At 65.6% G+C, this 115343-nt stretch carries 79 protein-coding genes, 1 other RNA gene and 1 pseudogene (2 of these 81 running past the window's edge); 30 read left to right on the plus strand and 51 right to left on the minus strand.

Annotated features, from left to right (window positions below; all coding sequences use genetic code 11):
- The 5 genes from ACCQ16_RS20030 to ACCQ16_RS20050 form a co-directional block, all read right to left on the minus strand.
- A protein-coding gene (locus tag ACCQ16_RS20030; protein ID WP_005914565.1) for a hypothetical protein crosses the window boundary here: on the minus strand, positions 1-129 show its 5' portion. 99 nt of this gene lie to the left of the window's left edge; 129 of the gene's 228 nt are visible here — the first part of the coding sequence; it begins with the start codon at positions 127-129; the stop codon falls past the left edge of the window.
- Positions 110-559 (minus strand): type II 3-dehydroquinate dehydratase, encoded by a 450-nt coding sequence (locus tag ACCQ16_RS20035; RefSeq protein WP_031424894.1) that lies wholly within the window; start codon positions 557-559, stop codon positions 110-112. Before ACCQ16_RS20035 ends, ACCQ16_RS20030 begins: the two co-directional genes overlap by 20 nt.
- 10 nt (positions 560-569) lie before the next feature.
- Entirely contained in the window at positions 570-998 is a 429-nt protein-coding gene (locus ACCQ16_RS20040) for a hypothetical protein (protein WP_277573368.1), read from the minus strand.
- A 270-nt stretch (positions 999-1268) separates the two neighbouring features.
- Positions 1269-5123, minus strand: coding sequence for a translocation/assembly module TamB domain-containing protein (locus tag ACCQ16_RS20045; RefSeq protein ID WP_277573367.1), 3855 nt, complete (start codon positions 5121-5123; stop codon positions 1269-1271).
- Entirely contained in the window at positions 5120-6901 is a 1782-nt protein-coding gene (locus tag ACCQ16_RS20050) for an autotransporter assembly complex protein TamA (RefSeq protein ID WP_008571752.1), read from the minus strand. The genes ACCQ16_RS20045 and ACCQ16_RS20050 overlap by 4 nt, the downstream gene beginning before the upstream one ends.
- A gap of 237 nt (positions 6902-7138) precedes the next feature.
- On the opposite strand from ACCQ16_RS20050, the gene ACCQ16_RS20055 reads away from it, so the two are divergent.
- Positions 7139-9829, plus strand: a complete 2691-nt coding sequence (locus ACCQ16_RS20055) for a TonB-dependent receptor plug domain-containing protein (protein ID WP_173363345.1) — start codon at positions 7139-7141, stop codon at positions 9827-9829.
- A gap of 253 nt (positions 9830-10082) precedes the next feature.
- On the opposite strand, the gene ACCQ16_RS20060 is transcribed toward ACCQ16_RS20055, so the two are convergent.
- The 3 genes from ACCQ16_RS20060 to glyQ form a co-directional block, all read right to left on the minus strand.
- Positions 10083-11672: a tetratricopeptide repeat-containing sulfotransferase family protein gene (locus ACCQ16_RS20060; protein ID WP_277573366.1), complete on the minus strand. Its 1590-nt coding sequence runs from the start codon at positions 11670-11672 to the stop codon at positions 10083-10085.
- Positions 11672-13912, minus strand: coding sequence for a glycine--tRNA ligase subunit beta (glyS, locus tag ACCQ16_RS20065; protein WP_277573365.1), 2241 nt, complete (start codon positions 13910-13912; stop codon positions 11672-11674). The genes ACCQ16_RS20060 and glyS overlap by 1 nt, the downstream gene beginning before the upstream one ends.
- 318 nt (positions 13913-14230) lie before the next feature.
- The gene (gene glyQ, locus ACCQ16_RS20070; protein ID WP_277573364.1) at positions 14231-15139 is read right to left on the minus strand and encodes a glycine--tRNA ligase subunit alpha; all 909 of its coding nucleotides are present in this window, start codon (positions 15137-15139) and stop codon (positions 14231-14233) included.
- An 89-nt stretch (positions 15140-15228) separates the two neighbouring features.
- On the opposite strand from glyQ, the gene ACCQ16_RS20075 reads away from it, so the two are divergent.
- Positions 15229-17043: a GspE/PulE family protein gene (locus tag ACCQ16_RS20075; protein WP_372380099.1), complete on the plus strand. Its 1815-nt coding sequence runs from the start codon at positions 15229-15231 to the stop codon at positions 17041-17043.
- 361 nt (positions 17044-17404) lie between these two features.
- On the opposite strand, the gene xopAD is transcribed toward ACCQ16_RS20075, so the two are convergent.
- Positions 17405-26059 (minus strand): XopAD/skwp family type III secretion system effector, encoded by an 8655-nt coding sequence (gene xopAD, locus ACCQ16_RS20080; protein ID WP_277573363.1) that lies wholly within the window; start codon positions 26057-26059, stop codon positions 17405-17407.
- 469 nt (positions 26060-26528) lie between these two features.
- On the opposite strand from xopAD, the gene ACCQ16_RS20085 reads away from it, so the two are divergent.
- Entirely contained in the window at positions 26529-27281 is a 753-nt protein-coding gene (locus ACCQ16_RS20085) for a glutamine amidotransferase (RefSeq protein WP_277573362.1), read from the plus strand.
- 59 nt (positions 27282-27340) lie between these two features.
- On the plus strand, positions 27341-28240 hold the full coding sequence (locus ACCQ16_RS20090; RefSeq protein ID WP_122272125.1) for a BPSS1780 family membrane protein: 900 nt from the start codon (positions 27341-27343) through the stop codon (positions 28238-28240).
- A 184-nt stretch (positions 28241-28424) separates the two neighbouring features.
- Here ACCQ16_RS20090 and tatC read toward each other — a convergent pair whose 3' ends face one another.
- The 4 genes from tatC to ACCQ16_RS20110 all read right to left on the minus strand — a co-directional run bounded on the left by tatC (position 28425) and on the right by ACCQ16_RS20110 (position 31009).
- Complete coding sequence (gene tatC / locus ACCQ16_RS20095; protein ID WP_057680805.1) at positions 28425-29162, minus strand: twin-arginine translocase subunit TatC; 738 nt, start codon at positions 29160-29162, stop codon at positions 28425-28427.
- Positions 29159-29785: a Sec-independent protein translocase protein TatB gene (tatB, locus tag ACCQ16_RS20100; RefSeq protein WP_122272124.1), complete on the minus strand. Its 627-nt coding sequence runs from the start codon at positions 29783-29785 to the stop codon at positions 29159-29161. Before tatB ends, tatC begins: the two co-directional genes overlap by 4 nt.
- 15 nt (positions 29786-29800) lie before the next feature.
- On the minus strand, positions 29801-30028 hold the full coding sequence (gene tatA / locus ACCQ16_RS20105) for a Sec-independent protein translocase subunit TatA (protein WP_003484969.1): 228 nt from the start codon (positions 30026-30028) through the stop codon (positions 29801-29803).
- Positions 30029-30100: 72 nt separating this feature from the next.
- On the minus strand, positions 30101-31009 hold the full coding sequence (locus ACCQ16_RS20110; protein WP_011349078.1) for a lipid-binding SYLF domain-containing protein: 909 nt from the start codon (positions 31007-31009) through the stop codon (positions 30101-30103).
- Positions 31010-31162: 153 nt separating this feature from the next.
- Between ACCQ16_RS20110 and hemH the strand changes: the two genes are divergently transcribed.
- Complete coding sequence (hemH, locus tag ACCQ16_RS20115) at positions 31163-32128, plus strand: ferrochelatase (protein ID WP_277573361.1); 966 nt, start codon at positions 31163-31165, stop codon at positions 32126-32128.
- Between the two features lie 2 nt (positions 32129-32130).
- Positions 32131-32991: an alpha/beta fold hydrolase gene (locus tag ACCQ16_RS20120; protein WP_277573390.1), complete on the plus strand. Its 861-nt coding sequence runs from the start codon at positions 32131-32133 to the stop codon at positions 32989-32991.
- A 463-nt stretch (positions 32992-33454) separates the two neighbouring features.
- Here ACCQ16_RS20120 and ACCQ16_RS20125 read toward each other — a convergent pair whose 3' ends face one another.
- From ACCQ16_RS20125 to ttcA, 3 genes are all read right to left on the minus strand, one after another.
- Positions 33455-34240, minus strand: a complete 786-nt coding sequence (locus ACCQ16_RS20125; RefSeq protein ID WP_011349082.1) for a YgjP family zinc-dependent metalloprotease — start codon at positions 34238-34240, stop codon at positions 33455-33457.
- Between the two features lie 405 nt (positions 34241-34645).
- Positions 34646-35551, minus strand: a complete 906-nt coding sequence (locus tag ACCQ16_RS20130) for a recombination-associated protein RdgC (protein ID WP_008577753.1) — start codon at positions 35549-35551, stop codon at positions 34646-34648.
- A gap of 63 nt (positions 35552-35614) precedes the next feature.
- Entirely contained in the window at positions 35615-36532 is a 918-nt protein-coding gene (gene ttcA, locus ACCQ16_RS20135) for a tRNA 2-thiocytidine(32) synthetase TtcA (protein ID WP_071117341.1), read from the minus strand.
- A gap of 605 nt (positions 36533-37137) precedes the next feature.
- On the opposite strand from ttcA, the gene xylA reads away from it, so the two are divergent.
- Positions 37138-38475, plus strand: coding sequence for a xylose isomerase (xylA, locus tag ACCQ16_RS20140; protein WP_372380113.1), 1338 nt, complete (start codon positions 37138-37140; stop codon positions 38473-38475).
- A gap of 212 nt (positions 38476-38687) precedes the next feature.
- On the opposite strand, the gene ACCQ16_RS20145 is transcribed toward xylA, so the two are convergent.
- Positions 38688-39761 carry a LacI family DNA-binding transcriptional regulator gene (locus tag ACCQ16_RS20145; RefSeq protein WP_014091472.1) on the minus strand — a complete coding sequence of 358 codons (1074 nt, stop codon included), beginning with the start codon at positions 39759-39761 and terminating at the stop codon, positions 38688-38690.
- 176 nt (positions 39762-39937) lie between these two features.
- Between ACCQ16_RS20145 and ACCQ16_RS20150 the strand changes: the two genes are divergently transcribed.
- The 6 genes from ACCQ16_RS20150 to ACCQ16_RS20175 all read left to right on the plus strand — a co-directional run bounded on the left by ACCQ16_RS20150 (position 39938) and on the right by ACCQ16_RS20175 (position 51388).
- Positions 39938-42133 (plus strand): alpha-glucuronidase family glycosyl hydrolase, encoded by a 2196-nt coding sequence (locus ACCQ16_RS20150; protein WP_277573389.1) that lies wholly within the window; start codon positions 39938-39940, stop codon positions 42131-42133.
- Positions 42130-44094 carry a sialate O-acetylesterase gene (locus ACCQ16_RS20155; RefSeq protein ID WP_277573359.1) on the plus strand — a complete coding sequence of 655 codons (1965 nt, stop codon included), beginning with the start codon at positions 42130-42132 and terminating at the stop codon, positions 44092-44094. Before ACCQ16_RS20150 ends, ACCQ16_RS20155 begins: the two co-directional genes overlap by 4 nt.
- Positions 44095-44105: 11 nt before the next feature.
- Positions 44106-45365, plus strand: coding sequence for a D-mannonate dehydratase ManD (gene manD / locus ACCQ16_RS20160; protein ID WP_218554973.1), 1260 nt, complete (start codon positions 44106-44108; stop codon positions 45363-45365).
- Positions 45366-45388: 23 nt separating this feature from the next.
- Complete coding sequence (locus tag ACCQ16_RS20165) at positions 45389-47059, plus strand: glycoside hydrolase family 43 protein (protein ID WP_277573388.1); 1671 nt, start codon at positions 45389-45391, stop codon at positions 47057-47059.
- A gap of 2 nt (positions 47060-47061) precedes the next feature.
- A complete protein-coding gene (locus ACCQ16_RS20170; protein WP_277573358.1) occupies positions 47062-49767 on the plus strand; it encodes a glycoside hydrolase family 3 protein in 2706 nt (901 codons plus the stop codon).
- Between the two features lie 148 nt (positions 49768-49915).
- Positions 49916-51388 (plus strand): mannitol dehydrogenase family protein, encoded by a 1473-nt coding sequence (locus tag ACCQ16_RS20175; protein ID WP_277573357.1) that lies wholly within the window; start codon positions 49916-49918, stop codon positions 51386-51388.
- Between the two features lie 80 nt (positions 51389-51468).
- Here ACCQ16_RS20175 and ACCQ16_RS20180 read toward each other — a convergent pair whose 3' ends face one another.
- On the minus strand, positions 51469-51858 hold the full coding sequence (locus ACCQ16_RS20180; protein WP_136733254.1) for a bleomycin resistance protein: 390 nt from the start codon (positions 51856-51858) through the stop codon (positions 51469-51471).
- A 108-nt stretch (positions 51859-51966) separates the two neighbouring features.
- Positions 51967-52377 (minus strand): hypothetical protein, encoded by a 411-nt coding sequence (locus ACCQ16_RS20185; protein WP_065613382.1) that lies wholly within the window; start codon positions 52375-52377, stop codon positions 51967-51969.
- Between the two features lie 240 nt (positions 52378-52617).
- On the opposite strand from ACCQ16_RS20185, the gene ACCQ16_RS20190 reads away from it, so the two are divergent.
- The 3 genes from ACCQ16_RS20190 to ACCQ16_RS20200 all read left to right on the plus strand — a co-directional run bounded on the left by ACCQ16_RS20190 (position 52618) and on the right by ACCQ16_RS20200 (position 55109).
- A complete protein-coding gene (locus ACCQ16_RS20190; RefSeq protein ID WP_011349095.1) occupies positions 52618-52776 on the plus strand; it encodes a DUF2256 domain-containing protein in 159 nt (52 codons plus the stop codon).
- Between the two features lie 224 nt (positions 52777-53000).
- Positions 53001-53534 carry a hypothetical protein gene (locus ACCQ16_RS20195; RefSeq protein ID WP_277573387.1) on the plus strand — a complete coding sequence of 178 codons (534 nt, stop codon included), beginning with the start codon at positions 53001-53003 and terminating at the stop codon, positions 53532-53534.
- Positions 53535-54086: 552 nt separating this feature from the next.
- Positions 54087-55109 (plus strand): Kelch repeat-containing protein, encoded by a 1023-nt coding sequence (locus ACCQ16_RS20200; protein ID WP_277573355.1) that lies wholly within the window; start codon positions 54087-54089, stop codon positions 55107-55109.
- Positions 55110-55243: 134 nt separating this feature from the next.
- Here ACCQ16_RS20200 and ACCQ16_RS20205 read toward each other — a convergent pair whose 3' ends face one another.
- From ACCQ16_RS20205 to ACCQ16_RS20285, 17 genes are all read right to left on the minus strand, one after another.
- Positions 55244-55990, minus strand: coding sequence for a TetR/AcrR family transcriptional regulator (locus tag ACCQ16_RS20205; RefSeq protein WP_277573354.1), 747 nt, complete (start codon positions 55988-55990; stop codon positions 55244-55246).
- A gap of 211 nt (positions 55991-56201) precedes the next feature.
- The gene (locus tag ACCQ16_RS20210) at positions 56202-57638 is read right to left on the minus strand and encodes an aldehyde dehydrogenase family protein (protein WP_277573353.1); all 1437 of its coding nucleotides are present in this window, start codon (positions 57636-57638) and stop codon (positions 56202-56204) included.
- A gap of 102 nt (positions 57639-57740) precedes the next feature.
- On the minus strand, positions 57741-58880 hold the full coding sequence (locus ACCQ16_RS20215) for an MFS transporter (protein WP_277573386.1): 1140 nt from the start codon (positions 58878-58880) through the stop codon (positions 57741-57743).
- A gap of 78 nt (positions 58881-58958) precedes the next feature.
- On the minus strand, positions 58959-59600 hold the full coding sequence (locus ACCQ16_RS20220) for a hypothetical protein (RefSeq protein ID WP_277573352.1): 642 nt from the start codon (positions 59598-59600) through the stop codon (positions 58959-58961).
- A 4-nt stretch (positions 59601-59604) separates the two neighbouring features.
- Positions 59605-61053, minus strand: coding sequence for an aspartate aminotransferase family protein (locus ACCQ16_RS20225; protein WP_127165720.1), 1449 nt, complete (start codon positions 61051-61053; stop codon positions 59605-59607).
- A gap of 11 nt (positions 61054-61064) precedes the next feature.
- Complete coding sequence (locus tag ACCQ16_RS20230; RefSeq protein WP_008573853.1) at positions 61065-61745, minus strand: class II aldolase/adducin family protein; 681 nt, start codon at positions 61743-61745, stop codon at positions 61065-61067.
- Complete coding sequence (locus ACCQ16_RS20235) at positions 61732-63378, minus strand: xylulokinase (protein ID WP_014091486.1); 1647 nt, start codon at positions 63376-63378, stop codon at positions 61732-61734. The genes ACCQ16_RS20230 and ACCQ16_RS20235 overlap by 14 nt, the downstream gene beginning before the upstream one ends.
- Positions 63378-64295, minus strand: coding sequence for a TorF family putative porin (locus tag ACCQ16_RS20240; protein WP_218554969.1), 918 nt, complete (start codon positions 64293-64295; stop codon positions 63378-63380). The genes ACCQ16_RS20235 and ACCQ16_RS20240 overlap by 1 nt, the downstream gene beginning before the upstream one ends.
- An 82-nt stretch (positions 64296-64377) precedes the next feature.
- Complete coding sequence (locus tag ACCQ16_RS20245) at positions 64378-64824, minus strand: DUF2147 domain-containing protein (protein WP_029820782.1); 447 nt, start codon at positions 64822-64824, stop codon at positions 64378-64380.
- A 511-nt stretch (positions 64825-65335) separates the two neighbouring features.
- Entirely contained in the window at positions 65336-66373 is a 1038-nt protein-coding gene (locus ACCQ16_RS20250; RefSeq protein ID WP_372380125.1) for an SMP-30/gluconolactonase/LRE family protein, read from the minus strand.
- A gap of 211 nt (positions 66374-66584) precedes the next feature.
- Positions 66585-67769 (minus strand): endo-1,4-beta-xylanase, encoded by a 1185-nt coding sequence (locus ACCQ16_RS20255; protein WP_014091488.1) that lies wholly within the window; start codon positions 67767-67769, stop codon positions 66585-66587.
- Positions 67770-67816: 47 nt separating this feature from the next.
- On the minus strand, positions 67817-70588 hold the full coding sequence (gene galB / locus ACCQ16_RS20260; RefSeq protein ID WP_277573351.1) for a beta-galactosidase GalB: 2772 nt from the start codon (positions 70586-70588) through the stop codon (positions 67817-67819).
- Between the two features lie 84 nt (positions 70589-70672).
- Positions 70673-72091, minus strand: coding sequence for a glucuronate isomerase (gene uxaC, locus ACCQ16_RS20265; protein ID WP_277573350.1), 1419 nt, complete (start codon positions 72089-72091; stop codon positions 70673-70675).
- Positions 72092-72131: 40 nt separating this feature from the next.
- Positions 72132-73109, minus strand: coding sequence for an endo-1,4-beta-xylanase (locus tag ACCQ16_RS20270; protein WP_008573839.1), 978 nt, complete (start codon positions 73107-73109; stop codon positions 72132-72134).
- Positions 73110-73209: 100 nt separating this feature from the next.
- The gene (locus ACCQ16_RS20275; RefSeq protein WP_372380128.1) at positions 73210-73614 is read right to left on the minus strand and encodes a hypothetical protein; all 405 of its coding nucleotides are present in this window, start codon (positions 73612-73614) and stop codon (positions 73210-73212) included.
- Entirely contained in the window at positions 73611-74603 is a 993-nt protein-coding gene (locus ACCQ16_RS20280) for an endo-1,4-beta-xylanase (RefSeq protein WP_277573348.1), read from the minus strand. Before ACCQ16_RS20280 ends, ACCQ16_RS20275 begins: the two co-directional genes overlap by 4 nt.
- 9 nt (positions 74604-74612) lie before the next feature.
- Positions 74613-75926 carry an MFS transporter gene (locus tag ACCQ16_RS20285; RefSeq protein ID WP_277573347.1) on the minus strand — a complete coding sequence of 438 codons (1314 nt, stop codon included), beginning with the start codon at positions 75924-75926 and terminating at the stop codon, positions 74613-74615.
- Positions 75927-76386: 460 nt separating this feature from the next.
- Here ACCQ16_RS20285 and ACCQ16_RS20290 point away from each other — a divergent pair, with 460 nt between their 5' ends.
- From ACCQ16_RS20290 to ACCQ16_RS20305, 4 genes are all read left to right on the plus strand, one after another.
- On the plus strand, positions 76387-79320 hold the full coding sequence (locus ACCQ16_RS20290; RefSeq protein ID WP_029820792.1) for a TonB-dependent receptor: 2934 nt from the start codon (positions 76387-76389) through the stop codon (positions 79318-79320).
- Positions 79321-79418: 98 nt separating this feature from the next.
- Positions 79419-80906 carry an MFS transporter gene (locus ACCQ16_RS20295; RefSeq protein WP_014091494.1) on the plus strand — a complete coding sequence of 496 codons (1488 nt, stop codon included), beginning with the start codon at positions 79419-79421 and terminating at the stop codon, positions 80904-80906.
- A gap of 32 nt (positions 80907-80938) precedes the next feature.
- The gene (locus ACCQ16_RS20300) at positions 80939-81973 is read left to right on the plus strand and encodes a glycoside hydrolase family 43 protein (protein ID WP_031424924.1); all 1035 of its coding nucleotides are present in this window, start codon (positions 80939-80941) and stop codon (positions 81971-81973) included.
- A 345-nt stretch (positions 81974-82318) separates the two neighbouring features.
- Positions 82319-82852 carry a lipocalin family protein gene (locus tag ACCQ16_RS20305; RefSeq protein ID WP_007965462.1) on the plus strand — a complete coding sequence of 178 codons (534 nt, stop codon included), beginning with the start codon at positions 82319-82321 and terminating at the stop codon, positions 82850-82852.
- A 58-nt stretch (positions 82853-82910) separates the two neighbouring features.
- On the opposite strand, the gene ACCQ16_RS20310 is transcribed toward ACCQ16_RS20305, so the two are convergent.
- Together ACCQ16_RS20310 and ACCQ16_RS20315 are read right to left on the minus strand one after the other, a co-directional pair.
- Positions 82911-83264, minus strand: coding sequence for a ribonuclease E inhibitor RraB (locus tag ACCQ16_RS20310; protein ID WP_127165743.1), 354 nt, complete (start codon positions 83262-83264; stop codon positions 82911-82913).
- A 202-nt stretch (positions 83265-83466) separates the two neighbouring features.
- Positions 83467-84042 (minus strand): annotated as a pseudogene (locus tag ACCQ16_RS20315) (DUF6680 family protein).
- A 438-nt stretch (positions 84043-84480) separates the two neighbouring features.
- Here ACCQ16_RS20315 and ACCQ16_RS20320 point away from each other — a divergent pair.
- A complete protein-coding gene (locus tag ACCQ16_RS20320) occupies positions 84481-84708 on the plus strand; it encodes an XAC0095 family protein (RefSeq protein WP_014091498.1) in 228 nt (75 codons plus the stop codon).
- 116 nt (positions 84709-84824) lie between these two features.
- Here ACCQ16_RS20320 and ACCQ16_RS20325 read toward each other — a convergent pair whose 3' ends face one another.
- Entirely contained in the window at positions 84825-85346 is a 522-nt protein-coding gene (locus ACCQ16_RS20325) for a hypothetical protein (RefSeq protein ID WP_127165747.1), read from the minus strand.
- A gap of 56 nt (positions 85347-85402) precedes the next feature.
- Positions 85403-85975: a hypothetical protein gene (locus ACCQ16_RS20330; protein WP_008573822.1), complete on the minus strand. Its 573-nt coding sequence runs from the start codon at positions 85973-85975 to the stop codon at positions 85403-85405.
- A 152-nt stretch (positions 85976-86127) separates the two neighbouring features.
- On the opposite strand from ACCQ16_RS20330, the gene ACCQ16_RS20335 reads away from it, so the two are divergent.
- A complete protein-coding gene (locus ACCQ16_RS20335) occupies positions 86128-86331 on the plus strand; it encodes a YdcH family protein (RefSeq protein WP_169306459.1) in 204 nt (67 codons plus the stop codon).
- Positions 86332-86959: 628 nt separating this feature from the next.
- Here the strand turns inward: ACCQ16_RS20335 and ACCQ16_RS20340 are convergent.
- Positions 86960-87940, minus strand: coding sequence for a zinc-binding dehydrogenase (locus tag ACCQ16_RS20340; RefSeq protein WP_008573818.1), 981 nt, complete (start codon positions 87938-87940; stop codon positions 86960-86962).
- 259 nt (positions 87941-88199) lie between these two features.
- Here ACCQ16_RS20340 and ACCQ16_RS20345 point away from each other — a divergent pair.
- A non-coding RNA gene (locus ACCQ16_RS20345) (sX9 sRNA) lies at positions 88200-88275 on the plus strand.
- 4 nt (positions 88276-88279) lie between these two features.
- Here the strand turns inward: ACCQ16_RS20345 and plsB are convergent.
- Both plsB and ACCQ16_RS20355 read right to left on the minus strand, forming a co-directional pair.
- A complete protein-coding gene (gene plsB / locus ACCQ16_RS20350) occupies positions 88280-90946 on the minus strand; it encodes a glycerol-3-phosphate 1-O-acyltransferase PlsB (protein ID WP_218492956.1) in 2667 nt (888 codons plus the stop codon).
- Positions 90946-91917, minus strand: coding sequence for a hypothetical protein (locus ACCQ16_RS20355; RefSeq protein WP_031424928.1), 972 nt, complete (start codon positions 91915-91917; stop codon positions 90946-90948). The genes plsB and ACCQ16_RS20355 overlap by 1 nt, the downstream gene beginning before the upstream one ends.
- A 411-nt stretch (positions 91918-92328) precedes the next feature.
- Here ACCQ16_RS20355 and ACCQ16_RS20360 point away from each other — a divergent pair, with 411 nt between their 5' ends.
- The 4 genes from ACCQ16_RS20360 (at position 92329) to ACCQ16_RS20375 (ending at position 101565) form a co-directional block, all read left to right on the plus strand.
- Positions 92329-93381 carry a LacI family DNA-binding transcriptional regulator gene (locus ACCQ16_RS20360; protein WP_057682061.1) on the plus strand — a complete coding sequence of 351 codons (1053 nt, stop codon included), beginning with the start codon at positions 92329-92331 and terminating at the stop codon, positions 93379-93381.
- Between the two features lie 167 nt (positions 93382-93548).
- Positions 93549-96587, plus strand: coding sequence for a TonB-dependent receptor (locus tag ACCQ16_RS20365; RefSeq protein WP_008571911.1), 3039 nt, complete (start codon positions 93549-93551; stop codon positions 96585-96587).
- A gap of 316 nt (positions 96588-96903) precedes the next feature.
- The gene (locus tag ACCQ16_RS20370; protein ID WP_029820802.1) at positions 96904-99939 is read left to right on the plus strand and encodes a TonB-dependent receptor domain-containing protein; all 3036 of its coding nucleotides are present in this window, start codon (positions 96904-96906) and stop codon (positions 99937-99939) included.
- A 105-nt stretch (positions 99940-100044) separates the two neighbouring features.
- Positions 100045-101565, plus strand: a complete 1521-nt coding sequence (locus ACCQ16_RS20375; protein WP_127170857.1) for a tryptophan halogenase family protein — start codon at positions 100045-100047, stop codon at positions 101563-101565.
- Positions 101566-101973: 408 nt separating this feature from the next.
- Here ACCQ16_RS20375 and pyrF read toward each other — a convergent pair whose 3' ends face one another.
- Positions 101974-102705, minus strand: coding sequence for an orotidine-5'-phosphate decarboxylase (gene pyrF, locus ACCQ16_RS20380; RefSeq protein WP_127165763.1), 732 nt, complete (start codon positions 102703-102705; stop codon positions 101974-101976).
- Complete coding sequence (locus ACCQ16_RS20385) at positions 102702-103661, minus strand: 5'-nucleotidase, lipoprotein e(P4) family (RefSeq protein ID WP_041469920.1); 960 nt, start codon at positions 103659-103661, stop codon at positions 102702-102704. The genes pyrF and ACCQ16_RS20385 overlap by 4 nt, the downstream gene beginning before the upstream one ends.
- 331 nt (positions 103662-103992) lie before the next feature.
- Here ACCQ16_RS20385 and ACCQ16_RS20390 point away from each other — a divergent pair, with 331 nt between their 5' ends.
- On the plus strand, positions 103993-104661 hold the full coding sequence (locus ACCQ16_RS20390) for a YceH family protein (RefSeq protein ID WP_277573345.1): 669 nt from the start codon (positions 103993-103995) through the stop codon (positions 104659-104661).
- A 277-nt stretch (positions 104662-104938) separates the two neighbouring features.
- Here ACCQ16_RS20390 and ACCQ16_RS20395 read toward each other — a convergent pair whose 3' ends face one another.
- The 3 genes from ACCQ16_RS20395 to rep form a co-directional block, all read right to left on the minus strand.
- Positions 104939-105973: a DUF4272 domain-containing protein gene (locus tag ACCQ16_RS20395; protein ID WP_277573344.1), complete on the minus strand. Its 1035-nt coding sequence runs from the start codon at positions 105971-105973 to the stop codon at positions 104939-104941.
- 51 nt (positions 105974-106024) lie between these two features.
- The gene (locus ACCQ16_RS20400; protein ID WP_029820808.1) at positions 106025-106561 is read right to left on the minus strand and encodes a GNAT family N-acetyltransferase; all 537 of its coding nucleotides are present in this window, start codon (positions 106559-106561) and stop codon (positions 106025-106027) included.
- Between the two features lie 545 nt (positions 106562-107106).
- A complete protein-coding gene (gene rep, locus ACCQ16_RS20405) occupies positions 107107-109083 on the minus strand; it encodes a DNA helicase Rep (protein WP_007971162.1) in 1977 nt (658 codons plus the stop codon).
- Positions 109084-109288: 205 nt separating this feature from the next.
- Between rep and ACCQ16_RS20410 the strand changes: the two genes are divergently transcribed.
- Positions 109289-109918, plus strand: a complete 630-nt coding sequence (locus ACCQ16_RS20410; protein WP_005917020.1) for a thymidine kinase — start codon at positions 109289-109291, stop codon at positions 109916-109918.
- 427 nt (positions 109919-110345) lie between these two features.
- On the plus strand, positions 110346-111590 hold the full coding sequence (locus ACCQ16_RS20415) for a GAF domain-containing sensor histidine kinase (RefSeq protein ID WP_071117212.1): 1245 nt from the start codon (positions 110346-110348) through the stop codon (positions 111588-111590).
- Between the two features lie 175 nt (positions 111591-111765).
- Here the strand turns inward: ACCQ16_RS20415 and ACCQ16_RS20420 are convergent, their stop codons facing one another.
- The 3 genes from ACCQ16_RS20420 to mutM form a co-directional block, all read right to left on the minus strand.
- Positions 111766-113367, minus strand: coding sequence for an OpgD/OpgG family glucan biosynthesis protein (locus ACCQ16_RS20420; protein ID WP_042774141.1), 1602 nt, complete (start codon positions 113365-113367; stop codon positions 111766-111768).
- A gap of 68 nt (positions 113368-113435) precedes the next feature.
- Positions 113436-114413, minus strand: coding sequence for a DUF4380 domain-containing protein (locus tag ACCQ16_RS20425; RefSeq protein WP_031424936.1), 978 nt, complete (start codon positions 114411-114413; stop codon positions 113436-113438).
- A 695-nt stretch (positions 114414-115108) separates the two neighbouring features.
- A protein-coding gene (gene mutM / locus ACCQ16_RS20430; RefSeq protein ID WP_008571924.1) for a bifunctional DNA-formamidopyrimidine glycosylase/DNA-(apurinic or apyrimidinic site) lyase crosses the window boundary here: on the minus strand, positions 115109-115343 show its end. 581 nt of this gene lie beyond the right edge of the window; the window shows 235 of its 816 coding nt (coding positions 582-816); the start codon falls outside the window, past its right edge; it ends in the stop codon at positions 115109-115111.

Here is a 115343-nt window from a genome sequence, read left to right on the forward strand (position 1 = left end):
CAGTTCGCCATCGGCCGGCACGTCCACGCTATGCGCCAGTTGCCCCCATAGCACCGGCCGACCATCGCAGTAGCCCTCGTAATCGGCGAAGTAATGCAGCTGGCGCCGCTCAGGTCCCGACGTGGACATCGCCTTGAATCTCCGTGCAGCCCAGATGTTCCAGCGCGATCTCCAGCCCCAACAGATAGCTCTGCGCGCAGTAGCCACGCACCGTGGCGATGCACTGCCCCAAACCGTGCGGCAGGCAGCGTTCCGGACGGTCCACGCTGTCGTCGTGCGTTTCGACATAGGGGTAAGGCAATTGGCTCAACACGCGATGCAACCGCGTACTGTCCACGCAGCTGCCCGGATCGATCAGCGCAATCTCCATCCGCGCCTGGCCGGCCACACGCAGCGCATCCAGCAGTTCCTGTTCCGAGCCACAGGCACGCAAGGCCACCGTCTTGCCCGCGTCCCCGGCACACGCCACCAATTGGCGAATGACGGCGCGCGGCAACGGCTGCGGCCCACGCACCTGCGGCATGGCCGCCTCCGGCCCACGCATGATCATGATCGACATGGCGACCTCCTCAGGCAGCAACGCGCAGTGGCGCGTGTATCGGCGGCAGACACCGCGCGGCAATGCCGAGCGACATCGCATATGCACGCGGCGCATCGTGCGGCGTGATCACCACTGCCAATGGCGCATGCTGCGCATGCAGCCACGGCTCCAGTTCCTGATCGGCATCGGTATGCAGCTCGATATACGGCGTAGGCAACGCGTCCACGGCAGCACGCAAGGCTCGCGCACAACTGCGCTCGGACAAGGGCAGATCGCCCGAATCCAGCAACACCAGCTCCACCTCGGCATCGCCACCGGCCGCATGCAGCTCGGCAATCAAGCGATCCACATCGGCACACGCCAACGTGCGCAACGCACGCCCGGCACACGCAGGCAACTGCATCGTCACCGACGGTGCCGGATCGGCCTGAGGACCGCGCAAAATCAGGATACACATCGTGTTCGGCTCAACGCACCACAGTGCGGGAGTGCCAAGGTAGGCCCGGCGGGCATAAAGGAGCTATTCGCGCGCCGGGGCGCGAGCATAAAGAGTGCGTAACGGCGTGTTTTCCATCAGTAGACACAGTCCAACGCGCCATCGATGCCGATGCGCAGCGCAGGTAAAGCAGATGCAACCGATGTAATCCTCTACCCATGCAACGAGCGCTGCACGCGAACGGCGGCAGACATCATCGGTCGCCAGCAGTTTCTGCCGGCTCACCGTCGCCTACTTCTCCCGCCGCCAGTTCACCGACCCCTTGGTCTCGATGGTGCTGGATTCGGCTTCGATATCGAAGCCGCGGCTGAGCAGGTACTTGAGCGTCAGTACCGAGCCGCCGCCGACCATCGACACGCCGTAGCCGACGTAGAGTTTGGGCGAGAGATATTTGCCGAAACCCACCACCGAGCCCAGCGTGCTGGATTGACTGACGCCGGCTTCGTCCAGGCCGAGCTTGGCGCCGATCTGCGAGGCGATCAGGCTGCTGCCGGCCGATAGCGCGGCCGAGGCGGCGCTGACCTGCTGAGTTTCGTCGCTGCTGGCAGTGGACAGCCCGCGGCCGAGGACCAGGTACGAAAGCGCCTCCGATTGCGACATCGCCGGCTCGGACCACACATCGGCACGCGGCGATTCGGCGCGGCCGCTGACGTCGATGCCGGCGGTGACATCGCCGATCTTGCGTTCGGCGCGCAGGCTCACGCGCGGGTCGGAAACGATGTTGTTGTTCCAGGTCAGCTGGCCACGGGTGATGGTGAGATCCTGGCCATAGGCCTTGTAGCGCCCACGCACATCCAGCCCGCCATTGGCGGTCATTTCGCGGCCAGGGCGCGCGCGGATCTGCATCTGCCCGCTCAGTCCACCCTTGAGGCCGAAGCCGCTCATGTTGACCTTGTCGCCGAGCACGATGGCCAGGTCCATGTCCAATGGCGATGCGGGCGTTTGTTCCGGGTCCACCGGGTCCAGCACCACCACGTCTTCGGACACCGAGGTGCCACGGTCCAGGCGTTCCAGGTCGATGTCCGCTTCGGGCACGGTGACCTTGCCGCGCAACTGCATGGTGTTGTCGGTAATGCCGAACTGCATGTCCGGGTTGGCGATGATGCGCAACTCGCTGGTGTTGTAGGCCAGCACGTTGTCGCCGCGGATATTGAGCAGCAACGGGGTGCTGGTTCCGAACCACGACAACCCACCATCGACGGTGAGCGTGCCGGGGCCGGACTTGGCCGAGGCGGTGATCTTGGCCGAGCCGTCCGGCAGCGCATCGAAGCGGCCCTTGCCCTCGCTCAGCGTCAAACCCATCGACGGGTATTCGGCAGTGAAATCGCTCAAGGTGGCATCGCCGCCGAGCAGCGGTTTGTCGCGGGTGCCGCGCAGGCTCACGTGGCCCTCGACCAGCCCCTTCGGCCGCACCACGTCGGCAATCACCAGCTCCAGCCAGTACAGCCGCGACATGTTCAGATACAGCTCGCCGTTGAGCGGCGCGTACGCATCCCAGCCGGTATTGAACTTGGCATCGACAAAGCCGGCGCCCTGGAAACCGATACCGAGCTTGCCCTGGATCTGTTGCTGGGTGAAATCGGCCTGCACGCTGAATTGGTCGTAGCGCAGCAACTCGCCGCGATTGGGATTGCCGGCCACTGCCGCGTAGCGGGTTTCGCCCAAGCGAATGCCGCCTTCGGGCGAGGCGATGCGCAGGCTGCCTTCCCAGGCGTTGCCGCGCGGCTTGAAGCTGCCGTCCAGCGACAGTTCGCCGCGCAGATAGATCTGCCGACCTTCCTGCTTGGGCAGCCACGGCTGCACCAGCGACAGCGGCAATGCGTCGCCGTGCACCACCATGCCCTCGCGCGGCCAGTTGGCGCTGGCGCACAGCGCGCCGCCGGTGGCCGTGCCCAGGCAGGTGTCGGACAAGGTAAACGCGGCGCCATCGGTGCTGAACTGCGCCGGTTTGCGCAGCGCCCAGGCGTCGCCCTTGGCCGGTGCGATGCGCAGCGTGGCGACCTGCCCCTGCCAGCGCTCGCCGTTGCGCCGCACATCGCCCTGCAGGGCGACGCTGGCCATGCTGTTGGCGATGTCCGCATCCAGTCGCAAGGCCTCCACCGCGCCGCGCGCCTGCACGCGCACGCTATCCAGCACCACACCGGCTTCGATGGCGGTGCCTTGCAAGGCCAGTTGCCCATCGCTGCCACGCCACGGCAGCCGGCCACGCAGGCTGATGCTCTGCGCGCTATAGGTGTCCCAACGCAGGCCGTTGCCGGCAATGTCGGCGGTGATGTCGGGTGCGTCGCGCTTGCCGCTGACCTGCAGTTGCCCGCGCACGATGCCGGTGGCGCCAGGCAGCACGTCGTCCAGCTGCAACGGCTGCAGCTGCGCGGCGATATCGAGCTGGTCGCCCACCTTGCCCTTGGCGTTGATGCGGCTATTGCCCAGCGCCAGTTGCAATTCGCCTTCGCCCTGTTCGCCGCGCAACGCGAACTTGCCGTTGCCCGACAGCGCGCGTTGACGCAGCTGCCCGGTCAGGCTGGGTATCTCTGCAGTAGCCTCGAACCCCGGCGAGACACCGCCGGCAGGTGCCGGCAATTGGCGACCCTTGGACGCGATCTTGCCGGACAGGTTGCCGTTCCAACCCGGCGCGAAATAGCCCGGGTCGAACTTGGCCAGTTGCGCGCTGACATCCCATTGCAGCTCCGGCGCCCAGGCCACTTCACCGGTGAGATCCAGCGCGCCGCCCGGCGTTTTTGCCTGCACCTGCTTGAGCTGTGCACGTTGGTCATTGCCGCGGCTGTCGAAGACCAGCTCGGCCTGCTGACCATCGCGCTCCAGGGAGGCGCGGCCGATCGCGGCCCAGGCCTTCAAGGTGCCGGCCACGCCCAGGCGTGCGTCTTGCAACTCCACCGGCACCAGCGGCGCGTCCGGCGTGGCCGGATCCGCGGCCGGGGTGAAGCGCAGGCCGTTGGCGTTGACCGCAAACCGGAAACTCGGATTCTGGGTGTCGCGGAAATCGGCGGTGCCACGCAGTTGCGTGCGGCCTTCGAAGGTGTCGATCACCAACGGTTCGACAGTGAGGACCTGCTCGGCCAGGCGGACATGCGAGGGTTGCAGCGTGGCGCTCAGCTCTCCTTGCTTGAGGCTGCCGTGCAGATCGGCGTTGCCGCCCTTGCCGGACGCCTGCAGGTTCAGCGCGATCGGCGTGGCCGGCGGGTTGGCTTGCCCCTCCGCGGCCGGAATCAACAGCGAGGTATCCAGCGCCTGGGTCACGGCCTTGAATGCCCAGGTCGGGTCATCGCGGCCGGTGAACACCAGGCTGGCCTGCAGCGGCGCCGGCGCCCGGCCGGCAATGGCCACTTCCATCTTGTCCAGATCCCCGCGTGCCACCAGCCCCAGGCTGGCCGGGGTGCGCCCGCGTGCGGCCGGCAGCACGGCAGTGGCAGTCAGATCGGCACGGTAGTCGTCGTTGGGCAGGTAATCGCCGTGCAGGTGGAAGTCGCCCATGTCGGTGTCGATCACCAGATCGCGCGTGCGCAGCTCGCCGGTGGCGACCTCGAGCCCGCCCTGCACCTTGTGCAGCACGATCATCGGCTGCTGCAGCTGGGTGATGCGCAGGTTCTGCACATCGATCCTGTCGGCCTGGATCGCCAGCGGTACGTTGATCTGCGGCAGCGATTCGGGCCAGCTGGGCAGGGTGAACGGTTCCTCGCTCTTGCCCAGGTTCAACGTGGCATTGCTGACCTGCACCGCGTCCAGCTGCAGCTTGCGCCCCAGCAGCGGGCGCAGGTCCGGTTCCAGATACACGCGTTCTGCAGTGAAGTGGATGTCCTGATAATGGAAATCCACATCGCGCAAGGTCAGCGGGCCGGCCACCGGGCCTTCGACCTTGCCGTAGGTAAACGTGGCGCCCACCGGCAGGCGCGCCACGACCTGCGCCAGCAACACGTCGCGCCCGGCCACGGTCTGCAGCAGCCAATAGACCGCGATCAAGGCCAGCAACACCAGCCCGAGCACGGTCAGGCCCGAGCCCACCCAGAACCGGCGCCGGCGATAGAAGCGCGGACGCGGTGCCGGCGGCGTAGGGGAAGGTGCGCTCACAGGTTGGCCCCGATATCGATGTAGAGCTGAAACTGCGAGTCGGGATCGTTCAAGCCATGTGCGATATCCACCCGCACCGGGCCCACCGGCGAGCGCCAGCGCAGGCCGAAGCCGACGCCGGTATGCCAGTCGGGCCGGTCATCGAAGGCGCTGCCGCCATCGACGAACACTGCCCCGCCCCAGGGGCCGCCCTTGAGGTAATGCTCGTACTCGGCACTGGCGGTGACCACGTTCTTGGCACCCAGCGCGAATTCGTCGGGCTTGGGCGTACGCGGGCCGACTTCGCGAAACGCATAACCGCGGATGCTGTTCGCGCCACCGGCGAAAAAGCGCAGGCTCGGTGGCATCGCCACCAGGTCGCTGGTCCAGGTGGTGCCACCTTCGCCGCGCAGGATCAACCGGCTGTTGTCGCCGGCGCCCAGAAACCAGCGCAGCTGGCCATACAGCTGGCCGAAGTTGGTATCGGAGCCGGCACCTTCGGCGCCGCCGCGGATGAACATCTGCGCCGACACGCCGCTGCGCGGAAACAGCCGGTCGTCGACATTGACGTAGTTGGCCTGCAACTGCGGATAGATCAGGGTGGAGGTCTCGTACACTGCGCCTTCGAAATCGTCGCCGCTGCTGAAACGCCACCGCTCGCGCAAGGCGTTGATCGAGGCGATCGCGCTCCAACGCTCGTTGATCTGGCCGCTGCGGCTGCCGGTGAGTTTGACGTTGCGCAGGTCGATGTAATCGGTCTGCTCGTCGTACAGCCGCGCCGAGGCGGTGTACCAGCCATCCAGCCAACGGAACGCCGGCACGCGATAACTTGTCGTCAGGCTCTTGCGGTTCTGCGCGTAATCCAGCTGCGTGTCCATCTTGTGGCCGCGCGAGTTCACGTAACGCCGCTCCACGCCACCGCGCACACCGGCACCGCTTTCGCTGCCGTAGCTCAAGCCGGCGGTGTAGACCGTGCGCTTGGCGCGGGTAAGTTTGACGTCCACCGGCACGCGGCCCTGGTCGTCGGCTTCTTCGGGCTTGGGCTGGATATCGATGGTGCTGAAGTAATCCAGCTTGGTCAGCGACTCGCGTAGCCGATCCAGCTTGCCTTCGTGGTAGTAGCTGCCCTCCTCCCAGTACACCAGCGGGTCGAACAGGCCGTCGCGGAAGTAGTCGTAGTCGAAGCGCACCTTGCCCATGTCGTAGCGGCGGCCGCTGTCCCAGTTCAGATCGATGTCGGCCGCATGCTCGGCACGCGTGATCGCAACGCGGCGCTGGGTGAAGTCGGCATCGAAGTAGCCACGCTCGGCCAGGCGCCGGGTGATGCGCACCTTGCTGGCTTCGTATTGCGGATGGCTGAAGACCTGGCCCTCGCGCGGCTCGAACTGCTTGAGGTCCTGGCCCAGGTAGCGGTCCTGCTCGGCCCAGCCGGTGATCGAGATATGCGAGGTACGCACCCGCACCGGCTCGCCACGGTCCACCGTGATCACCACGGTCACCCTGTCGCCGGCGCGCGGTGCGGCCAGCGTAATGGTCGGCGAGTAATAGCCAAACGGCTCCAGCGCCTCACGCGTCTGCCGCTCGGCCTGTGCCAACAGATATTCCAGACGCGATTCGCCCTGCTCCTTGCCCACGGCCTCATACAGAGACAGGGAGACCTGGATGTTCTCGATCATCTCGGCGTCGTCGCCGCCGTCCAACCCCTTGATTTCGATCTTGTCGATGGTTGCCCGAGCAACCGCTTGCAGCGGAACGAACAGGGTGCACAGCAAGGAAAGAGCAAACGCGACTTTAAGCATCGTCAAAGGATACCCAGCCTCGGCGTGAAGGGACAAAAAATCTAGGCAAGCGCGACTATACGGGGGCCGAGTGAAGTGGTTACAGTCGGCGTGTTGTTAACGTTTCGTTGGCATCGATTGCGAGCGGCCCCCCAATTGCTGCTCGCCCGTTTACACCTTGAGAGAGAGGTCCGTTTCATGAAGCGTCGTTTGCTGGTTACCGCCGTATGCACCGCCCTGACGATGCCATCGCTTGCGATGGCACAGGAGCAAGGTGACGTGACCCAGTTGGACAAGGTCACCGTGACAGGTTCGTTGATCCCCCGCTCCCAGATCGAAACCGCGACCCCGGTGTTTTCGATCACTGCCCAGGACATCCAGCGCCGCGGCTTCAAGGACGTCTACGACGTGCTGCGCTCGCAGCCGATGGCCACTGGCTCCGTGCAGGACGGTCAGTTCAGCGGCGGCTTTACTCCGGGCGCCAAGTCGTTGAGCCTGCTCGGACTGGACCCGGGCTTCACCCTGGTGCTCATCGATGGCCGGCCCATGGCCGACTACCCGCTGCTCTATAACGGCCAAAGCAACTTCGTCGATCTGGCCAGCGTGCCGGTCGGCATGGTCGAGCGTATCGACGTTGCGCCCGGCAACCAGTCCTCGATCTACGGTTCCAGCGCCATCGCCGGGGTGGTCAACATCATCCTGAAAAAGCGCATGGACGGCGTGCAGATGAACTACCGCATGGGCACCTACGATGGTGGCGGCGGCAACAACCAGCGCTTTCAGCTCACCGGCGGCAACGAGATCGGCGGCGCCAATATCGTGTGGGGGCTGCAGCTCAATAATCAGGACCCGATCTACGGTTTTCAGCGGCGCGATTTCGATTCCACCAACGACAACCCGGACCCGACCCTGCGCTACGGCTCGCGCATCGCGCTGCACAACACACCGCGCACCTACATCGACCCCGGTGCCGACAACTGCGCCGCGCTGGGCGCGCTGTTCAACGGTTCGGTGCAATACGACAATCGTGCCAACCGTGGCAATTTCTGCAGCAGCCGCGCCGAGCCTGGCTATGCCAGCATCCTCAACAAGGAGCGCAGCGCCAGCGGCTATGCCAACCTGAGCTATGCATTCAACGACAACGCCGAGCTGTATTCGACCCTGCTGCTCAACCGCACCAAGGTCGAAGTCAACAGTGGTTCGCAGTTCTGGCAGGCCTCTTCTGACACCGGCGGTCTGTTCTACAACCAGGACAGCCAGCAGCTGGAAAGCTATCAGCGCATCTTTGCGCCGGAAGAAACCGGCAATCTGAATTTCAACAATCAGCGCCAGACCGCCGATTCCTACAACATCGCAATTGGCCTGAAGGGCGGCCTGGGCGCCAGCAACTGGACCTACGATGCCTATTACGCCCGTTCGGAATACCGCATCGACAGCCGCCAGCAATGGCCGCTGGCCGATCGCATCGAAGACTTCTTCCGCGAACAATTCCTCGGTGCACCGCAAGGCGAGTACTACGGCTACCCGATCTACTCGCCCAACGATGCCAACTTCTATCGCGCGTTGACGCCGGCGCAGTACCGCAGCTTCAACGACGAAATCCGTACCAAGTCCAGAACCTGGACCCAGAACGTCAACCTGCAGCTGACCAACACCGAGCTGTTCAACCTGCCGGCCGGCGCTGTTGGCATCGCCGGCGTGTTGCAGGCAGGCAATCAGTACTGGACCAACCCGACCGACCCGCGTGTCATCGCCGGCGACTTCTATCAGCTGACCGGCACCCAAGGCAGCGGCAAGCGCGACAACTGGGCGGCCGCCTTCGAAACGCGGATCCCGATCCTGAGCACGTTGACCGCCAACCTGTCTGGTCGCTACGACGACTACAAGAACCAGGGGGGCGGTGGGGATTCCAAATTCACCTACAAGGCGGCACTGGAATTCCGCCCGATCGACTCGCTGTTGTTCCGCGGCAACTACGCCACCGCCTTCAAGGCGCCGGACATGGCCTTCAGCTTTGCCGGCGACAGCGGCTTCTTCCAGGGCGTCAACGATTACTACCGTTGCGCGGTGGAAGAACCGGGCGTGCCGATCGCCGATTGCACCTACGCTGGCACCACGATTTCAGGACGCCGGGCCGGCAATCGCGACCTGAAGTCGATCACGGCCAAGTCCTGGGGCGCCGGCGTGGTGTGGTCGCCAAGCGCACGCTTCAGCGTCAATGCCGACTACTACAACATCAAGATCGACCAGAAGGTCAGCGATCTAAGCACCGACAATCTGCTGCAGACCGAATCGGCGTGCCGCCTGGGCAGCCTGGACATCAATTCGCCTACCTGCGTGGATGCGCTTTCGCGGATCGATCGCACCGGGCCCGATGCACCGGTGCCCAATCGCCTGAGCAGCATCCGCATCAATCCGGTGAATATTTCCAACGAGGAAATCTCCGGTGTGCTCAGCAAGGCGACGTACAACCTGGCGACCGAATCCTGGGGCCTGTTCGTGTTCGACGCGCAGTACAACCTGACCCTCAAACACGAAAGCCAGCAGTTCCCGCAGGACCCGGTACGCGACCTGCTCAATGAGCCCTTCTTCTCAACCGAGTTCCACAGCATCACCAATGCCTCGGTCACCTGGCAGAAGGATGCGTGGACGACCACCTTGTTCGGCCAGCGTTACGGCCGCACCCCGAACCTTCTGTCGCAGCAGAGTACCGACGGCTACGCAGTGGAAGGAGCACGCAAGGTCGGCGCGTGGACCACGTTCAATGCAACGCTGGACTACGCGATCAGCGACGATATCTCGCTGACGGCAACGGTCAACAATCTCGCCAATACCCGCCCGCCGCGTGACCGCACCTATACCAGCTACCCGTACTACAACATCTTCAACTACACCGGCTACGGCCGTTCCTACATGCTGGAATTGAACTGGCGCTTCGGCGCGCACTGATTCACTGCACTGTGCATGCGCACCGCCGGCGGCAGCCAATACGGCTGCCGCCGGCGTTTTTGGGCTTGTGACGCAGCTGCGGCACTGTTGCTCGCCTGCATGCCAGCGCATGCGGTGATGACGTTGCGCAAGCAGACCCGGCTGGCGCAACCGCTGTCCATCGGGGCGACTGCTTCGGCGCGCATCGAACTGGAGGCCGATGAAACGTGCTCGCAGCGCGTCTGGTGCGCCGCCCAAGACCTAATGGCTGCTGTCAATGCACGCCAGCATCGATCAGACCCGCCTGCGACAACGCCTGCCGCAAAGGCTCCAGCTGGACTGCATAGCGGCGCCATTCCTCCACGTTGCGGCTGTGCACGCCCTCGCGCACCTGCACGCTGCTCAGCGTGGCCGACGCTGCGGCATTGCGCGTGATGTCGATCTGCCCCGGCTCGATGTCCAGCCCGCAATATGCCATCAACTGCTGCAGCACCGTGGATGGATCGCGCACCATCTGCGCGTAGTCCACATCGATCACCCGACCCGGCAAGGCAGCGCGCCATTGCGCCATCAAGCCGTGATGCGCCCGATAGTGACGCGCCAGTGTGTGCAGGTCGTAACTGTAGGCATACGAATCGCCGAACAGCGCGCGGTAATTGGAAAAACATACCGCCATCGGCTCGCGCACCAGGTGCACGATCAGTGCACCCGGCAGTGCGCGCGCAATCGCGCCGATCGCCACCGCATTGGCCGGCAATTTATCGATATACCAGCGCGCCGATCCGGCACGCCACTGCGTTTGTTGCAGATACCGCGCGCCAATCTGCGCATAATCCAGCGTGGGCAGCGCCTGCAACAGCGGCGCGTCCAGCAGACTGCGCCCGGCCTGATCGGCGCCCCAACGCAACTGATGACCGAAGTCGTTCAATTCGCCGGCCGAAACGACCTGCGAATGATTGCCCAGCATGCGCTCCAGCACCGTGGTGCCCGAGCGCGGCAGGCCGAGCACGAAGATCGGCTGCGGACCTTGTAAGGCACCGGTGCCTTGCGCTGCGAACACGCCCCGCGCAGCCAGGTCACCCAGTTGCGCGTACAGCGCTGCCTCGGCATCGGCATCGTGGCGCAGACGTGCATGCATCACTGCATTGCCGTGCTGCAGCGCGTCCCAGGCGGCAGCGGTGTCGCCCAGGTCCTCCAGCTCCTTGTACAACGCGAAGGCCAGCCCGGCACGATCTTCACTGTCGGGTTTGGCGAGCTGCAATTGCTGACGTAATTGCGCGACATGGTTGCTGCCGGTGGTCTGACGGCGCAGCCGCGCACGCGCGAGCGCTGCACGGCCGTAGCCGGGCGACAGCGCCAGGGTCTGCTCCAAGGCCTGCGCCGCCTCATCCAGGCGCCCATTGAACTGCAGTTGCACCGCAAGAAAAAAACGGAAGTCCGGACCATCGAATCCGCACGCCTGTGCGCGCTGCATCATCGCCAGTGCCTCGACGTGTTCGCCCAAGGACTGGTGCACGTGTGCAAGCAAAGCCAAGGTCGCGCCGTCGCGGCACTGCATCACCGAGGGATGCCGCAGCAGCGCATGCAGCGTGTGATGCTCGCCCACGCGCAACAGGGCCTGCGCCACACGGCAACGCATCGCCACATCGTCGCCCACATCGCGAGCGGCCAGCTGGAGTTGCGTCACGGCCTCGCGCATGCGGCCGTTGGCCAACACGGTGCCGGCCAGCAGCACGCGTGCAGCCACATGCGTCGGTTCCACCCCCAGCAGCGCCTGCAATGCAGACGCTGCCACGCCCAGGTCGCGCCGCGCCAACGCGGCCTGGGCGGCCTGCCAGTGCAGCGCGCCCGCCGACCTGGACATCAGCTGGACAGATGCTCGATGGCGGCGACGCTGCCGAGGCGGTCGCCGAGCTTCTTCAGCAGTGCGAGCCGGTTGGCGCGCAGCTGCGGGTCGTCGGCATTGACCATCACGCCGTCGAAGAACGCATCCACCTGCGGGCGCAGGCGCGCCAGGCGTGCGAGCACGGCGACATAGTCGTGACGATGCAAGGCATCGCCGGTGTCGCCGATGGCCGCTTCCACCGCTTCGGCGAGCGCTTGTTCGGCCGGTTCGCGCAGCAGGCTGGTGTCGATGTCGCCGGGGATCTCGCCCTCGACCTTGCGCAGGATATTGCGGATGCGCTTGTTCGCCGCGGCCAACGCGTCGGCTTCGGGCAACGTGGCGAAGATGCCGATGGCATCGATGCGGCGGTCGAAGTCGTAGAGCGATCCGTGGGTCGCGCCCGGGTGCGCTCCTACGCTGGTCGGTGTCGGCACGGCTTCGGACGTGACGGAGAACAATGCGGCGACCGCGTTGAAATGCGTTGCAGGTACGCCCTTGTCGGCGTAATAGCCGCGTAGGCGGTCGAGGATGAAGTCGAAGATTTCGGCATCTTGGCCAGACTGTGCCAGCGCCGTGTGTGCTTCCTTCTCGACAGATTTCGGCAAAGCAGCTCCTGCGTCCTTGGCTTTACTTAGCGCAGCTTCTGTCTTGAGTGTTTGCCTGGCACTGGCCTGAACATTGATCTGATTTCTTGCCTCAACAAGCAGCTTCTTCAAATCCAGATCAAACCCACTCTCAATCACCGTCCGCGCCAACCCCAACGCATTGCGCCGCAGCGCGAACGGGTCCTTGTTGCCGGTCGGCTTCAACCCGGCCGCAAAGCCACCGGCCAAGGTATCCAGCCGTTCTGCAATCGCCAGCACCTTGCCCAGCGGCGACAGCGCGATGTCGTCGCCGGCAAAACGCGGTTGGTAGGCCTCGTCGATGGCCAGCGAAATCTCGCTCGGCTCGCCGGCGGCCTTGGCGTAATGGCGGCCGGCAATGCCCTGCAATTCCGGGAATTCGTTGACCATGCGCGATTGCAGATCGTTCTTGGCCAATTCCGCAGCACGCCGTGCCTGCACCGGGTCGGCACCGACCTGCGGTGCAATCGCCTCGGCCAGCGCCGCCACGCGCGCGACCTTGTCGGCCACGCTGCCCAGCTTGGCCTGATACGTGACGCTGGACAGGCCTTCGCCCATCGCCTGCAGGCCCTGCTTGAGATCTTCGTCGAAGAAGAACTTGGCGTCGGCAAAGCGCGGACGGATCACGCGTTCGTAGCCCTTGGCCACTTCGGCCACGTCCTTGGAGTGGATGTTGGCGATGCCGATGAACTGCTCGGTCAAGGTGCCGCCGTCGTCCAGCACCGGGAAGAATTTCTGGTTGATCTCCATGGTTTCGATCAGCGCTTCCTGCGGCACCGCCAGGAAATCGCGTTCGAAACTGCACAGCACCGCCGCCGGCCATTCGACCAGGTTGACCACCTGCTCCAGGTTGTCGTCGCTGATGCGTGCGCTGCCGCCGGCCTGCCTGGCGGCCGCCTGCACTTCGTCGACGATGCGGGCACGGCGCGCGTCCGGATCCACCAGCACGTGCGCCGCACGCAGCGCATCGACGTAGTCGCCGGGTGCCGCCAGCGACACTGCGCCCCCATGCATGAAGCGGTGCCCGCGCGTGATGCGGTCGCCGCGTACGCCCAGCAACTCGGCCGGAATCACCTCGCTGCCGAACAACAGCACCAACCATTGCACCGGCCGTGCGAAGGCGTATTCGTGCGCGCCCCAGCGCATCGGCTTGGGGATGGGCATCGCGGCGATGGCCTCGCGCAGGATCTCCGGCAACAAGTCGGCCGTGCGCGCGCCCGGCGTCACTGCGCGATGCACGAAACGCTCGCCCTTGGCGTCGCTGGTGCGTTCCAGCGCGGTCCAGTCGATACCGGCCTTGGCGGCGAAACCGGCCAATGCCTTGGTCGGTTGGCCTTCGGCGTCGAGGGCGATGTTGAGATACGGCCCCAGCACTTCCGAGCGCTGCTCCGGCTGCTCGGTGGCCACGCCCGGCAGCAGCACCGCCAGACGGCGCGGGGTGGACAGCGGCTTGGCATCGCCGCGGGTGACGGCAACGCCGCGCTTTTCCAGGCCGCTCAGCACGCCATCGAAAAAGGCCTGCGCCAGACCCGGCAGCGCCTTGACCGGCAGCTCTTCGGTGCCCAGTTCGATCAGCAGGGGAAGTTGTTCGCTCATATGACATGGACCTTTGCGTAGTCCCTTCTCCCTGCGGGAGAAGGTGCCCCGAAGGGGCGGATGAGGGGACGGGCGAAGCTCTGTGGAAGGTTGGGTGCATGAGGGCTGCGCCTCGTCCCCTCACCCCAACCCCTCTCCCGAGGGGAGAGGGGCTCGCTAGTCCCTTCTCCCTGCGGGACATTGTCCCCCTTCATGGGGGAGAAGGTGCCCCGCAGAGGCGGATGAGGGGACGGGCGAAGCCCTGTGGAGGTTGGGTGCATGAGGGCTACGCCCCGACCCTCACCCCACCCCCTCTCCCGGTGGGAGAGGGGCTCTCGGTTATTTCTTCACACCAGGAAATCCCAGCTTCTCGCGTTGGGCGTAGTACGCCTGCGCCACGCCCTGGGCCAGCGCGCGCACGCGCAGGATGTAGCGCTGGCGTTCGGTCACGCTGATCGCGCGGCGTGCATCCAGCAGGTTGAAGGCGTGGCTGGCCTTGGTGACCTGCTCGTACGCCGGCAGCGGCAGGCCGACCTCGACCAGATGCCTGGCTTCGGCTTCGCAGGCGTCGAAGCGATGGAACAGCTCGGCCACATTGGCGTGCTCGAAGTTGTAGGTGCTCTGCTCCACCTCGTTCTGGTGGTACACATCGCCGTACGTCACCGCGGCGCCGTCCGGGCCGTAGGTCCACACCAGCTCGTAGACGTTGTCGCAGCTCTGCAGATACATGCACAGCCGTTCCAGGCCGTAGGTGATCTCGCCCAGCACCGGCTTGCATTCGAGCCCGCCGGCCTGCTGGAAGTAGGTGAATTGGGTCACTTCCATGCCGTTGAGCCAGACTTCCCAGCCCAGGCCCCAGGCGCCGAGCGTGGGCGATTCCCAGTTGTCTTCGACAAAGCGCAGGTCGTGCACCATCGGGTCGATGCCCAGCGCCTGCAACGAGCCCAGGTACAGGTCCTGGATGTTGTCCGGGTTGGGCTTCATCGCCACCTGGTACTGGTAATAACGCTGCAGGCGATTGGGATTTTCGCCATAGCGGCCATCGGTGGGACGGCGCGAAGGCTGCACGTACGCCGCATTCCACGGCTCGGGCCCCAGCGCGCGCAGGAACGTGGCCGGATGGAACGTGCCCGCGCCCACTTCCAGGTCCAGCGGCTGGATCAGCACGCAGCCTTGCTCGGCCCAGTACTGGTTGAGGGTCTGGATCAGGCCCTGGAAAGTGATTGGAACGCGCCGGGAATCGGACATGCAGCAAAGGCCGTGCGGAAGGGGTGCGCTAGTATACCGGCCGACCCGCGGCGCTTTGCCGCGCAGCACCGCTGCTGGGGAAAACACGCATGGAACAGCGGCGCACCGCCGATCCGGATCACGCCGTGGCACTGCTGCCGCGCGGCCGGCTGATGTTCGACCCGGTGGCCGCGGCCCTGCTGGCCGACGGCATGGTGGTACCGCACGAACACGAGCGCGTGCAGTTCTCCGCCAGCGGCGCGCGCACCGCCAGCGATGTGCATCCGCTGGTGCTGCTGGCCAATCTGAAATTGCACGCCGCGCAGCCGCCGGCCGGCGAGCTGGGCCTGGAACGGCTCACCGAATGGCTGGCCACCCGCACCGGCCTGCGCTATCTGCGCATCGACCCCACCCGTATCGATGTGGCCGCGGTCACCGGCGTGGTCTCGCATGCGTATGCGCGCAGGCACCGCATCCTGCCGCTGGCGCTGGATGCCGAGCGCGTGCTGATCGCCACCAGCGAGCCGCTGGCGCTGGAGTGGCTGGCCGACGTGCAACACCTGAGCCGGCGCCGCATCGAGCTGGCGCTGATCAACCCGCTGGATCTGCATCGCTACACGATGGAGTTCTTCGGTGTCACCCAGTCGGTACGCGGCGCGCGCAGCGATGCGCGCAGCACCGAACCCAACGCCGGCCTGCCCAGCTTCGAGCAACTGGTGGAACTGGGCCGCGCCGGCGACGTCAATGCCGACGACCACCACATCGTGCACATTGTCGACTGGCTGCTGCAGTACGCCTACGAGCAGCGCGCCAGCGACATCCATCTGGAACCGCGGCGTGAGGCCGGGCGCATGCGTTTCCGCATCGATGGCGTGCTGCACAAGGTGCTGGAAGTGCCGCCGTCGGTGATGACCGCCGTGGTCAGCCGCATCAAGGTGCTCGGGCGCATTGATCTGGCCGAACGCCGTCGCCCGCAGGATGGCCGCATCAAGACCCGCTCGCCGGGCGGGCGCGAGGTGGAAATGCGCCTGTCCACCATGCCCACCGCGTTCGGCGAGAAATGCGTGATGCGCATCTTCGACCCGGATTCGGCGTTCAAGAGCATCGAGCAGCTCGGCTTCAGTCCGGAAGAGGCCGCCGGCTGGAGCGCGCTGGTCGAGCGCCCGCACGGCATCGTGCTGGTCACCGGCCCCACCGGCTCGGGCAAGACCACCACGCTGTATTCCACGCTCAAGCGCCTGGCCACGCCGGATGTGAACGTGTGCAGCGTGGAAGACCCGATCGAGATGATCGCGCCGGAATTCAACCAGATGCAGGTGCAGCAGAACATCGACCTGGATTTCGCCAGCGGCGTGCGCACGCTGCTGCGCCAGGACCCGGACATCATCATGATCGGCGAAATCCGCGACCTGGAAACCGCGCAGATGGCGGTGCAGGCCTCGCTCACCGGGCATCTGGTGCTGTCCACGCTGCACACCAACGATGCCGCTTCGGCCATCACCCGTCTGCTCGACCTGGGCGTGCCGCATTACCTGGTGGCCTCCACCCTCAACGGCGTGCTGGCGCAGCGACTGGTGCGCACGTTATGCGTGCACTGCAAGCGCCCGCATACGCTCAGCGACGCCGACTGGGCGGCCATCCGCGAGCCCGGCGAAGCGCTGCCGGAACCGCTCAACGTGCACGCACCGGTCGGTTGCCTGGAATGCCGCCGCACCGGTTACCTGGGCCGGGTAGGCCTGTACGAACTGCTGCCGGTCAGCCCGCGCCTGCGTACCCTGATCCGCCCCGACACGGAACTTGCCAGCTTCAGCCAGGCTGCCCGCGGCGAAGGCCTGCGCACGCTGCGCCGTACCGGCCTGGAGAAGGTCGCCGCCGGGCTGACCACCATCGAAGAAGTGCTGTCGGTGTTGCCGCCGCGGGAGTGAGCGGATCCTCCGTCCTGGTGAGCACGCCGCTTTGGCGTGGTTGGCGGCCGGCACGCGCGTGCATGATCGGGGGGATTCTCGAGGCCGCAAGGCATCGAGGGTCGGGGGATTGAGTAGAAAATTTTTTGCACACAGTGGGACCGATCCCTGCCGATCGCTCGTTTTCGCTCAGGCACGTTGTCGGTGGGCACGCACGCAGAAACACGCCCGGTTTCCACGCCGTTTGCGTACGCCACGCGCTCGATGTTGCCGCACCAGCGCAACTCGGCGCTCGTGCCGTCATGGTGGAGACGCCATCTGGCCCGCAGCTCGAACTTTCCAACTGTCGCACTTGTCCACGTTCCGGAAGATGGATTGGCCCTCATGCGCGCGCTCCCAGACGCTCGACCCCGGCGGGTTTGCGCACCTTGGCGGTCATCTCGTGCATGGCCTTTTGGTGCCCTGCGATCTCCTGCGTCAGTCTTGCCTGCCTGACCGGATCGGGCTGAGGTTTTTGCAGCTCCCTGTCGAGGCGTGTCTGCGCCAACTGCATGCGCTTGTACGGCAGGTGCGTTTGCGCCTTGGCGTTGAAGCTCTCGGCCGTGTGGAACTGCACTTCGAACGTGTAGCCCTCGGCATCGGTGAAGCTGGCATTGATGCCCCGGTAGGTGCCGTCTCCCGAGGTGAAGTAATTTTTCAGCTTCACGCACGTGATTCCTTGCCGACGCAGTGCGTCCTGTGCCGCCAGCACCTTGATCACGAAACCCTCGGACGGCAGCTCAAGCGCATAGCGCAGCGCATCGCCCACGCTCAGCGCGGCCTGTTCGGCAGTCATGCCGGCGCGTAGATGGCGCCGGATCTTGTCCTTGATCGAGGCGACCGATTTCTGGAACGGGGCCTGTTGCACCTGCTCGATCCGACCCTGCCTGGCGTCGTAGCGCACGTTGCCCCAGAGCCGCGCGCCCAAGCCTTCGGCCAGCGTGCCGAGCACCGGGGTCAGCGCCGCCTGCTTGCTTGCGGCGGTGTCGAACACACCGGATGCCGACGATGGGTCTGCAGTGCCGGCAGTCTGCTCGGCGCCGGGCGTGGGCGTGGCGCTTGGCAACGCCGGCATGGTCTCTTCCTGCCAGTTGTCGATCTCCTCGCATCCTGGCGGCGAGGCCACGCGCTTGAAGGCCTCCAGTGCAGGCGCCTGCAGGGTGCGCTGCTCGGCCCGCGACGCACCGCCAACCGCCAGGGCATGGGCGCGCTTGTACAGGTCGTGGAAGCGCTCCTTGAGCGCGAAGGTCTCCGGCGTGTGGAACTGGATCTCCCACAGCGCGCCCTCAGGGCTGCGAAGCGTGACATTGATGGCCTTGAAGACTGGCGGGTAATCGGTGAATTGATTGGTCAGCTTGACCCGTGCATGGCCCTGGTCGTCCAGTGCAGCCAGCGTGGCGCGCAGACCGGCGGTGAAGTCCTGCGGTTCCAGCACCACGCTGTAGCGCAGCGCATCGTTGACGCCCGCCGCCGCTTCTTCCAGCGTCTGCTTTTTCAGTGCCACCCGCTGCTTGAGCTTTTCCTGCAACGAGCCGTAGGACTTCAGTTGATGCTGCGTGCCGGCCAGTTGCCCACCATGGCGCGCGGCGATGTTCTGCAGCATGTCGGTGACCTGCGGCTCCATCTGGCGAGCGCGCCTGAGCAAGGCCTGTGCCTTGAGCGCGATGTCCTGCGGCTGCACGTCGCGCAGACGCTCGGCCGGCGGCTGCGACCGGGCGATCCAGCCGGCCTGCTGCAGCGCCTCGAGCGCGTCTTCCATGACGCCGGCGGCCATCGACGGCATGCGCTGCAGCAGCAGCTTGGTCTGTTCGGGATCGAAGCGCCCGTCCTGCATGGCCCGGGCGGTTGCCCTGCTGTAGGGCACGTTGCGGACCCGTTCGGCGAAGTTCCGCTCGGACCGTTCGCAGGCCTCCACGATCTTGGCGAACAGTGCCGTGCCGGTGTCGGACTTCAGCGCATCGGTGCCGACCTTGATCGCGATGGTGAACAGGTTGCGCATGGTCAGTTCCGGCTCGCCGGGGACGAGCCCGGGTTGCCCGTCCGGGAACTGCGCATGCGACAGCCGGCACACCGGGTAGTTGTCCAGGATGGCGTGGATGCGCGCCTCCACGCCAGCGGCGGACTCGTAGGCCTTGGCCAAACCGGGAAACGCCTCAGCCAGGGCCTCGGGCAACGCCGGCGCGGCGCTGTCGGCGGCCGGGTCCGTCTCAAGCGCAAGCAGCTGCGCGTGCAGCAACGCGGCAGCTTCACGCGCCTCGGGCAGGTGGGCGCGTTCGATCGCCTCGCGCGCCTGCACGCGCAGCGTGGCCAACACCACCGGATCGCGGACCGGCTCTTCGAGCAGCTCGCGCAAACCGTTGCGCAAGCCGCGCTCGATGCCATCGTAGGTGCCGAACATCATGTCGCGCGCCATCGCTTCGCGCAGTTCGTTCGGCTGCCCCATGAAGCGCGCCGCCAGCGTGGCGGCCGCCGAGGTGATGCGCTGACCGCGCTTGAGGGCCATGATTTCCGACAGCCGCCCTGGCTGGTAGTGGCCGCTGACCGGGTCGATGGCCGGCGTGGCCGTCTTCGGCGGCTTGAAGGACTTTTGCCGACCGAGCCTGGCCTTGCGATCCATCACCCGCGAAATCAGCGCAGCCAGCTTGGGATAGCCTGCGTAGATGAAGGCGTCGTCGCCGTCGGTGTCCATGTCGCGTTTGCGCAACTCCTCGATCGGCAATGCGCCCAGGCGCCCAGGCTCCACGATGTCCTTGAGCCGCAGGCTGCCGGTGCTGAGGATGTCGCGCGGCAAGGCACCGCGGTCACGGCCGTTTGTCCAGCACGAAAGCGTCTTCAGATCTTCCTTGGAGCAGGCCAGGTCGGTGTCGCTGAACTCAGCCGGCCACTGCTGATCGGGCACCACCACCAGCATGCCCTTGCTGTGCAGCATCTGCGGATCGACGCCGGAGCGATCATCGAAACCGGTGTAGCTGTACTGGATGCCGAAGCACTGGGAGAGGAACGCGGCGGTGGCGTCGCCCTGGGCCACGGTGGCGATGCGCTGTTCCGGCACCGGCAGCAGATTCTCTTTGTCGTAGGGCGGCTTGCCGAGCAGCAACGGGCCGCCCGCGACGTCGAAGGCCTGGCTGCGCTGCTGCGGCAGATGCACCCTGTCGTCGGCCGACGGCACCGCCCGCACGCGCTGGCCCTGGTAGCCACCGCCGATGAGCGGCCTGTACACCCACAGCGGATCATCGCCTGTCGGCTCCAGTGTCCGCAGCCGGTCCTGCATCGCCGCGTGCGCCTCTTCCAGCGCCTCGGCATCGCGCGGGTAATGCTGCAGCGCCTGCGCCGGCATCATCGAAGGCCCCTTGTCCTTGGCCACCAGCTCGCGCTGCTCATCGGTGGCCTGGTTTGCCTGCACCGCGTGCCAGGCCTCGTAATGCTTGCGGAAGGCCGGAATGGCCAAGGCCACCTCCAGCTTCAGGAAGCCGCAGCCATCGTTGGGGCACAACGCCAGGGCAGTGCCATCCACGGCCAACGGCTTGAACGGATGCGCAGGGCCCTCGACGTCATCGAATACGCCCAGGCGCAGCGTGCCTTCCACGACATGGTCACTGGGCACCATCTCCAGCAGCGAGCGCTGCATGCGCGACCAGTCCTCGCGTTGCGGAGCGAGCTTGGCCGCCAGATGCATCAGGCTGCTGCCCGGGGCGGTGTCGGCATAGCGGAACGCCGGCAACAGAGACGCCGACTCCTTGCGTTGGGACAGCACCAGGCTGTGGCTGCCGGATTTGCCGCGCGCCGCGCGGCTACCGCCGAACAGGTCGAAGCGCCAGGGCTCGCCGTTGTAGTTGAACGTCCGCGCCAGCATGAAGGTCGATAGCTCGCCAGGCAGTTGCACTTCCACCAGCGGCAGCCCGGTCAGGCGTGCAAACAGCGAATACGGCTTGTCCGATTCGGCACGGTTGGTCGACAGCTCCTTGCCCACCAGATCGACCACCACATGGGTCGTGCTGCCGCGGCCGGGCGCCGGCGCCACCGGCCGGCCGGGAACCGTGGACATGCTCAGGCGCCCACTGTCCAGGTCGAAGCGGGTGGGTGGATGGGCCTGGGTAATGGCCGGCGCGTCCTTGGCCATGCGCAGGTCCAGGGCGTCGAACATCCGGTCGCCGGCCTCGATCTGCGCGATCAGGTTCCAGCTCATCTCGCCCAGGTCCGCCTCGATCGCCTCGCGCGTGCGCGCCAGCGTCAGGTCCACCCACTTCGACAGTTCATCGCGGCGCTGGCGCAGTTGCTTGCGCGGGCCGTCCAGATGGCGCGCTTTCCACTGCCGGCTCACCACCGCGTAGGCCTTGAGCACCTGGTAGAAGGTCAGCGCCGGGCAGCGCGTGGCATGCTGTTCGATGTCGGCCGACGCGCGCGCGCCGTCGCCGCCCAGGTACAGGTCGATCTTGCGCGCGACGATGGGCTGCAACGTATCGAACACGGGCAATGCCTGGCCCCGATGGCGGGGGGCCAACTCCGGACTGCGGATCAGCGGCAACAGTCCCATGCAGAGGCTGCCGATCCCCTCAAGGCTGGTCTGGCGTAATCCGTCGTCCCCGATCAGGATCGACACCCGCTCCAGCGCTGGCTGTCCCAGCGGACGCATCTGGCGCTGCAGCCGCGCCGATGCAAGGGCCTTGAAGAGCACACCGATGTCGGCGGCCGACGCGGACGCAAACCGCTCGCGATGCACATCCAGGTGCCCGGCCATCGCCTGCAGCTTGGCGACACCCAGGGTCCGGACCTGCTCATCGTCCTCATCGTCCAGGTGCAGCAGGCGGGACATCGCGTTGGCCAACACCGCGATCCCCCGCATCTGGAACTGCCGCCAGGGCAGCTCGGCCGAGCCTGCACGCTCGGCGACCAGCACGAATGCCGACCGGCACACCGGCCTGGCGAGACATTTGCTCAGTGCGTTGAGCGCGACGGCCACGCCTTGCGGGTCCAGGGCCTTGCGCAAATCGGGATCGTCGGCCAGCGTCGCCGCCAGGACGTCGATGGCGGTCTCGCAGGCGGGCGTGCCGGGCCATTTGCTCAGGGCATTGAGCGCTTGGCTCACGTTGATAGGGTCGAAGGCGCGACGCAAGCCGGCATCGTTGGTCAGCCCCTCGGCCAGTGCGCTAGCGGCGGCAGCGCAGACCGGCGCGTCGGGCCATTTGCTCAGGGCGTTGAGTGCGTTGCCAACGCCTTGCGGGCACAGATCCTTGCGCAACCCGGGCTCGTTGGCCAGCCGTGCGGCCAGCGCGTCGACGGCAACCGCACAGACCGACATCTCGGGCCATTTGCTCATGGCGTTGAGCGCATTGGCCACGCCTAGCGCGTCGAGGGCATTGCGCAACTCGGGGTCGTCGACCAATCGCTCGGCCAGCCCGTTGACCACCTCGCCACAGACCGGCGCGTCCGGCCATTTGCTCAGGGCGTTGAGCACTTGGGGCAGGTTGGAAGCGTCCAGCGCCTTGCGCAGGCCGGGATCGTCGCTCAGCTGCTCGGCCAGCGCGCTGGCAGCGGCCGCACAGACCGGCGTGTTGGGCCATTTGCTCAGCGCGTTGAGCTTAGTGGCCACGCCATGCGCGCTCAGGGCATTGCGTAACTCGGGTTCATCGGCCAGCCGCTCGGCCAGCGCACCGGCGGCGGCCGCACAGACCGGCACGGTGGGCCACTTGCTCAGGGCGTTGAGCACGGTGGCCACGCCATGCGCGGTCAGGGCGTGGCGTAGCTCGGGTTCGTCGGCCAAGCGCTCAGCCAGCGCGCCGGCGGCGGCCGCACAGGCCGCGTTGTCGGGCCATTTGCTCAGGGCGTTGAGCACGGTGGCCACCTGCTGCACGTCGAAGGCCGCGCGCAACCTGGGATCGTCGGCCACCCGTGCGGCCAGCGCGCTGGCGGCGGCCGCACAGGCCGGCGCGTCGGGCCATTTGCTCAGGGCGTTAAGCGCGTTGGTCATTTCTCGCGACTTGAGCACGTCGCGCAAAGCGGGCTCGCGTATCAGCCGTTCGGCCAGCGCGTTGGCGGCGGCCGCACAGGCCTGGTTGTCGGGCCATTTGCACAGGGCGTTGAGCGCGGTGGACACTTGCTGCGCGTCGAAGGCCTTGCGCAACCTGGGATCGGCGGCCACCCGTGCGGCCAGTGCGCTGGCAGCGGCCGCACAGACCGGCGTGCCGGGCCATTTGCTCAGGGCATTGAGCGCATTGGCCACGTCCAATGGATTGAGATCCTTGCGTAACCCGGGATCGGCGGCCAGCCGCTCGGCCAGCGCACCGGCGGCGGCGGCACAGACCGGGGTGTCAGGCCATTTGCTCAAGGCATTCAACGCGTTGGCCACGTCCAGTGCATTGAAGGCCTTGCGTAACTGGCGATCGCCGACCAGGCGCCCTGCCAACATGCGGGCAGCTTCCGCGCAGACCGCGGTGCCCGGCCATTTACTCAAGGCGTTCAAGACGTTGGTCACGTCGACCGGGCCAAGTTCCTTGCGCAGGTCGGGCTCGTCGACCAGCCGCTCGGCCAGCGCGTTGACGGCCTCAGCACAAACCGCCGTGTCCGGCCATTTGCTCAACGCGTTGAGCGCGATGACCACACCTTGCCGGTCCAGGTCCTTGGGCAACTGGGGCTCGTCGGCCAGCCGCCCGGCCAGCGCGCTGGCGGCAACCGCACAGACCTGCTTGTCAGGCCATTTGCTCAAGGCCTTGAGCGTGGTGACAACCTGGTGTGCGTCGAGCACCTTGCGCAACTGGGGCTCGTCGACCACCCGCTCGGCGAGCGCGCTGGCGGCCTCTCCGCAGATCGGCGTGTCGGGCCATTTGCTCAGCGCATGGAGCGCGATGACCACTTCCTGCGGCTTGAGGGCCTTGCGCAACCTCCTCTCGTGGGCCAGCCGCGCGGCCAGCGCACTGGCGGCCTGCCCGCAGATCGGTGTATCGGGCCATTTGCTCAGCGCGTCCAGCGCTTGGGTCACGTTGATCGGGTCCAGGGCCTTGCACAGCTCGGGATCGTGGGCCAGCCGCCCGGCCAGCGCGCTGGCGGCCTGCGCACAGCTCGGTATATCCGGCCATTTGCCCAGCGCGTTGAGCGCGTTGGCCACACCTTGCGGGTCCAGACCATCGCGCAATTGGAGATCGTCGACCACGCGTTCGGCCAGCGCACTGGCGGCGGCGGCACAGACCGGGGTGTCGGGCCATTTGCTCAGCGCGTTGAGCACGTTGGACACGCCCTGCGGGTCCAGGTTCTTGCGCAGCTCGGGGTCGTCGGCGACCCGCTCGGCCAGCGCACTGACGGCAGCCGCACAGACCTGGCTGTCGGGCCATTTACTCAGGGCGTTGAGCGCATTGGACAGGCCTCGCGCATTCAGGGCCCGGCATAGCTTGGGGTCGTCGGCCAACCGCTCGGCCAGTGCGATGGCGGCGGCCGCACACACCGGTATATCGGCCCATTTGCTCAGCGCGTTGAGCGCCTGACTCACGTTGATCGGGTCCAGGGCCTTGCGCAAGCCGGGATCGTCCACCAACCGTTCGGCCAGCGCACTGGCGGCAGCTGCACAGACCGGGGTGTCGGCCCATTTGCTCAGGGCGTTGAGCGCGTTTCCCAGTTCTTGCGGTTTCAGTTCCTTGCGCAATCTGGACTCGTCGGCCAACCGCTCGGCGAGCGCGCTGACGGCATTCTCGCAGTCCGGCGTGTCGGGCCATTTGCACAGGCCGTTGAGCGCGGTCGCCACGCTCTGGGCATCCATGGCGCAACGCAGGCGCTTGTCGCTGGCGACAAGCGCGGCAAACCGGTGCGCCGTCGCCTGGCAGTCCGGGTTATCGGACCACTTGCTGAAGGCATTGAGTGCCAGGCTGATGTTCTGCGCACTCAGCCCCTGTCGTGCGTGGTCGTCACGCCGCAGATGACGTGCCAGACGCGCCACCGCGCGTTCACACCGGCCGCTGTCGAGATTCTTCGAGAAGGCATTCAGAAGCAGAACTGACGGGTAGGCCCCCAGCCCCACGAGATCATCGGCCTGATCGAGCTGCCCGGCGATCCACGCGATTGCCTCCATGCATGCGGGCTGGTTCGTGTGCTTGCTCAGCTTATTGCCCACATGCGCCAGCTGCGCCAGCGATGCGCCTTCGAACCATCCGGTCCCAAACAGGTATTGCGCCGCGAGCTCGGTGCAACGATCCAGATCGTGGGGCGTCACGCCTGCCCTGGCGCGCCGTGCATTGGCAACCAGCTGAAGATATTTGTCCAGCCGCTGCGCGTTGACTTGCGCGTTGACACTCTCTTCCAGGAAGGGCAGCGCCATCCCGCCACGCATGCGATGCGCCAGCTCGTTGTCATATGCCATCGACACGCACAGGCCCGCATTGTGGTTGCGAGCGATTCCGTGGGGCTCGCTCAACTGTCGCTGCTGTTGCTGTCGCTGCGCATGTAGCCGTTTTTTTGCCGCCCAGTCCAGCTGATGTTCGGCCCTACGCAGGTCCTCGGTCGTCAGCCCCATGCCATGGAATGGCCGCTTTGACTGCCGAGATGGCGCCTGCTCTTCACGCGGTCGCTTTCTGGCGGACCATTCGGAGGGTTGTTCGCGCGGTCGAAGAGATGCTTTTGCCTCCACACCATGCTGCGACGATCGTTGTGGCCGATAATGCGCTGACGACGCGCCGACGTCAGCGGTCACCCTGTCCGGATACCGCTCGGTTTTGATGCGCTCGATTTTGACGACAGCCGGCTGCCACGGCCGAACGCGCCTGTCCCATGCGACTTCGCTGGCATCGATTTCCTCTTTTTTTACGGCGCTTGTCGTAAAGGGCCGCCTGTCGCGCGTCGAGGCCCCTGGGTCATCCGACTCCATCCTCTGCCGTTTTCTAGGCGGCCGTCCAAGCGGTTGATGCGCGCCGCTGCTGCTGGCTGCTGACTGATCCTCCGTTAGCCCGGACTTTTCGGCATGAGCGTAGGGCGAGTTTGTGCGGAACGCAGTTGGATTGGTGGCATGGGTTTTCATGCCCGGAAATTTAGTCAATCTGCCCGCGAGCGACTTCTTCAATACGAAGCGCCGACGACGTGTGCGACGCCCGCTGCGCGTTGGGCCAATGGCCCTACTACATTGCATGGATCGAACGCGTGGGATGCAGCACGCCGGCACGGCGACGTGCTCCGCTGGCGTCAAGCGCAGTGTTCTGAAGGTTATGCACGATCCGATGTTTTTCCACACCAATCCCGCCGAACCTTGCGTCGACCTGACCACGGCGACGGCGCAGAGGCACTGTCATTCCAGCCGTGCGCTTGTCTGCCGATATCCAGGACATGCACCCGTCGGCGACCACCGCTACCATCATCGGCATCCCGCCGCGAGGGAATCAGGACATGTCATTCGGCAATGACCCGCAGCGCGCGTCTTGGAGTGCCGCTTGAAAAAAACGCGTCGCTGCCGCCTACAATCGGGGGCATCTGTTGTGTCCGGATCTTTGCGCATGTCCGTTTTGCCGTTCCTGATCATCGAAACCGGGCAGCCCGTGCCGGAGATGAAGCGATACGGCCGTTTTCCGCACTGGATCCGCGTGGCGGCCGGGCTGGCCGAGCAGGAAACGGTGGCCATCGACGTTGCCAATGGGGACGCGCTGCTCGACCCGGCCGACTTTGCCGGCATCATCGTCAGCGGTTCGGCCGCCTTCGTGACCGACCGCGCCGACTGGAGCGAACGCAGTGCCGAATGGCTGCGCCATGCCGCCCATCAGGGCATGCCGCTACTGGGCATCTGCTACGGGCACCAGTTGCTGGCGCACGCGCTGGGCGGCGAGGTCGACTACAACCCGGCCGGGCGCGAATCCGGCACCATCGCGCTGGAGCTGCACCCGCCGGCCGAGCAGGATCCTTTATTCGCAGGGCTTCCGCCGCAGTTCCCGGCCCATGCCACCCATCTGCAGACGGTCGTGCGTGCCCCGGACGGCGCCATCGTGCTGGCGCACTCCCGGCAGGACCGCTGCCATGCCTTCCGCTGGGGCCGGGCCACCTGGGGCGTCCAGTTCCACCCCGAATTCGCCACCCACCACATGCGCGGCTATGTGCAGGCGCGTGCCGACTGCATTGCCCGCCACGGACGTTGCGCCCGCACGGTCGCCCGCGAGGTCACCGCCGCCCCCATCGCCCGCAAGCTGTTGCGCCGCTTCGTGCATCACGCACGCCGGTTGCAAACCGTGAGCGCTCGTCCCGCCGCGCACACGTAAAAGCAGCGATAATCGCGTGACGCCGGATGGTCCGGCGCGCGTATCGATCCGGAATGGGAATGAGCGAAATTCGTAAGGTGCCGGCATCTGCCGGCGCAGAGTGGCTGTTGACCGGTTTCTCGCTGTTGAAGCGGGCGCCGCTGGCGCTTGGCTCGATGGGGGTGATCTGGAGCGTGGCCGCCTCGCTGGTGGTATCGCTGTCGGTCCTGGTGCCGCTGTTGGGCCCGGCTCTGCAGTTCCTGCTGGTGCTGGCCGGCCCGTTGTTCATGGGCGGCCTGCTGTGGGCCATCCGCGAAGTGGACGAAGGCCGCATCGCCAAACCGTCGCATCTGCTGCATGGCCTGCAGGACGGCCGCGCGCCGCACCTGCTGGTGTCGCTGCTGCCGCAGCTGATCGCCGGCCTGCTGCTGGGCGTGCTGCTGCTGGCGATGATCGGCGCCAGCGGGCTGCAGCAGCTCTCCGAGGTAATGGTGAAGATCAACCAAATCAGCCAGTCCGGCGCGCAGCCGGACCCGGTGCAGATCGAGCAGCTAGCCGCCAGCCTGCCGGCCGGGCGCATCCTGCTGTGGCTGCTGCTGACCATCGCCACCTTCGCGGCGATGACGCTGGCGCTGTTCGTGATGCCGCCGCAGGTCATGTTCGACCGCAGCACCGGCGGCCACGCGCTGCGCGCGAGCCTGCGCGCCAGCCTGCACAACCTGCCGGCGATGCTGGTGTTCTTCGTCCTGGCCTTCATCGCCATTTTCGCGATCTATTTCGCGGTCATGATCGTGGCGCTGATCGTCGGCCTGATTGCCGGCCAGACCGTGGCGATGTGGCTGGCCCAACTGCTGTTGATGGCGGTGCTGATGCCGGTGTTCGCCGGTTCGGTCTACGCCGCGTGGAAGCAGATGTTCACCCACGCCGGCGCCGCCGCCCAACCAGCCCCGCCATCGCGACCGGATGTATTTGTTGCTTGAATTCGCTTAGCCGTAGGAGCGCACATGGGCGCGACCGGGGCTTCTCGACATAGGCTTCGTCGCGCCCGGGCGCGCTCCTAACGTGGACCATGGCGTCCGGGGCGATGCCGCGCAGCGACGCATGTGCCCGAAGACGACCGCACCGCGCACCTGCATGGCGGCGCGCTTGGGTGCAGCGACGGCACTAAGCGTTCTTCGGCGCTACCGCACGCGAGGCCATGATGCCCAGCTCGTAGAGCAGGCACATCGGGATGGCCAGCATCAGCTGCGATACGACGTCTGGCGGGGTGAGCACGGCGGCCAGGATGAAGATGCCCACGATGGCGTAGCCGCGGCCTTCGCTGAGCTGCTTGGGGCTGACCCAGCCCAGCAGCACCAGGATCACCAAGGCCACCGGCAGTTCGAAACTCGCGCCGAAGGCGAAGAAAATGGCCAGCACGAAATCCAGGTACGAATTGGCATCCGGGGTAATGGCGATCACGTCTGGCTTGAACGTGGTCAGGAAGTGGAACACCGCCGGCAACACCAGGAAATAGGCGAACGCGCAGCCGATATAGAACAGCGCCACCGCCGACGCCAGCAGCGGAAATGCCAGCTTCTTTTCGCGCTGGTACAACCCCGGCGCCACGAACGCCCAGGCCTGATACAGCAGCCACGGCACGCTGAAGAACACCGCCACGAAGAAGGTCAGCTTGAGCGGGGCGAAGAACGCGCCGGCCGGATTCATCGCGATCATCGTCTGCCCCAGCGGCAGTTGCGAGATCAGCGGTGCGGCCAGCCACGAATAGATCGCCCGCGAAAACGGCAGCAGCGCCAGCAACACCACGCCCAGACCGATCAGCGCGCGGACCAGGCGGGCGCGTAATTCGACCAGATGCTCGATCAGACTGCTTTCGGCCTGTGCGTCGTCGAACAGGCTCACGGCTGTTTCTCCTGGAGTTTGGCTGGCGCGCCCGGCGTCCACGCGGCCGGTGTGCCCGCATCGACTGGCGCAACGGCGACCGGCTCGGGCGTGCTGGCAAGATGCGCGGCATGCGGCGCGGGCACTATCGTGTCGTGCGGAGCCGGAACCAGGGTTTGATGCGGCGCTGGCGCAATGGGTTGAGCCTGCGCAATCACCGGCGCGGTATGTGCAGCTCCAGCCGCATCGGTTACGCCGGCTGTTGCATCCACATCGGGGCTGGCAGACAAATCCGCATGGGCCAGTTCCAGCGGCGTTGCCACCGGCGTGGCGCTGGCGCGGATGTCGATATCGCGACTGACGTCGTCATGCAGCGTGCGGGCGCCCTGCTCGACCTGCTGCTGCGTGTTGCGCAGCTGGTCTTCGGCCTCGCGCAGCGAGGCCTGCACGTCCTGCAGGCTGCGCTTGAGCTCTTCGGCCTCGAGTTCGCGTTCGAGTTCCTGCTTGACAGAATCCCACTGCATTCGGGCGCGGCGCACCCACAATCCGGCAAATCGGGCCGCCTTGGGCAAACGCTCGGGGCCGAGCACCACCAGGGCGACGACCGCGATGAGCGTCAGTTCGCCAACACCTATGTCAAACACCGACGCCGCTCCGGATCAGCGCGCGTCGCGGTCGCGTTCGGCCTGCGCCTCACGCGCCTGCTCGGCAGTGCGGGAGTCGTCGCCGAGCTTGCCGGCCGGCTTGTCGTCGTCGTGCATGCCTTTCTTGAATTCCTTGACCGCGCTGCCGAGATCCTTGGCACCGCTGGTGAGCCGCTTGGTACCGAACACCAGCAACACGATCACCAGCACGATCAGCCAGTGCCAAATGCTGAAACCGCCCATGATCTGCTCGCTTGCTTGAAAGATGGAACGCGCAGGATACCCCAGCGCACCGCGCAGGGGGATGACAGTGCGTTAGCGGTTGCCGTCCAGTGATTCGGTGCGGATTTCGCCCTCCGATACCGGCTGAAAACCCTGCTGGGCGGGCGGCGTGGTGCTGGGCTGCATCGGCACGGTACTGGCTTCGCTGCCCGGCGGCGGCACATTGGCCGGTTGCTGTGCCTGCACCGGCGGCGGGGTCTGCGGACGCGGTGCCGGCGGCGCGCCATCGGCGGCAGCATCGGTGCTGCGATTGGCGCGCGCGGTGTAGGTCGCCTCTTCCAGCCGGTCGCGGAAAGCGATCACATCGGTGGATGGGCGTTCGTTGGTGCGGCCTTCGAAAATCATGCGCGGAGTCGCGCCGCTGCCGTAGGCATTGAGGTCGGCGGCATCGTCGATCTGCAGCACCGCACCGTCCAGCGCCACGCCGGCGAACAGGCCGCGGGCACGCGACCACGACCAGATTTCGGCCTTGAGCTGGCCGTCGGTCGCCGCGGCGGCGTTGCGCCCGACCGGACCTGCGGCCACGCCGGCGTCGGCGCCAAGGGTGAACTTGCCGTTGACGATGTTGTCCAGGCTGCGGTCGTTGCGGAACACCAGCACCACGTCGGAGGACTGCACGCCGGCCTGGAAGCCGATGCTGCCGCCGGTGAGCTTGACGAACACCGGTTGCGACCAGCTGCCGTCGGGATTCTTCATCGACATCAGGCCGTGGCCGCGGCGGCCGCCGATCACCAGACCGGCCTTGAGCGTGTCGGGAATGACCACGATGGCGCGCGCCTCGTCGAGCAGTTTGTCCGGAATGGCCTGCTCGGGGATCTTCATGATCTCGGTGAGCACCCGCACCGCATTTCGTGCGCGCTGGTCTTCTTCCGGGCCGGCGACGGCATGGCCGGCGACCAACGTCAGCGACAACAACAGGGCCAGGCGCGACAAACGAGGCATGACAAGCTCCAAGGAAGAATCCGTCAAAGATAGCAATGCCGCGACGTTAGTGCCGGCGCAATGAATCGGTGGTGAGCGCAACCGGCGTGGAAGAGACGGCCGATCGCAGCGATCGTTGCGCTGCTGTCGGCAGCGGTGCCCGGCTCTGCCAGAATGGTGCGCATGAACACGACACCCGATACCGCCCTGCTGGTCGTCAACCTGGGCACTCCCGAATCGCCGACCGCCCCGGCCGTGCGCCGCTATTTGGCCGAGTTCCTCAGCGACCGCCGCGTGGTCGCGATTCCGCCACTGTTCTGGAAGCCGCTGCTGTACGGGGTGATCCTGCCGATCCGCGGGCCGAAATCGGCCGAAAAATACGCCAAGGTGTGGTTGCCGGAGGGCTCGCCGCTGGCGGTCTACACGCGCCGCCTGGCCGACGGCCTGCAAGCGGTCATGCCCGACTGGCATGTGGAATGGGCCATGCGCTACGGCGAGCCGGCCTTGCGCAAGACGCTGGACGGGCTGCGCGCACGCGGCATCAGGCGCATCGTGGTGCTGCCGCTGTATCCGCAGTATTCCACCACCACCACCGCCTCGATCCAGGATGTGGTGGAGGCATGGCGCACCAGCGCGCCGGAGATCGCGGTGGAGGTGATCCCGGACTACTGCGAGGACGCCGGCTGGGTGGCCGCGATCGCCGAGTCGATTCGCGCGCACTGGCAGGTGCATGGGCGCAGCGAAAAATTGATGTTTTCCTTCCACGGCCTGCCGCAGCGCGTGGCCAATGCCGGCGACCCGTATCCGCAGCAGTGCGAACGCAGCGCGCAGGCCATTGTGGCAGCGCTGGGGCTGGGCGAGGACGAGTGGCAGATGGGCTACCAGTCGCGCTTCGGCGCCGAACGCTGGCTGCAGCCGTACGCCGAACCCACGCTGTGGGCGTTGGCCGAAGGCGGCGTGCGCAGCTTCGACCTGGTCTGCCCGGGCTTTGCCACCGATTGCCTGGAAACGCTGGAAGAAGTGGCGCTGGGTTTTGCCGAAACGCTGGCCGAGCGTGGTGCCACGCTCAGCTACATCCCCTGCCTCAACGCCAGCGATGCGCATGCGCACGCGCTGGCCGCCGTGGCGCGCCGCGCGTGAAGTTGGAGCCGTTTGCGTGCGACCTGGCCGTCGGCCGGGTCACCGGATTGCGCAACCAAGATCGTGGCCCGCGCCGGGTGCTGGCCTTGCATGGCTGGCTGGACAACGCGGCCAGCTTCGTGCCGCTGAGTGCGCATCTGCACGCGCGGGACTTGGATCTGGTGCTGCTGGATCTGCCCGGCCATGGCCACAGCGCTTGGCTGCCGGTAGGCGCCGAATACACGCTCAGCAGCGCGATCGCCATGTTGTTGCAGGTCGCCGATGCTCTGGGCTGGGGGCGCTTCACCGTGCTCGGCCACTCGATGGGCGGCGGCATTGCCAGCCTGCTGGCCGCCGCTGCGCCCGAGCGCGTGGAGGCCTTGATCGCCATCGAGGCGCTGGGCGCCCTGGCCGAGCCCGTGGAAAGCACTGCCACACGCCTGCGCGATGCCGTTGCGTCGGCACGCACGCTGGCAGAGCGGCCGCTGCGGGTGTTTCCGTCGATGGAAATGCCGGTACGCGCGCGCATGATGGCCAACCAACTCACCGAACCGGCTGCACGGCTGCTGGTCGAACGCGGCGTACGCGTGGTGGAAGGTGGCTACAGCTGGTGCAGCGATCCGCGCCTGACCCTGCCCACCGCCATCCGCATGACCGAAGCGCAGATCGACGTGCTGCTGGCCTCCATCGCCTGCCCCGCCCAGGCGATCTTCGCCACGCCCGCACAGGCGTATTTCCCGGAAGCATTGCGCGACCACCGCGTGGCGATGATGCGCGACGCACGCCTGCAGCTGCTGCCCGGCACGCACCACGTGCATATGGAAGCGCCGGAAGCAGTCGCGGCGGTGATCAACGGCTTCTTGGATGGTTTGCGTCACGCGTGATACGCAGATGCCAATCGCGCAGGTGAACGTGGCAGATGCCGCCCGTGTCGTGGGCGCACTTGAATCCTTCGATCGGTGGCATGCGCCGTGGACCTTCATCCAGGCGGTGCGCGCCGCTGCCCACCTGGATGCGGGCGATCGCGTCCTGTCGGAGCAGGCATGGGCAGCGGCGTGTCACGCCGACCACTGGATGTCGGCGCGCACCCTGGACGCAGGCGCTGCGGCTGCAGAACACGCCGTGTCAAAACGCTTTGCCTGGCTGTCGCCGCTGGCCTGCCGGCAACTTGCCCGAGCTGCCTCCTACGCGTGGCGCTAGCGGCGTCTTCGCTGCAGCGTTGACCACTCGCCGGTGCCGGCCGCACCGATCGCCTGTTGCTGTTGCTGTTGCTGTTGCTGTTGCCGCACCCGTAGCTGCACCACTGTCGCGAAAGGCACATCATCGCAGCCGCGCGCTACGCCTGCGTCACTGCACGTGCAGCAACCGGCGCAGTTGCGCCTTGAGCTGGCGGCCGTGTTCGTGGAAGTAACTGCGTTCCTCGCGCCAAGTGGGAAAACGTTGCTCCACTTCGGCCCAGAACGCAGGCGAGTGGTTGGCCTGCACCAGGTGGCAGAGCTCGTGCACCAGCACGTATTCGAACGCGGAAGGGCGACCCAGCACCAGCGCCAGGTCCAACGCCATCGAGCCATCCGGTGCGAGCGAGCCCCACTGCGAGGACATCACCTTCAGCCGCAGCCGTGCCGGTGCGCGCGGCAGGCCGGGCAGATAACCCGGCAACCAGCGGCCGACGTCGGCGCGTGCCTGCGCTTCGTAGAATTCCTTCAAGGTGCGGCGCAGGCCGGCATCGCCCAGGCGGATGGGCACATGGAACTGCGCCCCGTCGTCGGTGATATCGATGCGTGCATAGCGCCCTTCGTGCCAGCTCAACGGCAGCAACGCACCGCGCAACGGCAGTTGCCCGGGCACGCCACGCTCAAGCGCAGGAAACGCATCGACCTGCTGATACCGCGACAGCTGCGTGGTCAGCCAGTCCAGATGCGCATGCAGAAACCGTTCGCCGGACATCAGGCTTGCGCGCAGCGGCAAGGTCAGCCGTGCGCCGCGCTCGTCGACGCTGAGTTTGATGCGTCGCGCACGCGGGTCGCGCACGCGCAGCACCGCGATGTCGCGGCCGTCCAGCTGCACGTGCACGCAGTCGCGTTCGACAACCTGCGAGGGCGGAACAATCAGGCGGCGGACGGGCTTGAACATGCGCACAGGATACCGCCGCGATGTGTCAGGCGGTGAGAAGCATCGATTGCCGCACTCGGTAACTGCCAGACCGTGATCGGTGTCGTCCCTGGAAGCGATTGGCCAACCGATGGATCAGTGGTGGGCAGCTGATCTGCGACGTTGCTGCCGGGCCCTTGTCCGCCACCGCGCAGGACACATCGCACGTATGTCCTTCACGAGAGCAGCGGAAGAACGCTTTGGTGCGGTGTTCTCAAGGCCTGCGGGACAGTTGGCGACATGGATGCCGCCGCCGAGCTTCCACGGATGGATTCACGGCGTGTCCCGCGTGTGGCGAGGGCACCGCGCCCTCGACGCACCGAAAGCGTTTGATTCACGCCACGCATCGCGCCTCGACACCGCCACCGCCACCGTGCGACGTTCCGGTTACTCGGCCTTGCTCAACTTCAACGCGGTTTCTAGCAACAGGAACAGCCGGCGGATTTCCGCGCTCATCAACGCAAAGCGTGCGTCGAGTTCGGCACGTGCGCCATCGTCTTCGCTGTGTTCGAGCTGATCCAGGGCGCCGTCGAGGAACTTGAGCTTGCGGATCACCAGATCGTCGCCGAGCACGAACGACAGATTGTCGTCCAGCACCAGCGCCAGCTTGGTGACCTGCTTGCCGGCTTCCAGGTGTTTGTCGATCTCGTCGCCGCGCAGTTCCTGGTGCTGGCACTTGACCACCGCGCCGCCTTCGATGGGGTCCTTCATCTCGCACTCTTCGCCCAGGCTGAGGCCTTCGGGCAAGGGTTCGCCGGCGATCCAGCCGGTGAGGATGGCGCGCGGGGCCACTTCGGCATTGAGCGGCAGCGCCGGGAAGCTGCCGAGCGCGCCACGGATCTCGCTCATCACGTTCTCGCCGCTCTTGCGGCTGGAGCTGTTGACCGCGATGTAGCCGTGCTGCAGGTCCAGGATGGCGTCGGTGCGCGAGCTCTTGACGAAGGCGCGCGGCAGCAACTCATGGATCAAATCGTCCTTGAGGCGCTTGCGTGCCTTGCCACCGGGGCGGCGGCCTTCCTTTTCCTCGATCTCGGCCACCTTGCGCTCGAGCAGGTCGTTGACCACCGCGCCGGGCAGGATCTTGTCCTCGCCACCGACGGTGAGCCACAGAAAATCTTCCAGACGGTGCGAGAGCACTTCCTGCTCGTCGCGGCCGAACGGGGAAATGAAACCGCGCGAGCTCATTTCCAGCGGGCCGACCGGCTTGAGCTGCACCGGCGGCAGCAAGGTGTCGATCTCGGAGAAATCCAGGGTGGTGGGAAAGCGGAACAGGGTGAGGTTGCGAAAGAACATGCGTTGGACCGAATGAAGAAAAACGTGGAGGGTGGAAGACTGCCGGCAGCCGGAGCGGCGGCGTCAGTCGCTGTCGTGGGTGGCGTGGCTGGCGGACAGCCACGCGCTGGGATCGGGATCAACATCGCTCGGCGCATCGCCGCTGCGGCCCAGCGCCAGGAAATCGAACAACGTGCGATCGGCCAATTGCTCGGGGCGAACATCGCCCAAGGCGCGGGCGATCTGTTCCACGCGGCCTGGGAACTCGCGGTCCCATTGCTGCAACAGCTTGCCGACCTGCTGGCGCTGCAGGTTTTCCTGGCTGCCGCACAGGTTGCACGGAATGATCGGGAACTGCCGCGCCTGCGCGTACGCCGCGATGTCGGCTTCGCGCACATAGGCCAGCGGGCGGATCACCACATGCGCGCCGTCGTCGCTGCGTAGCTTGGGCGCCATCGCCGCCAGCCGCGCGTGGTGAAACAGGTTCATGAAGAAGGTGGCCACGATGTCGTCGCAGTGATGGCCGAGCGCGATCTTGGTCACGCCATGCGTCTGCGCGTAGGCATACAGCGCGCCGCGCCGCAGCCGCGAGCACAGCGAACACATCGTCTTGCCGGCCGGAATCACCCGGCTGACCACCGAATAGGTGTCCTGCTCGACGATATCGAACGGCACCCCCAGCCCGCGCAGGTAGGCCGGCAGCACATGGGCGGGAAAGTCGGGCTGTTTCTGGTCCAGGTTGACCGCCACCAGGCTGAACGGCACCGGCGCCTTGCGCTGCAACTGCAGCAGCATGTCCAACAAGGTGTAGCTGTCCTTGCCGCCGGACAGACAGACCATGACCTTGTCGCCGGGTGCGATCATGCCGAAATCGGCAATCGCCTGGCCGACCTGGCGCTGCAGGCGTTTGCCCAGGCGCAGCTGTTCGCGCTGCAACCGCTGGCGCGGGTCGCGCGGTGCGGGGTCGGCCAGGGGTTGCGGCAGCGGCAGGACAGCGGTCATAAGCCGGCCATTGTAGCTGCCGGGGGCTGGCAGGCGACGGGGTTGGCTGCGCGCGGGGGTGGCACGCCGACACGCAGCCCTTGTGACGCATTGGACGTTGACGCGGCAGCGGCGCCGGTCGATGCAGACCTGTTGCCCGCACATGGTGTCCTGCGGCCGTTGCCAGGTAACCACGTGCCGGCAGCCCAGGTTTTTGTCCGCAGATGCATGCAGTCGTCAGCGTGCAATGCGCACGGTAGCTGCGCGCGTTGTTACTTGCGGGCCGCCTCCATTGACCCGCGTTGCCTGGTGCGATGCCACAGCACAGCTCGTATCTCGCAGCGCAGCAAGCCTTTCTGCGGCAGGCTCGGTACAGTCGGCAGGTCGCTTGACCCGGGACCGGCATGGCATCTTCAGCTTCGCTACAACGCGCGGCTTTTTTCAGTCGCAGTTGTGGTAGCGCTAACATTTTTTGGCTGGATGCCGATGGCAGTCGCGCGGACGCATCGCTTGCCGGTGCCATGTGCGCTGCGCAACGCGTACGTGGCCATGGCCTGTGCGCTGATGCCGATGTCCCGGTGTAACGCTTTCCCTCTCTTCCCTCCCCTGCTGCAGGAGTTCACCCCATGAGCAACACCGTGTACATCGGCGCGAAAGAATATTTCCCCGGCATCGGCAAGATCGGCTTCGAAGGCCGCGATTCGGACAACCCGCTCGCGTTCAAGGTCTACGACGCCAACAAAACCATCGGCGACAAGACCATGGCCGAGCATCTGCGCTTTGCCGTGGCCTACTGGCACAGCTTCTGCGGCAATGGCGCCGATCCGTTCGGCCCGGGCACGCGGGCGTATCCGTGGGATGCGGGCACTACCGCGTTGAACCGTGCCGAGGCCAAGGCCGATGCGGCGTTCGAGTTCTTCACCAAGCTCGGCGTGCCGTACTACTGCTTCCACGACATCGACCTGGCACCGGATGCCGACGACATCGGCGAGTACGAGCGCAACCTCAAGCACATGGTGGGCATCGCCAAGCAGCGCCAGGCCGACACCGGCATCAAGCTGTTGTGGGGCACGGCCAACCTGTTCTCGCATCCGCGCTACATGAATGGCGCATCGACCAACCCGGACTTCAATGTCGTGGCGCGTGCGGCGGTGCAGGTCAAGGCCGCGATCGATGCGACCGTTGAATTGGGCGGCGAAAACTACGTGTTCTGGGGCGGCCGCGAAGGCTATGGCTGCCTGCACAACACGCAGATGAAGCGCGAGCAGGACAACATGGCGCGCTTCCTCACCCTGGCGCGCGACTACGGCCGCGCGATTGGCTTCAAGGGCAATTTCCTGATCGAGCCCAAGCCCATGGAGCCGATGAAGCACCAGTACGATTTCGATAGCGCCACGGTGATCGGCTTCCTGCGCCAGCATGGCCTGGACAAAGACTTCAAGCTCAACATCGAGGCCAACCACGCCACGCTGTCGGGCCATAGCTTCGAGCATGACCTGCAGGTGGCATCCGATGCCGGCCTGCTCGGCAGCATCGATGCCAACCGCGGCAACCCGCAGAACGGCTGGGACACCGACCAGTTCCCGACCGATCTGTACGACACCGTCGGCGCGATGCTGGTGGTACTGCGGCAGGGTGGTCTGGCACCGGGCGGCCTGAACTTCGATGCCAAGGTGCGTCGCGAATCGTCCGACCCGCAGGACCTGTTCCTGGCCCATATCGGCGGCATGGACGCGTTCGCACGCGGGCTGGAAGTGGCAAACGCGCTGCTGACCGCCTCGCCGCTGGAACAGTGGCGCGCCGAGCGTTACGCCAGCTTCGACAGCGGCGCCGGCGCGGACTTTGCCGCAGGCAAGACCACGCTGGCCGATCTGGCCAAGCATGCAGCCGGCAATGCGCCCCAGCAGCTCAGCGGCCGCCAGGAAGCGTATGAAAACCTGATCAATCAGTATCTGACGCGTTGAGCATTGCCACTGCACGCGCTTCGCCTCACCTGGCGCGTGCAATGACCGTCTGCATTGCGACGGTGGGCCAGCTATCACTGCGGCGGCCAGCAATGGCTGCCAATGTGATGCGCGGTCACCAGAAACGTGAGCGCACACCGGCAATGCTGGTGTGTTGCATGCAAGCCTGCGAGGCGACCACATCCGGCTTGCGGCATGCAGGGGTCTGATCGCTACGTTGACTCGGCCGCATCGTCCGCTGTCGGTGCGGCCACCGAATCCCGCTTGACCAGCAGGTGCGCGACCACATGATCGACCATCCTTGCCGTACGCTCCTTGGCACGAATCGTCTTCAGCAAGATGTCCAGCGCGGCATCGGCCATGGCGGCGATGGGCTGCTGCACGGTGGTGATTTCGGGCCACACCGCAGTGGCGGCAGAGGTGTCGTCGAACCCGACCACCGACAGATCGCGCGGCACATCCAGCCCACGCCGGTGCGCGACCGAGATTGCCGCGGCGGCCATGTCGTCGTTGCTGGCGAAGATGGCGCTGGGACGGCGTTTGCGCGCCAGCAGTTTTTCCGCGGCGACCAGGCCGGATTTGTAGGTGTAATCGCCCGGCTGCACCAGGTGCCGATCCAGGCGCAGACCGGCGTCGGCCAGCGCCGCCTGAAAGCCTTCGAAGCGCCGCGTGCTGGCCGACAGGTTCGGATGCCCGGCGATGTAGCCGATGCGCGTATGCCCCTGTGCGATCAGGTGCTCGGTGATCTCTTTGGCAGCAGCGAATTCGTCGATGCGCACACACGCCACATCCGGGCTGAAATGGTTGGAGGCGATCGCCACTACCGGCACCTTGGCGCGCACCAATTCCAGCACTGCGGCCCTGGATTCGCACAAGGGCGGCGGCAGGATCACACCGGCAACGCCTTTGGCGAGCTTGCGCGCGGCCTTGCGTTCGGCATCGGCGTCCAGGTCGTCCCAGCAGTCGATCACCAGCTGAATCGACGTACGCGATGCCACCCGCAGCACGCCCAGCAGCAACTCGCGCAGGTAGGCACCGCTGGGATCGCTGTAGATCAACGCAATCCGCGTGCTCTGCGCGGCCGCCAGTGCGCTGGCGGCAAGATTGGGCGTGTAGCCCAGCTTGTCGACCGCGCGCATGACCCGTTCGCGGGTGGCATCGCGCACGCTGCCGGTGTTGTTGACCACGCGCGAGACCGTCATCGGCGAGACCTTTGCCAGCGCTGCCACCTCGTCGATGGTGGTCGCGCGGCTGGTGCGGCGGACCGATTTCCTGACCTTCTCCAAGCGTGGCCTCTTCAAATGCGTGCGAAAGCTGCGGGATGCACGGGCGCTGCTGCGGTAACGCGGACGCCGGGTGCAGGTATGACGATGCGAGCCATGGTACCGGGAAGCAGGCAGAGCGGCGATATGCGCCTGCATGCGCCGGTGACGCTCGAGCATGCCGCATGAGCCGGTCTGCAATGCAGCGGCACGACACGGGTGTCGGCGCATTTACGCTGCAGGCAGTGATGTGGGCGGCGCTGTTATGCAGTGGCCTGTTGATCGGCGCCAACGCGCATGCGGAGGATGGCTACGATCTATGGTTGCGCTACCAACCGCTGGCCAATGCCGCGCAATTGCGTGACAGTGCCAGTCAATTGGTCGTCGTTGGCGATTCGCCCACCCTGCATGCAGCACGCGATGAACTGGCGCGCGGCCTGCAGGGATTATTGGGACGCACACCGCCGCGCGTGGACGCGGTAACGCAAGATGGCGCCATCGTCCTGGGCGCCGCCAGCGCGCCACAGATTGCCGCCCTGAAGCTCGATACAGGCCAGTTGGGCCGCGACGGCTATCTGATTCGGAGCGCCGAGGTACATGGGCATCGCATCACCGCCATTGTCGGCGGCAGCGATCTCGGGGTGCTATACGGCACCTTCCACCTGTTGCGCCTGCTGCAGACCGGGCAATCGCTCGCAGCGCTGGATGTGCGCGCGTCGCCACGCTTGCAGCTGCGCATGCTCAATCATTGGGACAATCTCGATGGTCTGGTGGAACGTGGCTATGCCGGTGCGTCGCTGTGGAACTGGCAGACGCTGCCTGGCTATCTGGATCCGCGTTACACCGACTACGCACGTGCCAATGCGTCGCTGGGCATCAATGGAACCGTGCTCAACAACGTCAACGCCAAAGCCTGGAGCCTGACGCCGCAATACCTCGACAAGGCGGCCGCCCTGGCGAAGGTGTTTCGTCCGTACGGGATTCGTGTGTTCCTCAGCGCGCGTTTCAGTGCACCGATCGAAATCGGTGGCCTGAAAACCGCCGACCCGCTGGACCCGCAGGTACGGCGCTGGTGGCGCGATACCGCCGACGCCATCTATGCGCGCATTCCGGATTTCGGCGGGTTCCTGGTCAAGGCCAACTCCGAAGGCCAGCCCGGCCCGCAGGACTATGGACGCAGCCACGCCGATGGCGCGAACCTGCTCGCCGATGCCTTGGCGCCGCACGGCGGGGTGGTGATGTGGCGCGCCTTCGTCTATTCGCATGAGCAGCCGGACGACCGCGCCAAGCAGGCCTACAGCGAGTTCGTGCCGCTGGATGGCGCGTTTGCCGACAACGTGATCGTGCAGGTGAAAAACGGGGCCATCGACTTCCAGCCACGCGAGCCGTTTCACCCATTGTTCGGTGCGATGGGCAAGACGCCATTGATGCCGGAGTTTCAGATCACCAAGGAATATCTGGGCTTTTCCACCCATCTGGCCTATCTGGGCCCGCTGTTTTCCGAGACCTTGCAAGCCGACACCTATGCGCGCGGCAAGGGCTCGACCGTTGCAAAGACAGTGGATGGCAGCTTGTTCGCCGAGAGCAAACGCACACGGCTGACCGGGATCGCCGGCGTGGCCAATATCGGCGCCGATCGCAACTGGAGCGGCTCGATCTTCGATCAGGCCAACTGGTACGCGTACGGGCGGCTGGCGTGGGACCCGCAGCTGTCGCCGCAGGCCATTGCGCAGGAATGGACGCGCATGACCTTTTCCAACGATCCGGCGGTGGTCGAGCCGGTGGTCGGCATGATGCTGCGTTCGCGCGAGGCAGTGGTGGACTACATGACTCCGCTCGGCCTGCATCACCTGATGGGGCGCGGCCACCATTACGGCCCGGCGCCGTGGGATGCCGGCAGCGAACGTCCGGACTGGGATCCGGTGTATTACCACCGCGCCGACCGCAACGGGATCGGCTTCGACCGCAGCGCCAGCGGCAGCAATGCCGTTGCGCAATATGCGCCGCCGGTGGCGCGCGAGTTCGGCGATGTGCGGCGCGTGCCCGAGCCGTTGCTGCTGTGGTTCCATCATGTGCCGTGGGATCACCGCATGGCCTCCGGCAGACCGCTGTGGGACGAACTGGTGCGACGTTACGACCATGGCGTGGCCGAGGTCGCTGCGATGCGCACGACCTGGCAGCATCTGGCCGGCAAGATCGATGCACAGCGCTACCAGCAGGTCGCCGATTTTCTGGCGATCCAGCAAGGTGAGGCGCAGTGGTGGCGCGATGCCAGCATCGCCTATTTCCAGAGCGTGTCCGGGCGCCCGCTGCCTGCAGGCGTCAGCCCGCCGGCGCACCCGCTGGCGTATTACCAGGCACTGACATTTCCGTATGCACCGGGGAATCCGAAGTGAGCGCATGTCGCGTAAAGATATTGATCGGCACGCTGTCGGCGTTGCTGTTGCCGCAACTTGCGCGCGCCGCGGATGGGCCGCTGCTGCATCCGGTGTTTCAGGACCATGCGGTGCTGCAACGCGATGCGCCGATCCGCCTGTGGGGCGATACGGCGCCGGGCACGCGTGTGACCGTGCAACTGGACAGTGCGCAGGTGCAGACGCGCGCAGACCGGCAAGGTCACTGGGAGGCGCGCTTGCCCGCGCACGCCGCCGGCGGGCCGTACAGCCTGAAGGCCAGCACTGCCAACGGTGCGATGCAGCAGATCGATGACGTGCTAATCGGCGATGTCTGGCTGTGTTCGGGGCAATCGAACATGGAACTGCAGGTGCATCGCACGCTGGATTCGCGCAGCGAGATTGCTGATGCCGACCACCCCAGCATCCGCATGTTCAAGGTGCCCGCGCAATCCAGCCCGACACCGCAACGCGGTTTCGGCGGCGCTGCAACCTGGCAGCGCACCACACCGGAGACGGTGAAGGACTTTTCGGCTGCCTGTTACTACTTCGCACGCGAGTTGCAGAAGAACGTCGACGTGCCGATGGGGTTGATCAATGCGTCATGGGGCGGGTCGCAACTGCAGGCCTGGATCGGCGACAAGGCCCTGCGTGCGGCCGGCGACGATGGTCCGGCGCTGGATGTGCTAGCGCGCTATGCAACCGACCCGGTGGCGGCCGCACCGCGGTGGGCCGCGCTGTGGGAACGCTGGTGGCGTGCCCATGGCGAAGGCGAACCGTGGCAGCCGGATGCGCCCGGCCATTGGCAGGATGCGCCGCCGGCCTTGGGCGCATGGGACGACTGGGGCGTGCCGCAACTGGTCGGCTTCAACGGCATGGTCTGGTACCGCACCAGCGTCGAGCTGACCCCGGCACAGGCCGCACAGGACGCCACGTTGCGACTCGGGCCGGTGGACGAACTGGACCAGACCTGGGTCAACGGACGCGGCGTGGGCAGCAGCTATGGCGCCGATCAACCACGTCGCTATGCGCTACCGCGCGGACTGCTGCATGCCGGGCGCAACAGCATCGTGCTCAATGTGCTCAATACCTATCGCCGCGGCGGGCTGCTGGGCGACGCGCCATCGCGCGCACTGCAATTTGCCGATGGCAGCACCGTGGCGCTGGACGCGCCCTGGCAATACCGCATCGTGCCGCAGGCAGTGGGCACGCCACCGCGCGCACCGTGGTCGTCGGCCGCCGGGCTGACCACCTTGTACAACGGCATGATCGCGCCGCTGGAACACCTGGGCCTGCGCGGCGTGCTGTGGTACCAGGGCGAATCCAATACCGGCGATGCAGCGCGTTATCCGGCCTTGCTCACTGCCTGGCAGCGCGACTGGCGGCAGCGCTTCGGTGCAGGCCTGCCGTTGCTGGTGGTGCAGTTGGCCAATTACGGCGCACCGCCTACCCAGCCGACCGACAGCGGCTGGGCGCAATTGCGCGAGGCGCAGCGACGCTTTGTGGCCAGCGACGCGCACGCAGGATTGGCGGTGGCGATCGATATCGGCGACCGCTACGACATCCATCCGGCCAACAAGCAGGAGCTGGGCCGGCGCCTGGCGCGCGCGGCGCGGCATGTGGTGTATGGCGAGGCGATTGCGCCGTCCGGCCCGGTGCCGCGCAGCGTGCAGCGCGAGCGCGACAGCGTGCGCATCCGCTTCGATGACGTGGACACCACCTTGCTGAGCTATGGCAACGACGCACCGATCGGCTTCGAGCTGTGCGGCGAGGCGTCCGGCACTTGCCGCTATGCCAGCGCCACGCTGCAGGGCCACGATGTCAGCGTGCGCATTCCGTCCGGCATGACCGCAACGCGCGTGCGCTACTGCTGGGCCGACAGCCCGGTGTGCACCTTGTACGACCGCAGCGGCCTGCCGGCCGGCCCGTTCGAACTTCCCATCACTGCCACCTCTTCCCCCTGAGCGAGATCACGATGTCACAGACTTCCGACTCCCCTGCACCGCTGCAAGGCTCTGCCCGCGACCGCGAGATCGTCGAGGCGCGCGTCATCGTCACCTGCCCGGGGCGCAATTTCGTCACCTTGAAGATCCGCACGCGTTCGGGCATCACCGGCGTGGGCGATGCCACGCTCAACGGGCGCGAACTGGCGGTGGCCGCGTATCTGCAGGAACACCTGGTGCCGAACCTGATTGGTCGCGATGCCGGGCGCATCGAAGACATCTGGCAGTTCTTCTACCGCGGCGCGTACTGGCGGCGCGGACCGGTGACGATGAGCGCGATTGCCGCAGTGGATGTGGCGTTGTGGGACATCCTGGGCAAGATGGCCGGCATGCCGCTGTATCAGCTGCTTGGCGGGCGCTCGCGCGAAGGTGCGCTGGTGTACGGGCATGCCAACGGGCGCGATATCGCCGAAACCAGCGACGAAGTGGGCCGTTTCCGCGACATGGGCTTTATCGCGATTCGCGCACAGTGCGGCGTGCCCGGCATCAAGAAGACCTACGGCATTTCAGTCGGCGGCAAGCCGTACGAACCGGCCGAAAGCGAACTGCCGACCGAAACCGTATGGTCCACGCCGCGCTACCTCGGCGTGGTGCCGCGCCTGTTCGAGCAACTGCGCGCAGACCATGGCGACGAGATCGAACTGCTGCATGACGCGCACCACCGGCTCACCCCGATCGAAGCGGCGCGGCTGGGCCGCGACCTGGAGCCGTACCGGCTGTTCTGGCTGGAAGATGCCACCCCGGCGGAAAACCAGCGTGCGTTCGAGATCATTCGCCAGCACACCGTGACGCCGCTGGCAGTGGGTGAGGTATTCAACTCGATCTGGGACTGCAAGCACCTGATCGAGCAGCAGCTGATCGACTACATCCGCACCACGATCGTCCACGCTGGCGGCATCACCCATGTGCGCCGGCTGGCCGATTTCGCCGCGCTGCATCAGGTGCGCACCGGCTTCCACGGCGCCACCGACCTTTCGCCGGTGTGCATGGGCGCGGCCCTGCACTTCGACACCTGGGTGCCCAACTTCGGCATCCAGGAATACATGTTCCATTCCGACGAGGCCAATGCGGTGTTCCCGCACGACTACCAATTCCGCGATGGCCGCCTGCACTGCGGCGAAACCCCGGGCCATGGCGTGGACATCGACGAAGCGCTTGCAGCGAAGTATCCATACGTGCCCAAGCAGCTGCCGATCGCGCGACTGGAAGACGGCGCGATGTGGGATTGGTGATGCGCGCGTTTTCTGCCACGTGTGTGGCCCTGCTGATGGCCTTGGCGGTGCCTGCGAACACGCAGGCGCAGGCCTCTGCCGATGTTGCGTTCGACTGGTTCGAATACCGCGGCGACGATGCGGTGTTCGCCACGCCGCTGCCGGCCGGGCACTACCGCAATCCGGTGCTGGCCGGTTTCTACCCGGACCCCAGCATCACGCGTGTGGGAGAGCGCTATTACCTGGTCAATTCGACGTTTACGTACTTTCCGGCGATCCCGGTGCTGGAGAGCACCGATCTTGTGCATTGGACCCAGATCGGCAACGTGGTCGAACGCCGCGAGCAGCTCGACTACGACGGGCTGCGCATGTCGCGCGGCATGTATGCCGCCAGCATCCGCCATCACGACGGGCGTTTTTACGTGGTGGGCACCTCGGTCGACAGCGGTGGCAATTTCATCGCCAGTGCCAGCAATGCGGCGGGCCCATGGTCGGCATTGACGTGGCTGCCCAGCATCGACGGCATCGACCCGTCCCTGTTCTTCGATACCGATGGCAGCGCGTACTTGCTCAACAACGGCCCGCCGGAAGGCACGCCGTTGTACGACGGGCATCGCGCGATCTGGATGCAGCGCTTCGATATCGCGAAGAATGCGCCTGTCGGCCCGCGCAAGGTGCTGCTCAATGGCGGCGTGGACCTGGCCAGCAAGCCGATCTGGATCGAAGGCCCGCACCTGTATCAACGCGACGGGTGGTACTACCTCTCGTGTGCGGAGGGCGGCACCGGGCCGCAGCATTCGCAGGTGGTGTTGCGCAGCCGCAACGTGTGGGGGCCGTATGCACCGGCACCGAACAACCCCATCCTGACCCAACGCGATCTGCCGGCCGGGCGCGCGCATCCGGTCAGCAACGCCGGTCATGTGGACCTGGTCGACACACCCGATGGGCAGTGGTGGGCGGTGTTTCTCGCCAGCCGTCCGTATCGCGGCGATCACTACAACACCGGGCGCGAAACGTTTTTGCTGCCGGTGCAGTGGCGCGATGGCTGGCCCTCGATCCTGCCGGCGGGACAGCCGATTCCTTACATCGCCAAGGCGCCCGCAGGCATGAAGGCAGGTGCCACGCAGGCACCATTGTCAGGCAACTTCGTCTGGCACGACGATTTCGATCAGGCCACGCTGCAACGCGAATGGCTGACCGTGCGCGTGCCAAAGCACGACGTGGCCGACCTGCGCACGCGGGCAGGCTGGTTGACGCTGCATGCCAGCAGCCAGGGGCTGGACGGTACCGGCACGCCCGCGTTTCTCGCACGCCGCCAGCAACATCTGCGTTTCACCGCCAGCACCGCACTGGAGGTGCCGATCCAGGCGGGCATCAGTGCAGGCTTGGCCGCATTTCAGAATTCGACCGCGTGGTATGCACTCGGCGCCCGTCGCGATGGCGATGCCGTCCAGGTGTTTCTGGACAAGCGCGAGGGCGCGGCCACCACCACGCTGGCGCAGACCCGCATCCCGGCCACTGCACAGCTGCGGCTGCAGATCAGCGGCGATGGCGGTGCGTACAGCTTCGCCTTCGATGCCGATGGCCGCGGCTGGCAATGGCTACGCCGCAACGACGACGCCAGCTTTCTCAGCACCGAAAAGGCCGGCGGCTTCGTCGGCAGCGTGATCGGGCCATTCGCCCAATCGCACCCCGACCGCCCTTCACAGGACTGACCATGCCTTCGCATCCGCCCGCCCCGTTTCGTTCGCTCGCGCAGGGTGTCCTGCTCGCACTGGCATGTACCGCAGGCGCTGCCCATGCCGCGCCGCCGCCGTATCTGGATACCCAACGCAGTTTCGAACAACGCGCGGCCGATCTGGTGTCGCGCATGACGCTGGAAGAAAAGGCCGCGCAGATGCAGAACGCTGCGCCGGCGATTCCGCGCCTGGGGGTGCCGGCCTACGATTGGTGGAACGAGGCCCTGCATGGCGTGGCGCGCGCCGGCGGGGCGACGGTGTTCCCGCAGGCGATCGGCATGGCCGCCACCTTCGACCTGCCGCTGATGCACGAGGTCGCCACCGCCATCAGCGACGAGGCGCGTGCCAAGCATCATCAGTTCCTGCGCCAGAACCAGCACGCGCGCTATCAGGGGCTGACCTTCTGGTCGCCGAACATCAATATCTTCCGCGATCCACGCTGGGGCCGCGGCCAGGAAACTTACGGCGAAGATCCCTTCCTCACCGCGCGCATGGGCGTGACCTTCGTGCAGGGCCTGCAGGGCGAAGGCGCCGACGCACCGAAGAACGCGCAAGGTGAGCCGTACCGCAAGCTTGACGCCACCGCCAAGCATTTCGCCGTGCACAGCGGCCCGGAAGCCGATCGTCACCACTTCGATGCGCGCCCCTCCCAGCGCGACCTGTACGAGACCTACCTGCCGGCGTTCGAGGCACTGGTCAAGGACGGCAAGGTGGATGCGGTGATGGGTGCCTACAACCGCGTGTACGGCGAGTCGGCCAGTGCCAGCAAGTTCCTGCTGCAGGATGTGCTGCGCCAGCAATGGGGCTTCAAGGGCTACGTGGTGTCCGATTGCTGGGCAATCGTGGATATCTGGAAGCACCACAAGATCGTCGCCACCCGCGAACAAGCCGCCGCGCTGGCGGTCAAGCATGGCACCGAACTGGAATGCGGGGAGGAGTATTCCACCCTGCCGGCGGCGGTCCGCCAGGGCCTGATCGACGAGGCGCAGATCGACACCGCGTTGACGACCTTGATGACCGCGCGCATGCGCCTGGGCATGTTCGATCCGCCCGGGCAGTTGCCGTGGTCGACGATTCCCGCCTCGGTCAACCAGTCGCCGGCGCACGATGCGCTGGCGCGGCGCACCGCGCGCGAATCGCTGGTGCTGCTGAAGAACGATGGCCTGTTGCCGTTGTCGCGGGCCAAGCTCAAGCGCATCGCGGTGATCGGCCCCACCGCCGATGACACCATGGCACTGCTCGGCAACTACTACGGCACGCCGGCCGCGCCGGTCACCGTGCTGCAAGGTATCCGCGCCGCGGCCCCGAATGCCCAGGTGCTGTACGCGCGCGGCGCCGACTTGGTCGAGGGGCGCGACGACCCCGCCGCCACGCCGCTGATCGAACCGCAATACCTGCGGCCGTCGGCCAACTCGCCCGAACGCGGTTTGCGGGGCGAGTATTTTCGCAACCGCGATTTGTCCGGCACGCCGGCCCTGGTGCGCGTGGATGCGCAAATCGGCTTCAAATGGGACCGCGGCTCGCCGACCGACAATCTGCTGGCGCGTGGCGAGGCTGGCCCGAGCGAGGCGGTGCCGGCGGACAACTTCAGCATCCGCTGGAGCGGCCAGCTGGTCCCGCCGACTACCGGCACCTACCACCTGGAAGCGGCCGCCGACGACGGCGTGCGCCTGTACCTGGACGGCAAGCCGGTGATCGACCGTTGGAGCACCAGCGACCGCCTGCACGCCGATGGCGTCGACGTGCAGCTGCAGGCCGGCCGTGCCTACCAGGTGCGGCTGGAATACTTCGAAGGCGAGCGCGATGCCGGCGTGCGCCTGGCCTGGCGCCAACCCGGGGCCAAGCCGCCCTTGCAGGAGGCGCTGGACGTGGCGCGCAGCGCCGATGTGGTGGTCTTCGTCGGCGGCCTGACCGGCGATGTCGAAGGCGAAGAGATGAAGGTGAACTACCCCGGATTTGCCGGCGGCGACCGCACCGACCTGCGCCTGCCCAAGCCGCAGCGCGACCTGCTCGAAGCCTTGCAGGCCACCGGCAAGCCGGTGGTGGCGGTGCTGACCACCGGCTCGGCGCTGGCCATCGATTGGGCGCAGCAGCACCTGCCGGCGATCCTGCTGGCCTGGTATCCCGGCCAGCGCGGCGGCACCGCGGTGGCCGACACGCTGTTCGGCGATGCCAACCCGGGCGGCCGCTTGCCGGTGACGTTCTACAAGGAAAGCGAAACCCTGCCGGCGTTCGACGACTACGCCATGCGCGGCCGCACCTACCGCTACTTCGGCGGCACGCCGTTGTATCCGTTCGGCCACGGCCTGTCGTACACGCAGTTCGCCTATTCCGGCCTGCGCCTGGACCGCACCACCATCGCAGCCGATGGCTCGCTCACTGCCACCGTCACGGTCAAGAACACCGGCCAACGCGCAGGCGATGAGGTGGTTCAGCTGTATCTGCATCCGCTCACCCCGCAACGCGAACGTGCCGGCAAGGAATTGCACGGATTTCAACGTATCGCCCTGCAGCCGGGCGAGCAGCGCGCGTTGCATTTCACCCTCGACGCAAAGAACGCGCTGCGCATCTACGACGCGCAGCGCAAGGCGTATGCGGTGGACCCAGGCGCCTATGAAGTGCAGATCGGCGCCTCCAGTGCAGATATCCGCGCCAGGCAGCGCTTTACCGTGACCGACAAGTAACAGCCGCCCACACTCTGGCCATGCGGCCGTGGATCGACAACTTCTTCGGCCACGATTGCTGCAAATCCCCTTTCCTTGCGGGAAAGGGGTTGGGGTGAGGGTTCGGCGCAGCCCTTCCTCCAAACACTCCTACCTCACAGGCGACACGATGCAAGCACCACGTCTTTCGCGCGACACCCTGGCCACATTGCCGCCGGTGGTTTCAAGGCCCAGCTATGACCTGGCAAGAACCACCATCGGCATCGTGCATCTCGGCGCAGGCGCCTTCCACCGTGCTCATCAGGCCGTCTATATCGACGACCTGCTTGCCGAAGACCCCAGCTGGGCCATCAGCGCCGTCTCGCTGCATCGCCCGCACGTGCGCGATGCCTTGCGCCCACAGCATGGTCTGTACACCCTCGCCCTGCTCGACGAACACCCGCAGCTGCGCGTCATCGGTGCCATCCGCGAAGTACTGTGCGCCGCAGACGAACACGCCGCCGTGCTCGCGCGCCTGGCCGACCCGGCAGTGCGCCTGGTCACGCTGACCATCACCGAGAAAGGCTACTGCCTGGCCGGCGACACGCTCGACCTCTCGCATCCGGACATCGCCCACGACATCGCCCATCCCGCGAGTCCACGCAGTGCCATCGGCTACCTCGTCGCCGGCCTGCAGCAGCGCAGGCACAACGGCACCGCGCCGTTCACTGCGTTGAGCTGCGACAACCTCACCGACAACGGCACGCTGCTGCAGCGCGCGGTCGTGCGGCTTGCAGAACAGACCGACCCCGCGCTTGCGCAATGGATCACGCAGCACGCAGCGTTCCCGCGCTCGATGGTCGACAGCATCACGCCCGCCACCGATGACGCGCTGCGCACGCGCGTACACGATCAGCTTGGCGTGCACGATGCCTGGCCGATCCAGCGCGAGCGCTACAGCCAGTGGGTAATCGAAGACCGCTTCTGCAATGGTCGCCCCGCATTCGAGCGCGTGGGCGTCACCCTGAGCGAAGACATCGCCGGCTACGCGCGCGCCAAGCTGCGCCTGCTCAACGCGCCGCACTCGGCGCTGGCGTATCTCGGCAGCCTGATGAACCTGGAAACCGTGGCCGACGCCATGCGTCACCGCGAACTTGCCGCGTACCTGGAAACGTTGATGCGCGCGGAGATCGCCCCCACCCTGCAGGCCATGCAGGGCTTTGATGCGCAACGCTACAGCGACGCCATCCTTGCCCGTTTTCGCAATCCCGCCATTGGTCACCTGCTCGCCCAGATCGCCTGGGACGGCTCGCAGAAACTCCCGGTGCGCCTGCTCGGCACGATCGGCGACGCACTCGCTACCGGCCGACCGATTCAGCGCCTATGCCTGGCCGTTGCGGCGTGGCTGCATTTTGTCCGCAGGCAGGCGCACAACGGCGTTCCGCTGACCGACCCGTTGAACGATGTCCTCAGCGCGCTTGGCCGCAACGCGACTGGCGATGCAGGTCATGATGTCGCCGACTTTCTGACATTGGAGGCGGTGTTCGGATCGTTGTCCGCAGACGCGCGTTTTCCTGCGTCCTTGCAGGCGGCCTATGCAGCGCTCGGCATGGCCACCCCGACTGAAGTGACGCACGCCCTTGGGTCGATGGGTGACGTATAAGACGGTGCACAGCACCATCTCATTGGCGAGCGGTGGAATCAGGCGGGCGAGCAGTGCGGTCGCCTCGCCCACGCAATGCATCACCCGGACGCGATCACCTGCCCGATCCGCAGCAGATTGCCGCTCTCATCGACGATGGCGAACTCACGCATGCCCCAGGGCTTGTCGCCAACCGGGTCGAGCCGTGGAATGCCTTGCTCGGGCAAGGCGGCAAGCTTCATCGCTGCGTGGACGGCATCCACATCGCCTACCCTGATGTAACAGCCCGCATAACAGCCGGCCGGATCCAGGTCCGGATGCGCGAAGAAGTGCAGCTCCACATCGCCACGTCGCAGGATTGCGTAACCTGCATCATGCGGATGCGCATCGCCGACAAAGCCCAGCTGCCGATAGAACGCCACCGTCTGCGGAATCGAACGGCTCGGCAGGGTCGGGATGGTTTGCGTTTCTACATTGATGCCGGTGTCCATGACCAACCTCCGTGTGTCCAAGCTTCAGAAGCGCTTATGTGAGCAGCTCGATGGAAGTGACAGGCTCGCTCCCCACGCGCCTCAAAAGTCCTGGCGGCGGTTACGGTATCAAACCGTATTCGGTCGCGTGACGCCACGCGTCTCCGACAGACGCATCAGCACCACGATCACCAGGACCAGAAAGCTCAGCTCCCATACGTAGAAGGCTGCGCCTACCCGGTCGATCATCACTTCGTGTCCGGCTTCGTTTTTCAGATAGCGGGTGGCACGAAAGGTATCCATGCCGATCAGGCATGCCGACAGCAGCAGGCCCAATGCCGTCCTATCAGATTTGAAGAGGTAACAGAGCCACGCACTGAAGAACAGCAGGTTGCCTAACCAGGCGACGCATTGGCCGTCGAGCACCTGGATCCAGCCGAACAGGAGCAGGACAACGCCGCTCACGTGCTCGGCACCACCATGCAGTGCAGGAAGGCAGAGTGCGGCAACGTACAAAAGCGCCGACGCGACCAGCAACAATGTTTTCACGCACGTCCTTGTTTGAGAGTGTGAGCGTGGCGCCTTGCGATGCCCGAGACGTGCCGCCAAACCGCCTGCTGCGAACTATAACAAAGCATGTGCGCTTGCCTCCCATCGCCACGTATTGCTGTGTTCTGGGCAGCTGCCTGCATGAAGTCCGAGACGGCGTTTTGCAGTGGACCTCGCTATGACATGCTTTGCACCCCCCTGCACCGACACGTGTCCCAGTCCTTCCAGCCTATGGCAACACGCAAAAAACAGGATCTACCGGAGAAGGTCTGCGTGCAATGCGGGCGGCCGTTTCGTTGGCGCAAGAAGTGGGAGCGTGTGTGGGACCAGGTGAAGTACTGCTCGGACCGATGCCGGGGCGACAGCAAGCGCCACCGCTCCACGGCTTAGTCGGCACTGCCTCGGACCGGGGGCATGCCGACAAGAGACGGGCCTGTGCCGCTGCACCTCCGAGCGCAGCACGCACAAACGCGCGTTAACGATACCGCTATTTCTTCCCTGCACGCTGTTTCGTGCCGCCGGACTTGGCCGCACGCTTGCTCGTGCTGCGCTTGCTGGCGACGGCCATGTTGTCCACCAGATCCGGATATGGGCGGCCTGCGGCTTTTGCGCGCTTGCGGGCCTGGGCCTTCTGCGATGCAGACAGTGGCTTGGAGCGCGAAGCGCTCTTTGGGCTGGACGTGCTCCAGGGCGCGGACGTCTTGCCTGCACGCTGTTTCGCAGCTGTGGAGGTGCTCTTCTTCTTGGCCGCAGTGCGCCTTGATGGCGCTTTCTTGGTCGCGCCTTTCTTCTCAGCCGCGCTGCTCCTTGCTGCAGCTTTCTTGCTTGCCTTGCTTGCCTTGCTTGCGACCTTGGACGATGCAGTCTTTCTGGCAGAGGCGCTTGCGGCCGCCGTTTTTTTCGTGGTGCGCTTATTCGGTGCGGTCTTTTTTGCGACTGTCTTTTTTGCTGACTTCTTGGTCGCCGTTTTTTTGGCTGCGGCTTGCCTGGTTGCACTCTTCTTTGCTTTAACCTTCTTTACACCAGTCTTTTTCGAGCCATTTCCGCTGCTGGCGCCCTTGGTCGCGCTTGCCTGGTGCAGGCGCGCGTACACACGCGCTGCCCAGCGCTGGCCTGCATCGCCGCCCCAGAGCAGCCAGGCGATGTAGCCGGCCGATGGCGCCTTGGCATCCGCCCAACCCTTGCCGCTCTTGTCCACGCTGTGTCGCGCGAAGTACGCATGCATGCGTCCAATGGTCTGTGCAGACAGCGACGTTTGTGCGGAGAGATCGCGCGCACGCGCCACACCAACGGCGGTACCGCCACGGCCGTGCTGCTCGCGCAGGCGCAGTCCACGCGCCGCCGCAGCGGCGACGCTCTTGGGCGGCGTTGTCGCCGAACGGGAAGTTGTCGGGGAACGCGTCACGCAGGTCTCCTGTCATTGCGGTCGCGGTAGTGTTTGCATACGCGGTGCTGTCGGACGTGAAGAGCCGGCGTCTCCCCTGGCACTTGCAAGCAGCAAAGGCACTGGGCTTGATGAAGTGCACTGCGTATCCGGCTGCAACACCGCAATGCAGATGATCGACCACTGCCATCGTCAGCGTGGTGACAGCGCTGCACTGTCGCGGTCGCTACGCGCGTCGCGGCTCTGTCCGCTTTCTGCTATGGCGGTGCGTCGACAGGTAAGTAGACTGGCCGCTCTTTGCAACCAAGGAACACCGATGCATCGCTTGGCAACGTCTTTCTGCGCGGTGGTCCTGTTCGTGGTGGCCGCAAGCATGCCTGTCAGCGGGCAGGCCAATGACCTCGAACCAGCCGGATCGACCAGCAAGCGGCAATGGCGCGCGGTGCAGGCGCAGGGCGAGCCGCACGCACGCCACGAAAACAGCATGGCCGCCATTGGCGAGCGCCTGTATTTGCTCGGCGGTCGCGGCGAACGCCCGCTGGATATCTTCGATACCCGCACCCGGCGCTGGTCGCGCGGCAGCGCACCGCCATTGGCCGTCAACCACGCCCAGGCGGCGGTCTGGGCAGGCAAGCTCTATCTGGTGGGCGGGTTTACCGGCGACTATCCCAACGAAGTGGCGTTGACGCATCTGCTGATCTACGACCCGGCCACCGACCGCTGGCAGACGGGCGCGGAGATTCCTGCCGATCGCCGCCGCGGTTCGGCCGGTACCGTCGCGCACGACGGAGTGCTGTATCTGGTGGGTGGCAATACGCGTGGCCACAACAGCGGCTATGTGCCCTGGCTGGACGCCTTCGACACGCGGACCCAGCGCTGGACGCGCCTGCCCGATGCGCCGCATGCGCGCGATCACTTCCAGGCCGTGGTGCTCGACGGCAAGCTCTACGCGGGCGGCGGGCGCCGGTCTTCGCACGACACCGGCGACACGCTGTCGCAAACGATCCCGCAGCTGGATATCTACGATCTGCGGCAGGCCACCTGGTCGGTGGCCGATGCCACGCTGCCCACCCCGCGCGCGGGCGCGGCAACCGTCGCGCATCACGGCCGGGTCATGCTGTTGGGCGGCGAAAGCACGGCCCAGGTCGCCGGCCACGCCGAGGTGGAGTCCTACGACCCGGCCACCGCGCGGTGGGAGACCGGTCCGGCCTTGCCGCGCGGCAGGCACGGCACGCAGGCGGCACAGGTGGGCGAGGATCTGTACATCGCCGCAGGCAGCGGCAACCGCGGCGGCGGACCGGAACTGCAGGATCTGCTCGTGCTGCCCTCAGTGCCCTGAGCGTTGCATGCGGCGCGGGTGTGCTTGCGGCATTCAGCGCCTGCGAGCAGCCGCATTGCACCTGGCAGATGCCTCGGTGCAGGGAAGGCGCGTCCTTCGCGCAGGCTCTGACGACCGCGCCCGCTGCCGGCCCATCACCCAGCGCGGTTTGAACGCCGTGCCGGTGGCGAACCTCGCCGGCGCTGCACAGCGCTGGCTTTCGGCACATCGGCCGTTGCATCGCGCAACTGCTCGACGTGGCCGGCGATCATCGTGCCGACTGTCTCGGCCACCGCACGGCTGCTCAATCGCACATCGAACAGCAGCTCCACGGTCGCATAGATCAGGTCCACCACGATGCGGCTGACCAGACGCAGTTGGCGCGGGTCTGCATCGGGAAAGAATTCGGCGAGCATGCGCACCTGCGCCTTGGTGACCTGCGCGTGCGAGTCCAGGCGCACCTGCTGCAAGGCCGGCACCGCACGCAGCGCGCGCAGGATCCAGACACCGCCCTCGGTGGCCTTGGTCACCCGGTAGGTCTCCAGCACCAGGCCGGTCAGCGCCTGCTGCACCTGTTCGCGCGAACCGGACATCGCCTGCGGCGTGATCCACTTGGGCACCAGCGCGTTCTGCCGCTGCATCAGGCGCGTGCCGAGCTCGGACAACAAGGCATATTTGTTGGGAAAATAGCGGTACAGCGCCGGTGGCGTCAGTCCGGCATGCGCACAGACCAGATTGGTGGACAGCCGTTCCACGCCGACATCGCCGAGCAATTGCGCGGTCACCGCCAGGATATGTTCGTAGGTCTCGGTCGCGCGATGCTGGGCCGGGAGCTTGTTGCCGGTCAGCCTGGGCGCGGGCGCCTTGAGCGGCGCGCGCGGACGGGACTTGGTCGTGGACATGGGCGGGGGATTCCTCGAACACGGAGTGATGCGTCGGCCAGACCACCGCGACTGCACCTGCGCCGTTGCGTCGCTGCTGCATCGCGCCGGCCAGGCGGCGTCCATCGTCTGCAGTAGCGCCATGCCACCGCCAAGCCATGCGCCTGCACGGCCGGTGTTTGCCAGAGCCACATCATACGCGCTGCGTCGCAGGCGATCTGTGCCGCGCGCGTCATCGGCGGGCCAGCCAGGCGGTCAATGCGGTGGCCACGCGGCGCTGCCAGCCCCGATACGGCGGAAAAAAGGCCCGCGCGGTCAGCAGGCGGCCGCCGCGCAATACCGCACGTTCGTGCGAAAACGCCTTGAATCCATGCATGCCATGCGCGCTGCCGATCCCCGACTGGCCAATGCCGCCGAACGGCAAGCCGGTGTGCATGAATTGCTGCAGGCAGTGATTGACCACCACGCTGCCGGAGCTGCTGCGCGCCAGCACGCGGGCGACCTGTGCGGCATCGTTGCTCCACAGATACAGTGCCAACGGCTTGGCGGCGGCGTCGAGTCCGGCGAGCACGGTGTCGAGATGGTCGAAGGTCACCACCGGCAGCACCGGGCCGAAGATTTCTTCCTGCGCGATGCGCGCGTGTTCCGGAACATCGGCCAATACCGTCGGGGCGATGAAACGCTGCGCCACGTCATGCTCACCGCCGGCCACCAGCTCGGCACCGGCAGCGCGCGCTTCATCGATCAGGGCCGCCAGGCGCGCCGCATGGCCGACATGGATCATGCGCGCCAGGTCGGGGCTGGCAGCCACCGCCGCCGCGCTGCTGCCGTAGCGCTGCGCCAGCAGTTCGCGGCACCGCTGCAGCAGTGCCGTGCGGACCTCGCGATGCACGAACAGCGTATCGGGCGCGATGCAGGTCTGCCCGGCATTGACCAGCTTGCCCCACACCAGCACCTGCGCGGCGCGTTCCAGGTTGGCGCTGCGGTCGACGATGGCCGGCGATTTGCCGCCCAGCTCCAGCGTCACCGAGGCCAGCTGGGCGGCAGCGGCGGCCATGACCTGCCGCCCCACTGCCGGCGAGCCGGTGAAGAACACATGGTCGAACGGGCAGGCCAGCAAGCGCTGCGCAGTGACCACGCCACCCTGCACCATTGCCACTTCGGAAGGGTCGAACGCCTCGGCCAGCAGCTCGCGCAGCACCGTGTTGACCTGCGGGGTGAATTCGGACGGCTTGAGGATGGCGGTGTTGCCTGCCGCCAGCGCCGAGACCAGCGGCCCCAGCACGGTGGCAACCGGATAATTCCATGGGCCGATGATCAGGCAGCGGCCCTTAGGCTGATAGCCGATCTGCGCGTGCGTGCCCAGCGTCAGCAAGGTGGGCGACACCTTGCGCGGGCGCATCCAGCGCGGCAGCCCGGCGATGGCGGCGGCGATTTCGTCGACCACCGGCAACAGCTCGCTCAGCTCCACTTCCAGTGCCGGCTTGCCGAAGTCGCCGGCAAAGGCGGCATACAGGGCCTGCCGCCGCGCCAGCAGCGCGCTGCGCAACGCGCGCAGGCGCTCGCGCCGCTGCGCGGCGGTGGAACTGCGCCAGGCCGCGGCCACCGGCTGCTGGGCGGCGAACACTGCCGCGATGTCCTCGGCGCAGACGTCCAGGTCAGCGTGCATGACGCGCACGCCCCTGCTGCAAGCGCACACACTGCAACCGCATCCGCGACCGGCGCGCCGGACGCGCCGGCACGCTGCGGCCCATTCCGCACACGCTGTCGCTCATCGATCCCCCCTGTTCGGCTGCGCTCCGGCCGGCGCCCGGCGGCGCTGGTCGCGGCCGGCTGCCGCCGCCAGGACCGCCGCCAGCAGTGCGGCGGCCAGACTGAACGCCGGTACCGGAGCCGGATCATCGTGCTGCAGCAGCAGCGAAGCGAGCAAGGGGCCGGCGGCCGATCCCAGCAACTGCACCGCCGGCACCAGCACCGCCACCCGGCCATGCGCGTCGGCACCGAACGCCAGGCCCACGTGGAAGGGCATCAGGAACATCCAGACCAGGCCGAAGCCCACGCAGGCAACCGTGAACGCGGCAGTGCCGGCCGGCGCCGCACGCGCCATGACGGCCGCCACCGCTGCCAGCAGCAGGCTGCCGACCAACAGGGTGCGCGCGTGACCGAGCCGGCGCACCCACCAGATCGCCGCCAGCGCGCCGACGATCTGCATCGCCAGCACCAGCGAGGTGTGCGCCTGCACCGCCCCGGCATCCAGGCCCGCGCGCAACCCCAACGGTTCCAGGTACGCCCACAGCGCGCCGGTCGCGGCCATCTGCACGAAGGCAATCAGCAAGGGCAACAGGGTTGTCGGCGACCAGCGCACGCGGCTGACCGGCGCGGTTGCGCTCACCGCAGACAGGGTCGTCGGCAGCAACGGTGTCAGCAGGGCCGCGCACAGCGTCACCGCGCCCAGCGCCACGAAGCCGCCTTTCCAGCCGGCGGACGGCAGCACCCACAATGCCAGCAGGTTCGCCAGTGCGATCTGCGCCACCGCCTGGGTCAGCATGAACACCGCGGTGACCCGATCCGGCTTGGCCGCACGCACGATGGTCAGGGTCGCCACCCACAGCAGCAGCCCCTCCGCCAGGCCGGCAGCTGCGCGTACCAGCACGAATGCGGTGTCGCCGACCGCCTGGGTGGTGGCCAGGTCCAGCAGTGCCGCCAGCAGCGCCGCCAGCACGGCGACCTGGCGCTGCCAGCGGTGCGGCAACAGCGCATCGCCCAGCGCCACGCCCAGGCCGAGCGCGACGATCTCCCCCATTGCCACGATGCCCACGCCGGAGAGCGTGATCAGCTTCTGCTCGACCAATGTTCCCAGCAGGATCGGCTGCACGCCCAGGATGAGCAGGGCGATCGAACCGATCAACAAACCGGACGGCAACCCCTGCGAGGCGGAAACGGCCACGGCCGACAACGCGGATGGATGACTGCTGCGCATGAGATGCCCTCAGTAGGCCGTGCTTTCGGCGGGCAGGGCGCCATTGGCGAATGCGGCGCTCGCACGTACCTGGTCCTTGCGCAGGCGCCCGTTGGCGATGCGACGCACCCACCACGGCAGCTGCCGGGTGGGTCCTCCGGTGGCCGCCGCCAGCACATACGCCTTGGCGCACTTTTCGAACAACGCGATGTTCAGCGCCAGGCGACGCGCACTGGTGCCCAGGCACAGCGGCCGCCGTGCCACCAGCACGGCATTGCCGATCGCCCCGGCCAGCGTGGCCGCCGCGTCGGCCGCGCGCACCGGCGGCGGCATCGGCCCCAGATGCCGCGCCTGTTCGTCGAACACCTGCGGCAACGCGCCGCCGCAGTCGGCCAGGCAGTGGCCGAACGCACCGGCCGACCACGCCACCGCCCCCACATCGCCACGCTGCGCATAGACCTGCGCATGCAGGCGCTGCGCCGCATCCAGCGCGGCATCCTCGCGCCAGTCCAGCAGCAGCGGCGTTGACGCGGTGGCGCTGCCGATCCACATCTGCGTGGCGCCCGGGCAACGCACCGACAAGGCCGCGTCATCGTCGCCGAGCAAGTGGGAGGCCTGCAGCCGTTCGCGGGTCTGCAGCCAGGTGTCGCGCAGGGCATCGGTGGCGTTCATCGGCTCAGACCAGTGCGAAGACATCGTCGAAACGGTTCAGGGCCTCGTCGATCACCGCATCGGTGTCGGCCATGCTGGTGTAGATGCGGCTACCGGCCAGGGTGATCAGGCCGTGCGCCGAATACGCCGCGCCCATCTCTTCCATCATGTGCTTGCGCGCCTTGGCTTCGTTGCGCACGCGCCAGAGTTTGTAGAGGTTGCCGGTGTCCAGCAGCAGCACGCCGGAGGTCTGCAGGTGCACGATCGAGCCCATGTTGTAGACCACGTACGGCAATCCGCGGCGCTGGATGATCGCCTCCAGACCCGCACGCAGGCGATCGCCGGCGCGGCCGGCGCGGCCGGCGGCATCGTTCTGCTGCGCGTCCAGCAACGCGTAATAGCCGGCCACGCAGGACAGCGGGTTGGCCGAGAGCGTGCCGCCGACAAAGGCGCGCCGCGCGGTCGTGCCAATGCCGCCCACCAGGCTCATCATGACCTCACGGCGGCCACCGATCGCCCCGGCCATCGGATAGCCGCCGGCCAGGCACTTGCCCAGCACGGTGATGTCCGGCGCAACGCCGAAGTAGCCTTGCGCACCGCCGGGGCCCAACCGGAAACCGGTGACCACTTCATCGAAGATCAGCAGCGCCCCGAACTCGTCGCACAGCGCGCGCACCTGGCGGTTGTAGTCCGCATGCACCGGGCGGGTTCCGCTCTCCGGCCCCAGCGGTTCCAGCAGCACCGCCGCGGTGCCGCCACGCAGGCGATTGAATTGCAGCTTGCGGCGCAACGCGTCCAGATCGTTGGGCAGGCATTCCTGGGTATGCGCGGTCGCCCCACGCGGAATGCCGATCGCTTCCATGCGGCCGGTGCCGGGCAGGCGCAGGCCGTACACCAACTGGTCGCTCCAGCCGTGATACGCACCGCCGATCTTGATGATCCAGCGCTTGCGGGTATACGCGCGCGCCAGGCGCACCGCGCCCATCACCGCCTCGGTTCCCGAACCGAGCAGGCGCACCATCTCCACCGCCGGCATGCTGGCGCAGACCAGCTCGGCCAGTTTGACCTCGTATTCGTGCAGCAGTCCGGTCACCGGTCCGCACTGGTCCAGCACCTCGTTGACGCGTGCGCGCAACGCCGGCGGGTTGGAGCCGAGCAAGGTCGGTCCGCCAGCCTGCAGGAAATCGATGTAGCGGTTGTCGTCGACGTCGGTCAGGTAGGCGCCCTCGGCGCTGCGCATCGCCAGCGAGAACGGGTAATTGAAGGCCAGGTTGTGCTGCACGCCGCCGGGAATCACCCGCTGCGCGGCGTCGCCCAACTGCTTGGAGCCTTGGCAGCGCTGCTCGAAGTAGCGCATCACCTTGTCCATGCCTTCGCGCCGGACCGGCCGCATCGGCTGTTTGACCAACGCATCGAAGCGGCGATACAGCTGGTCCACATCGGGCCATTGCGAAATCGCGGAAGTCACGCTCATTGTCGGTGCCATCATGTCTGGGAAAGGGAGGACGCGCCGGACGTGTGCCGGCTGGAATCCAGCGCCGTCAGCACCCGCTGCAGGCCGGCCGCGAGGTCGGGCTCGCGCGCCGCACGCGCCTGGATCTGCGTCTGCAGGTGGCTGCGCGCGACCAGCTCCAACGCTTCGACCACGGTGACGGCCGCCTCCAGGTTGGTGCCGCAGCAGACCACGCCGTGATTGCGCAGCAGATAGGCGTTGACGGTGGGCTGCAGCTGCCGGGCCAGCAGGCGGGCCAGCAGGCCGGTGCCCGACGGCATGTAGCCGGCGATCGGAATCCGTGCACCAAGCAGCCGGCGCAACGCCGGTTGCGTCACCTCCAACGGCGCGCCCAGCAGGGTGCAGGCGCTGGCGACCGGCTGGTGGGTGTGGATGCTGCAACCCACGTCCGGGCGCCGCCGCATCACCTGCGCATGCAGGCCGGTTTCGACCGACGGCGTGCGCGTGCCGTCGAGCTGGTGCAGGTCCTTGGTGCGGACGATGCAGATATCCTCGGCCTGCATGCTCAGGTAGTCGATCGCCGAGGGAGTGACCGCGAAACACTCGGCATCGATACGCAAGGCGACATTGCCGCCGGTGCCGGCCAGATAGCCGCGGCGCGACAGTTCGATGCACAGCGCCACCACGCGCTGGCGTTGTTCAAGGGCAAACATGCGCGGCGACCTCCGGGGCGGGCGCAGGCGTGGAGGGATTGAGCCGTCGGTAGATCGGCGCCAAGGTGCGCTGCAGGTCCTTGAACACCGCGTAGCGGTCGTCGTACAGCGCACGCGTGCCCGCATCCGGCTCGTAGACCCGCCGGGGGCGCTGCAATGCCGCCAGGTCGCCGAAGCCGAGCCGGCCCAGGCCGACCCCGGCGATGAAGGCCGCGCCCACTGCGTTGGCCTGGATCGGATTGTGCAATTGCCGGATCGGCCGGCCGCTGACATCGGCGATGATCTGGCACCACAGATCCGACTGCGCGCCGCCACCGACCGCGGCAATCGTGCCTGGGTCGCAGCCAAGCAGGCGCGCGAACGGCTCCATCATCCAGCGCGTGTTGAACGCCACCCCTTCCATCACCGCGCGGATCATGTCCTCGCGGCTATGCATCAGCGAGAGATTGATCAGGCCGGCACGCAGGCTCGGGTCTTCCACCGGCGTGCGTTCGCCGAACAGCCAGGGCATGTAGATCAACCCGTTGGATCCTGCGGGCACGCGCGCGGCGATGCGATTGAGCACTTCATAGACGTCCGGGCGCTGCTCGTCGCTGAGCAGTTCGTCGGCATGGAACAGGATGCGGTCGCGCAGGAAGGACAGGTTGGCACCGGCGGTGGTCTGCAGGGCGATCGCCAGATAGCGCCCTTCCACTGCGCACGGCACCGCGGCGATCGTACTGCGCACATCGGTTTTCATGCGCGGCACATGCGCGCCGAGCCATGACGAGGTCCCCAGGTACAGATGCGCGGCGTGATCCTCCACCGCCGCGGCCACCGCCACTGCCGAGGTGTCGATCGCGCCGGCCACCACCACGGTCTGCGGCGACAGGCCCAGCGCCTGGGCCACCTGCGGCAGCAGCGGCCCCAGCACCGCAGTGGACGGCACCAGGTCCGGCAACTTGTCGCGCTCCACGCCGACCATGTCCAGCAGGCCCGCGTCGTAGCGAATATGGTGCGGGTCGCGATTGTCGGTGACCCAGGTGGTCAGCATCGAATCGGGAGTGGCACAGAACCGGCCGGTCAGGCGCAGGTTCATGTAATCGAGCACGTTGAGAAACTTGTGCGTGCGCTGGTAACGCACGGGCTGGTGATCGCGCAGATAGGCGATGTGGCCGGCGCAATCCTTGCCGCTGCGCGCAGGCGCGCCACCGCTCAGGCGCAACCATCGCCACAGGCGCAGGGGATCGTAGCCGCGCACATTGAGCCAACGCCCCTGCAGACGCCGGGCGATGGCCGCCTGGCCGCGCATGTCCAGCCACAGCATGGCGCGCCCGAGCGCCTGGCCGTTATGGTCCACGCAGACGGTGCCTTCGCCCTGGGTCGAGCAACACACGGCCACCACGCGTCGGCGCAGCGCCGCATCGCCCTGCACCACGGCAGCGGCGGTGGCGCTGAACGCGTCCCACCACGCGTGCGGGTCTTGTTCGGCAGCGACGCCCTGCACGTGCAGTTGCACCGGTTCGAACGCCCAGGCGAGCACCTTGCCGTCCAGCGTCACCAACGCGCATTTGCAGCCTGAGGTTCCCAGGTCCACCGCCAGCACCAGCGGCGCATTGCCGCCGGTGTCGTCTGCGAGCGTTTGGGTGCGCATCAGAACGTGTAGCCGATCGAGAACACCAGCGCATCGCCGTCGGTCTTACGGATACGCTCGCCGTCCTGCACCCAGTACAACTGGTGCGCGTTGGTGTTGGTGGTCAGCCAGTCCAGGTTCCAGTCCAGGCCCCAACGCCGATGGGTGATGCCGATCTGGTAATCGGCGAAGTTGCCTTCGCGAAAGTTGGCCAGTTTCTGGTAGCCGGCATGCAGGCGCAGCGTCGTGGACGGCAGCAGCGAGGGCAGCAACGGCACCTGGGTATTGAGGTCGGCCAACACGGTGCCACGCGAATCCTGTTCGCCGCGCGCGTAGCACTGCAATGCGGCGGTCGGATCGATCGAGAAGCGCAGGATCTGCCCGCACACGCCGCCGGTATCGGCACCGCGGTAGGTCTTGGACACTACATACAACACGCGCCCTTCGACGATGCCGTAGCCCAGCTCCATCACGGCGAAGTCGCTGTTGTAGTTGGTCGTGCGCACGTCGGTCGGGGTGCCGGTTTCCAGGTCGATGCTGTGCGGCGCCATGAAGCGTGCGCCCGGGAATCGCTCGGTGGCCAAGCCCACGCCAGCGTGCCAGCGGTCCGGATTGCCGAAGCGATAACCGCCCGCCAGGGTGACGCCCAGGCCGTCGCCATTGACGAACTGCTTCTTGCTGACCCCGGCCACTTCCAGCAAGGCGACCAGCCCGCTGGCATGCACGAACTGGGTGCTCCACTTGGCCGAGGGCCGCATCAACGAATCGGAGATGCCGCGCGTGCGCTGTTCGCTCATCAGCTTGACCTGGTTGTCGAACTGATAGGTCGCCACGCTGCCTTCGCTGGCCGGGTCGGCTTGCTGGGCCTGCGCCGGCAGGCAAGCCGCACCTTGCAGCAACGCACACGCGACAACCGCGCCGACATGGATCTTCGCCATCTGGATTCCCCCGGTGGATGTGAGTGAGAACCGCCGCGATCGCGGCGGCCGGTGCTGCGCGCGCATGTGGCGCTGGCCGCAGCTAGTGGCTGGCGCACACCGGCGTGGATGGCAGGGCCTGCACGCGGGTAAACAGCATGTTTTCGCCGAGCACTTCGGCGCCGATGAACGCGCGCAGGGTCAGGCTGTCGCCCTTGCTACGCAGCGTGGCCTTGTAGCGCTTGCCGCTGCGCGGATCGAATGCCCAACCGTCGCGCCAGGTGCCGTTGTCGTCGCGCTCCAGGCGCGCGATCTGCACACCGCAGGTGTCCTTCGGCGTGCCGGCGTCCTTGTCCCACACCACCTTTCCGCACATCGCGCTGGCGGCATCGGTACACGGCGCAAATGCGATGACGGCGTCCTTGGCCGCAGTCAGCCACAGGCCCTGCACCGGCGAGGACGCTGCCGCCAGCGCAGGCATCAGCGGCAGCGCCGCTACGACAACGCACGCCAGGGTGCGCAGCAACCGGGAAACGCAAGCTTCGTTCATTGCCGCAACCCCGCGGGCAACCCGCTCATGACAGTAGTGAAAACTACCGTATAGTGATGATTACCTTTTTGCAACAGGCTCAAGCGTGGCGATTGCCTGGACAGCTGCACGCCTTGGCGCAGCAGGCGTTGCGCGGTGCAAGAGCGATTCGGTGCACGCCTGTTTTGACGCGCCGCACCACGGTTGCGGTCGCCAACGTTGGTGCGGCGAGCCAGGTAAAAGGCCTGGCTCGCAGGCGCTGCGGCCGGCGGTCGGAGGTGCGGGCACCACGCTGCTCGGTAAGACCGGCAGCGGTGGCGCTACGGGCGAGGACGCGTCGTGCGGGCGCGCGTCATGGCCGCTGGCCTTGTCTGCAAGCAAGCGGCCTGTGGCGGCTGGACGATTGACCGAGGCAGTACACAAGGCAGCCGATACAGCGGCAGTACCAGGCGATTGGCGCTGCGGTCAGACACGCATGCGGCCAGACGTGCGTGTCCATCGCGAGGCGATGCAGCAGCATCGCCGCGATCGTCTAGCGCACGAACTGCAGGCCCAGCGACTTCACGCGCACGCGCGCCAGCATCGCGTGCGAGGTCATGTACGGCGTGTGGCCATCGTTGCCGAAGGCGCAGTTGGAGACGGCCTCGCCGGTGGCGATGCGACCCAGGCGTTGGCCGGCGGGATCGAAAACGATCACCCCGCCGGGGCCGGTGGCAAACAGCGTGCCGTCGGCGGCAACCGCCATGCCGTCGGGCAGGCCGGGAACATCCTTGGCGATCAGGTCGGACGCATCGGCAAACACGCGCTTGCCGGTGACGGCGCCCTGTGCATCCAGTGCATACGCCATCCAGATCGGCCGTTGCGGATCGGAGTTGGAGACGTACAAGGTGCGCGCATCCGGCGACAGGGCAATGCCGTTGGGAAAGCTCAGGCCATCGTCCAGCAGATGCACGCTGCCATCGGTGTCCAGGCGATAGACGCCATTGAAGCGCAGCTCCTTGACCGGCGATTTATCCAGGTCCTTCAACCCGTACGGCGGGTCGGTGAAGAACACCACGCCATCGCTGCGCCGCACGACATCGTTGGGGCTGTTGAAGCGGTGGCCCTCGAAGGCGGTGGCAAGCGGTGTCTTCCTGCGCGTGACCGGATCAAGCCTGGCCAGGATGCGCGTGCCGGAATCGGCCAGCAGCACCGTGCCGTCGGGCTCGGCGTACAGACCATTGGCGCCGGCTTCGCGCAGCGTGGGCAGTTCCGGGCCGGTGTAGCCGGAGGGCGACAGCAGGACCGACAGGCCGGCCTGTTCGGACCAGCGATACAGCTTGTTTTCCGGCACATCCGTAAACAACAGATAGCCTCCCTTGCGTACCCATGCCGGGCCTTCGGACCAGGTGAAGCCTTCGGTGAGCTTCTCGATGCGCGCATCGCTTGCCACCACATCACCGAAGCGGCGGTCGAATGTCTGCAGCTGGCCGATGGCCTCAAAACGCGGCGTCGGTGGAGTCTGCTTGGTGCAGGCAGCAAGCACCGCCAGCAACGGCACGGCCAACAGCAGATAAGACGGCAAGCGCATCGGTCAGTCCTGTCTCATGGTTGGGGGCATGATGCCATCATGCGTGTGCAGGCGACTGCGCATAGCGGCCACCAATGCATCGCGCGCATGCATCTATGAGGTGCACGGCACGCAGGAATGCGGTGTTTCGAGCCATCCATGCCGCACCGAACATCGGCCGTGCTCGCCTGTGCCCGGGCGTGGTGGTCAGCAGCTCTTGGGCCGGCAGCCGCTAGCGTGCAGCGGTTGCGGTGGGCACGGCCAACACCGCATCCAACGCCGGCTTGGGTTGATGATTGCGATCGAACAGCAGCGGATAGTTGGTGCGCCCAGGTACCGGGTAATCGTTTTTCCACGACATGTCATCGCTGACGCCCCACACGCTGACGCGCGCAATCTTGTCGCGCTTGCGCCAGAACAGCGCGAACAGCTCGGCATACCGGTCGCGCAATTGCGCCTGCACGTCGGCAGGCAAACCATCGCGATAGGGGTCGAGAAAGCGCTTGAATTCCGGCAGCTGAAACTGCTTGTGCGCCATGCCGGTGCCGATGATCTGGCCTTCCTTGGTGAGCGGCAACACATCGATGTCCAGCTCGGTGATCATGACCTTGACGCCAAGCGCAGCGTACGCATCGATCGCGTCCTCGATGTCGCGCAAGCTGGGGTAGTTCAGCCCCCAATGGCCTTGCATGCCCACGCCATCGATACGGACACCAGCCTGCTGCAGCATCTTGACCATGCGCACGATGCCATCACGCTTGGCCGGCCGCCATGCATTGAAATCGTTGTAGTAGAGCTGCGCATCCGGTGCATAGCGCTGTGCGAAGGTGAAGGCATTGCGGACCACCGTGTCGCCGTCGCCCACGCGCTGTACCCAGTTGGTCGAACGGTAACTGCCGTCTTCGTCGATGATTTCGTTGACCACATCCCAGGCTTGCACCTTGCCCGTGTAACGCCCGGCCACCGCCGCGATATGCGCACGCATGCGTTCCAGCTGCTGTGCCGGCGTATTGGGCCGACCATCGGCGGTAGTGAAGAACCACTCCGGTGTCTGGTTGTGCCAGACCAGGGTGTGACCGACCACGAACTGCCGATTGCGCTGTGCGTAGGCCACGAATGCATCGGCTGCACTGAAATCCTGCACCCCACGACGCGGCGCCACCACTTCGGCCTTCATCACGTTTTCCGCGGTCACCGCATTGAAGTGACAGGCCGCCAACGCAGCGGAGGCTGCGTCCTTGCCGGAGACGATATCGGCATTGACGGCAGTCCCCAGCAGAAACCCTTGCGCATACGCCTGCTTGAGCGAGGTGCCGGGCGTCCCGCACGCGGCCAGGGCCTGCAGCGTGCACACTGCACTGAGGCCGGCGATCAGCAATCCCAGGCGTTTGGTGAGGTTGGCGCGGTTGATGTGCATGAGCAGGTCCGTTGAGAGGTCACAGGTTTCGATTGCACTGGATCGCATCACTGCACCGCCACCTGGGTCTGTGCGGCTTGCAACGTGTCCGATTCCACATGCACGGTGATCGTGCCACGCGCCCCGGCCTTGGCACGCACGATCGCCAGGCACAGCCCATTGAAGGCATGACGTTGCGACGCAGCGAACGTTTCCAGATTGGTGGGGTCGCCGTTGTCGGTGGCCACCAACTCGCCAGGGCCTTCGATGCGGAAGCGCAGGCGGTCGCCCGCGGTCGGTGCGGGACGTCCGTCGCGATCGAGCAGGCGCACGGTGATGAAGCTCAGGTCTTGTCCGTCGCCGCGGATACTGCCCCGATCCGGCGTCAGCTGCATGCGCGCGGCGCGGCCTGCCGTCTGCACGCGCTCGCTGGCCCACGGCTTGCCGTCCTTGTACGCCTGCACCCGCAATTCGCCCGGCTGGTACACCACCGCGTCCCAGCGTAGCCGGTACTGCCGTGGCGCCTTGCGCTTGCGCCCCTGCGAAACGCCGTTGACGAAGAGTTCGGCCTCGTCGCCGGAGGTGAACACATGCACGGGCGTGACCTGTCCTTCGCGCCCTGGCCAGCTCCAATGCGGCAGCAGATGCGCCACCGGCAGTTCCGGACGCCAGCGCGACTGATAGAGCCAGTAACGGTCCTTCGGGAAGCCGGCCAGATCGAAGATGCCCGAGTAGGAACTGCGCGAGCTGTAATACGGGGTGGGCTCGCCCAGGTAATCGAACCCGGTCCAGACGAACTCACCGGCCACGTAAGGGTGTTGATCCAACGCAGCGAACACCTTGTCCGCGCTGGAGCCAAAGTCCACCGCATGCAGTTCGTACGCGCTGACCTGATGCGCCACCGAATCGCCGCCACGGCCATCGCGTACCGGTGCGCTGTTGTCCGCAGTGACCGGAAACAGGTACACGCCACGACTGCTCAGTGCCGAGGCAGTCTCGCTGCTGACAATGGCCTTGTGTGGAAACCGTGCATGGAACGCGGGGTATTGCGGCGGTTTACGGATGCGCTCGGTACCCTCGAACTCGGCTGCATCGCGGATGCCTTCGCCCTGGTAATTGAGGCTGACGACATCCAGCGCAGCGGGCAGCGGCATCTCGGGCGAGGCGTAGTTCATCGCCACCGTGGCCGGGCGCGTCGGGTCTTCTGCATGCACGATGGCGCGCAGCGTGCGCGCAATCGCCGCGCCCTGTTGGCCGGTGTATTGCTCGCCAACCTCGTTGCCCACGCTCCACAGCATCACCGAGGGGTGGTTGCGGTCGCGGCGCAGCATCGCGCGCAGATCGGCGGCATGCCACTGCGGAAACACCAGATGAAAGTCCAGCGGGGTCTTCTTCATCTCCCAACTGTCGAACACCTCATCCACCACCAGCAGACCCATGCGGTCGGTCAGATCGAGCAATTCGGGCGCAGGCGGGTTATGGCTCATGCGGATGGCGTTGGCGCCCATCTGCTGCAGCAATTGCAACTGTCGCTCGGCGGCGCGCCTGTTGAACGCTGCACCGAGCGCGCCCAGGTCGTGATGATTGTTCACCCCGCGGATCGGCACGTGCTCGCCGTTGACCAGTAGGCCCTTGTCGGCGTCGAACACGATGCTGCGAATGCCGAAGCGGGTTTCGTAGCGGTCCACCACGCGTCCCTGTTGGTCGACCTCGGTGACGGCCACATAGCGATGCGGGTGCTGCGTGGGTGGAGGCCCCCACAGGCGCGGGGCATCGATCCGGGTGCTGCCTTGCACCTGCGCCGTGCCGCCGGCAGGGACGCTGATGGGCTGCGCGGGAATGCGCGCGACCGCTTCGCCACTGGGCCGGTCGCTTGCATCGTCGAGCAGATAAATCGCTGTGCGCACCTGCGCCTGGGTTGCGCCGCGGGCGGCGTTGTCCAAGGTGACGGTCAGCTGCACCTGCGCCGCATCGGCCGAGACGTACGGCGTGGTCAGCTGCGTGCCCCAGTGCGCGATATGCAACGGCGCCGCTTTGGTCAGCCACACGTTGCGATACAGCCCGCCGCCCGGATACCAACGCGCCGACTCGGGCGGGTTATCCAGGCGAATGACCAGCTGATTGCGCTTGCCTGCGATCACATACGGCGTCAGATCCACGCGCCAGGAGCTGTAACCGTACGGCCAGCCGCCGACAAGTTTGCCGTTGAGCCAGACCGTGGCGTAAGACATCGCACCATCGAGATCCAGAAACATCGCGCGGCCGCGATCGCTGGCCGGGATGTCCAGGCGCTTGCGATACCAGCCGATGCCCCAGCTCGGCAACCGACCCATGCCACCGTAAGGCCCATCTGCCAGGAACGGCCCGGCAATGGCCCAGTCATGCGGCAGGTCCACGGTTTCCCATGCGCTGTCGTCGAAGTGCGGCTGCACATACGCCACCGTGCTGCCCGGATTGCCTGGAGGGCGTATGTGCCGTTGGGCCGGGTCTGCGATCAAACCGTTGGCGGTGGGCAGGATCCACGGCTTGAGCACGCGCACGGCGGGCGCATCGATGAGCTGCGCTTGTTCCGGCTGCGCATCGGCCACCCTGCCATCGCTGCTGCGCACCACCTGCGGGCGCACATCGTAGTCCAGGATTTCCTGGTTTGCGGGCGGGTCGCCACGATGAAAGCGCCACTGCGCATCCAGCGAAATACGTTCGCGCGAGGCGTCGCTGGCAGCGTGCGGTGCTGCGATGATGGGCCATGCACTGCAGAGCCAGAAAAGCCCCGTGCAGGCACGTACTGCATAACCTGCGCGCAGCGCTCGTGTGACGTTGTGCTTGGCGTGTGCACGCATCAGTTCACCGATCCTGCCGCTGCGAAGGATGCAGTGGCGCCGCGTGCGCACGCCTCGGCACTGCCGCCCTCCGTTTACGCCACCTCACAAGTTGTACGCTTGCTTGGGTAGGCGGTAGGCCAGGTCGATTGCCACCTCGGTTGCCTCGTCCTCTTCCAGCCGGTGCTCGGCAACGAGTTTGGCCAGGAAGGCGCTGTCCACGCGCCGCGCCACATCGTGCCGCGCGGGAATGGACAGGAATGCGCGGGTATCGTCGTTGAAGCCCACGGTGTTGTAGAAGCCGGCGCTGGCCAGGGTCTGCTCGCGAAAGCGCCACATGCCCTCCGGCGCATCATGGAACCACCACGCCGGGCCGAGCAGCAGGGAGGGGTAATGCCCGGCCAATGGCGCCAGCTCGCGGCTGTAGCTGGTTTCGTCCAGGGTGAACACGATCAGGCGCAGGCGCGGGTCGTTGCCATGCCGATCCAGCAAGGGCTTCAACGCATGCACGTAGTCGGTGCGCATCGGAATGTCGGCGCCCTTGTCGCGTCCGTACTGCTCGAACAGCTGCCGATTGTGATTGCGGAAGCAGCCCGGATGCAGCTGCATCACCAGGCCGTCGTCAAGGCTCATCGCCGCCATTTCGGTCAGCACCTGCGCACGAAACAGTTCGGCCTGCTCCGGCGTGGCCTCACCGCGCACCACCGTATCGAACAGGCGCTGCGCTTCGGCTGGTGACAGATCGGCGGTCGCGGCGCTGGGGTGCCCGTGATCGGTCGAGGTGGCGCCATGCGCGGCAAAGAACGCACGCCGTTGCCGATGCGCACGCAGGTAGCCATCCCAGCTGAGCACGTCCTCACCGGTGAGCGCGCCGAACTGCTGCAGCGCGCCGGCAAACTGCTCGTGCTCCGGGTCCACGACCGGGTCAGGGCGATACGCCGTCACCACCCGTCCCTGCCAACCGCTGGCGGCAATGGCCGCATGGTGCTGCAGCCGATCCAGCGGCGATTCGGTGGTGGCGATCACCTCGATATTGAAGCGCTCGAACAGCGCACGCGGCAGGAATGCCGGCGTTCGCAGCGCGGCGGTGATGTGGTCGTAATAGTGATCGGCGGTGCCGGCATCGAGACGGATACGCAAATCGAAGACATCATGGAACACATGATTGAGCCATAGCGCCGACGGCGTGCCGCGCAACAACGTGTAGTGCTCGGCAAACACGCGCCATGCCGCACGCGGGTCGACTGCTGCGCGGGTTCCATCTGCGCGCGGGATGCCCAGGGCATCGAGGTCGATGCCCTGGCTGTACAACATGCGGAATACATAATGGTCCGGCACCAACAACAGTTCGGTGGCGTTGGCAAACGGTGCATTGGTGGCGAACCAGGCCGGGTCGGTGTGGCCATGCGGGCTGATGATCGGCAGCGTTGCAACCTGTGCGTACAGGCGGCGGGCGATCGCGCGCGTGCCGGGATCGGCCGGCAGCAAACGATCGGGATGCAAGGACAACACGGAAGAACGCATGATCGATATCAGCCCTATGGACAATGAGAAGGAAGCCCGGTCAGGGCCTGCTGGCAACGTAGCTGCGTAGCCAGGTCAAGGCCGGGCGTTCGCTGCCGTCGTAATTGATCAGATACGCACCTTCATTTTCACGCCATAGACCGTGACGGAAACCCCACACGTTCACGCCACGCACGGCCGGATGCTCCCAGAACATCGGGAAGAAACGCTGCCAGGCTGCCAACTGCTGAGCGTCGGTACGCCCATCCAGGTCGAACTCGGTGATGTAGATCGGCAGTCCGGTGGACGCCAACAGGTCGAGGTTGGCGCGCTGCACCGAAACTGAGGGGCCGTTGCTCGACAGGTGCCCCTGGATGCCGATCGCATCGATCAGGTGTTCTTGCTGCAGCAGCTGGATGGTGTGCAGATACTGCCTGGCTTGGTCGTTGTACTCGGTGACGTTGTAGTCGTTGATCATCAACTTGGTATGGGGGAAATACTTGCGTGCCAGGCGGAATGCCTCAAGCACCCAGTCCACGCCGGTCGCCCCGGTGCCGCCCAGTGCCCGCAGATAGTTGCCCGTATCGCTGCGGCGATTGTCCGGCTGGTTGTGACCCGGCAGCGTCTCGTTGGCCACCTGCATCAAGTCGATGTCGGGGTAGCGCTGCGCAATCGCGGCAAACCAGTGCTCGATCGCCGCAAGCTGCTCGTTTGGCGGCAGGTTGCGCACCCACGTCGGCTGCTGGGCACCCCAGAGCCCGACATGGAACTGGAATTGCATGTGGTTGCGCTTGGCCAACTGGTAAGCCTCGTCGAGCGGGCCCCAGTTCATCTGGCCGCGCACGGGCTCGACGCTGCCCCATTTGCCCGCATTTTCGGGCACGTCGGCGTTCCAGTAGTTGGTGAAGCCCTGCGCTTGCTGTGGGCTGTAGGCGCTGCCCAGGACGCGCTGCTTGCCGGCAGCGATGGGCCCGGCAACAGCGGACGCATACGCGCCCAGCAACAGCACAAGCGTGAGCGGATAACGGAGTTTCAACATGTTGGCATCCTCGATAAGTGAGCAAGGCAGCTACGGAAAGGAGCAGGTGCGCTGACGTGCGTCGGATCGACGCCAAGTGCGCAGACACCTGGAACCGCGTCTAGGCCGGTTGCTCCACTCGCGCCGGCTGCGTCGTGACACCAGGCGGTGCACCACCGCCAGCGCCAGAATGTAGGCCGCACCCACCGTAAAAAAATTTCGAAATGTAGCCGCCGATGGCCTGCAAAACGAAACCAATGAACGGTGTGATCAGGATGGCGCCGAGGCTGTCCATTCTTGCGACTGCAGGACAAGCAAGCAGGTCAGCAAGCAGGTCAGCAAGCAGGTCAGCAAGCAGCGTAAAAGGACATGCCGACCCGCCTTGGTGTGCGGCAGTGGTCAGCGCGGTCAGCGAGGCTATTTGCCACACGGCGCATGCAGCCAACACGATGACGTGCGCGCATCGGCATAAGGTCAGGACACCAGACAAAGGTCTGTGAGCGCGGCGCGCATCAATAATTGTCATGGCGCAGGTGCACCGGGATGGGCTGCAACGTAGTCGCGCAGCCACGCGAGCGCCGGACGTTCGGTGCGGTCGGCGCGGATCAGGTAGGCAGCTTCCTTGTCGCGCCACAAGCCGGGCCGAAAGCCCCACAGGGTGATGCCATGCACTGCCGGGTGGTCCCAGAACACCGGAAACACACGCTTATAGTCGGCCAGCTGCTGCGCATCGGTCGGCCCGTCCAGATCGAACTCGGTGATGTAGATCGGCAGGCCTGTGGCGGCCAACGCATCCAGATTGTCGCGATGCACCGACATCGCCACCTCCGGCGTGGTCTCGAAGGCATGCTCCTGCACCCCGATCGCATCGACCAGGTTCTCACGCTGCAGCAGCCGCACGATCTGCAAATACTTCTGTGTGGCCTGCGCGCTATTGGTGATGCTGTAGTCGTTGATCATCAACTTGGTGTTGGGAAAATGCTGGCGCGCAAGCCGAAACGATTGCAGTACCCATTCCCAGCCGCTGTCGCCGTTACCCCCCAGCGCCTGCAGATAATTGCCGCCGCCGGTATCGGCCTTGCTGGGCGGGTCGTTGAGTGGCTCGTTCACCACCTCCAGCAGCGCGATCTCCGGGTAGCGCTGCGCGACGGCGGCAAACCATTGCTCGATCTCGCGGCGCTGCTCGGCCGGCCGCAAGGTCTTGATCCATTCCGGCTGCTGGTTGCCCCACACCATGACATGCATCTGGAATGGCATCTGATTGGCCTGGGCAAACCGGCATGCCGCATCCAGCGTGCTCCAGTCCATCTGGTCGCGCACCGCCTCCACACTGCCCCATTTGCCGCCGTTTTCCGGGGTGAGCTTGTTCCAGTACTGCGCAAACCCCGGCGCCTGCTGCGCGCCGTACGCACTTCCGAGGAACTTGGACGCCGCCGCTGCCAGCGGTGCCGCGTGGGTTGGCGCGGCCATGCCCGCCGCCATCAATAACCCCAGTGTTACTGCGCGCATGTGCATAGGCTCACCTCAGGACGATGTCGGCGCTGGATCGACAGGCAACTGCGCCGGCTCCAGCTGCGGCACCAGCGTGTGCACGACGGCCAAGGCCAGCAGGTAGGCAGAGCCTGCCATCAGAAACACCGGCACATAGCTGCCGGTGGCTTGCAACAGAAAGCCGATGAAGGTGGCGATCAGCATGCCGCCCACCGCACCGGCAAAACCGCCGATGCCCACCACCGTGGCAACCGCGTGGCGCGGAAACATGTCCGAAGGCAGCGTAAACAGATTCGCCGACCAGCCCTGATGGGCGGCGGTGGCCAGCCCGATCAGCGCGACCGCCAGCCACAGGTTGTCGGCGCGTGCGGCAAAGACGATGGGCACGACGGAAATCGCGCAGATCAGCATCGCGGTCTTGCGTGCGCGATTGACGCTCCAGCCACGTGCGATGAAACGCCCGGCCACCCAACCACCGGCAATGCTGCCGATGTCGGCCAGCACGAAGATCACGATCAAGGGCACGCCCAATTGCAGCAGGCTCAGGCCATATTCGGCGTGCAGGAACTTCGGCAGCCAGAACAGGAAGAACCACCAGATCGGGTCGGTGATGAACTTGCCCAGCACAAACGCCCAGGCTTGCCGATGCTGCAGCACCTGTAACCACGACAGGCGGCGCTGCACCGGCTCATGCGCATCGCTGCGGATGTGCGCCAGTTCTGCAGCAGACAACCGGGGTTGCTGCTCGGGCGGGTGATAGCTGAACCACCACACCGCCAACCAGGTTGCACTGAGCACGCCGGTGAACAGGAATGCCGCCTGCCAGCCCCAGGCGGTGGCAATCAACGGCACCAACAATGGGGCAACAATGGCCCCGATATTGGAGCCGGAATTGAAGATGCCGGTGGCCAGCGCGCGCTCACGGCGCGGGAACCATTCGGCCACCGTCTTGAGCGCTGCAGGAAAATTGCCCGATTCGCCAAGGCCCAGGAAAAACCGCGCAATCGCAAACCCCACCACGCTGGTGGCCAAGGCATGCCCCATCGCCGCCAGGCTCCACAGGCCGATCGCCAGCGCATAGCCGAGCCGAGTGCCGAAGCGGTCGATTACCGCACCGCTGCACAGCAAGCCCAGCGCATACGCCGCCTGGAATGCGGTGACGATATAGCCGTACTGGATTTCGTTCCAACCGATCTGCGTCTGCAGAAACGGCGCCAGCACGCCCAGTACCTGGCGGTCCACATAGTTGATGGTGGTGGCCGCGAGCAGCAGGGCGCAGACCCGCCAGCGCACCCGGCCGAGCCTTGCCGTTGCGGCCCCCGGGGCCGCGGCGGGCACCTCGCTCATGCGCGTGGCCTATGCGGGCGCGCCAGCGCGCCAGCTTCCTGCGCGGATTGCCCGATGTGGTGCAAGCGTGCACCCATCAGGTACCGGCCGGGACCGTCGCAGCCGTGTTCTTCGGTTCGATTCATCGACCACTGCACCTGCACGAAGGTGGCCTTGCGCCACGGATGATAGCGCTACCATTACCACGGCATCGCGATAAATCCATCGCGCAGTGCAGCACTGCGCCTCCGTACGCAAGCGCGTCCGGCGCGACGGCGTGGGTTGGCCGGCGACCTGCCGGCGCGTGCACGCATCTATGCTGCCCTGCAGCGTGATGTTCCGAATTTGTTAGCGCTAACATCAAATGCACTGATCGTCCGTCTCCCCCATCGCACCATCGTCGCGCCGCGCAACGGCAGCGGCACTCCCTGCGCAGGGGCGATGCGTGGGACATCTGCTACCTGTTAGGGAAGGGATTACGGTGAAGAACAGCTACGCACGAACCGCGTTATCCTGCGCGTTGGGATCCATCCTGCTGGGCATGTCCAGCACCGCCGCCTGGGCACAGTCCGCCGATGCCCAGAGCACGGCGCAAACCCCGCCAACCACTGCCGGCAATAACGATGCGGTGACCCAGCTGGATACCGTCACCGTGTCCGGCTACCGACGCAGCATCCAGTTCTCCACCGACGCCAAGCGCGATTCGGTCGGCTTTGCCGACACGGTGTTTGCCGAAGACATCGGCAAGTTTCCGGACATGAATATCGCCGAGTCGCTCAACCGCATTCCCGGCGTGCAGCTGGCGCGCGACGTCAATGGCGAAGGTCTCAATATCGCCATCCGCGGCCTGGGCACCAGCTTCACCAAGACCACGCTCAACGGCGCCAGCATCGCCACTGCTTCGATCGGTCTGAATGCGCAGAACCAGAACCGCGAAGTCGATCTGAATCTGTTCCCCACCGAATTCTTCACCCAGCTCACGGTGAGCAAGACACCCACCGCGAGCATGCTCGAAGGCGGCGTTTCCGGTGTGGTGGACATGCGCAGCGCGCGCCCGTTCGACCGCCCCGGCGTGCACTTCACCTATCAGGCGCAGGCCGACTGGAACAGCACCAGCGAAAAAACCACCCCACGCGGCGCTTTCATGGGCAGCTGGACCAATGAAGCAGGCACCTTCGGCGCACTGTTCGGTGTGGCGTCGGTCCGCAGCAAACTCGGCGTGCGCGGTTTCGAGAGCGTGGGCTGGACCAACCCCGGCCTCACCTACACCCAGTGCGGTCTCGCGCCGCCGGCAGGAACGCCAGCCACCAACCAACCGGCGGCTTGCAACGTCAATGGCGGCGGCAACTGGCGCATTCCAGACACTGTGCCCGCCACTGCCGGCAGCGGCCTCACCACCGGCGAGACCATCGACGCCGCCTGGCTGCTGGCGCGCAACCCGGGCCTGAGCATCGACCAGATCAGCGACGCGCTGATCCCGCGTCTGGGCCGCAGCGTCTACATGAGTGGCGATCGCGACCGCGATGCGTCGGTGATGTCGCTGGAATGGCGCCCTTCCGACAGCATGCATTTTTACCTGGACACGCTGTACTCCGAAGCCGAGCGCACCACCGAGCGGATCAGCATGAATCTGATCGGCCGCAACGGCAACATGATTCCGCTCGGCATGCAGCTGGATCAGAACAACGTGGTGACCAGCGCCACCTTCGCCAACGCGCAGTACTTTTTGGAAGCGCGCCCGTACCACGAAAACGTCAAGTTCTGGAGCGTCAATCCCGGTGCGGAACTGCTGTTTGGCGCCGAGCAGGACATCAAGCTCAATGTGCAGGCCAATGCCACCCGTAGCTGGCTCGCGCGCGAATCGCCCAGCATCCTGGTCACCTCGCCGTTCACCACCGTGGACTACCGCAACGAAGGCGGCGACCGCCCCAGCATCACCAGCCCGCTCGATCTCAACGACCCCAACCTGGGCTGGGGCTGGACGGGTGGCCGGGTCAATATCCAGAACGAAAAGCGCCAGACCGAAACGCGCGGCGCGCGCGCCGACCTGCAGTTCGGCGAGGACAAGCGCAACGTCAAGATCGGCGCGTCCTACGACATGGCCGAGCGCACCATCCGTGGCTTCGACAACAGCACCGCCTGGGAACAGGTGGTGTGCCGCGGCAATGGCGGCAACGTGTGCAACGGCGGCGCCGGCTCGGCAATCCCGAACGCGGCCCTGGCCAGCTATCTGAAACCCGGCCCAGGCGGTTTCATCACGGCCGACTTCTCCCGCTTCCTGGCCGACACCAACTACTACGCGCTGCGCGATGCCGCACCGGAGAGCAACTCGGCCAACACCGGCGCTTCGACCGGCGGCATCCGCGAAAAAAATCTGGGCTTCTACATCGAGACCAATGCGGAAGCCGATGTCTGGAACCGCACCATGCGCTTCAACGCCGGCGTGCGCTATGTGACCACCGACCAGACCATTACCGGCCCGGTCACCATCAATGGCGTGCGCAGCGTGCAGGTGCTGGATTCGGATTACAAGGAAACCCTGCCCTCGTTCAACGTGGCATGGGACGTGGCCGACAAGGTGGTCATGCGCCTGTCCAGCTCGCGCACGCTGACCCGCCCCGATCCCAGCGCGATGCTGCCCAACACCAACTTCAGCGACCCTTCCGCGCAGACCGCTACGCAGGGCAATCCGAACCTCAAGCCGTATCTGTCGACCAATGTGGATTTCGGCGGCGAGTGGTACACCGGCGGCGAAGGCTATGTGGGCCTGACCCTGTTCAACAAGCGCATCACCGGCTTCACCGTCAACGGCATCCGCCGCATTCCGTTCAACGACCTGGGCGTGAACTACGACACGCTGCTGCCGATCCAGCAGGCCGGCCTGGCCCAGCGCGGCGGCCCCAATGCGGCCACCGTGGATGTGCAGACGCAGGTCAATGCCGATGGTGTGCTCAATATCCGCGGCACCGAGGCCATCTGGGTGCAGCCGCTGGACAAGCTGTTCGACGGCCTGGGCTTCAGCCTCAACTACACCCACGTCAACCAGCAGTCCGAAGGCGAAGGCGTGCCGGCGGTGGCCGTCGGTGTCGCACCCAACCTCTGGAACGGCACCGTCTACTGGGAAAAGGACGCAGCCTCGATCCGCCTGTCCTACACCTGGAACGACGACATGGTGATCTCCGGCGCAAACCAGAACGGCATTCCGTATGCGCGCCTCAACGCCGATGCGCGCGGCCAGCTCGATATGTCGGCGAGCTACGCACTGGATTGGCTGCCGTCCAAGCCGCAGATCACGCTCAACGTCACCAATATCACCAACGAACCGTTGCGCACGACCTTCGCCTGGCCCAACGCCACCTACGACCTGTATGAGCCCGGGCGCACCGTCATGCTCGGCATCCGCGGTACCTTTTGAGTGTTGTCGTCATCGGTCGCCGTTCCTCCCAGCGGCGACAGATGGCGCAATGCGCGCCGCGGCGTTTTCCGCAGCATTCTTCGAGTCCGTCCCATCTCATGAACGATCGGTCACAGCAGCTCTCCTTGCGCGAAAAGATCGGCTACAGCCTGGGCGACCTGGCTGCCAATCTGATCTTCCAGACGCTGGTCACTTTCCTGGCGTTCTTCTACACCGATGTGTTCCGCATACCTGCCAGCGTGGCAGCGACGCTGATCTTTGTGGTCGGCATGCTGGGCGCGTTCGTGTTTACGCCGGTCATCGGTATCTTGGCCGATCGCACGCGCACCCGCTGGGGCAAGTTCCGCCCGTGGATCCTGTGGACCGCACTGCCTTTCGGGGCGTTGTCGCTGGCCGCCTTCAATACGCCCACGCTCGGCGAGCAGGGCAAGATCGCCTACGCCTTTGCCACCTACACCTTGCTGATGCTGGTGTACGTCGCCAACAACCTGCCGTACTCGGCCTTGAGCGGCGTGCTCACTGGCAGCATGGAGCAGCGCAACAGCTTGTCGGCGTATCGCTTTCTGGCGGTGACCTTTGCGCAGTTCATCATCCAGGTGCTGTTGCTGCCGTTGGTCTTGATTCTGGGCAATGGCGACAAGGCGCAGGGCTTTCGCAACACCATGGCGCTGTTCGCGGCGATCGGCACGCTGTGCTTTTTGATCACCTTCTTCACCACGCGCGAGCGGGTGCTGCCGATCAGCGAACAACGCAACAGCGTGCGCCAGGACCTGACCGATCTGGTCCGCAACAAGCCCTGGCTGGTGATGCTGGCGCTCACCATCCTGGTCTTCATCAATCTGGCGATGAAGGGCGGGATGTACATCTACTACTTCAAGTACTACCTCGACGCGAATGCGTTGACGCAGTTTCTCGACCACGCCGGGTTCAACCGCTTCATCGCCGGCATTAACAGCGTCCTGACTGGCGCCGGCATGAGCGCGTTGCAGTGGCCACAGGACGCGCCGACTTCCGCATTTAGCGTGTTCAGCGCCGGCGGCATCCTGGCGATGATCGTGGGCATCGGTTTTTCCAAACGCCTGGCCGACCGCTTTGGCAAGCGCAATGTCTTCGGCGGCGCGCTGCTGATCTCCACGCTGTTCCTGCTGGCGTTCTATCTGTATCCACCGAATGCGATCGGCTGGGTGTTCGCTTCCTACGTCCTGCACGGGTATTTCTACGGCATCACCATCCCGTTGCTGTGGGCCATGATCGCCGATGTGGCCGATTACTCGGAGTGGAAGAACCACCGCCGCGCCACCGCCATCATCTTCTCGGCGATGTTGTGCGGCTTGAAGATCGGACTGAGCGTAGGCGGCGCACTGGTCGCCGGCATCCTGGCGTTTTATGGCTATGACGCAGCACTGCCGCAGCAAGGCGCGGCCGTCACCAACGGCATCCGCCTGGCCATCAGCGTGTACGCCTCGCTTCCGTTCCTGCTCGGCACTGCATTGCTGGCGCTGTACGAAATCGACAAGGCGCTGGAAACCCGCATCGAGCACGAACTGGGCATGCGCCGCCAGGCCGCACCGCTCGCCACTGTCTGACCTCCCCTCCCACTTCATGCACAGGTACGCGCATGTCCGATGAACTGCAAGCCGCTAATCTGCAGGCGCTGGCGCGCACCGCCATTTCCGCACCGCTGGTCACCCACCTCTACACCGCCGACCCGTCCGCACATGTATTCGACGGTGCGCTGTATATCTATCCCTCGCACGACCTCGATGCCGGCGTGGCCTTCAGCGACGACGGCTCGCATTTCGACATGGCCGACTACCACGTGTTGCGCATGGCGCATCCGGGTGCGGCGGTGGAAGACCTCGGGCAAGTGCTGCATGTGCGCGATGTGCCCTGGGCGCAGCGGCAGATGTGGGCACCGGATGCGGCGCAACGCAACGGCAAGACCTATCTGTACTTCCCCGCAAAACGCGCCGACGGCATGTTCCAGATCGGCGTGGCGGTGGGCGATCGCCCCGAAGGCCCGTTCGTCGCCGAGCCGCAGCCCATCGCCGGAACCTACTCGATTGACCCGGCCGTACTCGCCGCCGACGACGGCGCGCATTACCTGTACTTCGGCGGCATCTGGGGCGGCCAGCTGCAGCACTACCGCGATAATGTCTACGCGCAGACGCATCAGGAACCGGTGGGCGAGGCACCCGCACTTGGCCCGCGCGTGGCGCGCCTGCACGCGCACATGACCGAACTGGCCGAACCCAGCCGCGAAGTCGTCATCCTCGACGAACACGGCGCCCCGCTGCGCGCAGACGACCACGCCCGCCGCTTCTTCGAAGGTCCCTGGGTCCACCAACATGCAGGTCGGTACTACCTGTCGTATTCCACCGGCGACACCCACCAGATTTGCTACGCCACCAGCGACTCACCCTACGGCCCGTTCAACTACCAGGGCGTGCTGCTCGCACCGGTGGTCGGCTGGACCACGCATCACTCCATCTGCTTGTTCCAGGAGCAGTGGTATCTGTTCTATCACGACAGCGTGCTTTCGGGCGGCCAGACGCATCTGCGCAGCATCAAGATGGCACCGCTGGAACATGCTGCAGATGGAACGATCGCGACGATTTACCCGTATGGGGAGGATGCGGTATCGCCTTGGTGAGTGCTGTTGGGTAACCGGCTGCCGCGATTCCAACCAACCCGTCATGACTCGACCGCCGTGGCTGAACGACACGTCCCGTCACCGCTGCGCTTCCAGGGCGCGTCGTGAGCCTCGTTGCGGCTGATCGTCGACCCGGCGCTCACCGCGCGGTGAGCGCGCGTTTGCTGGCATGCGCAAGGCGTCGGCGCGGCTCTTGAACGCCGCCATGACGTACCGAGCGTTATCGTCGTCCCACTGGCGAGAGGGCCAGCGTGCGCCCAGTCCGGAACTGCATCGCATGGGGTCGCATCCGGACGCACTGCAATGCCGTAGGCCTGTCTACGGATTCTTCAGGTGGAGGTTGCCATGCGAGGTGGTTCGATGCTGTTGTTGCTGACCTTAGCGGTCTATGGGAGTGCGAGTGGGAGCGAGTCGCGTGCCGCCCTGCCCCGTGCAGATAGCGTCGATGTACCGCGCTTCATGGGCGACTGGTACGTCATCGCGCATATTCCGACCCGCCCGGAACGCAACGCCTACGACGCGGTGGAGAGCTACGCGCTGCGACCGGATGGTCGCATCCAGACCACCTTCACGTATCGCAAGGGCAGCTTCCAGGCGCCGCTCAAGTCGATGCATCCGATCGGCCAGGTGGCGAAGCAGGGCAATGGCGCGCTCTGGCGCATGCAGTTCTTCTGGCCGTTCAAGGCCGAGTACGTGATCGCCTGGCGGGATGCGGAGTATGCGCAGACCATCGTGGCGCGCAGCAAGCGCGATTACGTCTGGTACATGGCGCGTACCCCACAGGTCTCCGATGCCGACTATCAGCAGGCCGTTCAACGCATTGCCGCAATGGGCTACGACGTCTCACAGCTACGACGTGTGCCGCAGTCGGCGCGCTGATGCAAAAGCGCCCATGGGGAATCTGCACGCCGTGCAGTCCTCGAGCCGGCCGAGCGCCTCAGGCGTCGTTCGCGTCCACAGAAAGTTCCCATCCATCGTTCAAGCCGCCCAAGGGCTTGGCCTCGGTTGCCAAGTCGTCCTCGAATGCCGAAATCGCCTTGTACGACGGCGCCATGGTCGGATAGACCGTCACATCCATGGGAAACGCCGTATTTTCCGGGTAATGACAGCAGCGAACTTTCTGCTCGAAGCGAAGCATCTTCACCGAGAACTCAAGCGCCGATTCCTTGCTGGGGAAGACGACTGAAAAAGCGATTTCCCGCGGCTTTGAAAGGTCGACACCTTGCTGTGCGATATGCCAGAGCGTGTCGCCGTTATCGTCTTTAGGATACAGAACCGGATTTCGTTGCATGGTGGCTTCAATTTTTTGCGACCAATTGGCCGTGGAGGAATATTAGCGCCTGGCTTGTGTGCGGTCTGGCATTAACTTTTTTCCTGAAAGCAGATGAGATCAGAAGACTTATCGTGCTCATTATATTTTTTGGACGAACATAAAATTTACCGCACCACCATCTAGCGCAGTCGAAATTGTCGGCTGGATTTTAAGGAAACCCTCACGGGCCATCCTTATCTGATGGCATACTTTCTATTTTCATAGTTAAAGGCTGTTCGCCGGATAGGACAGAGATCGCCAACTGACGAACACGTTCTTGCTCGTCTTCGACGCGCCCATGCGCTGATGGCGAGTAAACACCTTTTTTAAGTTGAACTCGATCAAATACTAAACCCACTTCCACTGCAATCGCATATAAAACATTTACAAATAGCTCATGCCCACGACTAACCCATTGTTGGGCGGGCTCATTGTCGATAAGTGTATTTAAATGATCAAGATACTCTCGCCACGCGTCTAAGACACACTACTCTTTCTTGGTTCGTTTGCGAAACCCAAAAATACGATCACCGTAAAAAGCAAGATCAATCATGTTCAGTGCTTGGACATTATCTGAACTCAACCGTGATGCACGTGTTGCCATTAAGGTGTGAAAGACCCACAACTTTCTCTGTCGTGTTTCGCGCAAAAGCTCAATCCATTTTTGCACTCGCACAGCAACAATTGGCCCAAGTAGCGTCGCAAGAATTATCAGCCCATCACTGATCGTCACGGTTGCCGGTGATGCCACACACACCTCCTGATTTTTAGTTTATTAGCTACGCTCGCACGGAGCGCTGGCTCAACAACAGATCTCCTGTTTTGAAGCTCACCTCATTCAGTTTCAGTACGCAGCTGAGCTTAAATTTCCATTGCATACTAGTACTTACTTATCTAGCGACACAGTAGTGATAACCGAAAAAAGCGCAAGGACTCTAAGCCTGCATCTTGACTCCCCCCATGCATCAGTAGCACACTCCTTCACGGAGCGTAGCAACTCCATAGACAGCGGTGCCACCCCCGTCAAGCGGTGGTTTTTTGTGCCTGATGTTCGGGTACATGCTCGGCGTCTCCACGTCGGGAGGGCGGCGAATACAACACCCGCAAGGGAAATAAGCCCGCCGTCTGTCTGCGGTTGCTAACCTCCCGGCATCCCGCCGCACCGTGCGGCGGGAGCCTGTCCGGAGAGTTGAGCATGGAGCAGTCTCTGTTCGGGTATTACCTGCTGCCGGAAGATGCGCAGCTTCGATTGCTGCAGACGCGTGATCATTTGCGCTTTTTAGCGGCACTGGTGTGCGCTAAGTACTCTGCAGACGCGTCTAACCCTCACAAAGTGACGGTGACACCGGACGCCTTGGAATTTTGCTTTGAGTTATTAGCAGAACAAATCGAACAGGTACTAAAGCAAATCCAGCCCCCTTAATCTGCCATGCATGGAGCTTGGCCCGAGTCACCAGCGCAGCAAGAGTCTGTTCCTACTTACGCTTTGGCGGCGGCGGCTCATAGCCTCGAGTAGTCCTGTTGTCGTTTGCGTAGCCCTCATCTTTGCGGGCTGGAGGGCGCTGGGGTTGTGGATTGCTTGGTGGTCGGCTGGGTGATTTTTTGTCTGTCATTTGGGTTCTCTCGTTTTGTGAGGTTCGTTTTAACAAATGCCGCCATAAAGCATATTCCAAATAAAAACAGAACAGCTCCACTCCCGTTGAGCCAGCGGGTAAGCTGAGTGTAAAACCCTCCTGGAGGTTTGCAAAAGATGGTTCCATCGTCGCACTGCAATATTGCTCTACGTAATGCAAGCCGACTGACAAAAAAAGAACCAAGCATTGCCGACGTGCTTAGCGCCCATAATATCCACGCTGCAACAAGCCAAGAGGAGTTCTGAATCGGATTTTGGCCGACAATGTCTTTGACAAATGCGAAGGAAATTCCTAACGCGCCGCCAGATAAAGTAAGCACAGTCTTATCGTAGTCTTCTTGAGCTTTTTGCTCGGCGACGACAAGCCACTGCCTGTATTCAGGATCTACCTCGTCGCGATTTGCGTTCTCTCCCGCGTTAGTCGCCATCTATCTCACCCTAGATCGAAGTTGCCTTTCGTACGGACCTTATTTGCAACTAATACTCAAGGCACCCAGATCAAATTCATCACCTGCGGATCGGCGGTCACCTTGACCAGCTTGCCGCTGGGGCCGAACTGCACCTGGTACTCGGAGAAGCTGTCGCGCCAGTAGCGCCACAGCGAGGCGTCCAGGTTGGGGTTTTCGCTGCTGATCGGGTAGCCGACCGCCATCAGCACCTGTTCGCGGGTCATGCCGCCGGTGAGCTTGCCATCGTTGATCGCCTGGCGAATCTTGGGCGGGAAGGTAGCGAGCTTGAGCTTGGGGTCGGTGGTGACGACATACCGGGCGGCAAAGGCGGTGTTGTCCAGGTCGCGGCTGTAATCGTTGCCGATGGACTGCTTTTCGCCGGCGATCTTGAGGTTGACGCGGTTGCGGCCGAAGCCGGTGACGCTGACCGGGGTGCCGACCGGGAGCATGCGCTTGCCGTCTTCGGCGTAGTTGCTGTCGCTGATCCAGCTGCCGTCGGTGCGCAGGTTGCAGCACAGAAAGCCGTCGTACTTGGCGACATCGGCGGCGCTGGCCAGGTTGGCGGCGGCGAACAGGCCCAGGGCCAGCAGGGAAGGATGCAGACGCATCGAAAGACTCCTTTCTCGACGGCCGTAGCCGCGCGGCAATGATGGACGGGGCGCGCCGCCGTTTCCCCGCGGCGCGCGGGCATTGTCGCAGCCCCGGGCCGCTTGGCAAGCGCGGCTGACGCGTGCAGCCCGGGGTTGTGTATGCTCGGGGGGTGGACACCCTGTCAACCGCCGAGATCGTCGAGCAGATCGCCGAGTTGCGACGCGCCCACCGCGCGTTGGACGAGGAGATTCAGCGCGTGCCCGCGAACCTGGACGACGAGCTGCAGATGAAGCGCTTGAAGAAGCGCAAGCTGCACATCAAGGACTGCATCACGCGGCTGGAGATGGAGTTGGTGCCCGACGAGCCGGCGTGATGGCTGGTTGGCGGTAGCTTGCGTCAGCTGCAGAAACGGTCCCTCAACCAGAGCTCGTGCTTGCGACGCGGGCACCCGAAGGCACGAGCGCCAGGGGCGCACCAGCCATGCGTTCTCGCCCCGACGTGAGGAAAGGCTTTGATCTGTGCTGGTGGGATGACGCTCTGTAAAGCGCTGGTTCGCGGCTTCCTTATTTCGCCGAAGCAGGCTCTAGCGCTTCGCGTCGAGACATTCCTTCTCGTACCTGGAGAAGCTCACTGCGTCGCAGCCGGAACTGCACGTCTCCTGCATCGAACCGGCTAAACGCATCGCGCCGATAAGCTCCCTTCTCCCACCGGGAGAAGGTGCCCCGACGGGGCGGATGAGGGTACGAGTGCTGAACGTTTTCAACGGCCAAGTCGCTCTACTCTGATTGCGCAGCGCTAACTGCGAACGACCGCTGGCTGCAACGGATCAACACACACATCGGCCACACGACACATACGACCGCGCGGCGCACGTAAGATCAGTGCTCGCTAGGAGCCGCTCTGAGAGTTCCAGCCGCGCAAGCGACACTGCCATCCAGCCAGCGCGGGCGACCTGCCACTCCGTCCCCGCACTGGCGCTGTTTCGATTGGCGCGCGCCCGCTCAACCGGCGCGCAGCAGGATCTTGCCACCTCGTCCCGGTTCGGCACTGGCCGCTGCCGCCTTGGCCGCGTCTTCCAGATCGAACACCGCTTCCACCGGCAGCGCCAGGCTGCCGTCGAGCGCGGCCTTCAACAGCTCGCCGATCATGCGGCGCTTGTCCTCGGACTTGGTGGCGGCCATGACCTTGCTGCCCCAAAAGCCGCGCACGGTGGCCTGCTTGAAGATCACATCGCCGCTGGCAATCTCCAGCGGTTCGCCGGTCATCGAGCCGAACGAGATCAACTCGCCGCCCTCGGCAAGCAGCCCCATCAACTCGCCTGCCGCCTTACCGGCCACCGAGTCGATCGCGCGCACGATCGGTGCATCGCCGGCCAACGCGCGCACGCGGTCTTGCCAACCGTCCTGCGCGGTCGACACCGCATTCCCGATCCCCAGTGCCTTGAGTTCGTCCACGCCGGCATCGCGACGCACCAGATTGATCACGTTGATGCCGCGTGCCGCAGCCAGCATGGCGACGGTCTTGCCGACCGCGCCGTTGGCGGTGTTCTGCACAATCCAGTCGCCTTTGTCGACATTCAGGAACTCGATCAGCATCAACGCGCTCAGCGGCATGGCGATGAGCTGGCAGCCGCGGTCGTCATCCAGTGCGTCGGGCAGCGGGACCACGCCGGTTGCGTCGGCCAGAAAGTAGTCGGCCCAGCTCTCGTGCACGCCGGCGGCGACGACACGCTGGCCGACCTGCAGGCCCTGGACGCCCTCGCCCAGCGCATCGATCACGCCAGACCCTTCGCTGCCGCCGATCGCCGGCAGCGTGGGCTTGTAGCCGTAGTTGCCGCGCACCGTCCACAGGTCATGGTTGTGGATGGGCGAACGCCGCATCGCGATGCGGACCTGGCCCTTGCCGGGTTGCGGTGTGGGCCGTTCGCCGAGTTCGAGCACCTTGGCCGGGTCGCCGAACTGGGTGTGGATGGCTGCGCGCATGCAAGTCTCCTGTCGGCGGCGCCCGTGGTGCAACGCAGCCGATCACAGTGAAAGATGCTGCGATGCTAACGGGAACGCTGCAAGCGCCCGATGAAGCGAACGGAACCGCTGTGTGAAAGCCGCCGGCGCTCGCCTACCGCCACCTCGCCACGCGCCCGACGCGCCCTGCAAGACGTGAAGGCATTCGCCAACGGCCTAGAGCATCCAACAAAACGACTGTGCAGCCGCCAGGCGGGCGCGGCCGGTGCCCGGTATCGGCATGTACCACGCGTACGCTCCGGTTCCTGCCCGCCGTCCACACCCACCTGACGACTGCTCGCCACGTCTTGTCAGTCGCTTTTACTGCGGCGGCACAGCCACGTCCGGCTTGGCCGCTGCCGGGCTGACGCGTTCGATGGTATGGCGCAGTTCGCGGCCGAGAATGAACTTGGCGTCCTTGGCCCAGGCATCCAGGCGCTCGTCGAACATCAGCTTGCTGTTGTCGTCCGGCCACACCAGGCGCAACTCGCGCAATTTCTGGATGAAGCCGCGGAACAGGGTCTTGTCGAAGAACTCCGGCGCGGCCGGTGCATACAGCAGGCTCAGACGCTGCGCGGCCTGCTGGCACAGGCTTTCCAGTTCGCCGGCACCGAGCACGCCCGGGCCGTTCTTCACCAGCACCGAAATGGCGATGTAATAGCGCTCGAACGCTTGTTGCAGCGAATGGCCGATCGCGCGCAGGCGGAACACTTCGTCGGTCTGCCCGGTGTTGCGGGTCAGGATGCCGCCGTCGTCGTCGGTGACGTTGAGCAGCAGGCCTTCGCGCACGAACATGTCGATGGTCTGTTCGATGCGTTCGGCAAAGCGGTCTTCGCTCCACGGCAGGAACAACTCGGCCTGCAGGAACGGATACACCGTGCGGCCCAGGCGCAACAGACCGGCGCGGCTCATGCGGCGGTTGTTCTGGAAGCAGCACGCCACCCACGAAGAAGCGGTGAACAGGTGCAGCACGTTGTTGCGGAAGTAGCTCAGCAGCACCGCGGTATCGCCGCTGACGCTGAGCACATCGCCCAGCGGGTGCGACACGCGCGTGAGCACGTTGATCTCTTCGGCGTGGGTGATGATGCGCGCCGGCGTATGCGGGGTGACGGTGACGCGGTCCGAGTACGGCATCTCGGCCAGCAGCTTCTTGCACAACTCGATCTGCGCGATCAGGTCGGCCTCGCCCATCGCGTGCTTGGGCGTGGACAGCAGGGCCAGCGCCAACAGGTTGATCGGATTGACGTCGGCGGCGCAGTTGATGCGGGTCTGGATCTGCGTAGACAGCATGTCCACCGCGGGCGCCAGCCAGGTGGGTTTTTCGTCTTCCGGCAGCGGCTGGCCGTCCCAATCGGGCGCGTGCTTGGCCAGCACGTCGTTGAGCGCGATCGGCTCGCCGAAGTTCACCACCACCTGGCCGTAGTTCTGCTTGAGCACCTTGGGGATGGACCACAGCAGGCCCCAGATGGATTCCTTTTCCTTCGGCCGGCCGGTGAGCTCGTCCAGGTAGCTGTTGCCTTCCATCAACTTTTCGTAGCCGATGTATACCGGCTGGAACAGCACCGGCTTGCGCGGCTGGCGCAGATACGCGCGCAGCGTCATCGCGATCATGCCGCCCTTGGGCTGCAGCAGACGCCCGGTGCGCGAACGCCCGCCTTCGACGAAATATTCGATGGAATAGCCGCCGGCCACCAGTTGGGCGACGTATTCGCTGAGCACGGCCGAATACAGCGCATTGCCCTTGATCGAGCGGCGGATGAAGAACGCGCCGCCCTTGCGCAGCAACGTGCCGACCACCGGCAGGTTGAGGTTGATGCCGGCCACGATGTGCGGCGGCACGATGCCGCGTTCGTACAGCAGGTAGCTCAGCAACAGGTAGTCCATGTGGCTGCGGTGGCTGGGTACGTACACCACTTCATGCCCGGGCGCGGCCTGCTTGAGCTTATCCAGGTGATGCACCAGCACGCCGGCGTAAATGCGGTTCCACACGTGGGTCAGCAGGAAGCTGGCCGAGCGGACCACCGGGCTGGAATAGTCGGCGGCGATTTCCCACGCATAGGCATGCGCCTTGCGCCAGGCATCGACCGGCTTGGAATTGTCGCGCTTGGCCTGGATGGCGATGGCTTCGCGTACCGACTCGGCGGCCAGCACCTGGTCCACCAGCAAACGGCGGGTAGACAAGTCCGGGCCGATCACCGCTTCGCGGATGCGCCGGAAGTGCGTGCGCAACACGCGCTGCAACTTGCGCAAGGTGCGCTCGGGCGGCAGCCCCTCGGCCATGGTCTGGCGCAACGAAATCGGCGGGGCGAAACGCACGATGGTGGTGCGGCCGTTGAGCAAGACCGACAGCAGGCGGCGGAAGCGGCCGACCAGCGCCCAGTTTTCCGAGAACAGCACCGCAAACCAGCCGCTCTGCTTGTCCGGCGCGCGGCCGACGAAGATCGATACCGGCACCAGATGCACGTCCAGGTCGGCGCGCACGCGGTGCGCCTGCAGCAACTTGGCCAGCGAATCGGAGTGGGTCTTGCCGCCGCGCTGCTCGGGAATCAGCGAATTGCTGCTGCTGCGCCGTGAGAGCGCCAGGTAGGCCCGCTTGCGCTCCAGCGGGTCGCCCGGCAACGGCACCAGCGGCGACGGCAGGCCGACTTCGCGACAGGCCTTGTCCAAAATCAGCGCATTGGACATGCCGTAGTCTTCCAGCACGTACACCACCGGGCGGCCGTCGTCGTAGCGACCGGGTTGGTCCGGCTCGATGGTCAGGCTCAGCCAGGGGTCGGCCAGGCGGCCGAGCAGGCGCGCCCACCACGGGCGCTTGGCGCTGCGCGCAGCGGCAACGCCGGGGGCGATCGATGGCGCAACCGCCGGCGGCACCGGCTCGGCGAGCGGCAAGGCCGCCGTCGTGGCGCCGGTGTCGGCTGCGGCAGTGCTGGGCGGGCTGGGCTGGCCGTCCGGGAACGGCAGGGGATTCTGTTCTGGCATCACGGTCATTATCGCCCAGCCGGGCGTTGCCCGGTGTCGGCAGCCTTCGCCGGCGCGACCGCTGCGGTGTCGGGCACTGCAGTGGCGCTGGGTAAGGGCGCGGCCTGGGCATCGAGCAGCGCCTGCACTTCGTTCTGGGTCTGCAGCTGGTACCAGTGGCCCTCGCGCTTGATCAGCGCGACGTTCAGATCGATATCGTGGGCGGCCAGCGGATAGCGCAGCCGTACCTGGGCGGTGTCGGCATCCTGCTTGATCAAGCCGGTCCGCAGCGCGTCCAGGCTGCCGTCGATCGACAGGTCGTAGCGCTCCAGCACCTTCTTGCAGGTTTCCCAGAACGGCCCGAGCCGGCGCAGGCTTTCTTCCATGCCCAGCCGCTGCAGGTCGGCATCGGAGGTGATGCCGGTGGCACGGGCGGCGGTCACCAGGTCGGCGATGCTGGCCTTGGCGCGGGGGCGATCGGCCAGCGGCGCAGTGGCGGCCCACGCGCTCAAGGCGTCGACCAACTGCACGTAATGGGCGCGCTGCTCGGGCTGGTAGTCGTTGCGGCTACGCAGGTATTGCACGCCGAACTGGCCCAGCGATTGCGCCGCCTGCGCGATGCCCTGGGCCTGGCCGGCCAGCTGCGCATCGAAGGCCTGCTGCAGGCGGCGTTCGGCATCGGGCGCCGACAACGACCCGAGCAGCGCGCCGACTTCATTGGGCAGCGGCAGTTCGGTCAGCGGCCAACGGCTGGCACCGCTGCGCCACGCCGCCTCCAGCTGGGTGTATTGCGCAGGCGTCACCCGGATACGCGCATACGCCACCAGATCATTGCGCCGCAGCGGCAGGGTCATCGCCTGCATCGCCGCGGCCGGCTCGGCCTTGGCGCCGGGCAGTGCGGGCGCGGTCTGGTTGCGCTGGCAGCCGCTCACGCACAGCGCGGCCAGCAGCAGCCACGCGGCGAAGTGGAACCGCCCTGCACGGACGGTAGGTAGCGACATGCGCACGATGTTCCCCCTGATCGATCGGCGCATCTTGCTGTCTGGAGGCATTGGCGGCAAGGCGGGCGCAAACCGTGCGCCACGGTATGGTAGGTAGATGTTACGTTTTCGTAGTTCCTGGCACGTTGTCGACCAGTGTCCGACATTGGCTGCTGATGTCTTATTCGGACAAACTTGTCCAGCGATCGGGCTTCAGCCCTTGCGCCACTTGCGTTTAGCCCAATGCTGCGGCGCATCATGTAAGCGCTTGCAGTTCCTGCTAGCGTGCGCTGCATCTCGCTTGGGGGGTCTCCATCAGATGGGGCTGATGTCATTCATGTGCCTGTGTGACACGGGCGCTCGGTGCCAGCAGGCCGTGCGCCTCCCCCTGGCGCGCGGTGCCACGCGCGTTGACCTGGAGAACGCCACAGCATGAGTCGGCCACGGTCCGAAGGCGGCAGCGTCACCATCAAGGACGTCGCGCGCGAAGCGCAGGTGTCGGTGGCGACGGTCTCGCGCACCATGAACGGGCATCAGCACGTGGCCGAGTCGGTACGCGAGCGGGTCTTGCAGGTGGCGCGTGCGCTCAATTACATCCCGCACCACGCCGCGCGCAGCCTGAGCAGCCGGCGCACCCACACCATCGGGGTGGTGCTGCCGGACCTGCATGGCGAATTCTTTTCCGAATTGATCCGCGGCATCGACCAGGTGGCGCGCGAGCAGGGCTATCACCTGCTGGTGTCCAGTTCGCACGGCGACCCGCAGGCGCAGCGCCGTGCACTGGAGCGCCTGCCCGGGCGCGTGGACGGCGTGGTGGTGATGTCGCCGTCGCTGGGCGATTCGGGCGTGCATGAAGACGCGCTGCCCGGTGGCCTGCCGGCGGTGCTGCTCAACTGCGCCGGCAGCGCCAGCCAGCGCCCGGTGCTCAATGTGGACAACTACGGCGGCGCGCGGGTCATGACCCGGCATCTGCGCGACAGTGGCCACCGCCGCATCGCCTTCATCGCCGGGCCGGACGACAACTTCGATGCGCATGAGCGCCTGCGCGGGTATCGCGACGAACTGGCGCTGGACCCGGCCGCGCAGCCCTGGATCTTGCCCGGCAATTTCGACGAAGAATCCGGTTATCGCGCCGGCCAGGCGCTGGCCCGGGACACGCGGCCCGACGCCGTGTTCGCCGCCAACGACATGATGGCCTTGGGCTGCCTGTTCGCGCTCGGCCACGCCGGGCTGAAGGTGCCGCAGGACATTGCGCTGGCCGGATTCGACGATGTGCCGATGGCGCGCTACGTGCTGCCTGCGCTGACCACGATGCGGGTGGATATCGCCGGCCTGGGCGCGCGCGCGTTGCAGTTGTTGCTGGGCCAGCAGTTGGTCGATGCGCCTGCACCGCCTGCCGACGCTGCGCCGCCGGCGTTTTCGCAGATGGTTCCGGAACTGATCGTGCGTGCGTCCAGCGCCGCCCGCAGCACATCGGGCCATTGACGTCTATGCACCCTGTCGCATCTTCACGAATTCTTTACGGTTTCTTATGTTTTTTATAACTCTATCGTTGCCGCTACCGCTGCTCGTTCGTCCTTGAAACAACGCGTCACCCTGCGCCACGCCGACCACGCTGCCGGTACGCGCCTGACCCCTGGGAGGGGGAAGTCATGAAGACCTACCGTACCGTCTCCACCCTGCCGGCGCGCAGCCTGCTGTGCTGCGCCCTTGCCGCTTCGTTGCTGGCCGCCAGCCCGGCCATGGCCCAGTCCAGTAATGCCACCCTGCGCGGGCAAGTCGCCGCGTCCCAGGCAGGCACCACGGTGACCGCCACCAATGTCGCCACGGGCACCACGCGACGCGTGGCGACCGGGCCGGACGGCAGCTATGCCCTGGTTGGCCTGCCGCCGGGCACCTACAAGGTGGATGCCGGCCCGGGTACCGAGAAGACGGTGACCTTGTCGGTGGCCTCGTCGGTGAGCCTGAATCTGGGCAGTGGCGGCGAGGCGACGACGCCCGCCGATGGCACCGCCACTACCCTGGACACGGTCAAGGTCACCGCCACCTCGCTGCAGGAGGTCAAGACCTCCGAAGTGGGCACCAATGTGTCGCTCAAGCAGATCAACACGGTGCCGCAGCTGACGCGCAACTTCCTGGAGTTCGCCGACACCGTGCCCGGCATGCAGTTCGAGACCGACCCCAACGGCAACAGCCGCATCCGCGGTGGCGCGCAGGCCAGCTCGGCGGTCAACGTCTACATCGACGGCGTGGGCCAGAAGAGCTATCTGTTCGGCGGCGTCTCCGGCCAGGAGCAGAGCGCGGGCAACCCGTTCCCGCAGCTGGCGATCGGCGAATACAAGGTCATCACCTCCAACTACAAGGCCGAGTTCGACCAGGTGGGGTCGGCGGCGATCGTTGCCTCCACCAAGTCTGGCGGCAACGAGTTCCACGGCGAGATCTTCGGGCGCACCACCAATACCGACTTCCGCGCGCGTCAGGCCGACGAGCGCGCCGGTGCGCCCAATGCCGACGGCAGCAAGCGCCAGACCCACCAGGACGAATACGGCATGGCCTTCAGCGGGCCGATCGTCAAGGACAAGGCGCATTTCTTCGTCAGCTACGAAGGCAAGGGCTTCGAGGTGTCGGCCAACCCGGTCTCGGTGCCGGACAGCTTCAGCGCCCTGAGCGACGACCTGCCGGCCGGCGTGCAGAGCCGCCTGGGTTCGGTCACCCGTCCGTTCAAGGAAGATCTGTACTTCGGCAAGATCGACTGGGACGTGGGCGAGAACGATCGCCTGGAGTTGACCGCCAAGTACCGCGACGAAAAGAGCCGCGACGACGTGGGCGACCGCAACACCGCCATCGCCGGCAAGAACAACCTCAACACCGAAGAGCGCTATGACCTGCGCTGGCAGCATTTCGGCGAACGTTACGTCAACGAGGCGCGTGTCTCCTACGAGGACGTGCTGTTCAACCCCAATGCCTTCACCCTGGGCAACCAGAACATCTATACCCGCGGCGTTGCCGAAGACGATGTGCTGATCCGCGACAACGCCACCAGCGGCCTGGCGATCCAGCGCAAGGGACAGAAAGGCCCGAGCTTCCAGAACGACCTGACCTTCAACAGCATCGACTGGCACGGCAGCCACGTCATCAAGATGGGCGTGAAGTACAAGGAGGTGGAGCTGACCCAGAGCGAAAACTCGACGGTCAATCCTTCGTTCTATTACGCGGTGGCCGATGGCCTGGGAACCTCGGCAATTCCGTACCAGGTGAAGTTCAACCTGCCGTTTGCCGGTGCGGCGCCCTCGGTGACGACCAAGAGCAAGCAGCTGGGCCTGTACATCCAGGACGATTGGGACGTCAACGACAAGCTGCAATTGAACCTGGGCGTGCGCTGGGATGGCGAGAAGATTCCATCCTACCTGGACAACGTGACCCCGCCGGAAGTGGTGGCGGCCTTGAACGGCCCCGGCACCGACCCGACGGTGAGCGCCACCTACGCCGAGCAACTGGCCAAGGGCGGCGTCAACATCAACGACTACATCAGCACCGGCAATAACCGCAAGCAGGACAACAACAACTTCGCGCCGCGCCTGGGCTTTTCCTACGATTTCCGTGGCGACGAATCGCTGGTGTTGTTCGGCGGTGCCGGACGCAGCTACGACCGCAACCTGTTCGACATCCTGGGGCTGGAGCAGGTCAAGTCGGCGCTGGCGCAGTACACGCTCCGCTTCGCCGAGGCCGCGCCCGGCTGCACGCCGGCGCCGGGTACCTGCGTCAACTGGAACCCGGCCTACCTCAGCGACCCGGCAAGCCTCGGCGGTCTGGTCAATTCGGGTGTGCGCAACGGTGAGATCGACCTGCTCAACAACGATCTGAAGACGCCTTATTCCGACCAGTATTCGCTGGGCCTGCGCACGCGGCTGGGCGAGTGGAACACCTCGGCCACGGTGTCCTACATTCACAGCAAGGACGGTCTGATCCTGACCTTGGGCAACCGCTATCCCAATGGCGATTTCTTCCAGAATGGCGGCCAGCCGTGGAACGAGAATCCGCCGGGCTTCGGTTCGCTGCTGATCGGCAATAACGGCGTGGAAACCAAGACCGGACAGCTGCTGCTGTCGGCCGACAAGCCCTATACCCAGGAAAGCGGCTGGGGGCTGACGGCGGCCTACACGTTCTCGCGCGCACGCGGCAACCGCGGCAACGACGAGCGCTACGGGTTCGATGCGGCCACCATCGCCGACTACCCGTTCCTGGATCTGAACGCAGTGCCGCGCCACCGCCTGGTGCTGACCGGCATCTACGATTTGTTCTGGGGCATCAGCGCCTCGGCCAAGCTGACCCTGGCCACGGTGCCGCCGCGCAATGAGGCGGTGTCCTACGACCAGTACGGCGGCCAGCCGTCGGAGAACATCCGCATCGTCTCGGTGGATGCACCGGGCGGCAAGTTCATCGCCGGCGGCGACATCTTCGGCACGCGCCAGCTGGATCTGTCGCTGTCCAAGGACATGCATGTCACCGAGGCGTTGACCGTGCAGGTGCGCGGGGATCTGATCAATGCGCTCAACTTCCGCAACTACGATCAGTACGCCATCGACTGGGGCCAGGACGGCGTCTACAACCCGCGTGCCAGCATCAACCAGTACGGGGCGCTGTCCACCTCGCCGCGGACGCTGTTCCTGAGCGCACGCATCATCTGGTAAGTCTCTAGCATCGCCGCAGTCGCCCAGCACAGGGTGCCGCCTGTGCTGGCCATCGTGCACGGCACGCACCCTGGTGCATCGTTGGTCTTGCATTGCCCGGTGATTGCCACGGCACTGCATTGTCCACGCGTCGCCATTGCCTCACCCGTCTCGACCCGTGCCTGAAGGAGCAAGCACCCGTCACCGCAGACCCTTGTCGTTCTTGCAGCCCTTGCGGCTGCTGTTGCCTGTTGTCCCTGTGTTCCACACCAAAGCACCAACCCAACGCGCCAGTCACTGCACTGCGTCGCGCTTTACCCCTGGGAGGGGGAAAGTCATGAAGAATCACCGCACCGTCTCCACCCTGCCGGCGCGCAGCCTGTTGTGCTGCGCCCTGGCCGCCTCGTTGTTCGCCACCACTCCGGCCATGGCCCAGTCCAGCAACGCCACCTTGCGCGGCCAGGTCGCTTCCGCGCAGAGCGGCAGCGAAGTCGTCGTCACCAACATCGCCACCGGCTCGGTGCGACGCGCGCCGGTCAATGCGAACGGCAACTACACCATCGTCGGGCTGCAGCCGGGCACCTACAAGGTCGAATCCAACGGCATCAGCCGCACGGTGACCCTGTCGGTGGCCTCCAGCGCCACTGTCGATCTGGGCACCGAGACGGCCGCGGCGCCTGCCGGTGATGCGACCACGCTGGATACGGTGACGGTCAGCGCGCCGATGATTCGCGACGTCAAGACCTCGGAAGTGGGCAACACCATCAGCGCGCGCCAGATCCAGCAGTTGCCGCAGGCCACGCGTAACTTCCTGGAGTTTGCCGATACCGTGCCGGGCATGGTGTTTCAGGTCGATGGCAACGGCAACACCAAGCTGCGCGGCGGTGCATCCAATGCCAGCGCCGGCAATCTGTATATCGACGGCGTAGGCCAGAAGAGCTACGTGCGTAGCGGCGGCGTCGCCGGTCAAAGCGATACGCAGGGCAATCCATTCCCGCAGCTGGCGATCGGCGAATACAAGGTCATTACCTCCAACTACAAGGCCGAGTACGGCCAGATCAGTGGCGCGGCGATTACCGCGGCCACCAAGTCCGGCACCAACGAATTCCACGGCGAAGCGTTCTATCGCTATACCGATCAGGACCTGCGCGACAAGCGGCCCGACGAAGAAGCCAATGGCAAGATCGACTCGCAGACCAAGGAATACGGCTTCGCACTTGGCGGGCCGATCATCCAGGACCGCATGCATTTCTTCGTTGCCTACGAAGGCAAGGAAAACGTGGCGCCCAAGAGCGTGCAGCCGAGCTCGGAGGCGGCGGCCTTCGTCAGCCAGTTGCCGGCCAACCTGGCCAGCCAATATGGCCCGGCCAACATGCCGTTCGAAGAAGACCTGTTGTTCGGCAAGATCGACTTCGAGCCCACCGATCGCGATCGCATCGAATTGAGCACGATCTACCGCGACGAGACGCAGACTGCCAACGTCGGCGGTACCAACACGCTCGCGCAGGCCACTGACAAGATCAACAAGGACAAGCGCACCAACCTGCGTTGGCAGCACAGTGCCGACAACTGGTTCAACGAGGTCATCGTCGGCACCGAAAATTCGGAGAACAACCCGACCCCGCGCACCCTGGGCAATGGCATCGTCTACACCTATTTCCAGCCACGTGCCGGCTCCACCGATATCGATGAGCGCACGTTCCTTACCACCGGTTCGGCTGGCGGCAAGAACGCGCAGCGCAAGAGCCAGAAAGGCTGGTTCATCCAGAACGATCTGACCTTCACCAGCTTCCAGTGGCATGGCGAACACACCATCAAGATGGGTGTGAACTACAAGGACATCGAGCTCACCTCGCAGGATGCGGCGGCGTTGAATCCGCAGTTCAGCTATCGCGTCAGCAATGGCAGCATTGACTCAACGCCGTACCGCGTGGACTTCATTGCGCCCTACACCACGCCAGGCCAGCGCGCCACGGTGGTCTCGCCGTCCAAGCAGTACGGTATCTATCTGCAGGACGACTGGGCCGCCACCGACAAGTTGATGATCAACATCGGGGTGCGCTGGGATTACGAAGACACCCCGGCCTACACCAACTTCGTCACCTCGCAGGCGTTCGTCGATGCGCTGTATGCCAACGACGCAGAAAATCCCGGCCAGCCGTGGGCAAACCGTCTGCTGCCCAGCGGCATCAACGTGGCCGACTACATCAGCACCGGCAACAACCGCAAGAACTTCAAGGATGCCTGGGCGCCGCGCTTCGGTTTTTCGTATGACATCTTCGGCGACGAAGCCGCCATCGTGCATGGCGGTGCCGCGCGCTCGTACGACCGCAACCTGTTCGAACAGTTGGCGCTGGAAACCAGCAAGGCGGCGCTGTCGCCGGTGGCGGTGTATTTCGAAAACCCGGCCACTGGCACGTGCTATCGCGCCGACCGCACCTGCGTGGCGTTCGACCCGCGCTATCTCAACGGCATCGATCAGCTCAACACCATTCCCGGTGTCGCCGGCAGCGCCGAGCTCTTCATGTTCAACAACAAGCTCAAGACGCCGTACAGCGACCAGTACAGCATCGGCATCACCAACCAGGTGGGCGACTGGCTGACCGATGTGACCTTCCAGCGCATCCTGAGCTACGACGGTTTCGCGATGGGCTTGATCAACCGCTATCCGGATGGCTCCTACTTCCAGAACGGCAACGTGCCGTGGGGCGAGCCGGTGCCGGGCTACCAGAACACCATCCTGGGCAGCAACGGCCTGGAACAACGCAACAGCCAGGTGCTGTTGTCGGCCGACAAGCCGTACACCAAGGAATCCGGTTGGGGCCTGACCTTGTCCTACACCCACACCAGCGCGCGCCAGAACCGCAACATCGACGAGCCTTACGGCTTCGATAAGGCCACTATCCGCGGCTATCCGTTCGTGAAGTCCGATGCCGTGGCCGCACATCGCTTTGTCGCTTCAGGTTCGATCGATGGTCCGTGGGGCGTGACCTTCGGTGCCAAGCTGGTGTTGGCCACGCCCGAGCCGATCAACACCATCGCCTGCTTCGGCTTCACCGATCCCGATGGCGCCACCTGCCAGCAGGTCGGCGTCACCCCGCCGGGTAGCGGTAAGTTCCTGGTCGGCGGCGATATCTGGGGCTACCGCACGGTGGACTTCCAGGCCACCAAGGAGTTCACCGTGGCCGGCGACTTCAAGCTCAACGCACGTGTGAACCTGCTCAACGCGTTCAACTTCAAGAACTACAGCGCTTACGCCTACAACGGCTTCGGCAGCAATGGTCAGTTCGCTCCGGACATCGCCATCAACACCAGTGGCGAGATCAACTACGTGCCGCGCAGCGTCGTGCTGGAGATCGGCGCCAAGTTCTGATGCGCGCATTGCCACATGCGCCGACACGGGCATGTGGTATTTCGAACGGGGCCAGCTGGCCCCGTTCGTGTGTCCGTCCGCTGTCTTGCTCAGGAATGCATCGACATGATTCCCGCTCCACTTCGCAACATCGTCATTGTCGGCGGCGGCACCGCCGGCTGGATGGCGGCCGCCGCGTTTGCGCGCGTGCTCGGGCCCACTTTCAAGGTGCAGCTGATCGAGTCCGACCAGCTGGGCACCGTCGGGGTGGGCGAAGCCACCGTGCCGCACATCAAGGCCTTCAACAACCTGCTCGGCATCGATGAGGCCGAGTTCGTGCGCCAGACCCAGGGCAGCTTCAAACTCGGTATCGAGTTCGTCGACTGGCAACGCCCGGGAACCGCGTACATGCATGGCTTCGGCACCCAGATCGGGCACCCGCTGGGGCTATTGCCGTTTCACCAATACTGGATCAAGCAACACGCACGCGGCAGAGCACAGCCGTTGGGGGCGTACACGCTCAATACCGTGGCGGCTGCGCGCGGCAAGTTCATGACCTCCGCCGGCGATGTACCGGCCAACTCGCCGCTGGCCAACATCGCCTACGCGTACCACTTCGACGCCACGCAATACGCGCACTTTCTGCGCCGGTATTCGCAGCAGCGCGGCGTGACCCGCATCGAAGGGTTGGTCGAGCAGGTGCAGCTGCATCCGGAAAGCGGCCATGTGCAATCGCTGCAGCTGGCATCCGGACAGACGGTGCACGGCGACTTGTTCATCGATTGCTCCGGCTTCCGTGGGCTTTTGATCGAAGAGGCGTTGCACACCGGCTATCACGACTTCACCCACTGGCTGCCCTGCGATCGCGCGCTGGCAGTGCCCTGCGAAAAGGTGGGCCCGCCCACGCCATACACACGCTCCACTGCGCGCGCAGCCGGCTGGCAATGGCGCATTCCGCTGCAGCACCGCACCGGCAACGGCTATGTGTACTGCAGCGCGCACATCAGCGACGACGAAGCGGCCGCCACGTTGCTGGCCAATCTGGACGGCAAGCCGCTGGCCGACCCGCGCCCGCTGCGCTTCACCACCGGGCGGCGCAAGCAGTGCTGGAACCGCAATGTCGTCGCACTGGGCCTGGCCAGCGGATTTCTGGAGCCACTGGAATCGACCAGCATCCATCTGATCCAGTCCGGCATTTCCAAGTTGCTGGAGCTGTTTCCGCGCGAGGGCATCAGCCCGGTGCTGGTGCAGCGCTACAACGACCGGCTTGCATTCGAGTTCGACCGCATCCGCGACTTTCTGCTGCTGCACTACCACGCCACCGAGCGCGACGACAGCGCGTTCTGGCGGCATTGCCGCCACATGCCGATCACCCCGGAGCTGCAGACCACGCTGGACCTGTTCCGCGACAGCGGGCGCTTCTATCGCAATGCCGAAGAAATGTTCGCCGAGATCAGCTGGGTCCAGGTACTGGTGGGCCAGGGCATCCTGCCGCAGGGATATCACCCGCTGGTGGACCAGGTGCCGGATACCGACGCCGAGGGCTTCCTGGCCAGCGTGGCGCAGACCATCAGCCACTGCGTGGACGTGATGCCAAGCCACCAGCAATTCATCGACCGCTATTGCAAGGCGGCTGCGTTACCGTAAGTGCCTTGGTTTGCACTGCGGCTGGAACTGATGCTGAAGGTGGTGGCAGTTGCGCATGACCGATAACGAACGCAGGGATCCAAGCGTGCGCCAACGGCGCGCTTCGCACGTGCGTCCAGGCGATGCATGCTCGCCTAGTGCAGCGGGTAACGCGCGATCTATGCCACCACGCAGCCAGCCACTGATGTCGGTCGCCACGACACGCGAACGTGACGGCAAAAAAAAGGATCGGACACAAGGCCCGATCCCTTCGAAAACCGGGACAAGCCCGGTGGACAATGAGTGGCACAGCTTCCGACTGACATCGGACGCCGGCATGTTAACGAGACTTTCACATTAAAGCAATGCTTTAATTGTTGGCGCCTAAACTATTGATTTATTTGGAAGCTGGCCGCTGTTTCGGCCCGATCAGTTTCCGTTCTGCGGCAGTGCCGCGCGGATCTCCGCCTGGATGGCGTCAGCCGCCGCTGCAGGGTCGCTCGCCAGGCGGATCGGGCGGCCAACGACGATCGCGTCGGCGCCGTCGGTAAATACCTGCGCCACGCCGACCGTGCGTTGCTGGTCGTCGCCGACCGGGCCGCCGGGGCGGATGCCGGGGCAGACGATCGAAAAGTCCGGGCCAGTGGCGCGGCGGATCGGGCCGGCTTCCTGCCCCGAAGCGATCACGCCATCGATCCCGGCGGCCTGCGCAGCCAGCGCGCGTTCCACCACCACGTCCACCGGTTCACGGTCGATGCCCATTGCCGCCAGGTCCGGGCGGCCCATCGACGTCAGTACCGTGACCGCCAGCAGGCGCATGTCACCGTGATTGGCCTCGGCGGCGGCCTGCAGCATGCCGGCGTGCCAGCCGTGCACCGTGCAATAACTCACCGGCCACTGCGCCAGGCGGCGAATCGTGCCGGCCACGGTGGCGGGAATGTCGAAGAACTTGAGGTCCACGAACACGCGCTTGTCGCGCTTGGCCAGCGCATCGAGCACGCGGAAGTACTCGCCCGATGCCAGCAGCTCCATGCCGATCTTGTAGAACGATACCGAATCGCCGAGCCGGTCCACCCAGGCGATCGCTTCATCGTGGCCGGGCACATCCAGCGCGAAGATCAGCCGCTCATGCGCGGCCAGCGGCAAGGGCGCGCGGCTCATCGGGCCACCTCCAGCGCAGCGCGCTTGGCGTCGTGGCGCTTTTGCCAGGGTTGCGCGTAGTCGTTGTTGAACTGCGCCGGCTCCCAGCCGCCGTAGCTGGGGTTGGGCAGCATCCACCAGCGTTCGCCGAACCAGTCGTGGTACTGCTGCAGCAAGGCGCCACGCGCCTGGCCGGTATTGGCGGTGACCTGCACGAAGTCGCCCAGCTGGTCGCCGAACTGCATCAGCACGCGGTACTTCTGTCCGGCCAGCTGGCGGCGGCAGTTCTTTTCGCTGCCGTTCTGCTCGCAGCCGGGCACCACCGTGCCCAGGCCGAGAAATACGCTGTCATCGGCCACCGGCAGGCCCACGCTGCGCAGATTGGCCAAGGTGGCGTCCTTCAGGTGCACCGCGCGGTTGGAAATGTAGATCAGGGTGATGCCGCGGGCATTGGCGGCCTTGGCGAAATCCACCACGCCGGGAATGGCAGTGGCCTTCTTCTCGGCCACCCACTGGTCCCAGCTCAGCTCGTCGTATTCCTTGCCATCGCGCAGCAGCCGCGCCTGGTAGGGCGAATTGTCCAGCACGGTCTCGTCCACATCCAGCACCACCGCCGGCTTCAGGCCGGTGGCGGCATTGCCGCGTTCCTCCGGCACCAGCGCGTCCCAGTTGGGTTGCTTGAGTGCCGCGTCCAGTTTGTCGGCCGCAGCGCGATAGGTCTGCTCGGCCACGGCACGGTATTCCTCCGAGCGCTGCATCCACAGCACCGCATTGAGGTTGTCGTCGCCGGCCGGTGCAGTGGTGGACGACGTTGCGGCCTTGCTGGCCGCAGCGCTGGCGTCGGCATTGGCAGTTGCGGTGGCTTCCTGCGCGTGCGGGGCTGGCTGCGTGTCGGCGGGCTTGCAGGCGCCCAGGGCCAGCGCGGTGCAGGCGATGAAGGACAACGGAGCGTAAAGCGAGGGGCGCATGGCATCCACCGGGACAGGGTCGACAATAAAGCGTGCGATTTTAGCCGGTTCGCGCCGTACCGCTCGCGCTGGCCGATGGCGCCGCCATCGAAATGACAGGGGCGCACGGATGACGGTCGCCGCAATACCGGTCGTCCAACCGCGTGGCTGCATCGGTCTTCCACACGATGGCGAATATGTGCCGTGCCCGTTCCTGGATGCCCACGCCCGTTGCCGGCGCACGACGCTGACATGCGCGACACCGTCGATGGCGTCGGCCACCTTGCATCGCGTCGCAGCGGAAGAACGCCGGCAGCGGATCGGCATATCCTTGTGCGCTGATCGCCTCCCGGAGTCATCCATGACAGAGACCTCGCCCCCGCCCGTCCTCGATACCGCCCAGGCCCGCGTGCTGGGATGCCTGATCGAAAAGGAGGCCACCACGCCGGACGCGTACCCGCTCACCGTCAACGCTGCGCAGGTGGCCGCCAACCAGAAAACCGCGCGCGAGCCGGTGCTGAATCTGCAGACTGGCGTGGTGCACCACGCGCTGCGCCAGCTGGAAACCCTGGGCCTGGTGCGCCAGCAGTTTTCTTCGCGTGCCGAGCGTTACGAGCACCGCCTGGGCAGCGTGCTGGATCTGACCCGCCAGCAAGTCGCACTGATCGGCCTGCTGCTGTTGCGCGGCCCGCAGACGCTGGGCGAGCTGTACGCACGTAGCGAGCGCCTGGCGCGCTTCAACGATGCCGACGACGTGCGCCATCACCTGGAGCGGCTGATCCAGCGCGGCCTGGCCGCACAACTGCCGCGCGCCAGCGGTCAGCGCGAAGACCGTTACATGCATCTGCTCAGCGGCGAGCTGGATGTGGAGGCGCTGCAGGCCGCTGCCACGCGTGCGGCACCGAGCGCGCGCAGTGGCAGCGACAGCAGCGACCTGGACGCGCGGATGCAGGCGCTGGAAGCAACGGTCGCCGAACTGCAGGAGGCGCTTGCCGCGGTACAGGCGCGGCTGGAGGCAGCTGGCGCCTGATCTGTGCGCGGCACCCACCGACGGCCGTAGCGGCAGCGCGGCAGGTGTGCGGCAGCATCGACGTCAGCTGCCTTGGGTGACCCGGCAGTTGCCGGATCGCCCGATACGCACCACGGCACGCAGAGGCATGCGGCATCGCCTGCAAGACCCGCACGGTCTTGTCGCCCGGCCGCACGATGTCAGTGTGTGCGCGTGTTGGATGGATGCACCGGCCAGTCCTGCCGCGTCGGTGCAAGCGCTGCCCGCGCACGAACGTCGGGGTCGGGGCACGCCAGCGTCAGGTCGGCGTGTCCACCTCGTCCCACTCGGCATCTTCAAAGTGCAGTAGCCAATTGAGCGCGTAATGCCGCTCATACACCACGCCCGGCACGATGCCGGCGGGGACCGGCTGACCGGATTGGCCGGCCTGGCGGACCGCCCAGTGCAGGCGCAGGTGGCGGTCCAGCGTGTCCAGCAGCTCGGCGAGCGGGCGTCGCGCCGGCGTCGGGCGCTCGGCGGCTTGTGCGTTGTCCAGCGCGCGCTGTGCAATCAGGGGTACATCGCACAGCGCGTTGGGTTCCGGCAGCGTGTCGGCCAGCCCCAAGGCCCATTGCAGCACGGCCAGGCTTTCGTAACGCCAGCCGAAGTTGGCCAGCGCCTGCGCATCCGGCGCTGGCTGGGCGAAGAAGGCGCGCTCCTGCGGCGACAGCGCATCTGCCACGCCGGGAAGACGCGTCTCCACCTCGTCCAGCGACGGCGGCGTATCGCCAGCGGCCAGGATCTCTGCACGCAGCGCCACCGCAAACAACGCCAGCATGCGTCGACTGACGACTGCCGCATCGCGCACGCGCGCTTCGGCCTCGCCGGGCACCGGCGGCAGGCTGGGCGGTACGCGGATGCCTTGCGCGGCCAGCACGGAAAGTTGTTGCGCGCGCCGCTGCAACGCATCGGGCGGATACGGTACCTGCGCATCGTCGTCGATGGCCGGCTCGCCCTGGCTGATCAGCACCCGCCCCTGCGGGTCGCGCACGCTACCGTCGGCCAGGAAACACACCGCATTGGCGTGCTCGGCCCACTGCGCCAGCGCGCCGAGGTCCGCATCGTCCACCTCGAAGCTGAAGTGCTGCCGCACCCGCTGCACATGCCGCATCAGGTGATAGCGCGCCTGGGTCATCTGCCCATCGCCGGCCTGATTCACATAGCCGACAAAGCCGTGCAGATGCGCGGCCAGTTCCGGGTCGGCGTGGTCGCGACGCTGCACGGCAGCCTGCGGCAGGAAGTCCGGCCACAGGGGCGTGCGCAGCGTGGAATAGGCGTTGACCAACAGTGCCATGCAGGCCTCCCTGTGCGGTGGAAAACAGCCGGCAGGGTGACGCAGCGCTGCTCAGCTGTCCACGCCACCAGGGCCGAGGTCGATCGTGTAGTACGCCACGGCCTCGGTGCCGGGACTCAGCACCCGCAGGCTCTCATAGCGCAGCCCCAGTGCTTCCAGCGCGCGGATCGACTCCGCATTGCCTGGCGAGACGATCGCGCACACCTGCGTCAATCCCAGTACCTGGCGTGCATGCTCCAGCACCGCGCGCCCGGCTTCGGTCACATAGCCCTTGCCGCGATACGCGGGCAACAGCGCAAAACCGATATGCGGCACCGGCAAGGTCTCGCGGCACAGCAGGCCCAAGGTGCCCATGAAGGTGCCTGCCTCGCGCGTTTCCAGCGCCCAGTGCGCGAAGCCGTGTCGTTGCTGATGCGCCTGCGCCCATTCGCGCACATGCTCGCGCGCCTGCTCGCGGGTGCGGATACCGCGGTCGTTGATGCCGGCGATGAACGCAGGATCGTTGACCAGCGCCAGCATTGCCTCGGCATCGCGCTCGGGATCGAGCAGACGCAAGCGCACGCGTGCGGTTTCGAGGATGACGGTCACGGCGCACTCTGTTGGCGGGAACCTCAGACTGCCGTGCGGCAGTGGCACTGACAAGACTGACGACCGCACGCATGGCCACGCTGCAGTACCCGCACGGTTGGCGATATCACTCCGTTGGGCTGGTGCAACTGGCGTGCACCACCGGCGCGTTGCCGGCTCGCCTGTCTGGCCAGCAACGTTCCAGCCTTGGGCCGTGCCAGCGACGGCGCGGGCGATCATGCCGGGCCTGCATGTCAGGCTGTTCCACGTCTGTTGCAGGTCGCGTGCTGCAGCGCGTAGTACGCACGTCGAGCGGCAAGACTGGGCATCGATGCACGCCTGACCGCCAGCGCATCACGGCCGAGACGTTCACGATGCGCTCCATCCTTGCGCACGCGTGCCGCGCAGGGCAGCCGGCCCGGGAGGCTCAGCGTCAGGCACGCCTGGCAACCGATGTGTGCCACGCACTCACCCGCAGTGCCTCCGGCAGGCGCCCAGCGCCGTCTTGCCTGCCAGGCTCACCTGTTGATGCACGTGGCGCAGCTGCCCGCGCGGCTCAGGAGAACTCAGTCGAACAATGCCTGGATCGCAGCCAATCCCGCACTGGCGCGTTCCTTCTTGCGCTCGGCGTCGGCCACCGGGTCGGCACCATCGCGCTGCAGTTCTTCGGCCGGAATCTCATCGAAAAACCGGCTCGGCTTCAGTCGCACATGCTCGCCGAACTTGCGCGTCAGCTTGCTGTGGCTCATCCACAACTGCTCCTTGGCGCGGGTGATGCCCACGTACAGCAGGCGGCGCTCTTCCTGCAGATTGCCTTCTTCCAGGCTCACTTCGTGCGGCAGCACGCCGTCCTCGCAGCCGACGATGAAGACATAGCGGAATTCCAGTCCCTTGGACGCATGCATGGTCATCATGCGCACCTGGTTGCCGCCATCGTCCTTGTCGTTGCGCGACAGCAACGCCAACTGCGCAGCCAGATCGCTGGCGCTTGCACCGCGCGGACCACCCTCGAACCACTCGGCCAGCTCGTCCAGATTGCGCTTGCGCCGCTGGAAGCCGGTCTCGTCTTTCGACTGATTGCGCAGGTCGTTGAGCAAACCGGACTTGTCGGCCAGCAGGCGCACCAGCTCGCCGGCCGGCATGCTGGACGAGTGCTCGCGCATGTCGCGCAGGATGTCGGTAAACGCACTCAAACCGTTGGCTGCGCGCGGCGGTAAATGCTGCAAGGCGCCCATCGACTCGGCTGCGCGCGACATCGGTACCGACTTGGCGCTGGCAAGTTCGGCAAGACGCGCCAGCGAGGTCGCACCGACTTCGCGCTTGGGCGACTGCACGGCACGCAAGAACGCCGCGTCGTCATCCGGGTTGACGATCAACCGCAACCACGACAGCAAGTCCTTGACCTCCTGCCGCTCCAGAAACGCGGTACCACCGGTGAGGTGATACGGCACGCGCAATAGCTGCAGCGCTTTTTCCAGCGGCCGCGATTGAAAATTGCCACGGAACAGAATGCAGAAGTCGCTCCACGGCACCTGCTTGGCGGTACCCAGGAACGAGATCTCCGCGGCGACCTTTTCGGCTTCGTGCTCGCTGTCGCGGCATTCCCACACGCGGATGCGCTCGCCGTCGGCCTGGTCGCTCCACAAGGTCTTCAAATGCTCATGCGGGTTGTGCGCGATCAACGCGTTGGCCGCACGCAGCACACGATTGGAGCAGCGGTAGTTCTGTTCCAGCTTGATGATTTCCAGCGCCGGATAATCGCGCGCCATCTGCTGCAGGTTTTCCGGATTGGCACCGCGCCAGGCATAGATGCTCTGGTCGTCGTCGCCCACGCAGGTGAAGTTGCCGCGCGGGCCGGCCAGCATCTTCAGCAGCCGGTACTGCGCATCGTTGGTGTCCTGGCACTCGTCCACCAGCAGGTAGCCGATGCGCTCGCGCCAGCCCATCACGATGTCTTCGTTGGCTTCCAGGATCTGCACCGGCAGACGGATCAGGTCGTCGAAGTCCACTGCGTTGAAGGTGGTCAGCCGCGCCTGGTAGCGCTCGTACAAGCTGGCCGCTTCCTTTTCGCGGGTGCTGCGTGCGGCCGCCATCGCCTGCTCCGGCGACAGGCCGGCATTCTTGGCGCGCGAGATCAGGTTCTTGGCATCTTCGATCGCATCGGGCTTGGCGCCATGCATCAGGTCCTTGATCTGCGCGGCGGCATCGTCCGAATCGAAGATCGAAAAGCCGCGCTTCAAACCGGCGGCGGCGTGCTCGATCTGCAGGAACTTCAGGCCCAGTGCGTGGAAGGTGCAGATCGTCAGGCCGTCGGCACCGTCGCCGCGAATGCGCTTGGCCACACGCTCGCGCATTTCCTTGGCGGATTTGTTGGTGAAGGTGATCGCGGCGATCCGCTTGGCCGGATAGCGGCCGATGGCGATCAGATGCGCGATCTTTTCCACGATCACGCGCGTCTTGCCGCTGCCGGCGCCGGCCAGCACCAACAGGGGACCTTCGCAGTGCAGCACGGCGGCGCTTTGCGGGGGATTGAGACCGTACATAGAGGCTTCCGACAGAGCGCGCCATTGTACCGGGGCTGCCTACGGCTGGCCGACGCGATGGATTCATGTCTCCAGTGCGGCTAGCCCTGCCCACAACCGGAGGCTGCTCCCACACGCTCGACGGCAGGCGTCGACCCCGCCCGACCGCGCCAGCGCAGCACACACAGGCGCCGCATCCTGCTGCCTGGCCCGGTAAAATCGCCCGATGGCCAAGCTCTATTTCTACTATTCGGCGATGAATGCCGGCAAGACCACCACCTTGCTGCAATCGGCGCACAACTACCGCGAGCGCGGCATGCGCACGCTGATCCTCACGCCCAAGCTCGACCACCGCGCCGGCAGCGGCGTGGTCGCCTCGCGGATCGGCTTGCGCGCGGACGGGCGTATCTTCGAGCGCGACACCGAGTTGCAGCAGCTGGTCGAACGCGACATCCACAACGACGGCGCGTTGCATTGCGTGCTGGTGGACGAAGCGCAATTCCTCAGCCGCGCGCAGGTCTGGCAGTTGAGCGAGGTGGTCGACCGGCTGCGGATTCCGGTGCTGTGTTACGGCTTGCGTACCGATTTTCGTGGCGAGTTGTTCGAGGGCAGCCAGTTCCTGCTGGCCTGGGCCGACGAGCTGGAAGAAATCAAGACCATCTGCCACAGCGGCAGCAAGGCCACCATGACCGTCCGCGTGGATGCACACGGGCACGCGGTGCAGGACGGCCCGCAGGTGGAAATCGGCGGCAACGAGCGCTATGTGTCGGTCAGCCGGGCCGAGTTCAAGAAGATCATGCGTGGCGAAGGCCGCATCGATCCGCTCCAGATCGCCTTGCCGCTGCCCGTCGCCTAGCGCCGGGGCCTGGTAACGCACCCGCGGCCATCCGCGCTGCCGTGGTGCATCCAGGACAGCACTGCCCCGGAGCAGGGTTCGCGCGCATCCTCGTTTGCGCTGCGGTATCGCGCTGGAAGCAGGGGCTTGCACATCGCCGTTGGCCGTTCGCCAGCACAAACGCTCACCGCCGCACTGGCGCCAGCCGCTACATCCACACGTCAGCACACGGTGCGGCACCGCGTTCGTCGACAGCCAGCCGCGACCGCCGGCCACGCTCTATACGCTTTGCATGCGCTGCTAAACCCGTGCGGGCATGCGGTCACGCCGGCGTCGCGGGCGCCATCAGACAGGCGTATCGTGGCGGCTGTGAGACAGCGGCGCACCACACAACCGGGCGCAACCGCGGTCCTGTAAACTGGCAAGCGTCCACTCTTTGGAGGCACTCATGGATCCACTGCCTCCCGCATTGCGCGCCGATATCGCGCGTGTCGGCCGGCTCTCCTCGGTCGCCGACGTGTTGAGCGTGCTCACCCGCCTGACCGGGATGGGATTTGCCGCCGTCGCCCGCGTCACCGACGCGCGCTGGATCACCTGCCAGGTGCACGATGCACTGTCCTTTGGCCTGCGTCCGGGCGACGAACTTCCGCTGGCCACCACGTTTTGCGACAGCGTACGGGTGAAAGGCAATGCGGTGTGGTTCGGGCACGCATCGGATGACCCGGTCTACCGCGATCATCCCTCGCCGCGGCTCTACGGCTTCGAAAGCTACGTCTCGGTGCCGATCAGGTTCGACGATGGCAGCGTGTTCGGCACCTTGTGCGCGCTGGATCCGCAGCCGCGCGTCATGGACGCACCGCTGGTGGAAAAGGTCGAACTGCTCGCACAGTTGCTGGCCGCACAGATCCAGGCCGAGCAACGCGCCGAAGAAAGCGCGCTGGAATCGCGACGCGCCCGCAGCGAACTGGGCCGTGTTGGCGCCTCGGCGCGCTTGCGCGAAGAATTCATCGGCATTCTCGGGCACGACCTGCGCAACCCATTGCAGTCCATGCATGCGGTGGTGGATATGCTGTCCATCGACCAACTCGACCATCGCTACGGCAGCTCCATCCGCTCGCTGCAGCGTAGCCTGCGGCGCATGGAAGAACTGATCGATTTCGCCTGCGATTTCGCTCGCGGCATCGAACTCGATTGGTTGCAGCTGGACTATGGCGACGGGAGCGACTTGGTCGATGCACTCTCCCAGGTCGTGGACGAAACCCGCGCCGCCTACCCCAACCAGGTGCTGTCCACGCATGTGGCCATCGACGAGCCGGTGCACGGCGATGCGATTCGGCTGGCGCAGATGTTCGGCAGCCTGATGATCAACGCGGTCGTGCAAGGGCCGCAAAGTTCGCTGATCAAGGCGGTCGCGGTCACCGAACATGGCCGGCTACGCATCGAAGTCTGCAATCTGGATGGGATCGATCCACGGCGGCTGGATGTGCTGCACGCTTCCACCCATGTGCATACCGGCGGACGTGCGCTACCGGATGTCGATCTGGGCCTGCATATGGCAGCGCAGATCGCAAAGGCCCATCAAGGCGAATTACGCATCATCAGCGGCAAGGACGGCACCTGCTTCCGCGTGGAGCTGGCCTGCACACGTCCGCGCGGACGACTTCACCTGGTCGGCACCTCGGCGCCGGCCTGAGTGCTTTACGCAGCGACGATCGTCCCGCAAACACGTCCGACAACAGATGGCGCTCCAACCGCATGCTGCATGCCGCAGCTGGCCACGCGTCCCCTGGCGCCGCATTGCCGCATGCGACCGCGCTGGCCCCGCGATGCCCGCAACAAGCGTCGCCGGCCGCCCCGCCCGGCGCTTCTCAGTAAATCTTGCGCTCGCTCGGCGGCGGCGGCGTCCACTGGTACAGCCAGGTTTCGGTGAGCGGCTTGCCATTGGCGCGCAGATACAGGCGGATATCGATCTGCTGGGTGCCCTCGTCCGGCGGCACCAGGTCGAACATCGCCCGATAGCCCTTGAGCTCGTGCAGCGGGCGCGCCGACACGATTTCAGTAGTGCCGCGCGACACCTGCAACACCGCCTCCACCTTGGCCTTTGCGTCCTTCGCCAGCGCGGCCAGTTCGCCGCCGGCAAAATCCACCGCAAAGCGCCAGGAGAAATGGCTGCGTTTTTGCCCGACGATGCCGCCGAGGCCGGTTCGGGTCGCCACGCAATGCGCCAACGGCGAGCTGGCCGGCGGCTGCGCGCCCCAGTACAGCCGGTAGCCCATCAGCAGTTCCTGCCCCGGCTGCGGCTTGGCTTGCGGGTTCCAGAACGCCACGATGTTGTCGAAGGTCTCGTCCACGGTCGGAATCTCGACCAGCTGCACCGAGCCCTTGCCCCAACCACTCTTGGGTTCCACCCACAGGCACGGGCGCTTTTCGTAAAACACGCCATCGTCCTGGTAATGGTCGAAGTTGCGGTCGCGCTGCAGCAGCCCGAACCCACGCGGGTTCTCGTCGACGAACATGTTGAAACGCAGATGCGGCGGGTTGCATAACGGGCGCCAGATCCATTCGCCGCCGCCGGTCCACATCGCCAGGCCATCGGTGTCGTGAATTTCCGGACGCCAATCCCAGTCCATCCGGTTATCGTTTTCGCCGACCTGGTACATGCTGGTGCACGGGCCGATACCCAGCCGCTCGATCGCCTTGCGTGGGTACAGCGCGCTGTCGATATCCATCAGCAGCACATCGCCATTGGTGATGGCGAAGCGGTACGCGCCGGCAACGCTGGGCGAATCCAGCAAGCCGTACACCACCACCGTGTCCGAATCGTCGGCCGGCTGCTCCAGGTAATAGGCGATGAAGTCCGGAAACTCCTCCGGCCCGCCGGTACCGGTATCGATGGCCAGCCCGCGTGCCGACTGCCCATACTGGCCTTCCTTGCCGACCGCACGGAAATAGCTTGCACCCAGGAATGCCGAGAAATCGCGTTCGGTGTCCTTGCGTGTGTTGAGCCGGAAACCGGCAAAGCCCAGATCCTTTGGCAATTGCTTGCCGCCCAGCCCGCTGCGGCCGTAATCGAATGCCGCCGGGTCGTAGGCCAGTTGCTGTGCCTTGCCATCGACGATGTCGTAAATGTGCACCGGGGTATGGAAATACAGTCCCAGGTGGAAGAACTTGGCCTGGAATTTGCCGTTGCCATCAGCCCACAACGCGTGGTCCTGGCGGTAGCGGATGGACTGATACTGATCCCAGTTCAGCGCCTCAAGCGGCCCCGGCAATACCTGCTTGTGACTTTTGTAAGGCGCCTTCGCCAGCGCGCGCGCCTGCCCTTTCAACCAGGCGTAGTCGAAGGGTTGCGGTTGCCCGAGTCGACGCAGGCCAACGGCCTTGGCCGCCAGCGCCCACTGCGGCAACGTCGGCAAACCGAGCGCGGCCAATGCGGCAGCAGCATTCTTCAGGAAGTGGCGTCGTTGCATGCGCATCGATCTGGTCAGGGAATGGGCGACATCATAGCCACAGCCCGGCATCGACGTGAATGCGCATCTCAGCGAGGCGCAGGCGACGCATCGCACGCATTGGCCAGCGCCAGCGCGTTGGCGTGGCTGCAAAGGAACCGCCGCTGCGCCTGTTCCTCATCCGGCCCGGTATAGCGCAGCAGCGTCCACTGCTCCTGTGCCTGCATTTGCGCACCTGGCGCAAGCTGCCGATACGGCGCGTGCACCTCCATTTCCAGCAATCCCTGTTCCGGATGCCGGGGTGGCGCATCCAGATACAACTCCACCTGGCCTTGCTCGGGATGGATCGCCGACAGCGGTTGATGCGCGAAGCGAATCACCAAGACCTGCCCGCCTGCGAACCCGGCCATCCATCCTGCCGACGGCTGCAGCAATAGCTTGCCGCGCTGGATCAATTGGTCTGGACGCGTATCGGCGCGCAGCGCGAGCAGGCCGCGCTCATGCTGATAGCGCGGCGCAATCGTGCCGGGCTCGCGCGGCGGCTGCAGCCGGATATCCGCAGCAGCGGCAACGGGCACAAACACCCGCGTCGTTGCCGCAACCCGCGTATTGAACCAAAGATCCCAGGCAATTGGCTGCGCGCGGATATTACGTGCGCTGGCCTGGATGTCGACGGTATCCGCACGCGCTGCAGAACGTTTGATCTGCTTGCGCAATTGCACCCCGGTCAGCGGGCTGGGCACCCCTTCAAATTCCACCACGTCATGACGACGCATGCTGACGCGCGTCTGCGCCAGGGACAGATACGGATCCGGCGGCCACACCGCGGCCGCCGCCTGACGCTCGTGGTTGAGCTGCTGGTGCAACCACCACTGACTCTGCGGCCCGACCCACACATCATGGCCGAAATAGGGAATATCCCCCGCAGTGGCCGACACCTCGGGCGCAGGCTGTTGCTCCACTGCCGCACCGACCTTCAACACGTTGGGCTGGCCGCGCAGATGGAACGACAGCACGCGCCCGCCAAATGCCGGCGTGACGCTCAGCTCTATCGCGTTGGTCTTCAACTGGAGACGCTCTACGGCAGCTGCCGCGCTCGAAGAGGGCGTCATCGCGCCGGTCGACGGCATGGCTACCAGCGCACATGCACCGATAAGGATCAGAGGAATGACAAGCTGTCGCGAGCTGGACATACAGCGCTTCCACATGAGGACTTCACGATTGTGGCCCGCCGCCTACCTGGACACCAGGACACCGCTGCTCGCGGCTGCTTGCTGTACCTCCGCTGCAGCTAAGGTGCGACATCGCACTATGCTTGCCTGGAGAACTGGCCACGTTGGGCGCTGAGCACTCTCGACGGACTCGAGCAGAAGAGGGTTTCCGTGCGGTCGGCACCTGCGCCCGGACATGCATGCAGGTTGGAGCGCACGCCCGATGCCGGTATCCAGGGCGAGCGTAACGATCGCGAGGATTCTTGCAGCTAGCTGGCCGCTTTACGGGTGCGGTACAGCGATCGATTCAGTAGTCTCGGGCCCCCCGACCGCATGCGCCGCAACCAGCCAGTGCATGCCGAAAACTACGGTGCCCAAGAGAGCCGCGTCGACCGTCACAGCATTGCGCAGAGCAGACGCGTGTAGCACGCCCGCAGTCGAGCCATATGGAGAGTTGATCGGAGTCGCTTTGTTGTGACTTGCGCGGCAACGATGGTGACACGATCGCGCGAGTGCCAGTGCTCAAACACCGCGTCGGCGCGATATCGCGCTTATCGCTGACAGCTCCCGCACCACACCGTGGCGCGTTGACCAATCGTCGCGTGCTTCAGCACCCGCCCGCACTGCTTGCAGGCCTCGCCTTCGCGCCCGTACACAGAGAGTTCCTGCTCGAAATAGCCAGGCGCACCATCCGGGCTGATGAAGTCGCGCAAGGTAGTCCCGCCGCGTTGAATGGCATACGCCAGGATGTCTTTCACTGCGTCAGCCAGACGCCGATACCGCGCC

Origin of the sequence: Xanthomonas sp. NCPPB 1062, from assembly GCF_041481705.2 — a bacterium.
Taxonomy (GTDB): Bacteria; Pseudomonadota; Gammaproteobacteria; order Xanthomonadales; family Xanthomonadaceae; genus Xanthomonas; species Xanthomonas euvesicatoria.

Excerpts from the sequence above, each read along its gene's own strand:
- ACCQ16_RS20190 (WP_011349095.1), top strand. The coding sequence starts at position 52,618 with ATGGCAACACGCAAAAAACAGGATCTACCGGAGAAGGTCTGCGTGCAA.
- ACCQ16_RS20110 (WP_011349078.1), bottom strand. The coding sequence starts at position 31,009 with ATGCCTCGTTTGTCGCGCCTGGCCCTGTTGTTGTCGCTGACGTTGGTC.
- ACCQ16_RS20300 (WP_031424924.1), top strand. The coding sequence starts at position 80,939 with ATGTCCGATGAACTGCAAGCCGCTAATCTGCAGGCGCTGGCGCGCACC.
- ACCQ16_RS20270 (WP_008573839.1), bottom strand. The coding sequence starts at position 73,109 with ATGTTGAAACTCCGTTATCCGCTCACGCTTGTGCTGTTGCTGGGCGCG.
- ACCQ16_RS20130 (WP_008577753.1), bottom strand. The coding sequence starts at position 35,551 with ATGTTCTTTCGCAACCTCACCCTGTTCCGCTTTCCCACCACCCTGGAT.
- ACCQ16_RS20210 (WP_277573353.1), bottom strand. The coding sequence starts at position 57,638 with ATGCACGCTGACCTGGACGTCTGCGCCGAGGACATCGCGGCAGTGTTC.
- ACCQ16_RS20255 (WP_014091488.1), bottom strand. The coding sequence starts at position 67,769 with ATGCACATCAACCGCGCCAACCTCACCAAACGCCTGGGATTGCTGATC.
- ACCQ16_RS20295 (WP_014091494.1), top strand. The coding sequence starts at position 79,419 with ATGAACGATCGGTCACAGCAGCTCTCCTTGCGCGAAAAGATCGGCTAC.
- ACCQ16_RS20175 (WP_277573357.1), top strand. The coding sequence starts at position 49,916 with ATGCAAGCACCACGTCTTTCGCGCGACACCCTGGCCACATTGCCGCCG.
- ACCQ16_RS20205 (WP_277573354.1), bottom strand. The coding sequence starts at position 55,990 with ATGTCCACGACCAAGTCCCGTCCGCGCGCGCCGCTCAAGGCGCCCGCG.
- ACCQ16_RS20305 (WP_007965462.1), top strand. The coding sequence starts at position 82,319 with ATGCGAGGTGGTTCGATGCTGTTGTTGCTGACCTTAGCGGTCTATGGG.
- ACCQ16_RS20250 (WP_372380125.1), bottom strand. The coding sequence starts at position 66,373 with ATGCGCTTGCCGTCTTATCTGCTGTTGGCCGTGCCGTTGCTGGCGGTG.
- ACCQ16_RS20125 (WP_011349082.1), bottom strand. The coding sequence starts at position 34,240 with ATGTTCAAGCCCGTCCGCCGCCTGATTGTTCCGCCCTCGCAGGTTGTC.
- ACCQ16_RS20395 (WP_277573344.1), bottom strand. The coding sequence starts at position 105,973 with ATGGCACTGTTGGTCAACGCCTATTCCACGCTGCGCACGCCCCTGTGG.
- glyS (WP_277573365.1), bottom strand. The coding sequence starts at position 13,912 with ATGAGCGAACAACTTCCCCTGCTGATCGAACTGGGCACCGAAGAGCTG.
- ACCQ16_RS20050 (WP_008571752.1), bottom strand. The coding sequence starts at position 6,901 with ATGCTTAAAGTCGCGTTTGCTCTTTCCTTGCTGTGCACCCTGTTCGTT.
- ACCQ16_RS20040 (WP_277573368.1), bottom strand. The coding sequence starts at position 998 with ATGTGTATCCTGATTTTGCGCGGTCCTCAGGCCGATCCGGCACCGTCG.
- ACCQ16_RS20285 (WP_277573347.1), bottom strand. The coding sequence starts at position 75,926 with ATGAGCGAGGTGCCCGCCGCGGCCCCGGGGGCCGCAACGGCAAGGCTC.
- glyQ (WP_277573364.1), bottom strand. The coding sequence starts at position 15,139 with ATGTCCGATTCCCGGCGCGTTCCAATCACTTTCCAGGGCCTGATCCAG.
- ACCQ16_RS20055 (WP_173363345.1), top strand. The coding sequence starts at position 7,139 with ATGGCACAGGAGCAAGGTGACGTGACCCAGTTGGACAAGGTCACCGTG.
- hemH (WP_277573361.1), top strand. The coding sequence starts at position 31,163 with ATGGTGCGCATGAACACGACACCCGATACCGCCCTGCTGGTCGTCAAC.
- ACCQ16_RS20325 (WP_127165747.1), bottom strand. The coding sequence starts at position 85,346 with ATGGCGACTAACGCGGGAGAGAACGCAAATCGCGACGAGGTAGATCCT.
- ACCQ16_RS20310 (WP_127165743.1), bottom strand. The coding sequence starts at position 83,264 with ATGCAACGAAATCCGGTTCTGTATCCTAAAGACGATAACGGCGACACG.
- ACCQ16_RS20180 (WP_136733254.1), bottom strand. The coding sequence starts at position 51,858 with ATGGACACCGGCATCAATGTAGAAACGCAAACCATCCCGACCCTGCCG.
- ACCQ16_RS20370 (WP_029820802.1), top strand. The coding sequence starts at position 96,904 with ATGAAGAATCACCGCACCGTCTCCACCCTGCCGGCGCGCAGCCTGTTG.
- ACCQ16_RS20085 (WP_277573362.1), top strand. The coding sequence starts at position 26,529 with ATGTCCGTTTTGCCGTTCCTGATCATCGAAACCGGGCAGCCCGTGCCG.
- ACCQ16_RS20075 (WP_372380099.1), top strand. The coding sequence starts at position 15,229 with ATGGAACAGCGGCGCACCGCCGATCCGGATCACGCCGTGGCACTGCTG.
- pyrF (WP_127165763.1), bottom strand. The coding sequence starts at position 102,705 with ATGAGCCGCGCGCCCTTGCCGCTGGCCGCGCATGAGCGGCTGATCTTC.
- ACCQ16_RS20230 (WP_008573853.1), bottom strand. The coding sequence starts at position 61,745 with ATGTTTGCCCTTGAACAACGCCAGCGCGTGGTGGCGCTGTGCATCGAA.
- plsB (WP_218492956.1), bottom strand. The coding sequence starts at position 90,946 with ATGACCGTGATGCCAGAACAGAATCCCCTGCCGTTCCCGGACGGCCAG.
- ACCQ16_RS20275 (WP_372380128.1), bottom strand. The coding sequence starts at position 73,614 with ATGACAATTATTGATGCGCGCCGCGCTCACAGACCTTTGTCTGGTGTC.
- galB (WP_277573351.1), bottom strand. The coding sequence starts at position 70,588 with ATGCGTGCACACGCCAAGCACAACGTCACACGAGCGCTGCGCGCAGGT.
- ttcA (WP_071117341.1), bottom strand. The coding sequence starts at position 36,532 with ATGACCGCTGTCCTGCCGCTGCCGCAACCCCTGGCCGACCCCGCACCG.
- ACCQ16_RS20330 (WP_008573822.1), bottom strand. The coding sequence starts at position 85,975 with ATGCGTCTGCATCCTTCCCTGCTGGCCCTGGGCCTGTTCGCCGCCGCC.
- manD (WP_218554973.1), top strand. The coding sequence starts at position 44,106 with ATGTCACAGACTTCCGACTCCCCTGCACCGCTGCAAGGCTCTGCCCGC.
- ACCQ16_RS20240 (WP_218554969.1), bottom strand. The coding sequence starts at position 64,295 with ATGGCGAAGATCCATGTCGGCGCGGTTGTCGCGTGTGCGTTGCTGCAA.
- ACCQ16_RS20365 (WP_008571911.1), top strand. The coding sequence starts at position 93,549 with ATGAAGACCTACCGTACCGTCTCCACCCTGCCGGCGCGCAGCCTGCTG.
- ACCQ16_RS20320 (WP_014091498.1), top strand. The coding sequence starts at position 84,481 with ATGGAGCAGTCTCTGTTCGGGTATTACCTGCTGCCGGAAGATGCGCAG.
- ACCQ16_RS20415 (WP_071117212.1), top strand. The coding sequence starts at position 110,346 with ATGGATCCACTGCCTCCCGCATTGCGCGCCGATATCGCGCGTGTCGGC.
- ACCQ16_RS20375 (WP_127170857.1), top strand. The coding sequence starts at position 100,045 with ATGATTCCCGCTCCACTTCGCAACATCGTCATTGTCGGCGGCGGCACC.
- ACCQ16_RS20220 (WP_277573352.1), bottom strand. The coding sequence starts at position 59,600 with ATGAACGCCACCGATGCCCTGCGCGACACCTGGCTGCAGACCCGCGAA.
- ACCQ16_RS20360 (WP_057682061.1), top strand. The coding sequence starts at position 92,329 with ATGAGTCGGCCACGGTCCGAAGGCGGCAGCGTCACCATCAAGGACGTC.
- ACCQ16_RS20150 (WP_277573389.1), top strand. The coding sequence starts at position 39,938 with ATGCAGCGGCACGACACGGGTGTCGGCGCATTTACGCTGCAGGCAGTG.
- ACCQ16_RS20225 (WP_127165720.1), bottom strand. The coding sequence starts at position 61,053 with ATGAGCGTGACTTCCGCGATTTCGCAATGGCCCGATGTGGACCAGCTG.
- ACCQ16_RS20170 (WP_277573358.1), top strand. The coding sequence starts at position 47,062 with ATGCCTTCGCATCCGCCCGCCCCGTTTCGTTCGCTCGCGCAGGGTGTC.
- ACCQ16_RS20355 (WP_031424928.1), bottom strand. The coding sequence starts at position 91,917 with ATGTCGCTACCTACCGTCCGTGCAGGGCGGTTCCACTTCGCCGCGTGG.
- ACCQ16_RS20235 (WP_014091486.1), bottom strand. The coding sequence starts at position 63,378 with ATGCGCACCCAAACGCTCGCAGACGACACCGGCGGCAATGCGCCGCTG.
- ACCQ16_RS20200 (WP_277573355.1), top strand. The coding sequence starts at position 54,087 with ATGCATCGCTTGGCAACGTCTTTCTGCGCGGTGGTCCTGTTCGTGGTG.
- rep (WP_007971162.1), bottom strand. The coding sequence starts at position 109,083 with ATGTACGGTCTCAATCCCCCGCAAAGCGCCGCCGTGCTGCACTGCGAA.
- xopAD (WP_277573363.1), bottom strand. The coding sequence starts at position 26,059 with ATGAAAACCCATGCCACCAATCCAACTGCGTTCCGCACAAACTCGCCC.
- ACCQ16_RS20410 (WP_005917020.1), top strand. The coding sequence starts at position 109,289 with ATGGCCAAGCTCTATTTCTACTATTCGGCGATGAATGCCGGCAAGACC.
- ACCQ16_RS20390 (WP_277573345.1), top strand. The coding sequence starts at position 103,993 with ATGACAGAGACCTCGCCCCCGCCCGTCCTCGATACCGCCCAGGCCCGC.
- ACCQ16_RS20280 (WP_277573348.1), bottom strand. The coding sequence starts at position 74,603 with ATGCACATGCGCGCAGTAACACTGGGGTTATTGATGGCGGCGGGCATG.
- uxaC (WP_277573350.1), bottom strand. The coding sequence starts at position 72,091 with ATGCGTTCTTCCGTGTTGTCCTTGCATCCCGATCGTTTGCTGCCGGCC.
- ACCQ16_RS20245 (WP_029820782.1), bottom strand. The coding sequence starts at position 64,824 with ATGAACGAAGCTTGCGTTTCCCGGTTGCTGCGCACCCTGGCGTGCGTT.
- ACCQ16_RS20060 (WP_277573366.1), bottom strand. The coding sequence starts at position 11,672 with ATGTCCAGGTCGGCGGGCGCGCTGCACTGGCAGGCCGCCCAGGCCGCG.
- tatA (WP_003484969.1), bottom strand. The coding sequence starts at position 30,028 with ATGGGCGGTTTCAGCATTTGGCACTGGCTGATCGTGCTGGTGATCGTG.
- xylA (WP_372380113.1), top strand. The coding sequence starts at position 37,138 with ATGAGCAACACCGTGTACATCGGCGCGAAAGAATATTTCCCCGGCATC.
- ACCQ16_RS20340 (WP_008573818.1), bottom strand. The coding sequence starts at position 87,940 with ATGCGCGCAGCCATCCACACCCAGTTCGGCGACCCGGCCAAGGTGCTC.
- ACCQ16_RS20420 (WP_042774141.1), bottom strand. The coding sequence starts at position 113,367 with ATGCAACGACGCCACTTCCTGAAGAATGCTGCTGCCGCATTGGCCGCG.
- ACCQ16_RS20035 (WP_031424894.1), bottom strand. The coding sequence starts at position 559 with ATGTCGATCATGATCATGCGTGGGCCGGAGGCGGCCATGCCGCAGGTG.
- ACCQ16_RS20090 (WP_122272125.1), top strand. The coding sequence starts at position 27,341 with ATGAGCGAAATTCGTAAGGTGCCGGCATCTGCCGGCGCAGAGTGGCTG.